General features: G+C 57.8%; 103 protein-coding genes, 2 pseudogenes and 1 riboswitch (2 of these 106 cut by a window edge). Of the genes and pseudogenes, 44 read left to right on the forward strand and 61 right to left on the reverse strand.

Features of this window, described 5'->3' with window-relative positions; genetic code table 11:
• The 3 genes from ACSQ13_RS14340 to ACSQ13_RS14350 all read left to right on the forward strand — a co-directional run.
• On the forward strand, positions 1 to 305 hold the final stretch of the coding sequence (locus ACSQ13_RS14340) for a polysaccharide biosynthesis/export family protein (RefSeq protein WP_373028983.1). Its footprint begins 817 nt before the window's first position; the window shows 305 of its 1,122 coding nt (coding positions 818-1,122); the start codon falls outside the window, past its left edge; it ends in the stop codon at positions 303 to 305.
• A 36-nt stretch (positions 306 to 341) separates the two neighbouring features.
• A complete protein-coding gene (locus tag ACSQ13_RS14345) occupies positions 342 to 1,256 on the forward strand; it encodes a sulfotransferase (protein WP_295510910.1) in 915 nt (304 codons plus the stop codon).
• A gap of 153 nt (positions 1,257 to 1,409) precedes the next feature.
• Entirely contained in the window at positions 1,410 to 1,967 is a 558-nt protein-coding gene (locus ACSQ13_RS14350) for a hypothetical protein (RefSeq protein WP_295510912.1), read from the forward strand.
• 229 nt (positions 1,968 to 2,196) lie between these two features.
• On the opposite strand, the gene ACSQ13_RS14355 is transcribed toward ACSQ13_RS14350, so the two are convergent.
• From ACSQ13_RS14355 to ACSQ13_RS14380, 6 genes are all read right to left on the reverse strand, one after another.
• On the reverse strand, positions 2,197 to 3,669 hold the full coding sequence (locus ACSQ13_RS14355) for a TniQ family protein (RefSeq protein WP_295510914.1): 1,473 nt from the start codon (positions 3,667 to 3,669) through the stop codon (positions 2,197 to 2,199).
• Positions 3,669 to 4,643 carry a TniB family NTP-binding protein gene (locus ACSQ13_RS14360; protein WP_295510917.1) on the reverse strand — a complete coding sequence of 325 codons (975 nt, stop codon included), beginning with the start codon at positions 4,641 to 4,643 and terminating at the stop codon, positions 3,669 to 3,671. The genes ACSQ13_RS14355 and ACSQ13_RS14360 overlap by 1 nt, the downstream gene beginning before the upstream one ends.
• Before the next feature lie 2 nt (positions 4,644 to 4,645).
• Entirely contained in the window at positions 4,646 to 6,841 is a 2,196-nt protein-coding gene (locus tag ACSQ13_RS14365) for a hypothetical protein (protein ID WP_295510920.1), read from the reverse strand.
• Positions 6,841 to 7,524 carry a hypothetical protein gene (locus ACSQ13_RS14370; RefSeq protein WP_295510922.1) on the reverse strand — a complete coding sequence of 228 codons (684 nt, stop codon included), beginning with the start codon at positions 7,522 to 7,524 and terminating at the stop codon, positions 6,841 to 6,843. Before ACSQ13_RS14370 ends, ACSQ13_RS14365 begins: the two co-directional genes overlap by 1 nt.
• A gap of 587 nt (positions 7,525 to 8,111) precedes the next feature.
• Positions 8,112 to 8,675: a transposase gene (locus ACSQ13_RS14375; RefSeq protein ID WP_367268352.1), complete on the reverse strand. Its 564-nt coding sequence runs from the start codon at positions 8,673 to 8,675 to the stop codon at positions 8,112 to 8,114.
• A 438-nt stretch (positions 8,676 to 9,113) separates the two neighbouring features.
• Positions 9,114 to 9,959, reverse strand: coding sequence for an alpha/beta hydrolase (locus ACSQ13_RS14380; protein WP_295510925.1), 846 nt, complete (start codon positions 9,957 to 9,959; stop codon positions 9,114 to 9,116).
• A 269-nt stretch (positions 9,960 to 10,228) separates the two neighbouring features.
• Between ACSQ13_RS14380 and ACSQ13_RS14385 the strand changes: the two genes are divergently transcribed.
• From ACSQ13_RS14385 to ACSQ13_RS14425, 9 genes and pseudogenes are all read left to right on the forward strand, one after another.
• A complete protein-coding gene (locus ACSQ13_RS14385) occupies positions 10,229 to 10,822 on the forward strand; it encodes a TetR/AcrR family transcriptional regulator (RefSeq protein ID WP_295510927.1) in 594 nt (197 codons plus the stop codon).
• 90 nt (positions 10,823 to 10,912) lie between these two features.
• A pseudogene (locus tag ACSQ13_RS14390) lies at positions 10,913 to 11,329 on the forward strand (IS110 family transposase); the annotation flags it as partial.
• Between the two features lie 236 nt (positions 11,330 to 11,565).
• Positions 11,566 to 12,153: a TetR/AcrR family transcriptional regulator gene (locus tag ACSQ13_RS14395; RefSeq protein WP_295510930.1), complete on the forward strand. Its 588-nt coding sequence runs from the start codon at positions 11,566 to 11,568 to the stop codon at positions 12,151 to 12,153.
• Positions 12,154 to 12,211: 58 nt separating this feature from the next.
• Positions 12,212 to 12,628, forward strand: a complete 417-nt coding sequence (locus ACSQ13_RS14400) for an organic hydroperoxide resistance protein (protein ID WP_295510932.1) — start codon at positions 12,212 to 12,214, stop codon at positions 12,626 to 12,628.
• 165 nt (positions 12,629 to 12,793) lie between these two features.
• Positions 12,794 to 13,777: an iron-containing alcohol dehydrogenase gene (locus ACSQ13_RS14405; protein ID WP_435988119.1), complete on the forward strand. Its 984-nt coding sequence runs from the start codon at positions 12,794 to 12,796 to the stop codon at positions 13,775 to 13,777.
• A 12-nt stretch (positions 13,778 to 13,789) separates the two neighbouring features.
• Positions 13,790 to 14,824, forward strand: coding sequence for an NADP-dependent oxidoreductase (locus tag ACSQ13_RS14410; protein ID WP_295510935.1), 1,035 nt, complete (start codon positions 13,790 to 13,792; stop codon positions 14,822 to 14,824).
• Between the two features lie 10 nt (positions 14,825 to 14,834).
• A complete protein-coding gene (locus ACSQ13_RS14415; RefSeq protein ID WP_295510937.1) occupies positions 14,835 to 15,512 on the forward strand; it encodes a type 1 glutamine amidotransferase domain-containing protein in 678 nt (225 codons plus the stop codon).
• Positions 15,513 to 15,579: 67 nt separating this feature from the next.
• Positions 15,580 to 16,029 (forward strand): Na+/H+ antiporter NhaA, encoded by a 450-nt coding sequence (locus ACSQ13_RS14420; protein WP_367268353.1) that lies wholly within the window; start codon positions 15,580 to 15,582, stop codon positions 16,027 to 16,029.
• A 241-nt stretch (positions 16,030 to 16,270) separates the two neighbouring features.
• Positions 16,271 to 16,954: a hypothetical protein gene (locus ACSQ13_RS14425; RefSeq protein WP_295512387.1), complete on the forward strand. Its 684-nt coding sequence runs from the start codon at positions 16,271 to 16,273 to the stop codon at positions 16,952 to 16,954.
• Positions 16,955 to 17,051: 97 nt separating this feature from the next.
• Here ACSQ13_RS14425 and ACSQ13_RS14430 read toward each other — a convergent pair whose 3' ends face one another.
• From ACSQ13_RS14430 to ACSQ13_RS14455, 6 genes are all read right to left on the reverse strand, one after another.
• Complete coding sequence (locus tag ACSQ13_RS14430; RefSeq protein WP_295512389.1) at positions 17,052 to 18,254, reverse strand: NAD(P)/FAD-dependent oxidoreductase; 1,203 nt, start codon at positions 18,252 to 18,254, stop codon at positions 17,052 to 17,054.
• 81 nt (positions 18,255 to 18,335) lie between these two features.
• The gene (locus tag ACSQ13_RS14435; RefSeq protein ID WP_295512390.1) at positions 18,336 to 19,640 is read right to left on the reverse strand and encodes a TRAP transporter large permease; all 1,305 of its coding nucleotides are present in this window, start codon (positions 19,638 to 19,640) and stop codon (positions 18,336 to 18,338) included.
• The gene (locus ACSQ13_RS14440; RefSeq protein ID WP_295512391.1) at positions 19,637 to 20,179 is read right to left on the reverse strand and encodes a TRAP transporter small permease; all 543 of its coding nucleotides are present in this window, start codon (positions 20,177 to 20,179) and stop codon (positions 19,637 to 19,639) included. Before ACSQ13_RS14440 ends, ACSQ13_RS14435 begins: the two co-directional genes overlap by 4 nt.
• A 3-nt stretch (positions 20,180 to 20,182) precedes the next feature.
• Positions 20,183 to 21,223: a TRAP transporter substrate-binding protein DctP gene (gene dctP / locus ACSQ13_RS14445; protein WP_295512393.1), complete on the reverse strand. Its 1,041-nt coding sequence runs from the start codon at positions 21,221 to 21,223 to the stop codon at positions 20,183 to 20,185.
• A gap of 268 nt (positions 21,224 to 21,491) precedes the next feature.
• On the reverse strand, positions 21,492 to 22,253 hold the full coding sequence (locus tag ACSQ13_RS14450; protein ID WP_295512395.1) for an SDR family NAD(P)-dependent oxidoreductase: 762 nt from the start codon (positions 22,251 to 22,253) through the stop codon (positions 21,492 to 21,494).
• A 341-nt stretch (positions 22,254 to 22,594) separates the two neighbouring features.
• Positions 22,595 to 23,356 carry an SDR family NAD(P)-dependent oxidoreductase gene (locus ACSQ13_RS14455; protein WP_295512396.1) on the reverse strand — a complete coding sequence of 254 codons (762 nt, stop codon included), beginning with the start codon at positions 23,354 to 23,356 and terminating at the stop codon, positions 22,595 to 22,597.
• A 220-nt stretch (positions 23,357 to 23,576) separates the two neighbouring features.
• Here ACSQ13_RS14455 and ACSQ13_RS14460 point away from each other — a divergent pair, with 220 nt between their 5' ends.
• From ACSQ13_RS14460 to ACSQ13_RS14470, 3 genes are all read left to right on the forward strand, one after another.
• Positions 23,577 to 24,818, forward strand: coding sequence for a cytochrome P450 (locus ACSQ13_RS14460; protein WP_295512397.1), 1,242 nt, complete (start codon positions 23,577 to 23,579; stop codon positions 24,816 to 24,818).
• A gap of 96 nt (positions 24,819 to 24,914) precedes the next feature.
• Positions 24,915 to 25,907, forward strand: a complete 993-nt coding sequence (locus tag ACSQ13_RS14465; RefSeq protein ID WP_295512398.1) for a zinc-dependent alcohol dehydrogenase family protein — start codon at positions 24,915 to 24,917, stop codon at positions 25,905 to 25,907.
• Complete coding sequence (locus ACSQ13_RS14470; protein WP_295512399.1) at positions 25,900 to 27,159, forward strand: thiolase family protein; 1,260 nt, start codon at positions 25,900 to 25,902, stop codon at positions 27,157 to 27,159. Before ACSQ13_RS14465 ends, ACSQ13_RS14470 begins: the two co-directional genes overlap by 8 nt.
• A 7-nt stretch (positions 27,160 to 27,166) precedes the next feature.
• Here the strand turns inward: ACSQ13_RS14470 and ACSQ13_RS14475 are convergent, their stop codons facing one another.
• Positions 27,167 to 27,970, reverse strand: coding sequence for an enoyl-CoA hydratase/isomerase family protein (locus tag ACSQ13_RS14475; protein ID WP_295512400.1), 804 nt, complete (start codon positions 27,968 to 27,970; stop codon positions 27,167 to 27,169).
• 136 nt (positions 27,971 to 28,106) lie between these two features.
• Here ACSQ13_RS14475 and ACSQ13_RS14480 point away from each other — a divergent pair, with 136 nt between their 5' ends.
• Positions 28,107 to 28,748 (forward strand): TetR/AcrR family transcriptional regulator, encoded by a 642-nt coding sequence (locus tag ACSQ13_RS14480; RefSeq protein ID WP_295512401.1) that lies wholly within the window; start codon positions 28,107 to 28,109, stop codon positions 28,746 to 28,748.
• A gap of 9 nt (positions 28,749 to 28,757) precedes the next feature.
• On the opposite strand, the gene ACSQ13_RS14485 is transcribed toward ACSQ13_RS14480, so the two are convergent.
• The 11 genes from ACSQ13_RS14485 to ACSQ13_RS14535 all read right to left on the reverse strand — a co-directional run bounded on the left by ACSQ13_RS14485 (position 28,758) and on the right by ACSQ13_RS14535 (position 43,475).
• Positions 28,758 to 30,317 carry a class I adenylate-forming enzyme family protein gene (locus ACSQ13_RS14485; protein ID WP_295512402.1) on the reverse strand — a complete coding sequence of 520 codons (1,560 nt, stop codon included), beginning with the start codon at positions 30,315 to 30,317 and terminating at the stop codon, positions 28,758 to 28,760.
• 719 nt (positions 30,318 to 31,036) lie between these two features.
• Positions 31,037 to 33,211 carry an AAA family ATPase gene (locus ACSQ13_RS14490; RefSeq protein ID WP_295512403.1) on the reverse strand — a complete coding sequence of 725 codons (2,175 nt, stop codon included), beginning with the start codon at positions 33,209 to 33,211 and terminating at the stop codon, positions 31,037 to 31,039.
• A 281-nt stretch (positions 33,212 to 33,492) separates the two neighbouring features.
• Positions 33,493 to 34,554, reverse strand: a complete 1,062-nt coding sequence (locus ACSQ13_RS14495; protein ID WP_295512405.1) for an aldo/keto reductase — start codon at positions 34,552 to 34,554, stop codon at positions 33,493 to 33,495.
• 501 nt (positions 34,555 to 35,055) lie between these two features.
• Entirely contained in the window at positions 35,056 to 35,409 is a 354-nt protein-coding gene (locus ACSQ13_RS14500) for a cupin domain-containing protein (RefSeq protein ID WP_295512406.1), read from the reverse strand.
• A gap of 20 nt (positions 35,410 to 35,429) precedes the next feature.
• A complete protein-coding gene (locus ACSQ13_RS14505) occupies positions 35,430 to 36,539 on the reverse strand; it encodes a mandelate racemase/muconate lactonizing enzyme family protein (protein WP_295512408.1) in 1,110 nt (369 codons plus the stop codon).
• 6 nt (positions 36,540 to 36,545) lie between these two features.
• Complete coding sequence (locus ACSQ13_RS14510) at positions 36,546 to 38,147, reverse strand: GMC family oxidoreductase (protein WP_295512409.1); 1,602 nt, start codon at positions 38,145 to 38,147, stop codon at positions 36,546 to 36,548.
• 4 nt (positions 38,148 to 38,151) lie between these two features.
• Positions 38,152 to 38,970, reverse strand: a complete 819-nt coding sequence (locus ACSQ13_RS14515; RefSeq protein WP_295512411.1) for an ABC transporter permease — start codon at positions 38,968 to 38,970, stop codon at positions 38,152 to 38,154.
• Complete coding sequence (locus ACSQ13_RS14520; protein ID WP_295512412.1) at positions 38,970 to 39,854, reverse strand: ABC transporter permease; 885 nt, start codon at positions 39,852 to 39,854, stop codon at positions 38,970 to 38,972. The genes ACSQ13_RS14515 and ACSQ13_RS14520 overlap by 1 nt, the downstream gene beginning before the upstream one ends.
• Positions 39,855 to 40,940, reverse strand: coding sequence for an ABC transporter ATP-binding protein (locus tag ACSQ13_RS14525; protein WP_295512413.1), 1,086 nt, complete (start codon positions 40,938 to 40,940; stop codon positions 39,855 to 39,857).
• Between the two features lie 67 nt (positions 40,941 to 41,007).
• Positions 41,008 to 42,048: an ABC transporter substrate-binding protein gene (locus tag ACSQ13_RS14530; protein ID WP_295512416.1), complete on the reverse strand. Its 1,041-nt coding sequence runs from the start codon at positions 42,046 to 42,048 to the stop codon at positions 41,008 to 41,010.
• Between the two features lie 50 nt (positions 42,049 to 42,098).
• Positions 42,099 to 43,475, reverse strand: a complete 1,377-nt coding sequence (locus ACSQ13_RS14535) for an NAD(P)/FAD-dependent oxidoreductase (protein WP_295512418.1) — start codon at positions 43,473 to 43,475, stop codon at positions 42,099 to 42,101.
• Positions 43,476 to 43,598: 123 nt separating this feature from the next.
• On the opposite strand from ACSQ13_RS14535, the gene ACSQ13_RS14540 reads away from it, so the two are divergent.
• The gene (locus ACSQ13_RS14540; RefSeq protein WP_295512420.1) at positions 43,599 to 44,501 is read left to right on the forward strand and encodes a LysR family transcriptional regulator; all 903 of its coding nucleotides are present in this window, start codon (positions 43,599 to 43,601) and stop codon (positions 44,499 to 44,501) included.
• Positions 44,502 to 44,856: 355 nt separating this feature from the next.
• Here ACSQ13_RS14540 and ACSQ13_RS14545 read toward each other — a convergent pair.
• Together ACSQ13_RS14545 and ACSQ13_RS14550 are read right to left on the reverse strand one after the other, a co-directional pair.
• A pseudogene (locus tag ACSQ13_RS14545) lies at positions 44,857 to 45,025 on the reverse strand (SMC-Scp complex subunit ScpB); the annotation flags it as partial.
• A 484-nt stretch (positions 45,026 to 45,509) separates the two neighbouring features.
• On the reverse strand, positions 45,510 to 45,821 hold the full coding sequence (locus ACSQ13_RS14550) for an ETC complex I subunit (protein ID WP_176248029.1): 312 nt from the start codon (positions 45,819 to 45,821) through the stop codon (positions 45,510 to 45,512).
• Between the two features lie 138 nt (positions 45,822 to 45,959).
• On the opposite strand from ACSQ13_RS14550, the gene ACSQ13_RS14555 reads away from it, so the two are divergent.
• From ACSQ13_RS14555 to ACSQ13_RS14570, 4 genes are all read left to right on the forward strand, one after another.
• Positions 45,960 to 46,244, forward strand: coding sequence for an antifreeze protein (locus tag ACSQ13_RS14555; RefSeq protein ID WP_176248028.1), 285 nt, complete (start codon positions 45,960 to 45,962; stop codon positions 46,242 to 46,244).
• Positions 46,245 to 46,332: 88 nt separating this feature from the next.
• Complete coding sequence (uvrB, locus tag ACSQ13_RS14560) at positions 46,333 to 48,549, forward strand: excinuclease ABC subunit UvrB (RefSeq protein ID WP_295512423.1); 2,217 nt, start codon at positions 46,333 to 46,335, stop codon at positions 48,547 to 48,549.
• Positions 48,550 to 48,711: 162 nt separating this feature from the next.
• Entirely contained in the window at positions 48,712 to 48,897 is a 186-nt protein-coding gene (locus ACSQ13_RS14565) for a PLDc N-terminal domain-containing protein (protein WP_176248026.1), read from the forward strand.
• Between the two features lie 135 nt (positions 48,898 to 49,032).
• Entirely contained in the window at positions 49,033 to 49,704 is a 672-nt protein-coding gene (locus ACSQ13_RS14570) for a hypothetical protein (RefSeq protein ID WP_295512425.1), read from the forward strand.
• A 41-nt stretch (positions 49,705 to 49,745) separates the two neighbouring features.
• Here ACSQ13_RS14570 and ACSQ13_RS14575 read toward each other — a convergent pair whose 3' ends face one another.
• The gene (locus tag ACSQ13_RS14575) at positions 49,746 to 52,034 is read right to left on the reverse strand and encodes a glycosyl hydrolase family 28-related protein (RefSeq protein ID WP_295512427.1); all 2,289 of its coding nucleotides are present in this window, start codon (positions 52,032 to 52,034) and stop codon (positions 49,746 to 49,748) included.
• Positions 52,035 to 52,277: 243 nt separating this feature from the next.
• A complete protein-coding gene (locus tag ACSQ13_RS14580) occupies positions 52,278 to 53,858 on the reverse strand; it encodes a lysine--tRNA ligase (RefSeq protein WP_295512428.1) in 1,581 nt (526 codons plus the stop codon).
• A gap of 118 nt (positions 53,859 to 53,976) precedes the next feature.
• Here ACSQ13_RS14580 and ACSQ13_RS14585 point away from each other — a divergent pair, with 118 nt between their 5' ends.
• On the forward strand, positions 53,977 to 54,399 hold the full coding sequence (locus ACSQ13_RS14585; protein WP_176248023.1) for a tellurite resistance TerB family protein: 423 nt from the start codon (positions 53,977 to 53,979) through the stop codon (positions 54,397 to 54,399).
• Positions 54,400 to 54,431: 32 nt separating this feature from the next.
• Here the strand turns inward: ACSQ13_RS14585 and dacB are convergent, their stop codons facing one another.
• Entirely contained in the window at positions 54,432 to 55,928 is a 1,497-nt protein-coding gene (dacB, locus tag ACSQ13_RS14590; protein ID WP_176248022.1) for a D-alanyl-D-alanine carboxypeptidase/D-alanyl-D-alanine endopeptidase, read from the reverse strand.
• Between the two features lie 89 nt (positions 55,929 to 56,017).
• Between dacB and ACSQ13_RS14595 the strand changes: the two genes are divergently transcribed.
• Entirely contained in the window at positions 56,018 to 56,842 is an 825-nt protein-coding gene (locus ACSQ13_RS14595; protein WP_176248021.1) for a DMT family transporter, read from the forward strand.
• Here the strand turns inward: ACSQ13_RS14595 and ACSQ13_RS14600 are convergent.
• The 4 genes from ACSQ13_RS14600 to ACSQ13_RS14615 form a co-directional block, all read right to left on the reverse strand.
• Entirely contained in the window at positions 56,825 to 57,436 is a 612-nt protein-coding gene (locus ACSQ13_RS14600) for a nicotinate-nucleotide adenylyltransferase (RefSeq protein WP_176248020.1), read from the reverse strand. The two genes, ACSQ13_RS14595 and ACSQ13_RS14600, sit on opposite strands and share 18 nt — an antisense overlap.
• 76 nt (positions 57,437 to 57,512) lie before the next feature.
• Positions 57,513 to 59,066, reverse strand: a complete 1,554-nt coding sequence (locus ACSQ13_RS14605) for an alanine/glycine:cation symporter family protein (RefSeq protein ID WP_176248019.1) — start codon at positions 59,064 to 59,066, stop codon at positions 57,513 to 57,515.
• A gap of 10 nt (positions 59,067 to 59,076) precedes the next feature.
• On the reverse strand, positions 59,077 to 59,517 hold the full coding sequence (locus ACSQ13_RS14610; RefSeq protein WP_176248018.1) for a universal stress protein: 441 nt from the start codon (positions 59,515 to 59,517) through the stop codon (positions 59,077 to 59,079).
• A gap of 196 nt (positions 59,518 to 59,713) precedes the next feature.
• On the reverse strand, positions 59,714 to 60,181 hold the full coding sequence (locus ACSQ13_RS14615) for an MOSC domain-containing protein (protein ID WP_295512431.1): 468 nt from the start codon (positions 60,179 to 60,181) through the stop codon (positions 59,714 to 59,716).
• 89 nt (positions 60,182 to 60,270) lie between these two features.
• Between ACSQ13_RS14615 and ettA the strand changes: the two genes are divergently transcribed.
• A complete protein-coding gene (gene ettA / locus ACSQ13_RS14620) occupies positions 60,271 to 61,926 on the forward strand; it encodes an energy-dependent translational throttle protein EttA (protein ID WP_176248016.1) in 1,656 nt (551 codons plus the stop codon).
• 63 nt (positions 61,927 to 61,989) lie between these two features.
• On the opposite strand, the gene ACSQ13_RS14625 is transcribed toward ettA, so the two are convergent.
• Complete coding sequence (locus tag ACSQ13_RS14625; RefSeq protein WP_176248015.1) at positions 61,990 to 62,943, reverse strand: response regulator; 954 nt, start codon at positions 62,941 to 62,943, stop codon at positions 61,990 to 61,992.
• A gap of 385 nt (positions 62,944 to 63,328) precedes the next feature.
• Here ACSQ13_RS14625 and ACSQ13_RS14630 point away from each other — a divergent pair, with 385 nt between their 5' ends.
• Positions 63,329 to 63,535, forward strand: coding sequence for a cold-shock protein (locus tag ACSQ13_RS14630; RefSeq protein WP_005851393.1), 207 nt, complete (start codon positions 63,329 to 63,331; stop codon positions 63,533 to 63,535).
• Positions 63,536 to 63,673: 138 nt separating this feature from the next.
• Positions 63,674 to 64,225 carry a L,D-transpeptidase gene (locus ACSQ13_RS14635; RefSeq protein ID WP_295512433.1) on the forward strand — a complete coding sequence of 184 codons (552 nt, stop codon included), beginning with the start codon at positions 63,674 to 63,676 and terminating at the stop codon, positions 64,223 to 64,225.
• Positions 64,226 to 64,305: 80 nt separating this feature from the next.
• Here the strand turns inward: ACSQ13_RS14635 and ACSQ13_RS14640 are convergent, their stop codons facing one another.
• The 6 genes from ACSQ13_RS14640 to ACSQ13_RS14665 form a co-directional block, all read right to left on the reverse strand.
• Positions 64,306 to 65,295, reverse strand: coding sequence for an ABC transporter substrate-binding protein (locus tag ACSQ13_RS14640; protein ID WP_176248013.1), 990 nt, complete (start codon positions 65,293 to 65,295; stop codon positions 64,306 to 64,308).
• A 34-nt stretch (positions 65,296 to 65,329) separates the two neighbouring features.
• Positions 65,330 to 66,169, reverse strand: coding sequence for an ABC transporter permease (locus ACSQ13_RS14645; RefSeq protein ID WP_295512435.1), 840 nt, complete (start codon positions 66,167 to 66,169; stop codon positions 65,330 to 65,332).
• Positions 66,166 to 67,032: an ABC transporter permease gene (locus tag ACSQ13_RS14650; protein WP_295512436.1), complete on the reverse strand. Its 867-nt coding sequence runs from the start codon at positions 67,030 to 67,032 to the stop codon at positions 66,166 to 66,168. The genes ACSQ13_RS14645 and ACSQ13_RS14650 overlap by 4 nt, the downstream gene beginning before the upstream one ends.
• Positions 67,033 to 67,101: 69 nt before the next feature.
• The gene (locus tag ACSQ13_RS14655; protein ID WP_176248010.1) at positions 67,102 to 67,884 is read right to left on the reverse strand and encodes an ABC transporter ATP-binding protein; all 783 of its coding nucleotides are present in this window, start codon (positions 67,882 to 67,884) and stop codon (positions 67,102 to 67,104) included.
• A gap of 111 nt (positions 67,885 to 67,995) precedes the next feature.
• Complete coding sequence (gene hydA / locus ACSQ13_RS14660) at positions 67,996 to 69,456, reverse strand: dihydropyrimidinase (protein ID WP_176248009.1); 1,461 nt, start codon at positions 69,454 to 69,456, stop codon at positions 67,996 to 67,998.
• Between the two features lie 476 nt (positions 69,457 to 69,932).
• Positions 69,933 to 71,183: a Zn-dependent hydrolase gene (locus ACSQ13_RS14665; RefSeq protein WP_176248008.1), complete on the reverse strand. Its 1,251-nt coding sequence runs from the start codon at positions 71,181 to 71,183 to the stop codon at positions 69,933 to 69,935.
• A gap of 208 nt (positions 71,184 to 71,391) precedes the next feature.
• On the opposite strand from ACSQ13_RS14665, the gene ACSQ13_RS14670 reads away from it, so the two are divergent.
• Together ACSQ13_RS14670 and ACSQ13_RS14675 are read left to right on the forward strand one after the other, a co-directional pair.
• A complete protein-coding gene (locus ACSQ13_RS14670; protein ID WP_373028990.1) occupies positions 71,392 to 71,976 on the forward strand; it encodes a TetR family transcriptional regulator C-terminal domain-containing protein in 585 nt (194 codons plus the stop codon).
• Between the two features lie 112 nt (positions 71,977 to 72,088).
• A complete protein-coding gene (locus tag ACSQ13_RS14675; protein ID WP_295512439.1) occupies positions 72,089 to 72,559 on the forward strand; it encodes a hypothetical protein in 471 nt (156 codons plus the stop codon).
• 6 nt (positions 72,560 to 72,565) lie between these two features.
• Here the strand turns inward: ACSQ13_RS14675 and preA are convergent, their stop codons facing one another.
• Both preA and ACSQ13_RS14685 read right to left on the reverse strand, forming a co-directional pair.
• On the reverse strand, positions 72,566 to 73,867 hold the full coding sequence (gene preA / locus ACSQ13_RS14680; protein ID WP_295512440.1) for an NAD-dependent dihydropyrimidine dehydrogenase subunit PreA: 1,302 nt from the start codon (positions 73,865 to 73,867) through the stop codon (positions 72,566 to 72,568).
• 22 nt (positions 73,868 to 73,889) lie between these two features.
• Positions 73,890 to 75,212 (reverse strand): NAD(P)-dependent oxidoreductase, encoded by a 1,323-nt coding sequence (locus ACSQ13_RS14685; RefSeq protein WP_176248004.1) that lies wholly within the window; start codon positions 75,210 to 75,212, stop codon positions 73,890 to 73,892.
• Between the two features lie 284 nt (positions 75,213 to 75,496).
• Here ACSQ13_RS14685 and ACSQ13_RS14690 point away from each other — a divergent pair, with 284 nt between their 5' ends.
• The gene (locus ACSQ13_RS14690; RefSeq protein ID WP_008227897.1) at positions 75,497 to 75,703 is read left to right on the forward strand and encodes a cold-shock protein; all 207 of its coding nucleotides are present in this window, start codon (positions 75,497 to 75,499) and stop codon (positions 75,701 to 75,703) included.
• A 50-nt stretch (positions 75,704 to 75,753) separates the two neighbouring features.
• On the opposite strand, the gene ACSQ13_RS14695 is transcribed toward ACSQ13_RS14690, so the two are convergent.
• On the reverse strand, positions 75,754 to 76,401 hold the full coding sequence (locus tag ACSQ13_RS14695) for an arylesterase (protein ID WP_176248003.1): 648 nt from the start codon (positions 76,399 to 76,401) through the stop codon (positions 75,754 to 75,756).
• Positions 76,402 to 76,449: 48 nt separating this feature from the next.
• Here ACSQ13_RS14695 and ACSQ13_RS14700 point away from each other — a divergent pair, with 48 nt between their 5' ends.
• Positions 76,450 to 77,118 carry an ABC transporter ATP-binding protein gene (locus tag ACSQ13_RS14700; protein WP_176248002.1) on the forward strand — a complete coding sequence of 223 codons (669 nt, stop codon included), beginning with the start codon at positions 76,450 to 76,452 and terminating at the stop codon, positions 77,116 to 77,118.
• Positions 77,115 to 79,643, forward strand: a complete 2,529-nt coding sequence (locus tag ACSQ13_RS14705) for an ABC transporter permease (RefSeq protein ID WP_295512444.1) — start codon at positions 77,115 to 77,117, stop codon at positions 79,641 to 79,643. Before ACSQ13_RS14700 ends, ACSQ13_RS14705 begins: the two co-directional genes overlap by 4 nt.
• 107 nt (positions 79,644 to 79,750) lie before the next feature.
• On the opposite strand, the gene gcvP is transcribed toward ACSQ13_RS14705, so the two are convergent.
• The 3 genes from gcvP to gcvT form a co-directional block, all read right to left on the reverse strand.
• A complete protein-coding gene (gene gcvP, locus ACSQ13_RS14710; RefSeq protein ID WP_176248000.1) occupies positions 79,751 to 82,594 on the reverse strand; it encodes an aminomethyl-transferring glycine dehydrogenase in 2,844 nt (947 codons plus the stop codon).
• A gap of 67 nt (positions 82,595 to 82,661) precedes the next feature.
• Positions 82,662 to 83,021, reverse strand: a complete 360-nt coding sequence (gene gcvH / locus ACSQ13_RS14715) for a glycine cleavage system protein GcvH (RefSeq protein ID WP_295512446.1) — start codon at positions 83,019 to 83,021, stop codon at positions 82,662 to 82,664.
• An 18-nt stretch (positions 83,022 to 83,039) separates the two neighbouring features.
• Positions 83,040 to 84,164 (reverse strand): glycine cleavage system aminomethyltransferase GcvT, encoded by a 1,125-nt coding sequence (gene gcvT / locus ACSQ13_RS14720; protein ID WP_176247998.1) that lies wholly within the window; start codon positions 84,162 to 84,164, stop codon positions 83,040 to 83,042.
• Between the two features lie 158 nt (positions 84,165 to 84,322).
• A riboswitch (glycine riboswitch) is annotated at positions 84,323 to 84,409 on the reverse strand.
• Between the two features lie 136 nt (positions 84,410 to 84,545).
• Here gcvT and ACSQ13_RS14725 point away from each other — a divergent pair.
• Positions 84,546 to 85,100, forward strand: coding sequence for a gamma-glutamylcyclotransferase family protein (locus ACSQ13_RS14725; protein ID WP_295512508.1), 555 nt, complete (start codon positions 84,546 to 84,548; stop codon positions 85,098 to 85,100).
• On the opposite strand, the gene ACSQ13_RS14730 is transcribed toward ACSQ13_RS14725, so the two are convergent.
• The 3 genes from ACSQ13_RS14730 to ACSQ13_RS14740 all read right to left on the reverse strand — a co-directional run bounded on the left by ACSQ13_RS14730 (position 85,080) and on the right by ACSQ13_RS14740 (position 89,609).
• Complete coding sequence (locus tag ACSQ13_RS14730; RefSeq protein ID WP_176247997.1) at positions 85,080 to 86,477, reverse strand: MATE family efflux transporter; 1,398 nt, start codon at positions 86,475 to 86,477, stop codon at positions 85,080 to 85,082. The genes ACSQ13_RS14725 and ACSQ13_RS14730 overlap by 21 nt on opposite strands.
• A gap of 81 nt (positions 86,478 to 86,558) precedes the next feature.
• Positions 86,559 to 87,884 (reverse strand): glutamate--tRNA ligase, encoded by a 1,326-nt coding sequence (gltX, locus tag ACSQ13_RS14735; protein ID WP_176247996.1) that lies wholly within the window; start codon positions 87,882 to 87,884, stop codon positions 86,559 to 86,561.
• A 66-nt stretch (positions 87,885 to 87,950) separates the two neighbouring features.
• On the reverse strand, positions 87,951 to 89,609 hold the full coding sequence (locus ACSQ13_RS14740) for an NAD+ synthase (RefSeq protein ID WP_176247995.1): 1,659 nt from the start codon (positions 89,607 to 89,609) through the stop codon (positions 87,951 to 87,953).
• 172 nt (positions 89,610 to 89,781) lie between these two features.
• On the opposite strand from ACSQ13_RS14740, the gene ACSQ13_RS14745 reads away from it, so the two are divergent.
• Positions 89,782 to 91,173, forward strand: coding sequence for an MORN repeat-containing protein (locus tag ACSQ13_RS14745; protein WP_176247994.1), 1,392 nt, complete (start codon positions 89,782 to 89,784; stop codon positions 91,171 to 91,173).
• On the forward strand, positions 91,170 to 91,520 hold the full coding sequence (locus tag ACSQ13_RS14750; protein ID WP_176247993.1) for an antibiotic biosynthesis monooxygenase family protein: 351 nt from the start codon (positions 91,170 to 91,172) through the stop codon (positions 91,518 to 91,520). Before ACSQ13_RS14745 ends, ACSQ13_RS14750 begins: the two co-directional genes overlap by 4 nt.
• Before the next feature lie 78 nt (positions 91,521 to 91,598).
• On the opposite strand, the gene ACSQ13_RS14755 is transcribed toward ACSQ13_RS14750, so the two are convergent.
• Together ACSQ13_RS14755 and ACSQ13_RS14760 are read right to left on the reverse strand one after the other, a co-directional pair.
• Positions 91,599 to 93,128: a cryptochrome/photolyase family protein gene (locus ACSQ13_RS14755; RefSeq protein ID WP_295512448.1), complete on the reverse strand. Its 1,530-nt coding sequence runs from the start codon at positions 93,126 to 93,128 to the stop codon at positions 91,599 to 91,601.
• Positions 93,122 to 93,787 (reverse strand): SDR family NAD(P)-dependent oxidoreductase, encoded by a 666-nt coding sequence (locus ACSQ13_RS14760; protein ID WP_176247991.1) that lies wholly within the window; start codon positions 93,785 to 93,787, stop codon positions 93,122 to 93,124. The genes ACSQ13_RS14755 and ACSQ13_RS14760 overlap by 7 nt, the downstream gene beginning before the upstream one ends.
• Before the next feature lie 265 nt (positions 93,788 to 94,052).
• Here ACSQ13_RS14760 and ACSQ13_RS14765 point away from each other — a divergent pair, with 265 nt between their 5' ends.
• Positions 94,053 to 95,621, forward strand: coding sequence for a 2-isopropylmalate synthase (locus ACSQ13_RS14765; RefSeq protein ID WP_176247990.1), 1,569 nt, complete (start codon positions 94,053 to 94,055; stop codon positions 95,619 to 95,621).
• Between the two features lie 36 nt (positions 95,622 to 95,657).
• Here the strand turns inward: ACSQ13_RS14765 and ACSQ13_RS14770 are convergent, their stop codons facing one another.
• Positions 95,658 to 96,239: a VOC family protein gene (locus tag ACSQ13_RS14770; RefSeq protein ID WP_176247989.1), complete on the reverse strand. Its 582-nt coding sequence runs from the start codon at positions 96,237 to 96,239 to the stop codon at positions 95,658 to 95,660.
• Between the two features lie 173 nt (positions 96,240 to 96,412).
• Here ACSQ13_RS14770 and ACSQ13_RS14775 point away from each other — a divergent pair, with 173 nt between their 5' ends.
• The 6 genes from ACSQ13_RS14775 to ACSQ13_RS14800 all read left to right on the forward strand — a co-directional run bounded on the left by ACSQ13_RS14775 (position 96,413) and on the right by ACSQ13_RS14800 (position 103,098).
• Entirely contained in the window at positions 96,413 to 97,459 is a 1,047-nt protein-coding gene (locus ACSQ13_RS14775; RefSeq protein WP_295512451.1) for a rod shape-determining protein, read from the forward strand.
• Between the two features lie 72 nt (positions 97,460 to 97,531).
• Positions 97,532 to 98,437: a rod shape-determining protein MreC gene (gene mreC / locus ACSQ13_RS14780; protein ID WP_176247988.1), complete on the forward strand. Its 906-nt coding sequence runs from the start codon at positions 97,532 to 97,534 to the stop codon at positions 98,435 to 98,437.
• A complete protein-coding gene (locus ACSQ13_RS14785) occupies positions 98,437 to 99,069 on the forward strand; it encodes a rod shape-determining protein MreD (protein WP_255200044.1) in 633 nt (210 codons plus the stop codon). The genes mreC and ACSQ13_RS14785 overlap by 1 nt, the downstream gene beginning before the upstream one ends.
• A 10-nt stretch (positions 99,070 to 99,079) precedes the next feature.
• Positions 99,080 to 101,023: a penicillin-binding protein 2 gene (gene mrdA, locus ACSQ13_RS14790; protein WP_176247987.1), complete on the forward strand. Its 1,944-nt coding sequence runs from the start codon at positions 99,080 to 99,082 to the stop codon at positions 101,021 to 101,023.
• Positions 101,020 to 102,159, forward strand: a complete 1,140-nt coding sequence (rodA, locus tag ACSQ13_RS14795; RefSeq protein ID WP_176247986.1) for a rod shape-determining protein RodA — start codon at positions 101,020 to 101,022, stop codon at positions 102,157 to 102,159. Before mrdA ends, rodA begins: the two co-directional genes overlap by 4 nt.
• Before the next feature lie 6 nt (positions 102,160 to 102,165).
• The gene (locus tag ACSQ13_RS14800) at positions 102,166 to 103,098 is read left to right on the forward strand and encodes a 2-hydroxyacid dehydrogenase (protein WP_295512455.1); all 933 of its coding nucleotides are present in this window, start codon (positions 102,166 to 102,168) and stop codon (positions 103,096 to 103,098) included.
• A 113-nt stretch (positions 103,099 to 103,211) separates the two neighbouring features.
• Here the strand turns inward: ACSQ13_RS14800 and ACSQ13_RS14805 are convergent, their stop codons facing one another.
• The 7 genes from ACSQ13_RS14805 to ACSQ13_RS14835 form a co-directional block, all read right to left on the reverse strand.
• Positions 103,212 to 105,227 (reverse strand): M3 family metallopeptidase, encoded by a 2,016-nt coding sequence (locus ACSQ13_RS14805; RefSeq protein ID WP_176247984.1) that lies wholly within the window; start codon positions 105,225 to 105,227, stop codon positions 103,212 to 103,214.
• A 240-nt stretch (positions 105,228 to 105,467) separates the two neighbouring features.
• Entirely contained in the window at positions 105,468 to 105,899 is a 432-nt protein-coding gene (locus ACSQ13_RS14810) for a DsrE family protein (RefSeq protein ID WP_176247983.1), read from the reverse strand.
• 58 nt (positions 105,900 to 105,957) lie between these two features.
• The gene (locus ACSQ13_RS14815; RefSeq protein WP_176247982.1) at positions 105,958 to 107,001 is read right to left on the reverse strand and encodes a HesA/MoeB/ThiF family protein; all 1,044 of its coding nucleotides are present in this window, start codon (positions 106,999 to 107,001) and stop codon (positions 105,958 to 105,960) included.
• 91 nt (positions 107,002 to 107,092) lie between these two features.
• Positions 107,093 to 107,542, reverse strand: coding sequence for a dUTP diphosphatase (dut, locus tag ACSQ13_RS14820; protein ID WP_176247981.1), 450 nt, complete (start codon positions 107,540 to 107,542; stop codon positions 107,093 to 107,095).
• Positions 107,543 to 107,617: 75 nt separating this feature from the next.
• On the reverse strand, positions 107,618 to 108,811 hold the full coding sequence (coaBC, locus tag ACSQ13_RS14825; protein ID WP_176247980.1) for a bifunctional phosphopantothenoylcysteine decarboxylase/phosphopantothenate--cysteine ligase CoaBC: 1,194 nt from the start codon (positions 108,809 to 108,811) through the stop codon (positions 107,618 to 107,620).
• Positions 108,812 to 108,832: 21 nt separating this feature from the next.
• Complete coding sequence (locus tag ACSQ13_RS14830; protein ID WP_295512458.1) at positions 108,833 to 109,639, reverse strand: ChaN family lipoprotein; 807 nt, start codon at positions 109,637 to 109,639, stop codon at positions 108,833 to 108,835.
• Between the two features lie 41 nt (positions 109,640 to 109,680).
• Positions 109,681 to 110,514: an RNA polymerase factor sigma-32 gene (locus ACSQ13_RS14835; RefSeq protein ID WP_373029879.1), complete on the reverse strand. Its 834-nt coding sequence runs from the start codon at positions 110,512 to 110,514 to the stop codon at positions 109,681 to 109,683.
• Between the two features lie 212 nt (positions 110,515 to 110,726).
• Between ACSQ13_RS14835 and ACSQ13_RS14840 the strand changes: the two genes are divergently transcribed.
• From ACSQ13_RS14840 to ACSQ13_RS14850, 3 genes are all read left to right on the forward strand, one after another.
• The gene (locus tag ACSQ13_RS14840; RefSeq protein ID WP_295512461.1) at positions 110,727 to 111,308 is read left to right on the forward strand and encodes a histidine phosphatase family protein; all 582 of its coding nucleotides are present in this window, start codon (positions 110,727 to 110,729) and stop codon (positions 111,306 to 111,308) included.
• A gap of 59 nt (positions 111,309 to 111,367) precedes the next feature.
• A complete protein-coding gene (locus ACSQ13_RS14845) occupies positions 111,368 to 112,051 on the forward strand; it encodes a glutathione S-transferase (protein WP_295512463.1) in 684 nt (227 codons plus the stop codon).
• A gap of 117 nt (positions 112,052 to 112,168) precedes the next feature.
• Positions 112,169 to 113,683 (forward strand): YifB family Mg chelatase-like AAA ATPase, encoded by a 1,515-nt coding sequence (locus ACSQ13_RS14850; protein ID WP_295512464.1) that lies wholly within the window; start codon positions 112,169 to 112,171, stop codon positions 113,681 to 113,683.
• Here the strand turns inward: ACSQ13_RS14850 and ACSQ13_RS14855 are convergent.
• Positions 113,649 to 114,566, reverse strand: a complete 918-nt coding sequence (locus ACSQ13_RS14855; RefSeq protein WP_295512465.1) for an alpha/beta hydrolase — start codon at positions 114,564 to 114,566, stop codon at positions 113,649 to 113,651. The genes ACSQ13_RS14850 and ACSQ13_RS14855 overlap by 35 nt on opposite strands.
• Positions 114,563 to 115,343, reverse strand: the 3' portion of a protein-coding gene (gshB, locus tag ACSQ13_RS14860; RefSeq protein WP_295512467.1) for a glutathione synthase. 155 nt of this gene lie beyond the right edge of the window; only the last 781 of its 936 coding nucleotides appear in the window; its start codon lies beyond the right edge, outside the window; the stop codon is at positions 114,563 to 114,565. Before gshB ends, ACSQ13_RS14855 begins: the two co-directional genes overlap by 4 nt.

The following is a 115,343-nucleotide window of genomic DNA, read 5'->3' on the forward strand; positions in this document are numbered from 1 at the left end:
GTCTGCTGGATGTGCGCGCGGATTCAGGGAATGTCTTTTTGTATCGTCGCGAACAACAAGGTGTCTTGAGTGCCCACGGCGTAGCCAGAAAACCGTGGTGGGGTGGAAAAGGCGAAAGCGTGCCAACGGTGTACGTCTTGGATTTCAGTGCGCCAAAAGCGCTTTTCCTTGCCCAGACAATCCAGATGCGGGATGGGGATGCAATTTATGTCGCGAACGCTTCCGCTATCGCGCTGCGCAAAGCACTTAGCCTGTTCGGTTTGGGTGCTGTCACAGGGACAAGCATCACAAATCTTGTGAATTAAACCTCAGACAAGACCGTCTAAGGATTGGAGTTATCGATGGGAATAAAACCAATCGGACAGCAACAGGGCGTTACCATCAGGCACCTCTGGCCAGATACTGAAGGCACACCCAACCTTGTCGACGAGATCGGACCAGAACGCAGGCCCGATTTTCTGTGTATCGGCACGGAAAAAGCCGGGACAACCTGGTTGTGGCATTCGATGAAATACCACCCCAACATCGGCGTCCCCGCGACCAAAGAGCTTCGGATGTTCAATCAGTCCCGAACCTTTGACCCGCACCATTTCAGAGCAGCAAAAGAGTTTTTCGAAGACCCCCGCAACGCGCCACTTCGCCCCGATTTCCTGGAACGCGTGGCAACCGAGTTGCGCCTTTTATACGGTGGCATCCCTGCATATTTGCGGGTTTTCGGTCAGCTCAAAGAGCCGGTTGTTGGCGAACTGACACCGCAATACTGTATTCAACCGATAGAGCGGGTCCGCAAAATGCGCGAGATCGCCCCCGATGCGCGGATCGTTTACATGCTTCGGGATCCGGTCGAGCGGCTGCTGTCTGGTGCCCGTATGGTTTTAAAAACAATCGACCAGCCCAATAGCGAAGACCTTCTGTTCAAGGAAGCGCTTCACCCTATGCAGCTTTCTTTTTGCAACGGGCATAACCACATCGGAAAATTCGGAAAAGTGTTCGGGGAAGACAGGCTTGGCGTTTTTTTCTTTGATGATATTGCAAGCAGACCTGCGGATCTGTTCCAAGATATTTGCGACTTTGTCGGCGCACAAAGGGCGGGCGTCGATCCCGAAATCCTCTCTGCAAAAGTAAATAAGGGGCCTTCGTACCAACCTTCGCGCGATCTGCGCACCAAGCTCTACTCGCACTTATCGCCCGTCTATAAAGAATTGGAACACCTGTTCCCGAAACGGGTTGCCGTTTGGCGGGATACATACGAATAACAAAACAGGTACCCTTCGCGTCAGCGCGAAAACCGGAACGGCATGGCACATGTTGCGCACCCGAACCGTCTATATTGTGGTTTTGTCACCGGCTACTTACAAAAAAAGTTAACTGCGCGCGTTCATTTGATTTCGAAAATACAGGGTTGTTTCATGAGGCACATTCTAACGCTCATTCTGTGCCTGGCCTGCAGCGCGCCATTCGCTCAAACCTCATCGGTTTTGCCCCCCCTGGGTTCACCAGAACAGCAGACGGGCGCAGCTTCGCACTCTGTTGCAAGCAGGGCGTTTGCATTTACCCGTGGGGAAAAAGCCGCCGACGGTTTTATGTATCTGCCCTTTGGATGGCACCCCAGCGATAGCTTTAGCACCGATAGTATTTCCATGAACCATTTTGTTTCGCTGACAAAAAACGGCATCAGCGGCTCTACTTTTATCAATTCCTTTGGGGACAGAACATGGAGCCTCGGGTTCTCCAGAACACTTTTTCTGAACAACCGTATCGGCTTGGATTATTCTTTCGGCTTGATGGTCGGATATCGGGGGGAGCTCGGCCCAATCGCTCCCCATGTCCTGCGGCCGCTTTTTGAAGGCAACCTGAACCCCTATGTTATCGCGTCCCCGTATTACCAGATTACGGAGAAACTTGAGGCACGGCTGCTTTTTGCGCCGCCGAACATGTTCTTGTTCGGCATCAACTATCTGTATTAAAGAGCAGTCTTCGGCAGATGTGACCGTTCAAAACATTCAGGCTGAAAAACGGGATAAAGTTGTCTCGAGAGAGCTCGAAAACGCGTGCAAAATCAATGCCTTATTTCGAGCCATTTTAGAATGGGAGCAAAGATCCCACGAAAATCGGGTGAAGATCCCGCGAACAACATGAAATGACAATAAAAAAGCCCGCCGAAGCGGGCTTGATAGACGAAGATTTCGGAAGGGGTCAGGCAGAATTCCGGATCGATACCAAGGATCTGACATCGACATAAACGGCAGAGACCCCGGACTTTCCTGGATGACGGACTCCCAAGGTCAGCCCATCCAAAATACTGACGAAAATGGCCTCGAACTGCCCGGCGCCTCGCTGACAGGCATAGGAGATCGGATGGAAAATTTCCTCGTCCGTTTCATCCAGGATCGGCAGATCGGAAATACGCTTCAAGAAATCATCGAGCTGCACCCGTCCAAAGACCACATTGCGCACAGCACCACGTTCCTTCCGCGGAACCAGAGGCAGGATGACTCCAGCGCGATACAGAATCTCCACCTGTCGCTTACTTGCACCCAAATAATCTGGGACGTCTCGCAAAGGGATGGCGGTCTTAAACGCTTCGATCAGGGGGACCGTTTTGTCGACTTCGAACACCATGTTCCCAGTTTCAACTTCAGTTGAGTTCGCCGGGATCTCGCCCAGCTTTTTCAGAAGGCGCGACAGGCGCGGACGCTCGATGCCCACAGCACTCGACAGGCTGTAAAGCGTGTGGAACCGACGCTCGGTAATCTCCACGCCCAGAACGGAGGTCCCGGGATCGACCGCCGAGTGTTTCACAATGTGGTCGCGCAGGATGTCGCGGATCGGTCCGGGATCAATGGCATTGCTGCGGCGGTCCAGCCAATCAAAAAGCTTTCCGTAGTGGGCCAGAGGACCTGCCTGAACGGCGGTGGCGGGCGATGTCTTGCGAATCGTGTCCAACGCTTCTTCGATCGCCTCGGGACCCTCCGAGTAAATGGAGAACCCGATATCCGTCGCCTCTTCCGTCTGTGCCGGGGACAGCCTAGAGAGCACCACCTTATGTCCGTGCTGGAGAATGCCGCCCAGCATTTCAGAGGCGGCAAGCACCTGCTCCAAGGTTTGGTCGTCCATCCAGGAAATCCCAAAGCTGGCACCTCCGGTCACGCGCGCCCGCAGCCAAGTGAGATATTCCGGCGTTACAGATACCGCGGGACGCCCGGGTTCGAGAGGATCATTTCCGATAGCAAGGCGCAGGTTGGTTTCATCCTGACACGAGGCGTCCAGAAGCCACGTCGAATGCCGGTCGCAACGGGTGACATGGCGAAAGCCCCAGAGCAGCCGAAACTGACGGTCAGCACGGTTGCCGTCCTCTGCAAGGCAGGCGGGGCAGTAGCGGGCCGCACGAGGGCTCAGAAAGGTTTTCGAGATAGGCTCCGCACGGAAAGACGCCCCGCGCGGGAACACGCGGACCGATGCGCGCTGTGCGTCCCCCACCTGCAGTCCGGCAGCCTCGGCAAACGCCAAGACCGCCTCTTCGCGTCCTGAGGCGAAATGCTCGGTGTTGATCCCGAAATCCTTGACGAGACGCTCCATGCCGCGACCGGTGTGCAACACGGACAGCCGGTCCGCATAGGACAGCAAGGATTCCTCAGCATCAAACGCCAGGCTAGGCCAGATGCTCATCACTGCCCCCAACCAATGGCAGTCAATTCCGCCTTTACCGCATCCCATTCTGCTCCGTCGAACGGCGTCACGTCGAGCCCAGAGTTGGACTTCCGGAAAACCCGCTCTGCGCCCTCGAGAGTGATCACCTCACGTTTTCTGGAGATCGCAGCCCGCAGGATTTCCTTTCCAAGGCCAACGCTCCTTCCGACCTGACCGTGCTCTGCAAAAAGAATGCGCTCTGGCAGTGCATCTTCTTGCGCAACATGGAGTCCGAGGGTAACGGCAGACTTCACGAAGTTCCTTCCAAACGTCGCGGCTCCCCTGGAACCCGGGCGAATCCTTGTCAGTGAGAACTCGGTTAAGCGGCGCATCGTTTCACCAGAAGCCTCGGTCAGAATAGCACTCTTCAGACTGGGAACGCCCGCGATGATCAGTGCCACGCGATGCTGGGACTGCATGATATGTTTCAGTGCCTGAATGGCCGCAGGGATGTCGCGCCCTGGTCCCGCGCGAAAAATGTGATGACATTCGTCGATCACGACGGCCTTGATCCCGACCAGACCAAAGCGATGCCGCGCCATTTCCCAGGCATCAGCGGAGCGAAGCTTGCTATCGACCTTGTTATAGCCCGTCTTTTCGAGAATAATCTCGGCGAGCTTCTTGATCGTGGCGTCGGGTGGGACGGTAATGTAGAGCGTATTGCCGCCCTGATCGATCTTGAATTGCGTCAGAACAGGGTCCACCCGCAGGGCACGCATCATGAGAGCCGTCTTGCCATTGCCAGACGGGCCAAGGACCATCAGGCCCTTGGTTTCACGGTTAAGCGGATCAAACCGCGGCTCTGCCGTCCGCTGGCCGTCATCATCCACCTTAAAAAGGTCGAGAAGGTGGTCGTCGAAGTTTTCTTCCTCGCCAAACTTCCAATACCGGTGCTCGAGCCAGTTGAGCTTTTCAGTGATGGTAACAGGGGTAATACTGGTCATGTCGTTCATGTTCACTCCATGGAATTGTCGTCGAAGTTATCGAGGTTGGTGCCGCTTGCGTCGTAATCGGTGGCATGTTCAGAGGTGTTGTGCGCAGGGATATCACCCGTGCCTTTATCCAGATCCTCGAGCAGATCGCGGTGTGGCCCTGCCCTGTGGCGACGCTCTGCGGTGTCCGCGTGCCGCATAAAGCGTTCGACATCTTTCTTGAGTTCGGCTGGCGTCTTGGGCAGCGAAATCAATCCATTCAGCTGCTTCAGGCGAACGGATTCCCTGTTCGCGCTATTGATGAAATCACGACGCGCGCGGGTTTCGTCCAAGTCTTGCTCAGCCCGCTCCTGGAGCCAAACACGCAAGTCGATATCGCTTTTGCCGATCCATTTATCATCACAGGCAGGAACGGTGGTCCAGGGACCGTCATCGCAACGCACGCTGATCGTTCCGATATCGCCATCCCAGCGCAGGTAATCGAAATATTCGGCGTTGGAGTTCAGGAATTTTTCCATGATGTGATCGGCTTGGTAGTCGATATGAGATACACGAAGCCCCGTCTGACTGAGTTTGCGCCGCCCGCGGACGCCAAAGGCCTCACGCATCTCGTCGCTGGTCAGGGAACGAGGTTTACACTCCTTGATCGCCTCTTTCCAAGCCCTGTTAGGTGACATACCCAGACCTTTATGATACTTGGTGTGGTAGGCGTCGACGGTCCATCGCACGAGCCAAATGAGGAAAGCCTCCAAAGTCAGTGTTGCGCGCGCTTTCGGATCATTGTCGCCGCGCTCCACAACGTTGCTGAACGCCCGTCCCGAAAAACGCAGCAGAAGATCACTGTGGATCGTCCGAAATACACGTTCAATGAAGGGCTTGAGCCAAGGTTTGCCGGCCGGGGCGCCAAGATTTGTAATCCCGAGACTGGCAAGAACGTCATAGGCGTCATCGATGACATAGGCATTACCGCGATCAAGAACACCCGTTTCAGGCGCCCCCGCCATCGGCCATCCGAATTTTGCGCCAGCAGCGTCGGCGATCGGGTTCTTGTCCGTGTAAATCATTTCCAAGGTTTGGCGCAGGGGGCTTTCGATGCCCTCCGGCACAATCTGCAGCGCAAGAAAGCAGCGCGTGTGAACGTCAATCGCGGCGGATAAAGTGACGCGCCGCGCGCAGCCATCCAGTCCGATGATATCTTTGATAGACTGTGGCAGATGTTCAAATAGGTCAGTGCTTTTCATGAGCACGAAGAGATCGACGGTGTATTCGTCGATTTCAACGCGCTGCAAAGCCCGCGATGTCTCGATCCCCATGCCAAGGCTATGGAGGTCCTTATAGGTTTTGTCCCAGCCATTCTTCCGGATCTTGTGGTCGAGGGGCGCATGTTCCTTGATCAAGCGCAGAATGTAGTCGTAGCCGACCTTCTTCATCTTTGCCGCAGGAACGGGCAGACGCTCACGCCGCTCATTTTCCTTGTCCAACTCACTGTGAACGCTCTCGACCAAGGACTTGACCGTCACCCGCTCTTCGTCCCAAAGGGTACCTAGGATACCTGCAATAAAGTTGTCGGTTGCATCATCATACCGATGATACTTTCCGCAATTTCGGTACTTGTCGAAAAGGCCATCGTCACCATTTACGCGCCATTGCCAGTACCATTTCCACATGGTCTGCCCACATTTGAATCCCTGATGGAATTCAACGGACTTTTCGATTTCCTTCTTGGATTTCTTGACTCTCGCGCCCCCTCGCTTGCCTTCCCGAATTGCAAGCGCAGCAAGATACTTGTCGTAACGGCTTTTCCCTTTTGCAACGATATCGATGATCCGGTCGCAGAAGTCGTCTCGAGTCTGATGGAGTTCACCGGCATCGAGCATGTCCTGGATCGCCAGGACATGCTGTTGCTTGAAACGCTGGCGTGCGATTTCCGTGGGCAGACGTTCGATCCGACGAATCTGTTCGCGATCAAACGGTTTAGCCAAGGGGCGTCTCAGAATCTTGAGGGTGCCGTAGTTATTCTCGATGACGATGGCATCATAACTCATGATCCCTGCGGTGCTCTCGTGGCATTCGCCCGTCTCGGGGTCGGCCCACTCATCCCAGAAGATAAAATAGCCCTCAGTGCGCAATTCAAGAACGCGCCCTTTGCGGATGCCGACTGCGAACTCGCAATCCTTTTCCAAAAGGATTTTCGGCTTTTTCTTGAACGGAGCAGCCATTATGCGGCCACCCCACGTTCGATCAGGGTCTTGCCGCGGATCTTTTCAGGCGTGAAAAGACGCGCGTGGCCGAAGCGAATTGCGCGAGCCACGCTGAAAAAACCCTGCCCGGAAATCCCGATATCCTCGAGGAACTGGTTGATGGAAACCGGTCCGTCAAGCCGTGACAGGGCATCGACAACCACTTCATCCACGGAAGGCTCGGGTCGGCGAGCGGCATGGTAGAGTTCTGCGTTGTGAAGCTCGATGGGACTGATATTGCGCTCGGTCACGGTGGCGACTGCGTCACAGATATTGCCAATGGCCGCCTTCTTCACAGCGCCTATCGTCGCCTGATAGACATAGGTCTTCGCAATCCGCTCCGGCTTGACAGAAATGCAAATTCTCTGTCCGCCCTTAGTAGTGAACCGAAAATCGAAGAAGTGCTCACTGGGGGCACCTTTCGGGTGGTTGAACGGCAACGATGCCAGCTGCTCTTCGATATCCGCAAAGTCGTCCCGGTAGATCAGGCAGATAGCAGCCTTGAATTCCGTGTAGCTGGCAAAACCGAGGCGCTGAGGCATGCCGTTGATATCGTCATAGACAAGCTCCCCAACGAAATGCCCTTTCGAGGCTTTCGGGATCTTGCGGACCGCCCGGCTCTTCGCCGGCGTCGGCCTCAGGTGTGTTCTTGTTTCCGCCATGAGTAATTCTTTCTTGTGGGCGTGGGGATCTCCCCTGTGACATTTGCTGGGTCAGCGCCCGGGAACTCCTGAGCAGCTGGGTTTGAGGTGCTCCGACGCGGCGCCAATCCTTCCTTGCGCGTCGGCATGACTGCTCCATTCCCGTGCTCGTTGAGCCGGGTTAGGAACTTGTTTTCGTGGTGGGAGACCTGCGGAGACCGCCTGCCGTTACCGGCAATGGCCGGTCTTCCCGTTCAGGTTCGTTCAGTCGTGTGGCACGCGCTGCGCACCTGTCGTTGTCATTCCTTCCTTGCTCTGCCTTCTCCCTCGATGTCCGCGCAGAACGTGAAAATTCCAAACACCAAAACCCAAACTTTTAGATGAAATTTCCAGATTCGAGTCAAGCATCTGTTTTTACTTGTTTATTTTTAAAAAAATTCCCCTTTTCGCACATCACCACGAGGGGTTCTGGTCAGTCTGACGCCTAGACTCTGCGTGGCTATTCGCTCCTTTCACGACAGAGGTAGGGGTCGCTTTCCAGCACTGGAAGGCCGAGCACTGTCTCTGCTGTGGAAAGGCTATCTCGTTAACTCAACAGGAATTTACGATCAGTCGTATCCCGGCACGGGTGCAGTCATTTGTTCCACCAACCAGAGGAATCGATCCAGGTCAGAGGACGCGATATCTGGGGGTATGGTGAAACCTCGAACACAAACGCTTGCGCGAAACAGGCCCGTAGGCACCGATAGGTCCCGCATCAGCAATTGTTTCAACCTGTATGTCGCCGCATAGGAAATTCCGTACCGGTCAGCGAGACCGTGGCCGGTCAACAGGGCATCAGCGACACCCTTTGCGTGAGCCGTAATGATGTCCTCGGCTGCAATGAACCAGAAGCTAAGCTCAAGACGCGAACGGTGCGCGATGGTCCCCGACGTTACCGAAAATTGCCTTCTGCAATTTCGGCAGTGATAGAGTTTTCGCAACTCCAGAAAGCCGACATCTGTGCTATGACACCGAACGCAGCTAACGCCATGCGGCCAACGCACCGCCGCAAGACGGTCCGCGCAGGCTATCTCGTCTGGAAATTCCGCTCGAACACCCCCGTCGGGAAGCGCGAGAAATGCGACCATCCAATTCATTCGTGCTTTTTCTTTCGGGGATAGGCAACGCATCGTGGATAACCAAGGACCAGTGCTTAGAGGAACATCGACGACAGCATACTGCCGGTCGAGAAGCAGTCACGCGAGAAGTGACGAAGCGGCATGAGGCCCACCAGATCTGACTTTACCGGCGACGAAAACCATAGTTCCCGTCGCGGTGGAGGTTGGCGTATTCAGTCCCGGACTGTTTCGCAATGAAAGCGTCTTCGTTAATGCCAATGCGCTGCAGTGCAATGAGGCGCGTTTGACGCGTCGCTGTCGGCCCATTCCTGCCATTCACCGACCTGTCAAGATGCTGCGGTCGCAGCCCGCATTGCCGACATTCGCCGCACCAGCACAATCATCCAGTCGCTGGACGACTGCAACGCGGACAAAGCGGACCTTCGGCTTGACTGCCGGAAGGTCCGCTTCTTGCATTGCAGATAGGTGCGGAAGTGCGCGGCGACGACCCTAGCTGAACTGTCGTGACATGAAATCCAGCAGTTGTTCTGGGTGGTGATTGAAGTACTGGTACCCGTCAAACCGCATGTTCGAACCGAATGCATTCGGATGCTTGGGGCCGATCCAGATCACCTCGTTTTCGGTCGTGGCTGCGTCAATGATCTCTTGAATGTCGTTCTGCCCGGTTTCGGTGTTGAAGGTGTATTGTTCCTTCTCAACCTGTGCGAAGAGGATCGGTACCGTGACGCTTGGAACCGTTTCCAAGGGATTGGCAAAGCCAACCCCGTATCTTTCGAGTTGGGTTTCCAGCACGCGGTCCACAAGATCGATGCCTGTCTTGGCCCGAAGGAACCGGGCCGTCATGTTGTAAGAAATTGTCGGCTGGTGCGCGACAAGCCCTTTGATCTGCGGGTTGGCAAAGAGTTCGGGCGCGTTCTGCCACGCGAGGAATGTGGCATTCGCTCCCATGCATTGGGACATGAAGATGATTTCGTCATCCGCGAAATCGGCATGGCTCAGAACGTATTTGAGTGACGCGACCACGTCCTGCCATTCGGTGACGCCCGCGCCGACTGGCGCTTCGGTGCCCCTGGCGGTGCGCCCCAAGCCCCCATCGCTGTCGCCTTGGCCACGGTGATCGTACATCACCACGTTATAGCCTGCGTCGTGCAGATGCTTGACCATGGGCAAGAACTCCGCCGCGACGCCATCCAGCCCTTTGTCCGAACCATAGCGGGTTGTGGTCAATGGGTGGTTGAGGATCACCGTCCGGTCCGAAGGGGACGCCGCCGGGATTTCCCACGCGCTGAGCCTTACGTTATCATCGGTCACAATATCAACGTCGCTATACGTCATTCCGTAATCACTGGGGGTTTTAGGATTGCCTAGGCGACTGGGGGCGACCCTCATCTTGGCGATCTGGTTTGCAAGAAGCGTGTCCCGCAGTCCCATCGGGTTCGTGAACCAAAAGGCAGCGGCAAGAACCACCAACCCAACAACAGCTCCGAGTGCGTAAACCAACATCTTTTTCATCTCAGCCTCTATATGTGCAGTGTATATTTGCATTGAACATATCCGTATCTGTCCTATTGTGAGGGTGTCAAGAAAAAGTTTACACTGGACATATGAAGACAGACACCAAAGACGCAAAGCCTTATCATCACGGCAATCTCAGAGAGTCTCTGCTGGCCGCAGCACGCCGCCTGCTCGAGACCGAAGGCCACAGCAATCTGTCTTTGAGAAAGTGTGCTCAGGCAGTTGGTGTTAGCGCGACCGCGCCGCAAAACCATTTCGCGAACAAGGAGGCACTGTTAACGGCCCTCGCAGCACAGGGCTATGCGGAATTGGAAACTTACATGAAAAGAGGAGCCCACGAGACAGCGGACCGCGTCGCCCGTCGGCAGGCTGCGCTCCTTGGCTATGTCGCATTCGCGCAGGATCACCCAGCTATGTACGAACTAATGTTCGCCCGCGACAGAGTGTCTTCAAGCGACCCGAACCTTATGCGCCATGTCGGCGCATGCTTTGTGATCCTGGCGGACCTTTCGAAAGACTTTGGACGGTATCATGGTGACGCTGCGGAGGTTGAAGCGAAGCAGCAGATGTTCGCGTGGAGCCTTGTGCATGGCTATGCGCAACTCTTGACAGACAACCGCTTCAAGAAGGACGCCATGCAGGGAATGAACATCCTCGACATCATACCCGATCTGGGTACTTGAAAGCTGATAGGGTGGATGGCTCCTGCTCCAATCGGCGTCGCAATGCGCCATAATGCAGGTGTCTAAATTTGCTTTATGAGGAGCCACCCCATGCAAGTTAGCACAATCGGCGTTGACCCGGCCAAGAATGTTTTCCAAGTCCATGGTATCGCGGAGAACGACGATGTTTTGTTCAACAATCCCCTGAGACGGGCGCAGTTTCTGCCGTTCTTTGCTAAGTTAGAACCCTGCCTGATCGGCATGGAGTCTTGCAGCAGCGCCGATCATTGGGCCCGCGAATTGAGGGCCTTGGGCCACGAGGTGCGTTAGATCCCACCGATGTATGTGAAGCCCTACGTCAAGCGAGGCAAGTCAGACGCAATCGACGCTGAGGCAATCCGTGAAGCAGCGACACGACCCACGATGCACTTTGTTGCGATCAAAACGGTTGAGCAACAAGCTTTGCTATCGCTTCATCGGGCTCGCGACCTTTTGGTCCGTCAAACGCCCACACGAGAAAATCAGCTCGTATAGCGAGGCGTTGCGCTCTGCAAAGGCGACGTAGCCAAGACGACCGCCGTTCAGAGCCCAGCCATGTTCCCGAAGTGGTGTTTGGGTGCCATGTGGCTAACACCGTCATTCTCCAAGCATTTCCCCAATGACAGTCCACCAATCCGTCTCGTTCAGGGAGGTCACACATCAGTGATAACAAACTGACGCGAAACTACTAGACGACTGGTCTAATAAAGCCTATCTGGTTATTCATGGAACAGCAAAACGACACCCGTTCACAGATATTGACCACTGGACGCCGCCTGACAGCCGCTCAGGGCTACACAGGTGTTGGCCTGAGTGCTCTTTTGAAAGAGTCTGGTGTACCGAAGGGTTCGTTCTATCACTACTTCGCTTCAAAAGAGGCGTATGGCTGTGCGCTGTTAAACGAGTTTGTGACGGAGTACGGCATTCGCCTGCAAGTGTCCCTTGCGCACCCCGACATGGACGCGCGGTCCCGGATTTTCACCTATTTCGAAAGGTGGCGCACAAAACAACTTAGCGCGAACCCTGAGGATCGGTGCTTGGTCGTCAAATTGTCGGCGGAGGTCGCTGACCTGTCCGAGGACATGAGCAGTATCCTGCAAAAAGGTGTGTCCGACATCATCGCGCGCTTGGCACTCACCCTTGAACAAGGGGCGGAGGATGGGACAATCGTTCCGCTTGAAAACCCAAAAGCCTCTGCGGAAATGCTCTATCACATGTGGCTTGGGGCCAGCCTTGTTGCCAGTCTTTCGCACAGTGATGCTCCGTTCAATTCCGCAATAGATGCAACAAGGGCGCTTGTTCCGGCACCCTAACGCTCAAAAATTTTTACCAATAAAGTAGACGACCGGTCTATTCACGAAAGGAAAACCTATGAAAATCTTCTACAAAACCACCGCAACGGCAACCGGGGGGCGCTCCGGTACCTCTGCCCTCAACGACGGCAGCTTTTCGGTAAACATGGTCCGCCCGGACAGCGGCGAGGCTGGGGTAAATCCTGAACAGCTGTTCGCGCTTGGCTATGCTGCGTGTTTCGATAGCGCGATGGACCTGACGGCCAAGCAGCTCAAGCTTGATTCCACAGGGTCCAAAACCTCGGTCGATGTCGGTATTGGCCAACGCGCCGAAGGTGGGTTCGGGCTTGATCTGGACATCACCGTTCATTTGCCGGGCATGGCCCGCGACGACGTGCAGCATCTCGTCGAAGCAACGCATCAGGTCTGCCCCTATTCCAACGCCACGCGCGGCAACATCGATGTGCGCCTGCATATTGAAACCGAAGAGGCCTGAACCAATGAACAATTTTGATTTTCGCAACCCGACACGCATCCTGTTCGGCAGGGGCCGTATCGCGGACCTGAAAGATCAGGTTCCTGCTGACGCAAAGGTGCTTATCGTCTACGGCGGGGGCAGCGCGGAACGGACCGGCGTTCTTGCTCAGGTGCGCGAGGCACTTTGGTCGAATTCGGTGGGGTTGAGCCGAACCCACGCTTTGACACTGCACTCAAAGCTGTTGAGCTCATCGGTCAGGAAGAAATCACGTTCCTGCTTGCCGTCGGCGGCGGGTCGGTCATCGACGCCACCAAGTTCATCGCAGCGGCTGCCCTGTATGACGGCAACGCCTGGGACATCCTGACATCGCGCGGATCGGTCGTAACAGGTGCCATGCCGTTCGGCACCGTGCTGACACTGCCCGCGACAGGGTCAGAGATGAACCCTGCCTCTGTGATCACCCACGCTGAAAAAGGCGCGAAGCTCCCATTCATGAACCCACACTGCTATCCCGTCTTTTCGGTGCTGGACCCGGAGGTTACCTACTCGCTGCCTCCCCGCCAAATCGCTAACGGTGTTGCGGATGCCTTTGTTCATATCATCGAACAGTATCTGACATATCCGTCTGCTGCACGCGTTCAGGACGGATTTGCCGAAACCCTGCTGCGTACCCTGATCGAGCTTGGGCCCAAAGCGCTTGAAACTCCGGACGACTACGATATCCGTGCCAACCTGATGTGGACGGCAACGCTGGCCCTGAACGGTCTGATCGGCGCGGGTGTTCCGCACGACTGGGCAAGCCATATGATCGGGCATGAGATTACCGCGCTAAATGATACAGATCACGCGCGGACTCTGGCTGTTGTGCTGCCATCGCTGATGAACGACCAGCGCGGCCCGAAACGCGAGAAACTGCTGCAATATGCCGCCAATGTATGGGATGTCCGCGAGGGGTCCGACGATGACCGGATCGACGCCGCAATCAATGCCACGCGTGGTTTCTTCGAGGCGATAGGGATCAAGACACGGCTGGGTGACTACGACATCGCCGCGCCCGAAATTGATCGCATCGTCACCGCCCTGAAGGACCACGGCCTGACCGCGATTGGCGAACATGCCGCCATCGCCCCCGACGACGCCCGCCGCATTCTTGAAGCGGCCCTGTAGGAGATATTGAACATGACACAGACCGAAACAGTCAACCGCCAGCTTGTCCTGGCGGAACGCCCCAAAGGCGCGCCGACCAAGGACACACTCCGCCTGGTCGAGGGAGAGGTTCCCTCTGCGGGTGCCGATCAGATGCTTTTGCGCACGGAATTCCTGTCGCTGGACCCATACATGCGGGGGCGCATGAGTGATGCGAAGTCCTACGCTGCTCCGGTGGAAATCGACGGCGTCATGGTGGGTGGAACAGTCGCGCAGGTCGTGACTTCGAACGTAGATGGGTTCGCGCCGGGCGACTATGTGCTCAGCTTCAATGGCTGGCAGGATTTCGCGCTCAGCGACGGTGCGGGCGTCACCAATCTGGGTAAATCGCCTGAGCATCCGTCTTGGGCGCTCGGTATCATGGGTATGCCTGGGTTTACCGCTTGGGCCGGTCTCACGCAGATCGGCGCGCCCAAGCCCGGCGAAACCATCGCCGTGGCGGCTGCAACTGGCCCGGTCGGGGCCACCGTGGGCCAGATCGGCAAGATCTTGGGCTGCCGTGTCGTCGGCATCGCGGGCGGACCAGACAAATGCGCCTATGCGGTCAATGAGTTGGGCTTTGACGCCTGTATCGATCACAAAGCAGATGACTTTGCTGAACAGCTTGCCAAGGCCAGCCCCGATGGCATCGATGTCTACTTCGAAAATGTAGGTGGCAAGGTTCTTGACGGCGTCATCCCACTTTTGAACCCGAATGCACGTGTGCCGGTTTGCGGAATAGTATCGCAGTATAACGCGACCGCCTTGCCCGATGGGCCGGACCGGATGAATTGGCTCATGGGTCAGATCCTTCGCATGAAAATCAAAATGCAGGGCTTCATAATCTTTGACGATTTCGACCATCTCTATCCGGACTTCGCCAAAGAGATGGGGGCGTGGATCGAAAGTGGTAAAATCAAATACCGCGAAGAGATGATCGATGGGCTGGAAAATGCGCCCGAAGCCTTCATCGGACTGCTGAACGGCGAAAACTTTGGCAAGCGCGTTATCCGCGTTGGCCGCAACTGAAAGTAAGAATATGAAAATTCTAATGGTACTGACATCGCACGACGAACTCGGCGACACCGGCAACAAAACCGGCTTCTGGCTGGAGGAATTCGCGGCACCTTATTACGTCTTCAAAGACGCAGGCGCCGACATCACATTGGCCTCGCCCAAAGGCGGGCAACCGCCGATTGATCCCTCCAGTGACAGCCCGGACGCACAGACAGATGACACACGTCGCTTCAAGGACGATAGCGACGCGCAGAAGCATCTCGCGAACACGCTGACACTTTCAGACGTGACCGAGGACGGCTTTGACGCCATCTTTTATCCCGGCGGCCATGGCCCCTTGTGGGACCTTGCGGAAGACGCGGACAGCAAGCGCCTGATCGAAGCCTTCGCCGCCGCCGATCTGCCTGTCGGGGCAGTCTGCCACGCTCCCGCCGTGTTCCGCCACACGCAAGGTACGGACGGCAAACCACTTGTTTCCGGCCGCCGTGTGACAGGCTTTACCAACACCGAAGAAGAGGCCGTGCAACTCACCGACGTTGTGCCGTTCTTGGTTGAAGACATGCTAAAGGCCAATGGTGGGCAGTACGAAAAGGGTGAAGACTGGGCCAGCTTCGTGCTGCGTGACTCCAATCTCGTTACCGGCCAGAACCCCGCTTCATCCGCCGCCGCCGCACAAGAAATCCTCGGGCTGCTTGAATAAAGAAGCCTTCGGCCAGATGGGCGCGTTGTCGACATTCAACGCGCCTATCTCGTTCTGAAAATAGTGCATGAAGCCCTTAAGCTTGGCGCGGCATTGGCGCCCTGTACCACCGTTGGTGGGTAATCCCCTCGGCATGATCGCTTTCGCCGCGTTGGCCATCCGCACGGGATTGGCGACCAAGCCTAACGCCTACTCTTGGCGTCAGGCCACCGGCGCCGCCGCGCTGGCCGGGATTGGCTTAACCATGTCACTGTTTGTCGCAGGACAGGCGATGCCGACTTCTCGGCCGCCAAGAGTGGAGTTTTTACGGCATCGCTACTCGCCGCCGGTATTGGCACTGCAATGCTTTGGAGACCGACAAACAGACCGGATTGAGGGGCTTAGCGTCCCAATTCGGCCATTCGTGCATCATTCAGCATACGGTAAAGTGGGCTCTAAGCCGTCATGCGGCAATGCAGAGCTGAACCCGGAATTCACGCAAGTTGAATGTCAGCTTCTACCCCAGCAGCCCGATTAGTTCGCGACCGCAGAGAAGGTCCGGATTCCGCCCAGAATCACAATTTGAATTCTCGGCAGACCGCGTTGTCCAAGAACGCCACGCGACATGACAACACCCGTCAGACCTCTCTCGATGAAATGTCAACTGCCGCTAAAAAACGATCGTTTGTTTTATTTTTTGTCTTATAATCTTCTGAGTTCCCGGTTCCCGGGGAGGACGGGACCGAGAGCACTTCAAAACTCAGTGGAGGAGATTCACCATGTATAGATACAACTTACTGACGGTAGCATTGGTCGCTGGTTTTTTACCGATTGCGGCACAAGCCGAAAGCCTGCAGCCGCCTCCCTACCTCATGACCGGGGCCAATACGGTCACCATTGCGCTTGAGTGGGACGAAACAAGCGTCAAGGACCTCGTACCGGAAACGTTGACAGCCGCTGCCGATCTGTCTGGCGGCATTAACGTCTATTACGTGAGCGACGCTGTTGGACTGGGCGTATATTCGTCTGCCTATGCGTATATCAACGTGATGGACCCGGAGAACGAAGGGTCAATTGCGCGCCACATCCTCGGGGGTTGGTACGGGCCTGATCCAGAGGTGAGTGCAGCGATGGAGAAACATTTCGGAGCGCCCGTCAAACCCGGAAGTTCCGTTCAAACATCTGAGGGCGACACATGGGTCGGAGAAGGCGGCGACGACAGCGGGTCGATAAAGATCGTCATAGAACCGTCCGATGATTGTGCGGCCGGTGGCGGGGTGCTGAATTATCTCGACGGTGACATGATCAGAATGGTTATTCCATTTATCGGAAATTTCTGCGCGGGAATACCTGTCTCGGTCGATATCTCTGGACCAGAAGGCTCTGCCTTGGCTCAGGTGAAAGTCAGCAAGATGCTGGGTGGTGGTCAGTTGAAGGACGGAACCTTTGCATTCACCCGCTAAGATCTAGTGCAGCGCAATGAGTTTCTGACAGCGCGCCCCCGTAAATCTTTTCGGGGGCGCGGCTACTACGAACGCAGTCTCGAAATATGGCAAGGGATCAAAGCAGGGATTTCAGATCGACTTGACTGTTGGCGACATCCACCGCAGCGGGCGAACGCCCGCTTTCGATCAGCCGTTTGCCGACCATATAGGCGCGGGGGTCATTCATGGCATCCACTGCCAGAAGTTTGCCAGCAGCATAGTACCAATTTGACTGGCTGTTAGGCACGGCCCCAGTACGGATGATGACCTTGTCATACCCTGTATTCAGCCCGGCGATCTGTAGCTTGACATCGAACTGATCTGACCAGAACCACGGATTTGGCGCATAGTCTTTTTGATGACCGATCATGTTCATCGCCACGACCTCCGCCTGATCAATCGCGTTTTGCACGCTTTCAAGACGGATGAGCGCGCCGCGGTACGGAAACCGGGTACAGTCCCCCGCCGCCCAGATGTCCGGGTCCGAGGTCTGTCCATAAACATTTACGACAATGCCGTCATCACAGTGTATCCCTGCCGTCTGTGCGAGCGCGTCATTGGATCTCACCCCTATCCCCACGACCGCGAAATCGACCTCCAAATCATCGCCACCTGCAAAATGCGCCTTCAGGGGCTGTCCGACTGCCAACTTGTCCAAAGCAACGCCTTCACGGATCTCGACGTTGTGGTTTTCATGCAAACTGCGGAAGAAGTTGGAAGTCTCTGGCGAGGCGACACGTTGTAAGATCCGCGTTGCCATTTCGACCAAAGTAACCCGCAGCCCCAGCCTTGCAGCAACGGCCGCTGCTTCAAGTCCGATATAGCCGCCTCCGATCACCAGCAACCGACGCTCCGGCAAAAACTCCAGGGCCATCCGGTCAACATCAGCGATACTGCGCACCGCATACACATGATTAAGATCGCCACCCATGGTAGATGGCAGCCGTCGGGGCGAAGAACCAGTAGTTATCGCCAAGGCATCATATTCGATTTCCTGCTCTCCTGCCATGATCACCTTGCGGGTCCGGTCGATCTTCGTCACAGGCTGCCCGAGTATCATCTCGATCCCGTTTTCTACATAGAAGCGTTCTGGGCGAAGAGAGAGTTGCTCGACCGTCATGTCCCGCATCAGATATCTCTTCGACAACGGCGGTCTCTGATAGGGCAGTGCAGCCTCTGAACAGACCAGGGTTATGCTACCATCATGTCCAAGCTTGCGCAGCGTCGCAGCCAGAACGGCACCCGCCTGCCCACCACCGATGATCACGATCTTTTTCATGCGGCCTTACCCTTCTGAATGGTGGCTTATTGACATCGGGTCGCTGTAGATCGCCAGACAAGTACCAGTTCACTATGCCGCCTACATCTGACGGGGCAGATACAGGACGATTTCCGGGAAAATGATGATCAACGCGAGGATCACAAACTCGATCAAAATGAAGGGCAACACGCCCTTGAACAAAGCTCCTGCACGAATTTTGCCGTCGGCAGCGGCCAGCACGGCATAGAGGTTCAGCCCCACAGGAGGAGTGATCGCCGCGATTTCGATCAGTTTGATGACGAGCACCGCGAACCAGATCGCGTCGATCCCCAGCGATTGCGAAATGGGATAGAGGAAAGGCACCGCGATGACCAAAAGAGACACGGAGTCGACGAACATCCCGAGCAGCATGAAAATGGCGATTGTTATCGCAATGAATCCAAAGGGGCCGATCTCAGTCGCGACGATCACACCGCGCAGTTCGGGGATGAAACCACTGATCAACAGGAACCGACTGAACAGTAGCCCGCTGATCACGATCGCAAAGATGATGGCCGACATACGTACCGCTTCGAGCAGCGAATCCCAAATGTCCTTTCCATTGACCCTCCGCATCGAGAGCGCAATGACCAGCGCACCTGCCGCCCCGACAGCGCCGGCAGCCGAGGGGGGATAGAAACCAAGATAGATGCCGCCCATTACCAGCACCATCAAAAGCAACACGCTCCATACCTTCCACAACGCCCGTCCACGCATGGCCCAAGTGATATTCTGGTTAGACATGGGGGCCCATTCCGGTCGTACGATCAGAAACAGGCGAATGCCGATAGCATAGCTCACCGCGGTCAACACGCCCGGCACAATGCCGGCGACGAGCAACTTACCGACAGGTTCGGACGTCAGCATGGCAAAAAGGACCATTGCGATGGAGGGCGGTATCAGCCCAGCCAATGTACCGGCAGCAGCAATGCAGCCCCCTGCGACACCGCCATTATAACCAAAACGCAACATTTCAGGCAGGGCCATGCGGGTAAACACGCTGGACGCCACGACAGTAGAGCCGGAAGCGGCTGCAAAACCGGCTTGTGCGAAGATCGTTGCCATCAAAAGGCTGCCGCGCAGCCTGCTCATAAGGTATTGAGCGGCAGTATAGAGATCGCGGATGATACCCGCCCGCCCGGCGATCGCACCCATCAACACGAACATCGGAATGACAACGAAATTATAGTCGCTCGTCAACGCATAGGGCATCGACTTGAAGGTCGTGAGCAGAAAACGGTCCCCGACCGTGAGGTAGATTCCCACGGCTGCAACCAGACCCATCGCGTAGGCAACGGGCACGCCGATTCCCAGCATGAACAGCAGCACGACAAATCCGATGCCACCTTCGGCCAATCCGCTCATTGAATAATATCCTCTGGCTGGTCAATGCCACTGGCGCGGGCAATCATCTGCACCACCAGGATGAGGCAGGTTAACGACGCACCGATTGCACATGCCAGTTTCGCCGGCCAGATCGCGTAGCCCAGCGTCGCTGCAGACTGTTCCCAAATCGCCATGCTTTCCAAGGCCAAAACCCAGCTTCCGTAGGTCAACAGCCCCACGAAGACCAAACCGGATCCTTGGGCGACCCACCAGCGCAACCGCACGATGCCGGACGACATGAAAGGGTTGAACAGGTCCACACTGATGTGCGCATTGCGCCACTGCACCAAGGGCCATGTCAGAAATACGGCCGCTGCGGTCAATGTACCTGACATGTCGACCTTGAACGGCAGGTAGAAACCAAAAGTTTCACCAAGTATGATATCGACCACACCCACCACCATCACGATGAAGACTGCGACGGCACTGCCAAAGGCGACCACCTTGAGCGCCAGCAACACGCCCCGCAGCGCATTCTGAAACGCAGCGGGGCTCGAATGATTTGTGGCGTCAGGCAAGTCTTAATTCCCGAAAGATGTCTCAGCCTTGCGCTGAAGCTCGATGATCGGGGCAATATCCTCTTCGCTCACACCCGCTTCAAGGGTGCGTTCTTTCCAGATTGCGATCATATCGGGGGAGCGTTCGACAAAGGCGTCCATGTCGCTCAGTTTCACGATTTCGCCACCGGCTTCCTGAAATTCCTTGATCGCGGTCTGTTCGACTTCTGCAAGTTCGGCTTGGCCCTTATCCATCGCTTCTTGCGCGACTTCGGTCATCAAGTCTTTGACCTCCTGAGGCCATCCGTCCCACGCTTCCTTAGATGCGATCAGCTGGAAAGTCGTAAATGAGCCGGTGTTGATATCAGACCAGTAAGGTGCCACTTCCTCCAATTCCGAGAAGGTCGCCCATTCGATTGGTCCGAAATTGCAGTCTATCGTGCCACGCTCAAGTCCTTCTCGCAGTTCGGGGGCCTGCACCCGTGTGGGAACCATGCCGTATTCTTCCATCCAAATCGGCACATAGGCACCACCCACGGCGCGCACGCGGAGCCCTTCGAGGTCGGCCATCTTGTTCACCGGCTTGTTGCACAGCAGGGTATAGGTCGATGGCACGGTCCACTTGATCGGAACGATACCGGCGGCGTCTGCTTCGGCTTTCACAAGATCTTGCTGATACATCTCACCAGCCAGGGTGTTGGCAGTCGCGGCATCTGCGGATACGCGGTTTAAAAGACCTGCCGAGACGGCCATCATCGGCAGCTCTTCGGCATGGACAGCTTGCGCAAAAACACCCAGCTCCACTGCGCCGTCGCCTACCAACGACTTGATCTCGGTAAGCCCGCCCAACTGGCCCGACCAGAAGATTTCTATGTTGATTTTGCCGTCGCTACGGCGCGCAACTTCTTCAGCCCACCACTTATCCCAATTCGCCGCAGGCCACGTCTCTGGCAACGGATGCGCCATGCGTAGGGACAGCGAAGGATATTCCTGCGCAAAAGCCTGAGACGCTCCAAGTATACCCAGTATTGCCCCTCCCAGGGCCAGCTTATTGATCGAGCGCATGTGTACCTCCCGTTTTCAAGCGCAGTCCAACCTTTTGCACGATTGCATTTATTCGCTGCGGTCGGTCGAACATCAGATCTCGACGATTACAGATGCAACGTCGCTTGTCTACACAAAACCAAACGTTTGTTTTATAAAGTAACGGTTGCATTTACGATGGGTGCATTGTGACCGGTGGTGCCGATCTGGCTTGATTTTTGACTGGGTAAGCGGATCGCTTGCCCTCCACTTCAGCTAGCGATTGAATTTCAGTTACTGCCCCGCAGCATCACTTTGCCGTATATCCTCCATCCACCGGGACCGCTGCGCCGGTCACAAAACTGGCAGCCTTGCTGACAAGGAAGGCTGCTACCTCCGCCACCTCCTGCGGTTCGCCGAGCCGCCCCATCGGATGTAGCGATTCCAAAAAGCTCTGCTGTTTTTCGCTCCGTAATTCGGTGATTATTGGCGTTTTGATATAACCGGGACAAATCGCGTTCACCCGCACTCCAGCTTTCGCGAAAGCCACGGCGAACTGTTTGGTCAGGCCGATTATGCCGTGTTTACTGGCGGTATAGGCGCTGAGCGAGCCGAGGAGGTCGGTGTTCTCGTGGTACTCCGCAGCCCAGCTGACCGCGCCCACCCCCGCAATTGAGGATGTGTTCACCACTGCGCCGCCGCCCTGACGGGCCATGATCGGACATGCGTGTATCAATCCGTAATACACGCCAGAGAGGTTGATCGCATTGGTCGTTTCCCAATCCTTTCCGCCGACGCCAGCGTTGTTGATCAGAATATCCAAACGTCCGTGCTGTTGTGCAACTTGCTCCAGCGCTTCTTTCACAGCGGTTTCGTCAGAGGTATCCAAAGCCTCGGCCAATGCCAGACCTCCCGTCTCCTTGATGAGCGTAACGGTATCTTGCGCACCTCCGATGTCGATATCTGAACAAACGACTGTCGTACCCTCCACCGCCAGTTTGAGCGCGATGGCGCGGCCGATGCCGGAGCCGGCTCCGGTGATAAAGGCTACGCGGCCTTCAATATATGGCATAATAGGTTCCCCCAACCTGACTGAACGCCTATACGAGCGATGGAGCGATATTGCCGAGATACAGGGCATCCCCGGTTCGCCAAATCGACTATGATTCTCTTCTCAGGGCCCCACTTTTGCACTCCAGTAGACCTGTCATAGTCTCGGAAGTAGCGAATTCTCCTGAATATCTGCTGTAGGCTGCTGCTATCCGACACGCCCTGCCCTCCCATATATTGTCCAAAGCGGTCAGCGAGGCGCATCGGGCCCATAAGGTACGATCTGCTGCCAAACAAAGATCCCTACGCGATCGGAGATGTCGAGAGCGTGGACGGAGATACCGCGTCGTTCCATTTCAAAATTCATTTCGGTGCCATCCTGATTGACCCGTCAAGGCGGATCGTCTCGCCGTTCAGCATTGGATTGGTGATAATCGACCCTACAAGTTGCGCAAATTCCGCAGGATCGCCAAGTCGGCTCGGGAAAGGAACCTGCGCGCCGAGCGATGCGCGGATTTCGTCCGACAAAGTTTCCAACATAGGCGTCAAGAACAAGCCGGGTGCCACCGTCATCACCCGTATACCATAGCGCGCCAATTCGCGCGCTATCGGCAGCGTCATTCCCACGACACCGCCCTTGGATGCGGAATAGGCCGCCTGCCCGATCTGTCCGTCAAATGCAGCGACAGAGGCAGTGTTCACAATGACCCCCCGCTCCTCTCCGCGCGGCTCGTCTTTATGGAGGGCTGCGGCAAATTTAGACAGCACATTGAAGGTGCCCGACAAATTTACGTTGAGAACAGAATTGAACGTCTCGAGCGACGCAGCCAGCCCGTCCCGCCCGATCACTTTCGCGGCGGGGCCGATCCCCGCGCAGTTGACCAGTATGCGCGCCGTGCCTTGCTGGCTTCGGGCCTCCGCGATCGCGTTCTCGACGCTGAGCGCATCTGTGACATCAACCTTGAAGAACGTCCCGTTCACGGCCTTGGCTTTCGCTGTGCCCTGTTCTTCGTTCATGTCAAAGATTGCGACTTTGGCCCCGGACTGCGCAAGCATATCAACGGTCGCGCCGCCCAGCCCCGAAGCGCCGCCGGTCACAATGGCGCTTTGCTCGTCTATCTTCATTTTCAATTCCTCATTGGACCGATCACCCATCTGCAAACCTTGTTTAAAACACAGCAACGGACGGTCCGGCTCCCGTTGATGGCTGCTTCCCTAATCGTTCCGCAACCCGCCCGTTCAACGCCAGATCGCAAACGCGCTTGAAATCTCGAAAGCAGCAGCGTACACCTTCAATATCAAACGAACGTTTGGTTGATGTCAATATTGATCGAGAGGTTTGCTCATGTCAGAAGCACCGCGCACCGAGGATCTCGTATACGACCCCACCGACCCGGCGGTGATGGCCGATCCTTTCCCGACCTACGCGCGGTTGCGCGAAGAAGACCCTGTGCATTGGAGCCCATCGCTCAAATCGTGGATCGTCACCCGCTACACGGACGTCCGCGACCTGCTTCTTTCCGATACGCTGTCGGTCAATCGGCTTCTGAAATTCTATGAATCACTGCCCCCAGCAGATGCGATGCTGCTGAAAGACATCATCCGTTATCTTAACCTCTGGCTGGCGTTCCGCGACCCCCCGGATCATACTCGTGTGCGCCGCATCATGCGCCATGCCTTTACGACTGATGCCATCGCCGAGATGCGGCCCAAAATTGCCGAAATCAGCGACCTTCTACTGGATCGGCTCGAGGCTTCGGGCACCAAGGACATCGATCTGATCCGAGAGTATGCTCTGCAACTACCCGCTTTCGTCATCATGGATCTGCTTGATGTACCGCGCGACATGCTAGACGAGTTCAAGGAATGGTCCGACGATATGGCCGTCTTCATCGGTGGAGCGCGCAATTCCGATGACAAATACGAACGTGCGGCGCGTGGCTGCCGCCATATGTCTGCCTATTTCCGCCAGCTGATTGAAGAACGTGCAGCCAACCCGAAACCCGGCTTCCTGATGGACCTCATCAATGCGCGCGATGAGGGTGATAAACTCAGCGACGACGAGCTGGTGGCCACGTGTATCCTCATTCTATTTGCGGGCCATGAGACCACCACCAACCTCATTGGCAACGCGGCCTTGCTGCTGCTGCGCAACCCCGAACAGCTGTCTAGCCTGCGTGTCTCGCCCGAATTGGTAGACAGCATGATTGAAGAAGTCTTGCGCTTCGACGGCCCGACCAATGGCCTGGTCAGGGTCGTGGCCAAGGAACACGAACTGCACGGACGCACGTTGCGTGAGGGCGAGAGGGTTTTCGTAATGGTCAATTCAGCCAACCGCGATCCACGGATGTTCGAGGACGCCGAAACCTTCGATATTACCCGCAAACAAAACCGCCATCTGACTTTCGGACAGGGAATTCACTTGTGCCTCGGTGCCAAGCTTGCCCGCGAAGAAGGGCGCATTGCCGTGAGCAAATTGTTCGAACGCTTTCCTGATCTGTCACTGGACAATGAAAACCCGCCGGAGTGGTTGGACGCGATGGTGCCCCGCGGCACGCGCCGTTTGCCGGTAAAACTTGGCGGCTGATCTCACGTGGTTCGACGGGGTCGGCGTTTGCAAGCCTCATAGGGCAGAACTTGGACACCAAAATCCGATGCGGAATCATGGCAAGGAACTTAGACTATGAAACGTGCGATCTTCCACCAGCATGGCGATCCCGTTGATGTGATCGAGGTGATCGAAGAACCCGATCCTCAGCCCGGACCAAATGAAGTCCGTGTGCGCAATCGAGTGATGACGATCAATCCGGCCGACCTGCTTTCGATCGAAGGGAGCTATGGTGCCGAGCCGCTCGCATTGCCGGCAACACCCGGTGTCGGGGCTTGGGGTGTCGTGGACGCAATCGGCGACTTGGTAACGCGACTGGCGGTCGGTGATGCGGTCCTGCCTGTAGGCAACGGGTTTTGGTCCGATACGCTGATTTTGCACGAACGCATGGCCCCCAAAGCACCCGAAGGAGCAGATCCGCAGCAGGCCGCATTGATGCGCGCCAATCCCGGAACCGCTTATCTGTTGCTCACGGATATGGTGGCGCTGTCACCCGGAGACTGGATCGTTCAGAATGCCGCAAATTCCAACGTGGGACGGATGGTGATCCGATTTGCCCGCGAAATGGGGCTACATACGATCAATATTGTCCGGCGCGAGGATATAGTTGATGCGCTGAAACAGGACGGCGCGGATGTCGTCATTGTGGACCAAGGGGAAGTCGATCTTGCCGAGGCCATTCGCGGCGCGGCAAAGGCACGGCCGAAACTCGCTCTGGACGCGATTGGCGGTGAGGCTACCGGCGCACTGGCGAAAGCTGTCGAGGACCGCGCGACGGTCGTCGTCTACGGATTGCTCTCGGGCGAGGACCACCGGATCGCGGCGCGAGATACCGTGTTTCGTGACGTGCGGCTGCGCGGGTTTTGGCTGTTCGACTGGTATCGCACCACAACGCCGGAAAAGATGCGCGATTTGCACGGCTTTCTCGAACGCAAGCTGGCGGAAGGCGTGCTTCATACCGAGATCGACGCCACCTACCCGCTCGAGCGGATCGAAGAGGCGCTCGCCCATGCGGCGCGCGGGGGACGCAACGGTAAAATTCTACTGACAGGAGATACAAATGCGTGATGTATATGTGCTGGCGACTTCGTGTACTGCCTTCGGCAAAAGACCCGACGATAGCTTCAAAGACCTGACGCGGGAGGCCTATCTCGATGTTCTGACCGACGCGGGCTGGGAGAATGGAGATGCCATCGAACAGGCTTGGTTCGGGAATTGCGGTATGGGCACATTCGGACAGCGCAACATCCGCGGGCAAGTCTGCTTTACGCCGCTTGTGAAGGAGAAGCTCTTTCCAGAACGTGTACCGATGATCAACGTCGAAGGCGGCTGTGCAACAGCTTCGATGGCGTTTCACGGCGCTTGGAAAGATGTGGCCTCGGGCGATATGGAAGCCTCGCTCGCCATTGGCGTCGAAAAGACCTTCGTGCAGAACGCCCCGGCCCGGACGCTGGAGATTTTCGAAGGCGGCATCGATCAGATGAACCCTGAGGAATGGCACTCTTATTATAAGGAACGCGGCATTGAAGCGGGAAAGCCGTTTGATCCGAATGCCGCCGGCGGAACCGTCTTCATGGATACCTATGCGATGCAGGCCGCGTGGCACATGAAGACTTACGGCACCACGCAGCACCAGATCGCCGTGGCCGCGTCAAAGAACCACTGGCACGGATCGATGAATCCGAAGGCGCAATACCGCTTTGAAGTTCCCGTAGCAGAAGCACTGGCTGACCGTGAAGTCTCTTGGCCGATCACGCGCTCCATGGCTGCGCCCATCGGGGATGGCGCCGCCGCCGCGATTCTTGTGTCCGAAGAACTTCTGGCCCAGCAGCCACCGGAGATCCGGGCGCGCGCGATCAAGGTCCGCGCCTCGGTGCTGACAGGCGGCAAGTATCGCGCTCCCAAGGAACCGGGGTTGAGCCATGTGGCCGCACAGAAAGCGTACGCCAAATCCGGCCTTTCCGCGTCTGATGTCGATCTAGTTGAACTACACGATGCGACATCTTTCTGCGAAATCTTTCAGCTGGAAATGCTCGGCTTCGCAGAAGCTGGCAAAGGCGGCGCGCTGATTGAAAGCGGAGCGACGAAACTCGGTGGCCGCCTGCCTGTGAACCTCTCCGGTGGGCTCGTCTCCAAGGGGCACCCCGTAGGGGCTACGGGCCTGTCGATGATCCACGAACTCGGACTTCAGCTGCGTGGCGAAGCCGGCGCACGGCAGACTGATAGCCCAAAGATCGCACTTGCCGAAAACGGTGGAGGGGTGATCGGCTTTGACGAAGCGGCCTGTTCGGTGATCCTGTTGGAAGCCCCTTCTTCTTGAGCCGAGTTCAGGGAGTGTCTGTGATCCGGCGCTGCCCTGAAGCCCCCTCTTCCAGCAGGCGCACCGCGTCATCCTGTACCATCAGATCGCAGAAGAGGGTCCGCTCATCCGCCATGCCTTCGGGGCGCGGGCTGTGAGCCTGCCGGACCAGGCGTTTGATATGTGCTGCGGCGAGCGCGGGTTTCTGAGCTAACCGATTTGCCAAAGCGTCCGCAGCAGCGCGGACATCAGGCACCGCATCCATCGCGATGCCGTATTCGCACATTTGCGCCGGGCTCAATGTGTCGCCAGTCAGGGTCATCTGCAAAGCGCGAGACTGCCCGACGATCTGCGGCAGCCGCTGGGTCCCGCCCGCGCCCGGTAGGATACCAAGGTTTATTTCAGGCAGGCCAAAGCAATACGCACCGTCTTGCACCAGCCGCAAATCACAGGCCAGCGCCAGTTCAAAACCGCCCCCCATCGCAGTTCCATTCAGAGCAGCAATAAAAATGACTTCGCTGCTTTCCATCAACCGCATCGCTTTGTGTATTGGGCTTTCGGGCACAGGGCGGTCGGGCGAGAAGACCATCCCCCTTTTCGCCATCGCCGCCGCTTTGGGCGCAAGGACCTTGAGGTCATAGTGCCGGATGAAAACATCCGGTTGCCCCCCGATCAAAACGCAAACGCGAAGTTGCGGAGTGGCGCAGATGGTTTCAACCGCGTAAAGCAGATCGGCTTCCATGGCCTCATCCATGAAGCCTTGGTCCGGATTGGTGAATACGATCTGACCGGCGGGGCCGGAGATCGTAAATGTCGCTGAACCCTTGGTCATCTGTCCCTCTTGCTTTACTTTGCCATACGGTAGATAACCGCTTCTCGATACACAAACAAACAATTGGTAGAAATTGGAATTTTTCGCTGCTGTTGCGCATTCGGTAGCATTCTGAGCCAAAACGGAGTTCAATCGGATGTCATCTGAACCCACTCATTCGAGCAAGGATATGGCGGAAGCCGCACCCAAGGACCATATCCCCAAAATTGGCAGACCCCGCCGCAATAACAAGCGCGAAGTAGTGTTGAAAAAAGCCGCAGAATTGATTGCCAGACAGGGTTTTGACGGCACTTCGATGCGCGACATTGCAGCGGCAGTGAACATGCTACCCGGTTCGCTCTACTACCACTTCCCTTCCAAGGAGGAGATGCTGCTGGCCATCCACGAACGGGTGGTTGGCGACATGACCGCAGAAGTCCAGCGAGCGATCGACAAAGGCAGCGATCCTTGGGACCGGCTCGAACGTGCCGCTGTAGCGCATCTGAAAGGCCTGCTCGGCTCCGGTAATCTAGTGTCTATTATCTCCCCAAACTTTGCCGAAGACCGCGAGGCCGTCAACGAGCAACTCAAGGCGCAGCGTCGCTCCTATGAGCAAATCTTCCGCGACCTCTTTGCGGATCTCGACATCACGCCGGGAACCGAGCGCGGACTCCTACGGCTACAGCTGCTTGGTGCGTTGAACTGGGTTCCGGTCTGGTACAAGGCCGACCAGAAAATGTCCCCTGCGAAGATCGCGAAGACCTTTGTTCGTTCCATTCGCAAAGAGGCGCAGACCTAAAGCGCGCAGCTAAGCCTCCGCGCCCTTCCAATAGGGCGCGCGCAAGTCCTTCTTGACGACCTTTCCCAGAGCGTTGCGTGGAAAATCATCCCGTAATTCCACGCCAATAAGCCGTTGCGTCTTGGCGAGCCGGGCATTGCACCATTCCCGTATCGCCTCCGGGTCGGCACCGGAAGATGCTCTAGGCACGACCAACGCGAGGCAGCTTTCGCCCCATTTATCATGTGGAACGCCAATTACCGTTACATCTTTGACATCAGGGTGTTGCCCGACAATCGTTTCGACATCGCTCGGAAAGACATTGAAGCCCCCCGAGATGATCATGTCTTTCTTGCGGTCGAGGATTTTGAGGAAACCGTCCTCGTCCAACATACCGATATCACCAGAGCGGATGAATGTCCGGCCTCGGGCATCGCGCCAAATCAGTTCGGCCGTCTGCTCAGTCTGGTTATGGTACTGCCTCATGATACCAGCACCATAGCCTGCGATCTCTCCGGCCTGACCATTGGGCAGTTCCCGACCTTCGTCATCGAGAATGCACACCTCGAATCCGATCACCGGCGTGCCGACGGTATCAAACTTTTCCGCGTGCTGATGTGGGCGCAAGATTGAGGCAAAGCCTTCCGAGAAGCCATAAAGCTCGAACAGGCCGGAAGAAATACGTTCCATCACCTGCTGTTTGGTATTGCGTCTCAGGGGAGAGCCGGCCGAGAGCACAGTCTGTAAGCTCGACAGATCAGCCTTTTCCAACTCGGGGCGTTCCAGCACCATGATGTACTGAGATGGCACCATGAATGTATGCGTGATCCGTTCGCTTTCGACGATATCGAGAAAACCCACTGCGTCGAAGGACGGCATCACATGCAGCGTCCCGCCTGCAAACAGGATCGGCAGCATCATCAGCCAAGTGCCGTTGGAGTACAGCGGCGTCGTGACCAGCGCACGGCTGTTTGTGTTAAAGCCCATCTCGACCGCATTCGAGAATGCCCAATGCAAGCGGGCCCGGTGGGTCTGTACGATCCCTTTCGGCAGTCCAGTAGTGCCAGAGGAGTAGATGATATTGAATGGATCTGTCAGGTCGTGGTTGATATCGGGTGCGGCTGCCGCATCGCTGCTCAGGATCGCCGCGATCGGATGCCACCCCTCCGCCTCGAAGCAATGGGATATCCAGGTTTCTATGCCATCCAAATGGGTGCGCAGGGGCTCAACTCTTTCGCGGAAAGCATCAGATACGAAGGCACAAACGGCTCCGCAATCTTTCAATAATCCGCAAAGCTGCTCGCTGGTCAGCAACCCCGAAAGCGGCACCACACAGGCACCGGCCCGAACGGCCCCAAAGACCGCCTCCAAGGTCTCGATTGAGTTGCCCATCATCACCGCGACCTTGTCGCCTTTGCGAACACCGCTCGCAATTAAATGATGCGCGACCCTGTTGATATTTGCCGAAAAATCACCCCACGTCTGCGTCTCATCTCCGCAGACAATCGCGGTCTTCGTGGGGTAATGCCGCGCATGGGTGGCAAAAAGATCGGGAAGATAGACCTGCGGGTCGTCGAGCGTATCCATCATGTTGTAATCCTTTCATCGCACCACATGCTGCCATCGGGCCCATATTTCAGCGGCTCTGGCTCCGGAACGCTAGCCTACATCGCAGTTTAAGAAAACAGTTGATTGTTAGATTTTTAACCAAAATGAAATCGTGAGGTTATTGATCAAGACCCTTTTATGGAGATAGCCCGCCCGGCGCATCTCGGACGAAAAGCACCCTGCTGCAAAAACACTGACTTCGCACGCTCCCGGCTTGTTAAGGGCTCATGCGGCAAGCCTCTCCGCAGCCGGCCCAAGTCAATGCCTCAGCAGAGGTCGCGTTCCCGTGTCGAACGAGTTTTGCGATCTGGATGGCTCTGTTGCGCAAATCAGCTGACAAACGGTTCTCCCTTTTCCCCAGGCGGATTTATCCCAAGGCTTCCGTGACAGGGATGCCAAGGGCGGTTTAGCCTTTCAGGATCGCAACGCGTAGGGGCTTTCTCCCGGTCTCTCATGGCAGCACCAATCCGATTGATGGCGACACAGAATTGGCCACCAAGGGACCTGCAGTCTGAAGGTTAGACCAATGACCGAAAAACATTGATGAGCGGGTGAAACTCAACACGTCGCGAAACACGGGTGGCGCTAGACTGCGACCGATGATCCGCAACGATGAGGCGTACTCTGGGGAATAACTAGGTGAAGATATCGGGTCAACCACCAGGGCTTGCGTGACACTTATCAACTTACTTACATCCATTTCAGTCAGCTCCCCTGCTGTCATTCCGATTTTTAAGGGAGAGTTCAGTATCAGGGCCAGGTTCATCGGCTTCGTATGGGTGCCGAGGCCGAGTCGGTATCAAGCAATCTCCATCGACAACGAGGAGCGAAACATTGCAAAGATGTCTGCTAAGGCTGTCTCCGTACAGAATGCGCCGCGACACCAGATCTTCCGCCATGTTTATCAGAAGCTGGCGGTTCGCCTCAAGGACCCGAGTGGCAGCGCGTTCCGCGTTGCTCAGCAAGTCCACAATTTCAGGCAGGTTTCCGTTCATTGCTTCTTCAAAGGCTCGCTTGCTCCCGATCTCGCCAAACCAGACGGGCCCGCAGTCTCCCAGTCCAAACGACGCGATCAGATCAACGGCTGTGCCCGTCGCCCGAGCGATGTCGCTCTCAAACCCTCCACCCGACCCAGCCCCTGCATCATTGAAGAATAACAGCTCCGCAGCCCGACCAGCCAGGTTAACCATCATCTTGCGCTGCAGAACGGCTCGCGTCACCAGTTCGTCCTGTTTGCTCATGTTGCAGACTCCGCCCTTGGCTCCGATCTTGACGAAACCGATCTCGTAGGTCCCCAACGCTGTTCCAACGATCGCGTGGCCGCATTCATGGACGGCAAGCCGGAACCAGTCCTCGGTTGTATAGTTCGGAAGATCGCCCTCGAGCACCTCCAACAGATCCTCGGTTGCCATCGGTCGTCGTTCCCGCCGGGCAAAAACTTTGGCGGCTCGAATTGCAGCTGCACAATCGGCACCTGTTTTGCCCAACGCAGCAGCTGCACAAGCTTTGAGATCAATTTGGTCTGCGTGGCTCCCGAGATGCTGCCCCAAGATCTGCTCCAGATCCTGCAACGACGGCATGGTGATCCACAAAATGGTGTCGAAACGACCGGATCGGCGGATTGCAGGATCAAGCTGTTCGATATTGTTGCATGCCCCCATGACAACGACACCGTCCCGTCCGGCCACGCCGTCCAGCTTTTCGAGCAAGGCCGTGATCGCTTTGACGTCATAAGAGTCATTGCGACCGGACCCGCTCTTGCCAACGCGTGTGTGGAAAGCGTCGAGCTCGTCCAGAAAAATGACGGAAGGGCTTAGCCGCGTCGCTTCATCAAAGCTGTTTTTCATAGCCATCAAAAAGTGAGACAGACTGCCTGCTTGCTGCCAATCATTGTAGCTGGTTGCAATGAAGTGGATACCGGATGACCCTGCGATCGCCCGCGCGAGCTCGGTTTTACCTGTGCCTGGCGGACCAACAAGAAGCAGGCCTCTGGGAACATCGGCCCAATCAATAGCGCCAGATTTCCAGTCTCGCAGGGCCGCAACAATGTCCAGCGCTGCTTGTTTTGCGGCACCCAACCCAACCATCTCTTCTAGGGGCACCACAGAGAGCTGTGGTGGTTCTTCAACCTCAACGACGGACGCGGCTTCAACGCGTCGACGCAGAGCTACAAGGGCATGCTCGACTTTGTGGGTCCGAAAACACAGAGCAATCTCTGCGACGGGTAAGAGCGCCAATTCATCCTTCGTCGGCAAATGATCGTACAGCCCATCAATGGCTTTTTGATCCATATCGGGGAACTTCATGGCCGCCAAACAGGCCAGGAGGTCACGATCCACGGACTCCAGCCGCAACTCGCGGCAGGGAAGTTGACGCACAAGGTCTGGTAATTCAGCGTCAAGATCGGTCACAAACAAAAGCGGATCGGAACCGTCAGCCAATTCCTCCAGCAGCTCGATATCCAGCCTGCGATACGTGCCGTCGCCCGAGCTGAGCTGGTATAGGCGTAAGCCGCCCTTCCGGGAATATCGGTCGAAGTTCTTGACCTCAACACCGTTGGGAGCGAGCCCCTTCAGCGCCCACTTCAAGTTCTCATATCTAACACTGGTGCGCACCACGGTTACTGAGTTTCGTCCGAAAATCTCAGATTCGCCCCCCTGAGCTAACCCTCGGCACAGCATCAGGAGTGCGATCAACTCTCCTGGTGTCAGCGCGCTCTCAGACAGCCGGGCAAAATGGATTGGATGAAACGTGCCTTCCAGCGCCTCAATCCTCGAAGCCAACACGGCATCTGGACTGGCTTCGACCAAGGAGAGACACGCCTCAAAGGCTCTTTGTTGCCAGACGGTCTTGGTTGGATCATTATTATCGTGCATGCTTCTTCTCCGGGTATGCAGCAACGGTCGCGGAATCCGCGGTGTTGCAGCGTTTATATTTTTGAATTGTTCCCGCCTTCGGCCAATGGAACGTAAGCAGAACATACAGCGATCAAAACACTGGCTGTCTACATCTAAGTTCATGGCAACGTTGCGAAAAACAGAGTTCTCGATTTTCGAGCAAGCCGACCCAGCCATAGCTGGCAAAGCTCATCGGTGCTTTTGAACCGATTTTTCGCAAGCAGTATCATTGGAAATTAATTGCCAGAGCGACTGAGATTTCAGGAAGTTTTGAGGATCAGATACTGAGCGAGCGCCTTCGCGCTCCCAAATCGATTCGCGTCACGCAGAAAGGATGAACGGCCCGCTTCATGCGGGAGATGTTGTCCTTGCGTAAAAGCCTCGCCCGAGCGTAATTCACAACGCTCTCGCCCCGGGCCTGTATGACCCGGCCGGTCTGCTTCATCCCGGGCGCTACAATCCTGCCAACCAGCTAAGCGGATTTCCAGCGGCACAGGCTGCGGCGGAAGCGGGGCCAACGCATCAATACGATCCAGCGTCGACGGAGAAAGTTGCACCTGCGCAGCAGCGGCCAGGTCGTCAAGATGCTCGATCCTGCTCGACTTCGGAATGGGCACCGCCAGACCGCGAGTCATGTGCCAAGCGAGGACAAGCTGTGCCACGGTGAGGTTCTCCTCCCGGGCTATGGCCGCAATGCCGGGAATTTTCGTGGTCGGGCCGATTTCCAGCGGGGAGTAGGCCACGGCCGTGATGCCCTGCTCTGCCATAAATGGAAACAGATCCAACTCCACGCCGCGATGGGGGATGTTGTGCATCACCTGATTGACGCTGACGAGGTCACCCATCCCCGCATCCATGATCTGCCGCAGCCCCTCCGTATCGAAATTGCTGATCCCGAAGGCGCGGATCTTTTCCTGATCCAGAAGGAGGCGCGCGTCTTCCAGCGTCTCTTCGAACGGAACCGACCCCGGCCAGTGCAGCAGATAGAGGTCTATGTGATCGGTCCGCAATCGCTTCAGCGACTGTTCACAAGCGGCAATCATGTCGTTTTTCGCAGCGTTCCACGGATAGACCTTGGAGGTCAGGAACAGCCCATCCCGGTCCTGCCCTGCAAAGGCGCGCCCCAGGATCTCTTCGGCACCGCCCTCGCCGTACATTTCGGCCGTGTCGAAATGGGTAAAGCCGAGATCGCGGGCATGACGCAGGGCGCCGACCTCGTTTTTCGCAGACTGCGGGTTTTCGCCCATGTGCCATGTGCCGATCCCGATCTTGGGCATGGTCACGCCTTGGGTGTTTTTCAGCGTCACGGTGTCGATCTGCATGGCGGCCCCTTTCGAAAGTGTCTCTGTTCAAACCGGCGGCGCCCCGTGCCGTTCCCTCAGCTCCACATCTCTCGCATGCTGGCTGCGACGTTGATCGGCGCGGGACGCGGGGCGCTGCCGTGTTGCACCGGGGACCAGTGGTGTTGATTTTCGCATGGGATTGACCCAATTTTCCATTTGGGGCTGCCCCCTCCAAAACATAATAATCTCTTGAAAAATAAGCTGAATTCTTTATATAAATGAGTCACGGCGTTTCGGAAAGCTGGGTCAATTCGTCGTGAAATTCAACAGTTCGGTGATCTCTTGCGAAAATGAACTTTGGTTTACAAGCCACGGCGGAACAGCAAGCAGAACGATCGCGCAAACTTTTAATGGCAACCAAGTTGGCTAAGCTATCTTGCGCAGGCGAAGTCTATCACATGCCACGTTGATGCAACTTCCTCTACGCCGAACCTGAAAACTGGAACCCCCGCCGACTATCTGGATCACAGTTGGATAGGATTAACCACCGATGACGTAAAGCTTGCGCATGCGTTCGTGGATGGTCCATTCCCCCTTCCAGCCTTTCGGGAGTATCAGCAAGTCGCCAGGGCCGATCTCGCGGGGGTTCGAACCGTCCTGATTTTGCACGGTCGCCCGACCGGCGATGATATGGCAATATTCGCCTGCCGCCGTGCGGTCTGCGGTGAATTGGCCCGGCGTGCATTCCCAGACGCCGATGTTGGTCTGCCCGTCCTCTGATGCCCACAGATTGACGGCCGCTTCGGTCTGGCCCGGAGTCAGCGTGGTCGGTTTCGGGGCGAAGTCACCCACCTCGACCGCGGAAAGATTGGGAAAACTGTTCAGATCGATCATCGTCATGGTTCCTTTATCACTCAAAGCTGGTCGGCACTGGATACGCTGTAGTGGGCGCGGGCCAGCCAGTCGGGGCAAACTTCGATCCCCCAGCCGGGGGCGTCTGTCACGATGGCTTGCCCGTCGTCAATGCGGTAGGGGTCTGTTGTAAACAGCCCGCCCTGCCAGGGATAGTAATCGGCCCCCTCGATCGAAAACTCCAAGTACTTTCCGGCGTTGGGAATTGCCCGCAAAAGGTGCATCGTGAACAGCGTGACCAGCGACAGGTTCGCACAATGCGGAGTAACCGGCAGCTTCGCGGCCTCCGCCATGCGGGCGACGCGCAGGGTCCGCGCGATCCCGCCAAGATAGAGAATATCAGGCTGCACGATGTCAACGGCGCGCATGTCGATCATGCGCTTCCAGATCGTCAGATCGCAATCCTGTTCGCCCCCGGTCACATCAATATCCAGCGTGTCGGTCACCTGCTTTGTCTGCTCCAGATCCCAATAGGGGCAAGGCTCCTCGAAATGACTGAAGCCGTTCTGTTCCAGCATCCGCCCGATCTTGATGGCACGGTCGGGGGAATAGCAACTGTTGGCGTCGATCAGCAGAGTGGCCGTGTCGCCCATCTCGCGGTGCATGGTGGTAATGATCTCTTCGGTCCGGCCCGGCCATTCATCGCGGTTGCGTCCCACTTCGGCGCCTGCCCGGACCTTAAACGCGTCAAAACCGTGTTGGTCCCGCAGCCGCTTCATCCGCTCCGCCTCGTCTGCAGGTGTAATGTCACGCTTCATCGAACTGGCATAGGCGCGGATCGGGCCGGGCGTCCCGCCGAGAAGTTCGGCTACGGATTTACCCGCCTGCCGCCCTCGCAGATCCCAGACCGCCGTGTCGAAACCGGCCATAGCGCGGCGCAGGTAGGATCCCGGAAACTTGTGCTCGCGTTCGGTGACGAAATCGAGCAGGTCGTCCAGATCGCGCGTGTCCCGGTTCAGAACCCAACGCGCGACCTGCCGGTGCAGAACCTGGCATGTGAGGTCAGAATTGTAAGTTGACACCTGCCCCCAACCAATGCTGCCGTCTTCGGCAGTGATGCGTACGAAGCCTACGTATTTGGTGTCGAAAGTCTCGATCCGGGTGATCTTCATCCTGCTTTATCCTTGCGTCATCAAGTCATATGCACGCTCGCCCACCATGACGGCGGCGGCGTTTGTGTTGCCCGTCGGGATGGTCGGAAAGATCGCGGCATCCGCCACGCGCAATCCGGCGATCCCGTGAACCCGCAGATGCGGGTCCACGACAGAGATTGCTGCATCCGTGCCCATCCGGCAGGTGCCGCATTGGTGAAAGACGGTGCCAGCCCGGTCGCGCACGAATTCAAGGATATCCGCATCGCTCTGGTAGCCCGGTCCGGGTTCAAGCTCGCTCTCTATCAGGCCTTCTAGCGCGGGCATGGACGCAATGCGCCGGATCTCGCGCACTCCGCGCACCATCAGGTCGCAGTCATGTGCGCTGGTCAGGTAGCCCCCGCGCAATGCGGGCGGCGCGAAGGGGTCGTTACTGGTCAGGCCGACACTGCCCCGGCTGGTGGGTTTGCAGGGGTTGAAGCCCATGCGCATCGCGGGAAAGGCATCCGGACTCATCAGTGGGCGTTTGCCCTTGGGCGCGGTCGAATAGCTGAGTGGCGAAAAATAAAGCTGGGTGTCGGGCACGCCTGCACCCTTGGCCAGCCGCGTGAACCCGCCACCCTGATTGAGGCTCATCGCCAGAGGCCCCTTCTGCATCGTGACATATTGCATCCCTGCCCAGGCTTTGCCCCACCAGGGGCGCAAGGTCTGGTTCAGACTGGGCCTGCGGGTTCTGTACAGCAGATCATAGCCCAGGTGGTCCATCAGGTTCGCCCCCACATGCGGGGCGTCCAGCACGACATCAATCCCATGCTCGCGCAGATGCGCCGCAGGCCCGATCCCCGACAACATCAGAAGCTGTGGTGAATTGAGCGCCCCGCCGCACAGGATTACCTCCCTGGCCAAGGCTTTTTCGCTGCGCCCCTTCTTCACGTATTCGACCCCGGTCGCGCGCTGCCCCTCAAGCAGGATGCGCGTCGTCATGGCGGCGGTTTCGATCCGGAAGTTTGACAGGTGGCAGGCGCGGCGCAGGTAGGCCTGCGCCGTCGATGCACGACGTCCACCTGCGGTCGAGATCTGGTAGAACCCCGCGCCGTTCATGTCGGCACCGTTGTAGTCCGCGTTGGTGGGGATGCCCGCCTCTGCGGCAGCGGCGATACAGGCATGGGTCAGCGCGTGCATCTGCGCGCTCATGTCCGTGACGGATAATGGCCCGTCACCACCGCGCTCGGGGCTTTGCGCACCCGACCAGCGTTCGATCCGCCGGAAGACCGGGGCCACGTCCTTCCAGCTCCAGCCGGGGGCGAGCGCGCCCCATTCGTCGAAATCGGCGGGATGACCACGAACCCAGACCATCGCGTTGATCGCGGACGATCCGCCAAGAACCTTGCCACGCGGCCAATAGACCTGACGGCCGTTCAGCCCCGGTTCGGGTTCGGTCGTATATTTCCAGTTGAACCGCGCGTCGTGGAACACCTTGCCATATCCCAGCGGAATATTGACCCAAGGGTGTTTGCCCGCGCCGCCCGCCTCCAGCAGAAGCACGCGCCACCCGGCCTCGGCCAGCCGCGTTGCGAGCGGGGCGCCGGCAGAGCCGGCACCGACGATGATGTAATCATATCGTTCCATGATGTCAGGTTTTGCCCCGTCCGAATATCGCCACCAGCACCATCATCAGCGTCGTGATCAGGATCATGATCGTCGAAATCGCGGCAATCGTGGGGTCGATCTGGTCGCGCAGGGCATTGAACATGTTGCGCGTCAGGGTCGGATTGTCGCCGCCCGAAATAAACATTGCGATCACCACCTCGTCGAAAGAGGCAAGGAACGACAGCAGCATCGACGTCACCACCGCGAAGCGGATTTGCGGCAGTGTGATCGTCAGGAAGGCGCGCCATCGCGGCGCACCAAGGGACCGCGCCGCCTGTTCAAGATTCATGTCGAACCCCTGCAAAGCAGACCCCGTCACAATAACCACCAGCGGAATCGCCAACAGCGAATGCGCCAGCACCAGCCCGGTGATCGTATAAAGGATCTGAAGCTTCACGTAGGCATAGAAGGCACCCACCGCGATCAGCACCACCGGCACCATCATCGGCGTGATCAGCAAGACAAAGGCGGCGCGGATATAGGGCAGCCTGGAGGCGTGAAGCGCATAGGCGGCCAGCACCCCGATCGGTGTCGCCACCAGCATGGTCAGCACGGCCGTTTTTAGCGATGTCGCCGTCGCCTGCATCCATTCGGCCGATCCAAAATAGTTTCTGTACCATCGCAACGACCAGGTTTCGGGGGGGAATTCGAGATATTGCGAGTCCGAGAAGGACATCGGGATCACGATCAGCGTCGGCAGGACCAGCAGCATCATGATGATCGCGGCGAACGCATACAGCCACAGGCGTTGGCCATGCGTCACCTGTGTTTCGGACGCCGGGGATTTAAGCCAGTTCAACATCAGTGACCTCCCCCCGCCATCTGCTCCAGCCGGGTGAACCGCGACGCGATCCACAAGACGATGACGGTCAGAACCAGAAGCACGACACCGAGCGAGCTGGCGGCCCCCCAGTTCACGAAAAGCTCGATATTCGAGACGATTTTCATCGACACCATGATGACGCGCCCGCCACCGAGGACCGCAGGCGTGACGAAAAAGCCTAGACACAGCACGAAGACCATCAGCGAACCCGCGAACAGGCCCGGCGTGGACAGCGGGAAAAAGACCGTCCAAAACGCGCGGCGCGGGCTGGCGCCAAGGTTCGACGCAGCCTTGAGGTAATCCTTGTCGATCGCACGCATCGCGCCATAGACGGGCAGGATCAGAAAAGGCAGCATGATGTGTACCATGCCGATTAGCGTACCGGTCATGTTGTGTACGAATTTCAGCGGTTCGTCCCAAAGTCCGAGGCTGATGGCCCATTGGTTCACCAAACCCTGTTTCTGCAACAGGACCAGCCATGCGTAGGTGCGTACCAAAAGCGAGGTCCAGAAGGGAAGCAGCACCGTCACCAGACACAGGTTGGCCCAGCGTGTTGGCAGCTGTGATATAAAATAGGCCAGCGGATAACCGATAACGATGCACAGCACCGTGGTCAGGATACTGACCTGAAAGGTGGTCACAAATATCCGCAGATAGGATTTGCGCGACACCATCCGCTCGTAATTCTCAAGCGAGAAATTCCCGTCGGCCCCGACAAAAGACACGTAGAACAGCCAGCCCACCGGGATCACCAGAACGACCAGAACCAGAAGAATTGCGGGCGATGCCAGGCCGAACAGTTTCCACCGTTCCAGCCGTTCGTCCCGGCGCAGGTCTGCAGCATGAAGATCTGTCGCGGCCATCTACCTGTCCCCATCCGCGATGACGACCGTATCCGCCTTGTGCAGTCCCAGTTTAACCGCATCTCCCACCTGTGGCAGCTTGCCGAAGGTCCCTTCGCGGATCGCGCCGCGCACGGCAATTTCGCTGCCGTCCGGCAGGCGCGCATATAGCAGATAGCTTTCGCCCTGATAAACCAGCTCGGTCACCTTGGCGTCGAAGATATTGGTATCGTCGGGCAAATCGCCAGTCTGCAACCGGACACGTTCTGGCCGCACCATCAACAACAGGTCGTTCCCCTCAGGCAGCGCACCTTCCATCTGCAGCTTAGCACCGACAAAGCTGACACCCGCACCCTCGCGTGCCACGGGAAGGAATGACGAATCCCCGATGAAATCGGCGACGAACTTGTTGGCGGGCCGGTCGTACAATTGCTGGGGCTCGGCAAGCTGCATGATGCGGCCGTGGTTCACCACCGCGATCCTGTCCGACATCGTCAGCGCCTCGCGCTGGTCGTGCGTAACGTAGACGGTCGTCATGCCCAACTGTTCATGCAAATGCCGCAGCTCGATCTGCATTCGGTCGCGCAGCTTTTTGTCCAGCGCGCTGAGCGGTTCGTCCATCAGCAGGATGCGGGGCTCGAACACAATGGACCGCGCCAGGGCCACCCGCTGTTTCTGGCCCCCCGACAGCTGGTCGATCCCACGATCTCCGTAACCGGCAAGCTGCACAAGTTCCAGCGCCCTGTCGATCCGGTCTCGAGCCTCAGCCTTGGGCACATTGCGCAGTTTCAGCGGATAGCCCACATTGCCCGCCACGGTCATGTGCGGAAACAGCGCGTAATTCTGGAACACCATGCCGACGCCGCGCAGGTGGGGCGGCGTGCGGATCATCTCGTCATCGCCAAACTTGAGACTGCCGCAATCCGGGCGCGTGAAACCGGCGAGGACCATGAGCAACGTCGTCTTACCCGACCCAGACGGGCCCAGAAGGGTGAGAAACTCGCCGCTCTTCACATTGAGCGACACGCTGTCCAAGGCATGGACCGAGCCATAGGTCTTGGTCACGTCGCGGACGGTGATTGGCAAGGCGCCGGTTTTCGCTGTCAATTCTTCACTCCCTCAACTGCAGATGTCAGGAGGCCGGCAGAAACCGGCCCCCGATGGCCGCGTGGACTTATTCCGTCAGCATTTCCTGGTACATTTCCGCCGCGATGATTTCCCACTTGGCATACCATTCCAGCGAGATCGGAAGCTGCATCGTCATGTTCGCAGGTGAAGAAGGGAGGCCAGCCGCCGCTTGTTCGGTGATTTCGCCTGTCTCGTAAGCCGCGCCGTTGGTCGGCCCGTAGGTGATGAACTTGGGGAGATCATCTTGGTACTCGGCCTTGGAGATTTCAGCGATGAACGACATTGCCAAGTCCTTGTTCGGCGCGCCCTTCGGGATCGCGAAGCAATCGTAGTCAAGCAGCCCCTGATCGAAGTTATAGGAAACTGCGGCACCATCTGCGGCGGCATTGTCAAAACGGCCGTTCCAGCCCGTGGTCATGTCGACTTCGCCGTCCTTCATCAGCTGCGCATGCTGCGCACCCGAGGTCCAGAAAACCGCAATGTTTGGCTTTAGCTCGCGGATCTTGTCCAAGGCGCGTTCAATGCCTTCTTCGCTGTCCAACTCGGTATAAACGTCCTCCGGGGCGACACCCAGCGCCATCATCGCAGGCTCAAGCGCGCCTGCAACCGTGCCACGATAACCGCGCGAACCGGGGAACTTCTCCGTGTCAAAGAAATCGGCCCAACCACGGGGCCCGTTGTCGCCATAGGTCTTGGTGCTGTAGGCGGGCACCACCGAAAAGACATCTCCCCCGACGCAATATTCACTGTAGAAGGCATCGGGAAAGCGGCTGACGTCGATCACGTCGTAGTCGAGCGGTTCCAGCAGACCTTCCGCGCCGGCGCGCGCCGCCGATCCCGAGCCGCTGGTCACGACATCAAGCGTTACTTGCCCCGATGTAACCTGCAAACGGACATCCGACATCCCGCCGTAGGATTCCTGTTTCACTGTAACGCCGGTCGCGGCTTCGTATGGTTCAAAGAGCGCTTTGCTCTGTGCATCCTGATAGGACCCACCCCAGCTTGCGACGGTCAGCGACTTGTCTTGTGCCAGTGCTGTTGTGGCCAATAGGCTTGCGGCAATTGTAAGTGTAATCTTGTGGTTCATATCGTACTCCTCTGTTGGTTGCTGGCCCCGGTTTTCCGGTGACCTGTTGATTATATCTGTGCCGGTTCCGCCCGATCCCGCGCGCCCTGCCCTGCCCTTTTGCGTTGCTGGCCGTCCCGCCAGCGATACCAGGCGACCGCCGCAGGCAGGAACCAAGGCCGTCCCGTGTAAAAAGGCCGCGTCGGAAAAGGCAGATCGTCAAAGGCCGTGCGCCCCTCGGCCAGTCCCAGCACCTTCTGACCCATGCGCATGCCAAGGTAGGATGACATCGCAACGCCCGACCCGCAGTATCCCATCGCGTAATGCACGCCGTCATGGGTGCCGGTGTGGGCCAGCTCGTCAAAGGTATAGGCGACGGTGCCGCTCCAGCTATGGCTGATCCGGGCGCTGCGCAATTCGGGAAAGATCTGGCACATCGCGTTGTGCAGCCGCGGGCCGCTGACCGCAGGATCGGTTTCCCCGGCGGACACACGCCCGCCGAACAGCACGCGCCTGCGGTCGGGCGAGGTTCGATAGTAATAAATGACCTTGCAGGTGTCGGTCACAACCCGGCCTGTAGGGAACAGACGGTCGATCAGGGCCAAGTCCAGCGGTTCGGTCGCGATAACATAGCTGCCGATCGGGATGACCCTGCGTTGATGCCAAGGGGTCGCACCACCAGTATAGCCGTTGGTCGCAACGATCACTTCCCGCGCCCGCACCAAGCCTTTCGATGTGCGCACCTCGTGCCCCTGCAAACCGGACGCAATATCCAGCACCCGGGTCTGCGCCAGAACCTGCGCACCGGCATTCAGCGCAGTTTGCAGCAATCCCCGCATATATTGCGCCGGGTCCAGCGCGCCATGTGCCGCAAAGACGGCGGCCCCATGATAGGCATCCGTCCCCAGTTCAGACCGCTGTTCCGCGCGGGAAATCACTTCGACATCGGTGTTCTCGGTGCGCCGCAGCAGGTCAGCCTCGCGGGCCAGCACCTCATAGGCTTGCGGTGTATGCGCCGCGTGAACCCGCCCGGACCGCTGGAAATCACAGGTTATGTCTTCGGCAGTGATACGATCCTCGATCCACTGAAGCGCCGCATCTCCCTCCGCACGAATGGCCTCTGCCCTCTTCGCGCCGTGGCGCGATGTCAGCTTGGCCAGGGACGGCTTGATGCCCGTCCCAACCTGTCCCCCATTCCGCGAACTGCACCCCCAGCCAGGGGTCTCGGCGTCTACCACCAACGTGCTGCGCCCGCCGCGCGCAGTTTCTATCGCCGCGTTCAGACCGGTGTAACCAGAACCGACAATCAGGACATCCACCGTTGGCGGCAGGTCGACCTGCGGCACATCGGGCGGCGACAACCCGTCCAGCCAATAGGACGTGTCCGACCAATCCTGCGTCCACAGACTTGGATCGCGGTCTTCGGCATTTCGCCCACCCTTGTTCATGTGGCTCGTACTCCCGTTGAACCCAGATTTTCATCGAGACTAGGAGGCACTCTTGGATTTAGCAATTTAATGTGTGTAATAATATATTTCGATTTATTTATACAAAAAGGGGGCGTTCCATCCATGTCTCTGAAGTTGCGACATCTCGAAGTCTTCAATGCAGTGTTCGAAACCGGGTCGATCAGCAACGCCGCGCTGCGCCTGAACCTGACCCAGCCCGCGGTCAGCATCGCGCTTGGCAATCTGGAAGACGAACTTGGTTTTCGGCTCTTTCACCGCAAGCGCGGGTTTTTCGCCCCGACGGGCGAGGCGCTGCAATTGCGCGGCGAGGTCACGCAGGGCTTGATGGCGCTTGGCCGGATCGAAAAGCGCGCCGACGAAATTCGGCGCGGATCGGCCCGGGGTCTCAGTCTTGCGACTAACGGTGCCCTGTCGATGAATTTCCTGCCGCGCGTCATCACCGAATTTCAGGTCCTGCACCCCGGAACGCCGATTGAACTGCGGGTTCATTCTTCGCGGCAGATCGCAGATTGGACAGCCAGTGGCCAGATCGACATCGGCCTGATCGACTCCCCTGTACCGGTCGCCGGGTTGAAGTCCTCAACCTTCGCGATGGAATGTGTGTGCATCATGCGCCAGGACGATAAACTGGCCAGCCGCGATGTCATCACTCCCGCTTGCCTGGCCGACCGCGAGATGATCGGAATCAACGGCGACCATGCGCTGGACCGCCAGTTGAACCAGATGATGTTTGAGGCCGGCTTGCCGCTGCATTATCGTGCGTTCAGCTATTATTATGCCATCGCGCGCAACATGGTGGCCGTCGGCGGGGGGCTGGCGATCATTGATCCGATCAATGCGAAGGCAGACCTGAGCGATGGCGTGATCTGGCGTCCCTTTGCCCCGCTCATCCTGCACGAGACCGTGATGATCTCGTCCAGGGATCATCCAGCCGCAGACATCCGGGAGCAGATGCAAGATTTCATTCAGCAGAGAATCGCGCCCTTCACCTTGCCAGGGGGGTGACCCCGACGTTGTTCAATTTCCGCAGACACGCTTCACCTCTTCGCATTAAACAAAGCGGACTTGTGCTCTGCAGGCATCGTCATGTTATTGGCTTGTCTGGCAACGCAAGTCAGGGCGCTAGATCTTAAGGAGCCTGCAACTCAAACGTGATGTCCCCTAAATCCAGTGGCCATCGCCATCGGTCTGGCGATTTGAATCCTCCCATGCTCTTTTCTGGCCTTTGGGTCGGCCTGTGTTATTTGAGAGGTTCAGAAGAATTCAGCTTTCCAAGTGATCTTGATGGGGTGACGTCGGTACCAGTGCGATCGGCGCTTTGAACAAAAGTTCAATAGATGTCTGTCTGAGAAGGCTCAAGTTAAACCCCCGCATCTTCCATTTGCTCCTGATCGGGCAGATCGCGGAGGCTCTCCATTCCGAACGCCACCAGAAACTCATCCATTGTCACAAAGGTATAGGGCGCACCGCGGCCCGGTTCCGATCAAGCCGAACGCACTCAGCTCGCGGCTGATTTCCTTCCCGAAGATACCCAAGCACGCCTCCAATGCCGGAGGGAAAGGTCCTCTCTGGAGCATTGCAGACAATGCTTGAATTGCATCTGAGCCTGTTGATTTTCGCATGGGATTGACCCATTTCTTCATTTGGTGCTGAACCATCTGAAACGTGACAATCTCATGAAAACTAGGCGGGATTGTTGATATCGGTGGGTCACGGCGTTTCAGAAAACCGGGTCAATTCCTCGTAAAATTCAACAGGCAAGCATACAGTGCATGGCGGCATAACTCTAAGGCCGCTACCAATGTGGACGACACTCCAGCACCGCCCCCAAGCACATCTCCGGCCTCGGCTGATCCCTGAGAGATAACCGCTTTTCGTCACGCTTCCTGATTCACCAGCCAAAAACAACAAATAGTACGGGCGCCCATTAGGCACCCCATATCTTGATCAAAGCTTATCTTCGCGGGATCTTTGCCCCGATTCCGAGACAACTTTAACCCGATTTACACAGGCTTAGTGGGTCCACGACCCGCGCCGCGCCGTCGCGAAATTCTCGCCGTAGCCGCCGGGGCGGATGTTCGCACGGCGTTTGTGCGGCTCTTGGACCATCGCATCAATGCCGTGATCGCGGGCATATTCGACAGCGTCTTCCTTGGTCTCGAACCGAAGCTTGACCTGCGTTTGCGTGTCGCTGGATGACGTCCAGCCCATCAAAGGGTCAACCTCGCGTGCGCTTTCTTGATCGAACTCAAGCAGCCAGACGTGCGTTTTGGCTGTGCCAGATGACATTGCTGTTCGTGCCGGTTGGTAAATGCGAGCGCGCATGGGTCATTCTCCGCTGTGGTGGCGTATATATCGGGCATTTGAACCAAGGTATCAAGCTATCACAGGCATTTGTAGATAAAACAGCTTGCAAATGCTGCGGCGCAGCATCACTTTGGGGAACCCCACTGGAGCATTGCCATGAATCCCCTGAAATTATTGGCCTTAAACGCCCAATTCACCTCCCTGATGATTGATACCCAAGCCGTTATGACCCTGCGCATGCTGGGGATGGCGGGCGCGTTGCCACATGCCAGCGGTGAAAACTCACGCATGTTTAAGGAAAAAGGGCCGGCAATGGCCCGAGCCTATAAGGCGGCGACCCATGCTGCGCTGTCCGGCGGCAGCCCCGACCAGATCATGACTGCGGCGATGGCTCCGGTCAGCAAGAGAGTACGCGCCAACCGCAAGCGGCTTACGAAATAGGCGGCTGGGCAGTCGTTTGCCCGCCTACCCCTTGAACCTGCGCCAAAACATGACACCTTAAGGGGCGACCCCCCCAAAGGACTTTGCCATGGCCTACGCCCACTCTGACAGTTTGCCAGAACGCAAGGAAGCGTTCCTATCAAATCCGGCACCCGATGTGCGCAGCCGCCCCAAGCTTGAAGGTGGTCAACGGTTTGTTTTGTCAACAGAATTTGAACCTGCGGGCGATCAGCCGACTGCAATCAAAGAGCTATCCGAAGGCGTGCGCGCAGGTGAACGCGATCAGGTGCTGTTGGGCGCGACAGGCACGGGCAAGACATTCACGATGGCCAAGGTCATTGAGGAAACACAGCGCCCCGCCATCATTCTGGCCCCGAACAAGACATTGGCGGCCCAGCTTTATGGCGAATTCAAAGGTTTTTTTCCCGACAACGCTGTCGAATATTTCGTCAGCTATTATGACTATTACCAGCCCGAAGCCTATGTCGCACGGTCTGACACCTTCATCGAAAAAGAATCGCAGATCAACGAACAGATCGACCGGATGCGCCACTCTGCCACCCGATCTCTGCTGGAACGTGATGATGTGATCATCATCGCATCCGTGTCATGCATCTATGGTATCGGTTCGGTCGAAACCTATGGCGCGATGACGCAGGATATTAAAGTCGGCACATCCTATGACCAGCGCAAAGTCATCGCCGATCTGATCGCGCAGGCGTATAAACGCAACGATGCCGCGTTCCAGCGCGGTACGTTCCGGGTGCGCGGCGATTCGCTCGAGATTTTCCCCGCCCACCTTGAAGACCGCGCATGGAGACTGTCGTTCTTTGGCGAGGAACTGGAAAGCATCACCGAGTTCGACCCGCTGACCGGAGAAAAAACCGGCACGTTCGACCAGATTCGCGTTTACGCCAACAGTCACTATGTCACGCCGAAACCGACGATGAATCAGGCAGTGATCGGCATCAAGAAAGAGCTGCGGATGCGGCTGGACCAGCTTGTTTCCGAAGGCAAACTGCTTGAGGCGCAACGGCTCGAGCAACGCTGCAATTTTGACATTGAAATGCTGGAAGCCACGGGCGTTTGCAACGGTATTGAAAACTATTCACGCTATCTGACGGGGCGTGCGCCGGGCGAACCGCCCCCCACCCTTTTCGAATTCATTCCTGATAATGCGATTGTTTTCGCAGATGAAAGCCACGTTTCCGTGCCGCAGATCGGCGGGATGTACAAAGGCGACTATCGGCGCAAATTCACGCTGGCCGAACATGGGTTCCGACTGCCGTCCTGCATGGATAACCGCCCGCTGAAGTTCGAGGAATGGGACGCCATGCGCCCGCAATCGGTGTTCGTATCTGCCACCCCTGCTGCGTGGGAAATCGAACAAACCGGCGGGGTGTTTACGGAACAGATCATTCGGCCGACCGGTCTGATCGACCCGATGATCGAAATCCGCCCCGTTGAAATGCAGGTCGACGATCTGCTGGACGAGGTCCGCAAGGTCGCCGCCGACGGTTTCCGGACGCTCTGCACCGTATTGACCAAACGCATGGCCGAAGACCTGACCGAATACATGCACGAACAGGGCATCCGCGTGCGCTATATGCACAGTGATATCGACACCATCGAACGGATCGAAATCCTGCGCGATCTGCGTTTGGGAGCATTCGACGTGCTGATCGGCATTAACCTTCTGCGCGAGGGTTTGGACATCCCCGAATGCGGGCTGGTGGCCATTCTTGATGCCGACAAAGAAGGCTTCCTGCGCTCTGAGACATCCCTGATCCAGACGATTGGCCGCGCCGCGCGTAACGCCGAAGGCCGCGTGATCATGTATGCCGACCGCGTCACCGGTTCGATGGAACGCGCGATGGGCGAGACCGACCGCCGCCGCGCCAAGCAGGTCGCCTATAACGAGTTGCACGGCATCACGCCAACGACGGTGAAAAAGAACGTCGATGATATTCTTGCCGGGCTCTACAAGGGCGATGTGGACATGAACCGCGTCACCGCCAAGATCGACAATCCACTGGCAGGCGGCAATCTTCAGACCGTTCTGGAAGGACTGCGCACCGATATGCGCAAGGCGGCTGAGAACCTTGAATTCGAAGAAGCCGCGCGTTTGCGTGACGAGGTGAAGCGGCTTGAGGCCGTCGATCTGGCAATCGCAGACGACCCGATGGCGCGGCAATACGCGGTCGAGAAAGCCGTCGATGACGCGCATAAGGCATCGGGCCGGTCTACCGGCGGGCGTGGCGGCATGCGTGGCGGCAAGTCGCGTTATGGCGGGAAAAAGCGCTAGGCAGTCAAACTTCGCGCAGGGGTATTCACGCTTTATCCCTGCGCCAACAGCCCCCCTTGACCGCCCCTCCTCGCAAAAAATTGAAGATCCTCTCACGGGAGTGGGAACAAAATCGCACATTGGCAAGTTGATCTCCCAGAACAACTCATTAGGAGAACGACAATGGAATATGGTATTCTTGGACTAATTATCTTGATCGCCGACATCTACGCTATCGTCAAAGTCATCGGCTCCGGCGCATCAACTCTTGCGAAAATTCTGTGGGTCGTGGGCATCCTGGCATTCCCGGTTGTTGGTTTTATCGTGTGGCTGCTGGCTGGCCCACGTGGCGGCACAGTGCGCGTCTAAATCGGTCTTACGACAGACAAAGGGCTGGCAGATCACTCTGCCGGTCCTTTTTTTTGCGGAAATTTCATTTCAAACCGTAAGCGTTTTATTAAGTTTCATTAAGCATGTTTTCCGCGAAAGGGCGGTATATTGGACATGCTTCCTAGATTGGCGATCTTGTTTTTTCTGCTTGATGTTAGCACCGCCACAGCAGGCGCGTGGCTGCGCGAAAAGGGTACCGGTTTTTCGTCGGTTACGACCAAAGGCACCCTTTCGCGGGATTTCTCCGAAACCACATACTGGGAATATGGCGTTCGGGACGACCTGACGCTGGGCGTGGAAGCCGCCTTTTTCACCTTTGCGTCCGGTGCCCAGTCAGGGTCGGGCATGGTCTTTTTGCGCCGCCCCATTGGGAAAAAAGACCGACCAAGCGTTTGGGCCTATGAGTTGGGCATCGGTGCTGATTGGTCCGACGCTGCCGTGCGCGCCAATGTTCGGGCTGCCCTTTCATGGGGCCGTGGCTACCAGCTTAAACAATTGAACGGGTGGATGGCCGTTGACGGGGCAATCAAGCTTGATGTGTATGACGCAAGCCATACGCTCAAGATCGACAGCACCGTTGGGCTGAATTTCAACGACCGGTTTTCCGGCATGATACAGGTTTTTCACGCGCATACCGCCAATAGCACCGCCACCTCAATCGCCCCTTCATTCCTTGTCAAACCGATCAAAAGCAAACCGAATATCAGGCTGCAAATCGGCGGGGAAACGGAACTGGGAAAAGCGAAGAACCCAGCGTTCAAGATATCATTCTGGCGGGAATTTTAGGGCCTTTCGCAAGCGCATCTGGCAAAAGGCCCCTAGCATCGTTAACGCTTGTCCATACGCGCCTGCATAAAGATGGAGCCCTTCACGCTCGTGCTCCAGACCAGATGAAACAAATCGCGATCCGGCCCTTGATCCGTCAGCACATAAGGCACCGTGAATTGCGCAACATTCGATGTATTCCGCACAGGCCCGTCCATCGCAATGCTGTCCACCGCGATTGCCCAGCCCTGAAAAGGTAGGCGTTCCGAAATATCCACGATCCAGGTTTGCGCAAGGCTGGATTGCGAATGTTCAACCTGCACCGGGTTCGCAACGGGAAAGTTCACGCCATGAAACGAATTCCCCGTCATCTCGATATTGCGCATCCGCGAAAAATCCATATCGGCAAAACTGGTATCAATCCGTTCCACACGATCAATCGGGCCGTTCAGGCTGCGAAACCGGTTATCATTAATGGTTAAACCGTTAATCACGTGACCACTGCCATGAGGCTTGATCACGATATAGCTGAACCAGGGGGCAACTTCCCCCGACAGGAAGATATTGCCGGTAATCGACAATGAACTGAACGAATATTCGCTGCTGTAATCGGGGGCCTGATCCTGCTCGTTCGTCCACTCGATAAAACAATTGTCGATGTAATTCCCCTGCACCACTGACCCCGTGTGCTGCGCAGCAATGATCAAACCGGCAGAACGTATCCCATTGGGCACCGTATCCCCCTGGAAAAAGTGGTTGCCGGTTATGATATTATTCTGCCCCGCAACCAGCGCGAAATGCCGGAAACGTGTCGCGCGGTTGTCACGAATTTTCACATCATTGGCGTTGCAGTTGATGGCAATGCTGGTGCGATCCGCGACATTCAAACCATCCTCTGACGACAGAAACTGACAGCGGTCGATAAACATGCCCTGACATCCGCCACCAATAGACGTGATCCCGCGATCTTTGGGGCGCGAGACAAAGCAGTCGCGCATGTGAAAGGTTACTCCCGACGGGGCAAGGTTCACACCGCTTGCCACGTTGTTGCACTGGATCTCGATGTCGGACAGCACGAACTTGCTAAGCGATGCGAAGTTGCTGAAATCCAGCATGTATTGGAACCGCGAAAAGCTGAAATTCTGCGTGCCAGCCGCGTCATATAACGGCGCGTTCAAGGTGATTTCTTGGGTCGCGACATTCTTGTCCCGAACATAGATTTCCCGCCCGACCCCGGTACCCGATACATGGGCACCAACCGGAATATTGGCAATGTTGGTGACATTGGTCAGCTTGCGCGCATTGGACGGGGAATACGTGCCTTGCGAGGTAACCGTGACCGTATCCCAATCGCCATTGCTGGCAGCTTCAAACTGACCGTTGCGAATGATCCTGCGGGTGGCATAGCTTGTCCGCTCTGGCGTGGCGGCCTGCATATCAATCGGCCCGGTGACATAGACTTTGCGCCCGCCCATATCTAGCGACTCGTGATCGGCATTGTTCAACAACGCCTGAAACGCCTTGCGAAAGGCGAGTTCCTCGGTCTCGAAGGCATCAATATAATTTGGCAGATCAAAGTTGTGACGCAGTTGCAGGATCGCTGTCGCGGGCATGGTCACTTTGCCCTCAAACAGGGTTTCGGTATCAAACGTGACATCACCGTTCAGCAGATACGTCCCCTTCGAGATCAGGACCCGTCGACCGTCAGCCGCCGCATTTGCCGCATTAAATGCAGCGGTATCATCAGTGACCCCGTCCCCAACCGCACCGAAATCACGCACATCAATCTGGGCCAGCATATCCACCAGAAACGCGCTGGTGATGTCTTCGATCTGTAGATCATCAATGCGAACCACGCCGCCATTCTGGCCCGTCAAATCCAGACCGAAATGCCCGTAAACCGGGTCCGTCCCCCATACCATGTCGACACCACCGCGCTGGCCTGATCCAACGATGGCACTCACCTCGACAACTTCGCCATAGCTGGTCAGTTGCACGGATGGGCCGGATTCAACCAGCCCTCCTGCGCGACTGCCGTTCCCAAGCGCCGGATACCCCGCAATCCGCACAGCGGGAAGATTGCCGCTGATCGCTTTTACCTTGGCCGTTATGCGCAAATAGCACCCCGGCAGCAGCGGCGTCTGCCCCATATAGCGCAGCTTTTGCGTGCTTTGGGTCTTGATCAGCTCCAGCGCGCCGCCGAAATCCTGATCTGCGGGGATGAATGCTGCGTTGATCGCATTGGCATAGGTATCCGATCCGGCGGTTCCATCGCCGCTTGAATACACATCCAACCCGTTGGCAAAGATTGCTGGTGTCAGGACAAGCCCGTCCGTAATCGCCTTGTTCATCACTATCCCCTTTCGGAAACCGCGGCATATGCCCCACGGCCCATCTGTTGCGAAACCCCGGCGAATTGCCGGCATGCGCATCTGGATAGTTACGGGTCGTTAACCGGCGCTAAGGGGACCGAACGCTGAAAACAAAAATGCGCCGCTTGCCACACCAACCAAGGCGGACAAGCGGCGCATTATTTCTTTGGCACAGTGAACAGCAGACCCACACGCGGTTACCGTCGCTGCAAGGCAAACGCTTTAGGCTGCGACCAGTTTCCCTGCCAAAGCATCATCAATCAACGCGATGGTTTCATCCACACCGTACAGCGCGATGAACCCGCCGAAACGTGGGCCCTGGCTGGCCCCCAACAGCACCTCGTAAAGCGCCGTGAACCAATCGCGCAACGGATCGAAACGCTCTTTGCCAACAGCGAAAACCATCGTCTGAAGCGCCTCGGCATCCAGCCCGCCATCCCATGCTTTCAATTGATCGCGCAGATCTTCCAATGCCTCGCGCTCCAGATCGCTGGGTGCGCGGAACACTTTGGTCGGCTTCACAAAGTCGTTGTAATACCGCACCGCATGATCGGCCGCCGCGTCCATACCGGGGTTACCCTCGGGCGTCGCATCCGGCGCATAGCGCTGGATGAAACCCCACAGCTGGGATTTTTCCTCGGCCGAGGAAACAGACGCAAGGTTCAGCAACATCGAATAGGGCACGATCATATCCGACTTGGGCACATCGCCGCCGTGAATATGCCAGACCGGGTTGTTCAACTTGCCCTTGTCATCCTGTGTCTCATAGGCACGCAACTGCTGGTGATATTCATCCACAGCCTTCGGGATCACGTCGAAATACATCCGCTTTGCCGTCTTGGGCTTGAGATACATGAAATACGACAGCGATTCAGCGCTGGCATAGGTCAACCATTCATCAATCGTCAGGCCATTGCCCGATGACTTCGAAATCTTGTGGCCGTCCTGATCAAGGAACAATTCATAGGTGAAATGCTCAGGCGCACGCGCGCCCAGAATCCGGCAGATCGAATCGTAGATCGGCGTATTGGTTGAATGGTCCTTGCCATACATCTCGAAATCGACCCCCAAGGCCGCCCAACGCGCGCCGAAATCGGGCTTCCACTGCAATTTCACATTGCCGCCGGTCAACGGCAGGGTCATCTCGGTGCCATCTTCATCGTCGAAAGTAACTGTACCCTCTTTGACGTTCACTTCTTTCATCGGCACATACAAAATACGGCCGGTTTCGGGGTGGATCGGCAAAAAGATCGAATAGGTCTGGCGACGCTCTTCGCGCAAGGATTTCAGCATCACAGCCATGATCTCGTCGTATTTTTCGGCAGCGCGTAAAAGTATCTCGTCGAATTGCCCCGATCTGTAAAACTCCGTGGCCGAGATAAATTCGTACTCAAACCCGAATGTATCCAGAAACCGGCGCAACATGGCGTTGTTATGGGCACCAAAACTGTCGTGCGTCCCGAACGGATCAGGCACAGACGTCAGCGGACGCTGCAAGTGCTCTGCCAGCGCTTCGGGGTTCGGAACATTGCCGGGCACCTTGCGCATGCCGTCCAAATCATCTGAAAAGCAGATCAAGCGGGTAGGAATGTCACTAATCAGTTCAAAAGCGCGCCGGATCATCGTGGTGCGCGCAACTTCGCCGAAGGTCCCGATATGCGGCAAACCTGATGGGCCATATCCGGTCTCGAACAAGACATACCCCTTCTCGGGGGCCTTGTTTGCATAGCGTTTCAACACCCGGCGCGCCTCTTCAAAAGGCCATGCTTTGCTGGTTAAGGCGGCTTCACGCATCTGCGACATCTTTAAAATCCATCAATTTTGCCTGTCACCCTATGTACACAAGCAGGCTGTTCCTATTGCGTCCCCCACGGGGCGTCAATAATCTGGCCTTCATGAGCTTGTCATATAGGATATTCCAATGACCGAAGACACGTCCCTGACACTAAGCGCACAAGATTGCCTTGTCGCGCTGATGATTGCAGTCTCCGCGTCAGACGAAGACATTCGCACGACTGAGCTGATCAAAATTCAGACCTCCGTCAATATTCTGCCGATTTTTTCGAACTACGACAATGATCGCATCAGCACCGTCAGCCAGATGGTGTTTGACCTGTTTGAGCAAGAAGACGGATTGGATGCCCTGTTCGGGCTCATCAAAGGCGCGTTGCCGGACCGGCTAAACGAAACTGCCTATGCGCTGGCCTGCGATGTCGCGGCTGCCGATGGAACGCTGGAAGAGGCGGAACTGCGTCTCCTTGAAGAAATCCGCTACGAACTGGATCTCGACCGCCTTCACGCCGCCGCAATCGAACGGGGTGCAAGGGCCCGCCACCTCACGTAATCCGCGGGAATTTCCCCGAATAAAACGGCCCCTCAGCTGACGTGATACGCGCCCCAGCGTTCGATCAATCCCTGCTGCAAGCGTTTCGCACGCGCGTTCCATGCGCTGCCGCCGTCGGGGCGTTCGCGTTGCGCCCTGCTCAGCTTTGACCTGCGGGGTTCATCCGCCGAAAACACCACAAACGCCATTTCACGCCCGTTCGGGGCCTGCATAAACCCGGCCAGCGTCGAGACAAAATTCAAAGTTCCGGTTTTCGCATCAACCTTGATCGGGTGATCCGGCAAGGGCTTGCCCTTACTGTCCCGCAGCGTGATTTTTTTCAGAATGGGCTTCAAGCCCTCGGTCCCGTTGACGCTGACCAAAGCCTTCAACATGTCACTTGCAGAAATCCTGCTGGCTTCTCCCAGACCCGAGTGATCAACCAGCGCAGGATTCTTCAAACCCAGCTTGGCTATGGCCCACAAGTTCATCTCTGCCGCTGACTCTTGCAGCGTTGCAGGCGTCTTGCCCCGCGCCATCGTGGCCGCCAAACCGGTCATTTCTGCCGTCAGGTTGGTCGAAAATTTCAGCATGTCGCGCAAAATATCGCGCAGCGGCGCACTTTGCTGGGCAACCACCACCTTTGTGTGCGCGGGCATCTCCGTGATAACCTCAAGCCCGCGCAACCTGATCCCGTTTGCCCCCGCCATCGTCGCAAACACATCACCGGCATAAAGGCCGGGCTTGCGCACCGGCAACCACCGCGATCCGCCACGCCCCAATGCGGGCTTTGCGACCGTCCAGTTGTCGCGCTTAGTTTCTTCGCGATACGTGTACAAAGGGCTTGCGCGGTCCTGAACCTGCATCACCGCCATTGCAACTTCGGGGCGGTATTTGTCAGACCTGCCATCCATCGTCACAGCATAGCCGTTATTGCCGCGCTTCCATTCGAAATGAACACGGTTAAAGTTCAACGCCACGCCACTGATACCAGGGTTATAGCTCACATGGTCGGGCTGGTCCGGGTCGATCCGGCTTAGGACCGGCAGATGCCCCTGATAGACCTTAAAGCCGCCCTTTATGCTGCGAATGCCCGCGTCCTGGAGCTGTCCCGCCATCGCGGCAAGCATATTGGTGTCCAGCGTAGGGTCGCCGCCACCGACCAGGATCAGATCGCCTTGAACCTCGCCTTCGACCACCTCGCCCGTCACTGCGATCCGTGTCTCGAACCGATGGTCCCCACCCAAGGTATCAAGCGCATAAAGCGCCGTAATGGCCTTGGTCACGCTTGCGGGCAACAGCCCCATCGTGGGTGCCATTTCCTCAAGCACGGTCCCCGTCTTGGCATCCGCAACGATGAACGCGACCTGCCCTTTCAGGTTGGCCTTTTCGATAAGTTCCTTGGCGGTCGGGATGGCCTGACGGAACAGGTCGTCCCCCCGCAGAACGGGGCGCAGTGATGTGTCAGGCGGTGCGGCAAATGCTGCGGGTGCAACCACGCCTGCCGCAACCGACCCCAGAAAGAACCGTCGTGAAAATTGCTGTGTCATAATGAAACGTTAAAGCCGACGATGCGCCGCTATTCAAGCATCTCTCTTTCACATTTTCATGGGTAAACACCCGTGCTACCCGTTTGCCCATGCAGCGGGCAATCTTCATCATGTTTATCGCCATGTCCCTGATCCCCGCCGGGGACAGTGCAGGCAAGATTTTGACATCACAGCTTGGGGCCGCTCCGGTATTTGTTGCATGGTCCCGCTTCGCAATCGGCACTTTGCTCCTGATCCCGCTCATCCCCGCCAATACGCGCGCGCTGTTTGGCAATTGGCGCATCTGGATACGCGCAGCGATGATCTGTGGCGGCATCACATGTATCCAGACAGCCCTCCAGACCGAAGACGTTGCAAATGTCTTTGCCGCCTTTTTTATCGGCCCTTTGCTCAGCTACCTTCTTGCCGCGATTTTCCTTCGCGAACCGATCACGCTTTTGCGTACCACATTGATCCTGATCGGATTTGCTGGTGTTATCGTGGTGGTGCGCCCCGGCGTCGATGTCAGCATTGGGCTGCTCTGGGCGCTGGCGGCAGGCACTTTCTATGGCGTGTTTCTGACCATGTCGCGCTGGCTGTCCGGGCTGGCATCGCCTTTGCAGCTTTCGTTTTCGCAACTGGTCATCAGCACAGGATTACTGTTGCCCTTTGGCCTGATGCATCTTCCCGAATTCACAGCCCCCATCGCGGCACTGACAGTCACCAGCGCGGCCTGTTCGATGCTGGGCAACCTTCTGATGCTCTATGCCTACAGGATCGCCCCCGCGACCAAGATCGCGCCGATGATCTATTTCCAGCTGCTGTCGGCTGTCGCTTTGGGCTGGCTGTTGTTTGATGCCTTGCCCGATCTGATGACCTGGGTCGGCCTTGCCGTGATCCTAAGCGCGGGCATCGCCTCAACCAGGTTGCGCTGACCACTTGCCGGCCGCACGGATCGCGCTTGAACTGACATCCATCATCGGGACATTCACGAAACACCATGCAGGCGCATCCGCATGCCCCAAAAGCTGGCTTTGCCGCGCGGGGATGCGGTAGCGGGCATAAAGTGCGGCAGCCTTGCTCATCCGCGCCGAAATGCGCTGCCCCGGCCGCGCCAGAACGCCGATCGGCACCGTTTCCATGATCTGCCGCCAGTCTTGCCACAGATGAAACTGCGCCAGATTATCCGCCCCCATCAACCACACGAACCGGACACCAGGGTTGCACGCGCGCAGTGCCGCCAGGGTCTGGGCCGTATAGCGCGTGCCAAGATGGGTCTCGATATCCGTGATTTGCACATTCGGGTGCTGCATCACTTCGCGGGCATGCGCCATCCGCTGCGCAAGGGGCGCTGGCCCATGGTTCTTGAGCGGATTACCCGGGCTGACCATCCACCAGACACGATCCAGCCCGAACCGCTTGAGCGCCTCGCGTGTGATATGTGCATGCCCTTGATGGGCGGGATCAAATGATCCGCCCAAAAGCCCTATCACCTGACCCGGTGCCGCATAAGGAAATGGATAGCCCACAAAAACGGCCCCCGAATTGCATCAGGGGCCGAAAGGAGAGCAGCATGCTCTCTTTGTCAATCGCGTTAAGCGTTGATTACTTGATGAACTTCTTCAACTCGCCGGATTTCAGGCGGCTGAAATAGCTGTTCATCTCGCGCTTGACGATAGGCATCAGGAAATACAGCGCCGTGATGTTCACAACTGCCATGGCAAAGATCATCGCATCAGAGAAATCGATGACAGCGCCCAGATTGGCCGCAGCCCCCACAATGATGAAGAAGCAGAAGATGACCTTGAACACGATCTCTTTGTTTTTGCCTTCGCCAACCAGATAGGTCCACGCCTTCAGACCGTAGTAGGACCAGCTGATCATCGTCGAGAAAGCGAACAGGATCACTGCGACTGCCAGTACATAGGGGAACCAGCTAAAGCCGGTGGCGAAGGCCGCCGACGTCAGTTGAACACCGCTGGAACCGTCGATGGTTTTGATCGACGTACCTGCCTCGTTCAGAACGAACTGACCTGTTGCAGGGTCCATCACCAAAACGCCCGAGATCGTGATGACCAAAGCCGTCATCGTACAGATCACAACCGTGTCGATAAACGGCTCAAGCAGCGACACAATACCTTCGGTTACCGGTTCCTTGGTGCGCACGGCAGAGTGTGCAATCGCAGCCGACCCGACGCCCGCTTCGTTCGAGAATGCAGCGCGTTTGAAGCCCTGGATCAACGCGCCGACAAAGCCGCCCGCAACCCCAAGACCGGTAAAGGCACCATCAAAGATCTGACCGAAAGCCCAACCGATTTTGTCATATTCGACGATCAGAATGACCAGTGCCGCAGCAACATAAAGGATGCCCATAAATGGCACGACCTTTTCCGTCACCTGCGCGATGGATTTGATCCCGCCCACGATAACCGCGAACACTACAGCGGCAAAGATGATGCCCGTGATCCAGCCGGGGTAATCCCCAACGATACCGGAAATCTGCGCATGCGCCTGGTTGGCCTGGAACATGTTCCCGCCGCCCAATGCACCACCGATCGTAAAGATGGAGAATACAACAGCCAGAAAACCGCCCATCGGCAGGCCACGTTCCTTAAAGCCTTTGGTCATGTAATACATCGGACCACCGGAAACCGTGCCATCTGGGTATTCGTTGCGATATTTCACACCCAGCGTACATTCGGTGAACTTTGACGCCATCCCCAACAGACCCGCAAGGATCATCCAGAATGTCGCGCCGGGGCCACCGATGCCAACAGCAACAGCAACACCCGCGATATTGCCCAAACCGACGGTACCGGACAGCGCTGTCGTCAAGGCCTGGAAGTGGCTGACCTCGCCTGCGTCATTGGGGTCGGAGTAATCCCCTTTGACCAAAGAAATCGCATGGCCGAAGGCCTTGAACTGCACGAAGCCGAAATAGATCGTAAAGACCGAAGCAGCCACAACCAGCCACATCACGATCCAGGGAAAGTTGGTCCCCGGCAGCGACATAAAGATCAGGTTGACGAACCAACCCGTCGCCCCGGCGAAGATATCATTAATGCGTTGATCCATGCCAACGGCGTCTTGGGCCGATGCGATGGCCGGCAAAGCAGAGATTGCAGCCGCGCCAAGCCCAGTTGAAAGAAACTTGTTCATTATATGCCCCTTATGGAATGATCGTGACTGGAACGCTGGATGCGACGGCCAGGCGGCCTGTAACGCCACCGAACATCCGCTCTTTCAGACCGCGCAAGCCGACACGGCCCACCACGATTTGCTGCGCTTTGCTCTCTTTGGCGATATCGTCCAGAATATCCGCGACATCGCCATGTTTGACGATACCATTGACCGATATTCCATCTTCTGCGGCTTTCTTAAGCGCCGGCTCCATGATCCGCTCACGCGCCAAGCTAAGCTCTTCTTCGCGGCGTACATGGCGCTGTTCGTTTTCTTCCGGGGTCTGGAAACTGAACGGCGACCATTCAATCACATAGACTAGCTTTAGGGTGCAGTCCCCGATCAGCTTGGCCTGAGCGGTCGCGAAAGCCAGCGCACGATTGCCAGCCTCACCCCCGTCAAGCCCGACGACGATAGTAGATGTTGTCATTGTTTTGTCCCTCGTGTTGCGGCGCGGCCTCTTGCGGGTCGCGTTACCGGGGCCTGAAATTGACCCCGGATCAAAGAACGATAACGGACAAAACGAAAAATATTCGCCTCATTATTGCGCCAACTGAAGCCGAATTCGCCGTTTTTTCTACGATTTCACGACAATTCGGACAGTTATTGCGATGCGCATTAACGACTCAGATCGGTGAAACGCTGTCGCCCAGGCGGATCAGACCGGACGTATGCACCGATGCACACCACCCGCCATGCCCGCGAACGGCGGAATAACCGCCGCGACCCAACGCCTCTTCCATGCGGCTACACGGGGCACATATTACGTCAAAAGACAGCACCGCCTGCCCGACGCGCACCAACCGTCCCTTGAGCGCGGACAGATTGATACCCGCCACCACCAGATTGCGCCGAAGAATGTCAGGCGGCACTGCGTCGCGCCCCAACATTGCGCCAATCACCGCCAGTTGCTCTGCCTGAATAAGGGTCACGGCGCGTTTTCCAGGCCGTGCATGGTCGCCCTCTAACCCGCTGTCATGCACCATAATCTGCGGGACCGGCTGCATGTCGACGCGCCTTTGCGCACGCAGGCCGATCCACGTCACCTGCCCCGACTGCGCATAACCTGCAATCAATGCCTTCAAATCCGCCATCAGCACCCCATATATTGAGTGTTTGATCTTGCCCGGTTTGGGCGATATTGCACAACAAACTAAAAATGCAGCTTATCCGAGGATTCCCAATGGCCGCCTTTCAATATGTCTATCACATGTCCGGTGTCTCAAAGACCTATCCGGGCGGCAAGAAGTGTTTCGACAACATCAACCTCAACTTCCTTCCCGGCGTGAAAATCGGTGTGGTCGGTGTGAACGGATCGGGTAAATCCACCTTGATGCGGATCATGGCTGGCCAAGACAAGGATTTCTCGGGCGAGGCATGGGTCGCCGAGGGTGCCAAAGTTGGCTACCTCGAGCAGGAACCCTATCTGGACCCTGCCCTGACCGTGCGTGAAAACGTCATGCTGGGTGTGAAAAAGAAAAAGGACATCCTGGATCGCTACAACGAACTGGCGATGAACTATTCGGATGAAACCGCAGACGAGATGGCAGCACTGCAAGACCAGATCGATGCGGAAAACCTGTGGGATCTCGACAGCCAGATCGACGTGTCGATGGAAGCATTGCGCTGCCCCGCCGACGACGCAGACGTGACGACCCTTTCGGGCGGTGAAGCCCGCCGCGTTGCTTTGTGCAAACTGCTGCTTGAAGCGCCAGAAATGCTGCTGCTCGATGAACCGACCAACCACTTGGACGCGGAGACCATCGCCTGGCTGCAACAGCACCTGATCGACTACAAAGGCACGATCCTCATCGTTACCCACGACCGTTACTTCCTGGATAACATCACCAGCTGGATTCTCGAATTGGACCGCGGCAATGGCATCCCCTACGAGGGTAACTATTCCAACTGGATCGACCAGAAAGCCAAACGGCTTGAGCAGGAAGCCCGCGAAGACAAGTCCAAGCAAAAGACATTGTCGCGCGAACTTGAATGGATGCGTCAGGGGGCCAAGGCCCGTCAGGCGAAATCCAAAGCGCGGATCAAGTCCTATAACGAAATGGCCGACAGTTCAGAGCGCGAACGCTTGACCCGTGCCCAGATCGTTATTCCCAACGGTCCCCGCTTGGGCAGCAAAGTGCTCGAGGTCGAAGGCCTGTCCAAAGCAATGGGCGACAAGCTCTTGATCGAAAACCTTGAATTCTCGTTGCCACCCGGTGGTATCGTCGGCGTCATCGGCCCCAACGGTGCCGGTAAATCGACCTTGTTCAAGATGATCACCGGCAACGAACAACCCGACAACGGTACCATTACCTTGGGCAATACGGTTGATCTGTCCTATGTCGACCAGTCGCGTGACGACCTGAACCCTGACGACAACGTCTGGCAGGCGATTTCCGGCGGTGCCGAGATCATCAAACTGGGCGATGCCGAAGTAAACTCCCGCGCCTATTGCGGCGCGTTCAACTTCAAGGGTGGGGATCAGCAGAAGAAAGTCGGGTTGCTGTCAGGTGGTGAACGCAACCGCGTCCACATGGCGCGCTTGTTGAAAGAAGGCGGCAACGTGCTGCTGCTCGATGAACCGACCAACGATCTCGACGTTGAAACCTTGCGCGCCCTCGAAGACGCGCTGGTGGATTTCGCCGGTTGCGCCGTGGTCATCTCGCACGACCGTTTCTTCCTTGACCGGATTTGTACGCATATCCTGGCCTTTGAGGGCAACGCGCATGTCGAATGGTTCGAAGGCGGGTTCTCGGATTATGAAGAAGACAAGCAGCGCCGCCTTGGTGCCGATGCTTTGGAACCCAAGCGCCTGAAGCACAAGAAGTTCTCGCGCTAAACAAACGCGACGGAATGACGGAAAACGGGGACATCAAATGGTGCCCCCGTTTTTCATTTCGGTTCAGATTTCAAACGAAAACAAACTGTCGCCGTCATCGGCTGCCGCTTGCTCTCTCGGAGCATTTTGCCCGACATACTCGCGGACCTTGCCGCAGGCCGATCGCGCGGTCCAAAGCCGCTGATTGGTCAGCGATTTCACGGCCACATCCTCGGCAAGATCGCCACCGGCATCTGATGGCTGTCTGCTTTGGGTCAGGTTTTGTTGAACAAGGCGTTGAACACCTAGCGGATCAATCCGGCTGCGGGCAAATATGGCAGCCACCATAACACCGTTACCTGCATAGCCCAGAATGCAGCGTTGATCTTGCAGCGCCTCGACCGACGCCTCGGCGACGCGCACCATCTGACGACAAAATTCGGCCGGTGTCAGCGTGTCAAATATATTGCGGACCTGAGGCAGTTTGATCGCGATCAGGTTCATTGCATAGCACCCTTCGGGCAACCGCAGCAGCCGGTTCTCAAACCCGTTCAGATCATGGACATCCGGAACCCCCAGATCAAAACTTTCCTCTGGCCTGATCTTCATCAAATCGGTCAGTTCTGCCAGTGAATGATGCGCAACCCGTTCGCGCCGCAGGCTGTCGTTCAGCAAGCCCGCGGTGTTGATACGGGCCCCCAGTTCGACACCATTCAGCGGTTTATAGATGAAATCGGTCGCACCGGCCTCAAAGGCCCGGTTCATCAAATCAGCTGTCGTGCTCGCTGTAATCATCAGGATCGGCGTCTGCCGGTGTTTTTGCAGACTGCGCAATTTGGCGCACAGCGCGATCCCGTCAATGCCCGGCAACATGATATCCAGCAAGAAACAGTCAAAATCAGTCTCACTGTCGTCTAACAAGGCAAGCGCTTGTTCCGCATGCACCGCGCAGACCAGATCAAACCCATGTCGGGCGGTCAGGCAATTGCTCAACATTTCGAGGATTGTTGGGTCGTCATCTACGGCTAGAATTTTCATACTATCTCTTGCTCAATTTACAGGGCCAGGACCCACACACCAATTAACGAAACCCATCTTGGCAAGAATATCTGGCATTTTTGTGGTGCCGCACCGCGTCATAACGCCAAATACTCGCAATGGTAGAAGTCAATAAAGCAGGGGGGTTACGCGAAATCGCCCCTTGGAATATGGCCAGAATGTGCACATATCGGCGGCATTTCGCTATGATTATCCCGCCAAAGTCGACCCCCTTGCGCGAATCTCTCGCCTCTGGCATACGGTCGGTGCAAACGTTATTCTTTTTCGACCCACTGTCTCCTTATACGGCGTTCAGACTTCGATCCAGACCGACAACGCCAAGCCATCGCACGATGCGGATGGTACACTAGAGGAGACTACGGATATGGCCACTGGCACCGTAAAATGGTTCAACACAACAAAAGGCTTCGGCTTTATCGCACCCGATGGCGGCAGCAAAGATGTATTCGTACACATCTCCGCTGTTGAGCGCGCAGGCCTGACCGGTCTGGCCGACAACCAGAAAGTGACATTCGACATTGAAGCTGGCCGTGACGGTCGCGAATCTGCGTCGAACATCGCACTGGCGTAAGCCAAGCTAGGCCCCGGCCTACACAAAGAATTGACCGGCTGATCCATATGGGACAGCCGGTTTTTTTATGGCCTCAGGGTTGCTTTAAACCAATCAACCAGCAAAATAGACATAACAGAAGCTAATTAGGAACATCACATGCGCCGCCGTTCTTTTATTGCAGGCTCTTTGGCTGCTCTCGCATTTCCCCAAGCCCTTTTCGCCCAAAACGCTGCCTATGATCCGACCCCGCAATTGGTCTCCATCAAGAGCCACTACAGCGTTGGTCAGATGCTCATACTCCCGCGGAGCCACTATTTGTATCTGGTTACCGAACCCGGCAAGGCAATGCGCTATGGCGTGGGCGTCGGCAAGGCAGGCTTGGAATTCACCGGTAGCGCAACGATTTCCGTGAAGAAAGAGTGGCCTACCTGGCGCCCTACGGACGAAATGATCGAACGCGATCCCAAGGCCTATGCGCGTTTCGTCGGCAACACAGAAGCCCAGCCGGGTGGTCCGGATAACCCTCTGGGCGCGCGCGCCTTGTATCTTTTCCAGAATGGCAAAGACACGTATTTCCGCATCCACGGCACCACACAGCCCAGCAGCATCGGGCGGTCTGTGTCAAACGGGTGCATCCGCATGATCAACGAACACGTCAAAGACCTGTACGAACGGGTGCCGATCGGCACGACTGTAACCGTTCTCTGATTCTGGATAGTTAATGCAATCACGAAAAAAGGGCCGGTGTTTCCACCGGCCCTTTTTCTATTCTCAACGCATGTTCGAACTTAGTTCAACGCTTTGTCCGTGATCGCATGTGTCCATGCGCCTGTTGGTGCTGCTGTGATCACCGGATCAGACCCACCTGACAAAAGCGATTCAACTGTGCGCTGATAATCCGCCTCATCCAGCGCGCCGTTGCTGCCTGCTGTGAGCTTGGCGACTTCGCCCATCATACGCTTTTGGTGCTCTTCGGTCTGCGCACCGGAGGAATCATTCTCAAGAACGATTTCGGCCGCTTCATCAGGGTTTGCTTCGGCGTATTTCCAACCCTTCATCGACGCCCGCACAAAGCGCACCATCTTGTCTTCGAACGCAGGGTCAGCCAGCTTGTCTTCCAGAACATACAGCCCGTCTTCCAGCGTCGCGACGCCTTGGTCTTCGTATTTAAAGACGGTCAGATCCTCGGGTGTCAGACCCGCATCAATCACCTGCCAATATTCGTTATAGGTCATGGTCGATACGCAAGCCGCCTGGTTCTGCAACAGCGGGTCAACGTTGAAACCCTGCTTCAGCACCGTCACGCCGCCTTCGCTGCCATCGGTTGCCAGCTCAAGCTTGCTCATCCAGCTGAGGAAAGGGAATTCGTTGCCAAAGAACCAAACGCCAAGGGTCTTGCCCTTAAAGTCGTCTGTGGTTTCAATGCCCGCATCCTTGCGGCAGGTCAGCATCATACCGGAGGATTTGAAAGGCTGGGCGATGTTCACCATCGGCAGACCTTTTTCGCGCGCAGCCAAAGCCGCAGGCATCCATTCAACCGTCACATCGGCACCGCCGCCAGCCAGAACCTGTGTCGGCGCAATGTCAGGGCCGCCGGGTTTGATTGTAACGTTCAGGTCTTCTTCGCCGTAGAACCCTTTGTCCAGCGCGACATAATAGCCCGCGAACTGGGCCTGCGTGACCCATTTCAGCTGCAAGGTCACATCATCGGCCGCATGGGCCATCGTACCCATCAGGCCGACAGCAGCACCGGCGATATAGTTTGTCAGATTTTTCATTTTATAGACTCCCTCTTGGTTGGTTTGGTTTTAATTATCTACGTTGGCTTGGGTGCCAGAACGTCACTGCCCGTTCGATCAATGACATGGCACCATAGAACGCCGATCCTGCAATGGCTGCCACGACAATCTCGGCCCAGACCAGATCAAGCGCAAGCTGTCCCACCGAGGTCGAGATGCGAAACCCCATCCCCCTGACAGGAGAGCCGAAAAATTCAGCAACAATCGCGCCAATCAGCGCCAATGTCGTGCCGATTTTAAGCCCATTGAACACGAAAGGCATAGCAGCAGGCAAGCGCAGCTTGAAAAGCGTGGCCCAGTAATTCGCGCCATAGGTCCGCATCAGATCGCGCTGCATGCTGTCTGTGGCCTGCAACCCTTGCACAGTGTTCACCAGCATCGGGAAAAACACCATGACAACCACAACAGCGGCCTTTGACTGCCAGTCGAAACCGAACCACATCACCAGAATCGGGGCCATGCCGATCACAGGTAGCGCCGCCACAAAGTTACCGACAGGCAACAACCCCCGTTGCAGGAATGGGAACCGGTCAATCGCCACCGCGATCACAAACGCAGCCCCACAGCCGATGACATAGCCGGACAGCGCCCCTTTTAGCACGGTCTGCACAAAGTCGACCCAAAGGATGTCCAGCGATGTGGCAAAGCGCACGGCAATGACCGACGGGGCCGGCAGCAACACCTGCGAAATCTCGAACCCGCGCACAACGCCTTCCCAGACGGCGATCAATGTCGCGCCGAAAATCAGCGGTGCCGCAAAGGCCGCGCCACGTGAAGGCCGCAACCGCGAGAGCCGCACATTCACCCAGAACCCGAACGCCCACGCAACGGTGGCAAAGACCAACCAGATCATTGTGCCATCCCCATACGTTTCAAGGTCGCGCGCTGGATCAATCCGATGATCCCGACCAACAACGCAGCCAGTGCCGCAGCCATAATCAGCGCGCTCCAGATCTGGATTGTCTGACCATAGTAACTACCCGCCAGCAGACGCGCACCCAAACCGGCAACCGCCCCGGTGGGAAGCTCCCCCACGATGGCACCGACCAGGGATGCCGCCATTGCAATCTTGAGCGAGGTAAAGAAATACGGCATCGACGCAGGCAACCGCAGCCGCCAGAATGTCTGCGCAGCGCTCGCATGCCAGGTCCGCATCTGATCCAACTGCATCTGGTCAGGGCTGCGCAAGCCCTTGACCATGCCAACGACGACCGGAAAGAACGACAGATACATGCTGATCATCGCCTTGGGCAACAGCCCCGAAATCCCGACAGCATTCAGCACGACAATGATCATCGGCGCAATCGCCAGAATGGGGATGGTCTGACTGGCGATCACCCAGGGCATCACCGACATGTCCATCGTGCGGTTAAACACGATGCCCACAGCCAGCAATGTCCCTAAAACAGTGCCCAATCCGAACCCCAGCAATGTCGCACTCAACGTGACCCAGGAATGATAGATCAGCGACCGCTTTGACGTGATGTTCTTTCCAACCGTGGTGCTCCAGATCTCGGCGGCGACCTGATGGGGCGCGGGCAGTTTCGGCTTTTTTTGCGCCCATGTATCTTGGATCAAGGACGTGGTCGTAACCACCTCCCCCGACCGCGTCGCCTTGTCATAGGTCCAATCCGCATTCAGCCAGACGGCCGCCGCGTACCAGATGACCAACAGCAACCCGACAACGGTCAGAACAGGGAAAAAGCTCTGCCTCACAACACGCCCCCCCGCTTCTCTGGCCCAAAAATATCCTCCCCGAAGGGCCGGCTGGCCCTGCACCCGCGCTCAGTCATCTGCATGCCCCGCCCGCAATCCTTCGCGTACACGGTGCGCAATCTCCAGAAACTCCGGCGTTTCGCGAATTTCCAAGGGCCGCTCTTTGGGCAATGTGCTCTCGATCACATCTGTAATCCGGCCCGGTCTGGGGCTCATCACAACGATCTTTGTGCTCAGATACACGGCTTCGGGAATAGAATGCGTCACAAAGGCAATCGTCTTTTCCGTCCGCGCCCATAGCCGCAACAACTGCTCGTTCAGGTGATCGCGCACAATCTCGTCCAGCGCGCCAAAGGGTTCATCCATCAACAAGATATCCGCATCAAACGCCAAAGCCCGCGCAATGCTCGCCCGCTGCTGCATCCCACCGGACAGCTGCCAGGGGAATTTATTTTCAAACCCCGATAGCTCCACAAGCTCCAGCACCCGCGCCACACGCGCTGCCTGATCGGCTTTGGAATAGCCCATGATCTCAAGCGGCAACCGGATGTTCCCGCCAATCGTGCGCCAGGGATAAAGCCCCGCAGCCTGAAACACATAGCCATAGGCCCGCGCCATCCTTGCATCAGCGGCACTCACACCGTTCACCGTCATCGACCCGCCCGTGGGTTGCTCCAAATCCGCCATACACCGCAGAAATGTGGTCTTGCCGCAGCCGGATGGCCCGATAAAGCTGACAAAGTCACCCTTCTCGATATCCAGCGAGACATCCTTTAAAGCATGTACCGGGCCGTCATTGGTCTCGAATGTCAGGGATAGGCTTTTCGCAGAAATTACAGGCGCGGATGTCATAGAACCCGCCCTTTGACTGTCTTATTCTTTGCTCGCATCACGGCTGGCCTCTTTCTTCTTTTTCTTTGACGCGGCAGAAAACCTGCCGCGTCCCGCTCCGGGGTCTCTGGCTTAGATACCGGCAGGAATATTCAACGGATCGCGCTTGATCATCTTGGGCGCAGTAAGCTCTTTCCACTTGCTAAGTGCAACATTAGCAGAAGGGAAAGCAGGGCGCGGAACAAACCGGCCACGTCCGGGGTTTGGTTGCGAATTCTGCCCCCAGGCCCAGATCACCTCGCCCCGGCTCAACGTATAGCGGCTTTGCGCGGTGACGTTGAAACCCTCGAATACGTTGTAATCCAGAACAGAATGGTGGTTCGCCGGCGAAATCGTCTTGCTGATCTTGGGATCCCAAACCACGATATCGGCATCGGCTCCCTCAACAATCGCCCCCTTGCGCGGATAAATGTTCAGGATCTTTGCCACATTGGTCGACGTCGCGGCGACAAATTCGTTCGGCGTCAAACGCCCCGTTTCAACCCCTTCGGTCCACAAAACCGCAAGACGCTCCTCCAGGCCGTTCGACCCGTTTGGAATGATCCGGAAATCATCCTTGCCCGCTCGCTTTTGCGCTGTTGAAAATGCGGCATGGTCCGTTGCGACAACCTGCAAGGATCCAGATTGCAAACCGGCCCACAGACTGTCCTGATGGTCCTTTGACCGGAAGGGCGGCGACATCACCCGCCGCGCCGCATGGTCCCAATCCTTGTTGAAATATTCCGATTCATCCAGCGTCAGAAACTGGATCAACGGCTCCCCGTAAACCCGCATTCCTTTCTGCCGCGCGCGCCGGATCGCCTCGTGGGTCTGCTCGCAAGACACATGCACGATATACAGCGGAACACCGGCAGTATCCGCGATGGTAATCGCACGATTTGCCGCCTCGCCCTCCAACTCCGGAGGCCGGGAATAGGCATGACCCTCAGGCCCCGTGATGCCCTGGTCGAAATATTTTTGCTGCAACTCGGCAACCAAATCACCGTTTTCAGCATGCACCATCGGAAGCGCCCCCAACTCGGCACAGCGCTTGAACGACGCAAACATCTCGTCATCCTCGATCATCAACGCGCCCTTATAGGCCATGAAATGCTTGAACGAATTGACGCCCATATCCACGGCGTCTTTCATCTCGTTGAAAACATTCTCGTTCCAACCGGTGATCGCCATGTGATACCCGACGTCAGAACAAATCTGCGGTGCCGACTTGCGATGCCACTCGTTGATCGCATTCTTGATGGACCCGTCTTCCCCGGGCAGACAGAAGTCCACAATCATCGTGGTCCCACCGACAGCCGCAGCCCAAGTCCCGCTCTCGAATGTCTCGGCAGCAGTGGTGCCCATGAAAGGCATCTCCAGATGGGTGTGCGGATCAATACCGCCGGGAATGACATAGGCCCCCTCGGCGTCGATATATTCATCCCCGACCAGATCCTCGCCGATACGCTTGATGATCTCGCCCTCGATCAGCACATCCGCCTTCCACGTGCGATCCGCCGTGCACACCATGCCGCCCTTGATTACCTTACTCATCTCAAAACTCCCGTCCCATATCATATTCCAAATGGTTCAAAATCCCGGGGGTGTGGGGGCTGGCCCCCACGCACGCCCCGGCGACACGTCAAACCGACCCGAAGCACCCCAATGCCGGACCATGTACCCCAATGTCCAACGGTCCAAAATCGCTCTCCACACAAAGCGAGAAATATCCCGCCCGGGGCATATAAACGACCCGATACGTCCCATCCCCCCGAGAGACCGACCAACAGGTCTGCATAAGCCCCCCGCTGAAATTCACCGTGATTTCACGAGGCGGTCGCAATGTTTCCCGAAACGCTTCCGCCGTGCGCCGGACTACCTGATCACGACTTTGCAGCGCCTCATCCAATTCGGCCTGGATCATACCCGTAATACGTTCGCCAATCGAAAGATCCCGCTCCAGCATCACATGCAGCCACGGAATTTTCGAAAATTCCGGCCCGTTTTCTTTGTAAGAAAACGATCCCGCATCACCCGATGATCTCCGCTGTCTCCAAGACCGCATGCAGCAAAACATCCGCCCCTGCCTTTGCCCAATCCTTGGTGATCTCTTCTGCCTCGTTATGGCTCAGGCCACCCACGCAAGGGCACATGACCATCGCAGTGGGGGCGACCCGGTTGATCCAGCAGGCATCATGCCCCGCACCCGAAATCAGGTCCATATGGCTATAGCCCAACCGCTCTGCGGCCGACCGTATCGCCGTCACACATGTTTCATCAAAGGTGACGGGGTCAAATCCGCCGACCTTTTCAAACGCAACGTCCAGCCCCATATCATCTGCGATCTTCTGGCCTTTGATCCGCAGCTGTGCTTCCATTTCCTCAATCACCAGCAGGTCGGGTGATCTGAAATCAACGGTAAACACGACCTTCCCCGGGATAACGTTTCGCGAATTGGGATAGACGTCTATATGCCCCGCGGCCCCAACAGCGTGGGGCGCATGTGCCCATGCGATCTCGTCCACGGCTTCCAAAATACGCGCCATCCCCAGTCCTGCATTCTTGCGCAGCGGCATCGGGGTCGACCCGGTATGCGCATCTTTGCCCGTCACAGTGACCTGGGTCCACGACAGCCCCTGACCGTGGGTCACAACGCCGATGTCCTTGCCTTCCGCCTCAAGAATTGGGCCCTGCTCGATATGCAGCTCAAAGAATGCGTGCATTTTGCGTGTGCCGACTTCCTCTTCGCCGCGCCATCCGATCCGCTTCAACTCATCCCCGAACGCCAGACCTTTCGCATCGGTTTTGGCATAGGCCCAGTCCTGGGTGTGAATGCCCGCAAAGACCCCCGAAGACAGCATTGCAGGCGCATAGCGCGTGCCTTCCTCATTCGTCCAGTTGGTCACCACGACGGGATGTTTGGTCTTGATCCCCAGATCATTCATGGTGCGCAGAATTTCCAACCCGCCAAGCACGCCAAGGACACCGTCATATTTGCCGCCCGTCGGCTGCGTATCCAGATGCGACCCCACATAGACGGGCAAGGCATCCGGATCGGTGCCGTCGCGCTGCGCGAACATATTGCCCATCTGGTCAAGCCCCATGGTGCAGCCCGCATCCTCACACCATTTCTGGAACAGGGCGCGGCCTTCGGCATCCTCGTCGGTGAGCGTCTGGCGGTTATTGCCGCCCGCCACACCGGGGCCGATCTGGGCCATCTCCATCAGACTGTCCCACAAGCGGTCAGGGTTGATCTTCAGGTTTTCACCGGGCGCGGCCATAGGGGGCTCCTTCATTCAATTCGGCTTTTGCATCTCGCAGAAATTTTACCATTTGGTAAATCCACGATTGCGGCTAGTCTTGTATCTGTCAAGAAATGCTTTCAATAGAATCTACCTATGCGACCCTGCATGATGATTTTTCAGGCACAGATGCAGAAAGGGGTCCACCTTGCCCGACGGTGTCCAAAAAAAACCAAGCCGGATCCAGATGCGCAACCGCCGTGTTATCCTTGATGCAGCGCTAAATGTTTTTTCCCAGCACGGATATCGGGGGGCTACCCTTGATCAAATCGCCACCGAGGCCGGATTAAGCAAACCCAACATACTTTATTATTTTCAAGGCAAGGAAGACATCCACCTGACCCTGCTAAGCCAATTGATGGAGACATGGCTGGACCCGTTGGTCGAGCTGGACCCCGAGGGTGATCCCAAGACTGAAATCCTGGATTACGTCCAGCGCAAGCTTGATATGGCGCGTGATCTGCCCCGTGAAAGCCGCCTATTTGCCGGAGAGATCTTGCAAGGTGCGCCGCGCATGGGGCCGCATCTGGAAAGTGATCTGAAACCCTTGTTCGATGAAAAATGCGCCGTTATCGCAGGGTGGATCAAGGCCGGCAAAATTGCGCCCCTCAATCCGCAGCATTTGATCTTTTCCATCTGGGCGACAACGCAGCATTACGCGGATTTCGAAACCCAGGTGACGGTCCTGCTGGGCGAAAACACAGACCCCCACGAAGCCGCCTCCCAACATTTGCGGGCGCTGTTCGGGACGATGCTTTCCGTCAAGGGTTGATTAACCGACTTGGCAAATAACAGATGATTTTGAGGGCTGATTAAGACAGGCTGACAGTCAGTTAACTGCGTGGTGGCGGGCTTCTTAAACTTTGTTTTATCGGAGTATCAAAATGGCATCTATCTCTCTCGTGAGCACTTTACTGCCCGCCCAGCACCATGCAACACCACTTCAAAGCGCTGTGAGTGCGGCCAACCCGACTGCTGGCATCGCGCCGGTTGCGACGGCCTCCTCAAACGGGAACAGCGGCTCATCCACGGATGGCGTTTCCGGGGCTGGCGGCGGGTCGTCCGGCGATCCTCGGGCATGGTTCGGGTCCAAAGGCCGGGCGCTGTCCGGCGCATCCGCACAATCTGTGGTCAATGCGAAAACAGAGGCCGGAAAACGATCAAGCATCGAAACGGAGCCCCCTTCGGTGCCGGAGGAAAGAGCGAGCTCCGCCTGGTCAGAAATGCTTGATAAGGCGAATGCGCCCACGGACGCGCAGGCAGACGCAGACAATGGGCTGCGCAAAGCCGAAGGCCCGCTGCCTATCCCGACCGCAGATATTCTGCTGAAGTTCAAGAAAAGCGGGCCTTACTAGGGTCGATTATTCAGCCGCAGTCGCAGCCGGATTGTTCGGGTGCGTTGTCCAATTGGCATAATCCGCTTCAACAACCTTGCCGGTACGCGGGTCAGTTGTGCCGGGGGTCATTGCTTCCATTGTGATGCAATTTTCGACGGGGCACACATTGACGCACAGGTTGCAGGCAACGCATTCCTCGTCGATCACCGAAAACGTGCGGTCCTCGCTCATAGCGATTGCCTGGTGCGACGTGTCCTCGCAGGCAGCAAAACAACGACCACAGGAAATGCACAGGTCTTCGTTGATCTTGGCCTTGGCGATGTAGTTCAGGTTAAGCTGGTTCCAGTCGGTCACGTTCGGAACCGCCTTGCGCACCAGTTCATCGACCGATGTCATGCCTTTGCCGTCCATGTATTCGGACAAGCCGCTGATCATTTCCTCAACGATCTTGAACCCATAGGTCATGGCCGCCGTACAGACCTGCACGTTTCCAGCGCCAAGCGCCATGAATTCGGCCGCGTCACGCCACGTTGTCACACCGCCAATCCCGCTGATCGGGATTTGCGACAGCCCAGGGTCGCGCGCGATCTCGGCCACCATGTTCAAGGCAATCGGCTTGACCGCAGGTCCACAATACCCGCCATGCGCCCCTTTGCCGTCAATTGTGGGTTCCGGAGCGAACAGGTCCAGATCAACCGATGTGATCGAATTGATCGTGTTGATCAGACTAACCGCATCGGCACCCCCGCGCTGTGCTGCCTCGGCGGGTTTGCGAATGTCGGCAATGTTCGGCGTCAGCTTGACGATCACCGGCATCCGTGTGCTGGCCTTGACCCAACGTGTGACCATTTCAATGTATTCGGGCACCTGGCCCACGGCCGCGCCCATACCGCGTTCCGACATCCCGTGCGGGCAGCCAAAGTTCAGTTCGACCCCGTCAGCGCCGGTTTCTTCGACCAAGGGCAGGATGAATTTCCACGGCTCTTCCTCGCAAGGCACCATCAGCGAAACGACCATGGCGCGGTCCGGATAGTCACGCTTGACCGATTTAATCTCTTGCAGGTTCAAGGCCAAAGGACGGTCGGTGATCAATTCGATGTTGTTCAGTCCCAGCAACCGACGATCAGCCCCGTAGATCGCGCCGTAGCGCGGGCCGTTGACGTTGACCACCGGCGGGTCGATACCCAGCGTTTTCCAGACCACACCGCCCCAGCCGGCCTCAAAGGCGCGGCGCACGTTGTATTCCTTGTCGGTTGGCGGCGCAGAGGCCAGCCAGAAAGGGTTTGGGCTTTTGATGCCCACGAATTCGCTTCTTAGATCCGCCATCTGCGTTCTCCCGTCGGGTGGTTTAGCCCACCAATGTCATGTGAATATCCATCGCCGCATCGCGCCCTTCGGCAACGGCAGTCACGGTCAGATCATCGCCACCGCTGGCGCAATCGCCCCCGGCCCAGATGCCATCAACGCTGGTGCGCCCTGTGCCATCCACCTTGATCTTGCGCCCTTCCAGTGCGGGCAGCGCGTCACCTTGCAGCGTCTGGCCGATGGCCTTGAACACCTGATCCGCAGCAAGGCGCAGCATCTGGCCAGTGCCTTTCATATCGGCATCGACATATTCGAATTCGATCTCGCGCACCGCGCCATTGCCATGAACCGCGACAGGCACCGCATGGTTCACAATGCGCACCCCTTTCGAGGCCGCCAGATCTTGTTCGAACACACTTGCATTCATCCGGTCGCGACCGCGACGGTAAACCAGCGTGACATTTAACGCGCCAAGCAGCTTGGCCTGAACAGCCGCATCAATCGCGGTCATGCCGCCACCGATCACAACCACATCACGCCCGATCGGCACCTGCGCCACATCACCGGCCTGACGCAGGTCTGCGATGAAATCGACGGCATCCAAGACGCCGGTCTTATCCTCGCCATCCGCACCCAAGGCGTTCACCCCGCCCAGACCCATGCCAAGGAACACGGCATCATAATCCGCCTTCAGCCCCTCAAGGGTAATGTCGGCGCCCAAGGCTGATCCCGTCTGCAACGTAATCCCGCCGATTTGCATCAGCCAGTCGACTTCGGCCTGTGCGAAACCGTTGGTCGTCTTATAGGTTGCAATGCCATATTCGTTCAGCCCGCCGGGTTTGGGGCGTGCATCATGCACAACCACTTCATGCCCCATCATCGCCAGACGGTGCGCACAAGACAGCCCGGCCGGACCGGCCCCAACTACCGCAACACGCTTGCCCGTCGGGGTCGCTCGCTCAAAGGGATGTTTGCCTTGCTGTTGCAGATGATCGGTGGCGAAGCGCTGAAGCTCTCCGATTTTCACCGGCTTACCTTCGGCGGCCTCGCGAACGCAGGCCTGTTCGCACAGCTGTTCGGTCGGGCAAACGCGGGCGCACATGCCGCCCATGATGTTCTGGCTAAGAATGGTTTTCGCAGCAGCATCCGGTGTGCCCGTTGCGATCTGCCGGATAAACAACGGAATATCGATGTCTGTCGGACAGGCCGTGATGCAGGGGGCATCATGGCAGAAATAACACCGGTCCGCGGCGACCAGGGCCTCGTGGGGGTCTAGGGGGGGATGAAGATCGGAAAACTGATCGGCATAGGCCGAAGCCTCGAGCCGCCCTGCCGTGATACCCGGCTCAAACATTTTCTGCGACATTGATAAAACCTCTGCTGTCACCTGCTGTTGTTCCAACGGTGCAACGGAATGATTTTTTTATCAACTGGTAAAATTATTTCAAAGTTATGAAATATCGTGCGCAACTGCCCGCCGATCAGGCGTTCCGACATAAAAACTCTTGATTTTGAAAAGGCGGCTGCCAATATTTCTGGTGCGACGCGAAAGACTTTCGACCTCTTCGGCTTTGGCCACGGTGCGATCAAGTTCTGACCGAGCCACGCTGCCGCATAATGCGGGCAGCCCAAAGACAGGAGAAACGGAGCATGGCAACTGGCACCGTAAAATGGTTCAATACCACAAAAGGTTATGGCTTTATCGCGCCTGATGGCGGCGGCAAGGACATCTTTGTTCACATCTCGGCGGTTGAACGCGCAGGCCTAACAGGTCTGGCAGACAACCAAAAGGTGACCTTTGACATCGAAGCAGGTCGTGACGGGCGCGAAAGCGCTGGCAACATCGCCCTCGCCTAAATCTGGCAAACCAGTTTCAAGATAAATGCGGGCATCTAGGTGCCCGTTTTTTATTGTGCTTTGATATCTTCGATCAGGTCCAAGACCTTTGGCCCCATCGCCATCACGATTCTAGCCACGCCTTCCTTGTTCGGATGCACCCCGTCTGGCTGGAAAAACGACTGCGCCTGGGAAAGCTCGGGCAGCTTTCCATCCACCGCCAATCCGGCGAAAAAGCTCGATAAAAATTCCGCCTCGTATTGTTCAGCCAGTTCGGGATAGAGCGCATCGAATGATGATTTATAGTCAGGCCCGTAATTGCCCGGCGCGGTCATCCCGACAAGCAACACCTCGACGTCAGCGGCTTGTGCGGCGTTGAGAATACCGTCGATATTGGCGCGGCTTACCGCAGGGTCCAGCCCGCGCAGCAGGTCATTCCCGCCAAGCGCCACGATCATCCCGTCGACATCCGGCGTCAGCGTCCAACCGACACGGCTAAGCCCGCCCGCCGTCGTATCGCCTGACACACCCGCATTAATCAGCGTGACCTCAGCACCGTTCTGATCAAGCCAAGTTTGCAGTTGTGGCACCAAACCGTCCTCGGCAGGCAGACCGTACCCCTGCGTCAGACTGTCACCCAATGCCGCTATTACAACAGGCTCCGCCGCGACGGGCCCTGCAAAAACCAGAACAATGCCAGCTAAAACCTTGTGCATCATTGCGAAACCTCCATATCCAACAGGAACTACCAACAAAAAGGCAGCCCAATGACCGACCCGGTGTTCCAACTTCAAGATGCGTCCCTGAAACTGAATGGCAATGCCGGACAAGTAGATATCCTACATGGGATCACTTTGAACGTTGCACAAGGCGACACGGTCGCGCTTACCGGTCCCTCCGGTTCAGGCAAGTCATCGCTGCTGATGGTCATGGGCGGGCTTGAAAAAGCCACAGGCGGCACAGTGTGCGCCTTGGGCCAGGACCTGACCGCAATGAGCGAGGACGGTCTAGCCAAGTTCCGGCGCGGGCGTATGGGGATCGTGTTTCAGTCGTTCCATCTGATCCCCACCATGACCGCGCTGGAAAATGTCGCCACCCCGCTGGAGTTGAACGGCGTCGCCGATGCATTCGATCGGGCCGAGGCCGAATTGATCGCTGTCGGGCTGGGGCACCGACTGAACCACTATCCTGCGCAGATGTCAGGCGGTGAACAGCAGCGTGTCGCCCTTGCCCGCGCCTCTGCCCCGCGCCCTGCGATTTTGCTGGCCGATGAACCGACCGGCAATCTGGACAGCACCAACGGTGCCGCAATCATGGATCTACTGTTTGATCTGCGCGGAAAACACGGGGCGACCCTTGTGCTTGTCACCCACTCTGACGAACTGGCCGCCCGCTGTGACCGTGTCGTGACCCTGACCGACGGGCGCATCGTATGAGCCTTTCTCTTGCGACCCGCTTTGCCCGTCGTGAAATGCGTGGGGGGCTGCGGGGGTTTCGTCTTTTTCTGGCCTGCCTTGCCCTTGGTGTGGCGGCGATTGCTGCCGTTGGGTCCGTGCGATCCGCGATCGAAGGCGGCTTGCAGCGCGAAGGTGCCGCGTTGCTTGGCGGCACAGCCGAGCTTGATTTTACCTACCGGTTTGCCACCGCGGACGAACGCGCATGGATTGATGCCCAAGCGACCAAGGTGTCAGAGATTGTTGAATTCCGGTCGATGGCAGTCGTTGGCGATGGCAGCGCCGCAGACCGCGCGCTGACCCAGATCAAGGGGGTGGATAACCTTTACCCACTCGTCGGCACCATGCTGCTGGAACCTGACATGCCCCTGGAACAGGCACTTGCCGACAGTGATGGCATGTCCGGCGCGGTGATGGAACGCGCATTGTCGGACCGGCTGGGCCTGTCCCCCGGTGACGTGTTCAAACTTGGCACCAAGGAATTTCGCCTGACCGCCCTGATCATGCGCGAACCCGACAGCGCTGCCAGCGGCTTTGCCCTTGGGCCACGCACCTTGCTGCGCACTGACAGTCTGGACAACGCGGGCCTGCTGTCTGCCGGCACGTTGTTCAATTCAAAATACCGGATGCTTTTGCCAGCCGAGACCGAACTCGACCAGTTGAAAAACGCCGCGCAATCGCGGTTTGAAAACAGCGGCATGCGCTGGACCGACGCCCGCAACGGTGCCCCCGGCGTGTCGCGTTTTGTCGAACGTCTGACGGCGTTTCTGGTGCTGGTGGGTTTGTCGGGCCTTGCCGTAGGGGGCGTGGGCGTATCGGCGGCCGTGCGGTCCTATCTGAACGGCAAGACCGAAGTCATCGCGACCCTGCGTGCCCTTGGTGCGGACCGCGCCACCATCTTCCAGACCTATTTTATCCAGATCGGGCTGCTGTCTTTGCTTGGCGTTGCGATTGGTGTGATCCTTGGGGCCATCGCGCCGCTGGTTTTTGCGCCGCTTATTTCGGCCCGCCTGCCTATTCCCGCAGCCTTTTCCATCTATCCCGGCCCTCTGATCGAGGCGGGCATTTACGGGCTGCTGACCGCCTTTGCCTTTACCCTCTGGCCGTTGGCCCGCAGTGAAAACGTCCGCGCCGCGACGCTGTTCCGCGATGCTTGGGACGGAGCCGCCCGTTTTCCGGCACCGCGCTATATCGCCGTCATCGCGCTGACCGTTGCGCTGCTGATCACATTGGCGGGGTGGTTCAACGGCAGCTGGATGCTGACCCTGTGGACGCTGGGCGGCATCGCTGGCGCGCTGTTGATCCTGACCCTCGCCGCCTTGATCGTGCGGTTTCTGGCGCAACGTGCTGCGCATCTGGCACGCGGGTATCCGCAGGTCCGTTGGGCGCTCACCGCCATTGGCGGCAATGGCGAAGGGGCCAGCGCTGTGGTTTTGTCACTTGGGCTTGGTCTGTCAGTTCTGGCCGCAGTCGGACAGATTGATGGCAATTTAAGGCAGGCCATCTCGGGCAATCTGCCGGAAATCGCGCCTTCCTATTTCTTTGTCGATATCCAGAAAGACCAGATCGACGGCTACACCAAGCGCTTGACCGATGACCCCGCTGTCAGCCGCATCGATAGCGCGCCGATGCTGCGCGGCGTGGTGACCCAGATTAACGGTCGCCCGGCCAAGGATGTGGCAGGCGACCATTGGGTCGTGCGCGGTGATCGTGGTGTGACCTATGCCGCCGAACCGGGCAAAGAGGCAAACATCACCGCCGGTGAATGGTGGGCAGCCGATTACACCGGCCCGCCCCTGATCAGCTTTGCCGCCGAAGAGGCCGAGGAAATCGGCCTGGACCTTGGCGATACCCTGACCATCAACGTGCTGGGGCGCGACGTCACCGGCACGATCGCCAGCTTTCAAGAGGTGGATTTTTCCACCGCTGGCATCGGGTTTATCCTGACCATGAACCCCTCGGCACTCGAAGGTGCACCGCATACGTTTATCTCGACTGTCTATGCCGAACCCGAGGCCGAAGCCGCGATCCTGCGCGATATCGCGACAGCTTATCCCAACATCACAGCCATTCGGGTGCGCGATGCCATTGATCGCGTGGCCGCCGTGCTGGCAGGGTTGGCCGCCGCCACATCATACGGCGCAGCGGCGACCCTGTTGACGGGGTTTCTGGTGCTGATCGGTGCTGCGGCGGCGGGTGCCGATGCACGCCGTTACGAGGCCGCATTGCTGAAAACGCTCGGCGCATCCCGCCGCGCCATCGCAACCAGCTTCCTGTTGCGTGCAGCGCTTTTGGGCCTGTTCGCCGGGGCAGTGGCCCTGCTTGCGGGTATCTTGGGGGGCTGGGCTGTCAGCCGCTTTGTGATGGAAACAGACTTCAGCGTTGTGTGGTCCTCGGCGATACTGATCATCATCGGGGGCGCATTGGCATCTGTCCTGGCATCGCTCGGGTTTGCCGTCAAAGCATTGAATGCCCGTCCGGCACAGGTGCTGCGCGCACGGGAATAATACCCGCGTTAGAGCCTTTGAATGGAACCGCCTGAAAAAGCTATCCGCGTGCCTTAGCGAATAGCAAAGCGCCTGCGCATGGGGGTCACCCACGCGCAGGCTCGCATTTATTCTGCCGCTTCTGCGTAATCCGACAACGGCGGGCAGGTGCAGATCAGGTTGCGGTCGCCATGCACATTGTCCACGCGGTTAACCGGCGGCCAGTATTTATCGACGCGGAACGCACCGGGGGGAAAACACCCTTGCTCGCGCGTGTAGGGCCGGTCCCAATCGCCCACCAGATCCTCGACCGTGTGCGGCGCATTTTTCAGCGCGTTATTCTCGCGCGGCATATCACCGTTTTCAATCGCACGGATTTCCTCGCGGATCGCCAGCATCGCATCGCAGAAACGGTCCAGCTCGGCTTTGGTCTCGGATTCCGTCGGCTCCACCATCAGCGTGCCCGCCACAGGGAAGCTCATCGTCGGGGCGTGGAAACCCGCATCAATCAGGCGCTTGGCGACGTCATCGACCGTAACGCCTGCACTTTCCTCAAACGGACGCACGTCAAAGATACATTCATGCGCGACGCGCCCCGTCGGCCCTTTGTACAGCACGTCATAGGCCCCTTCGAGCCGCTTGGCGATGTAGTTGGCGTTCAAAATAGCAACCCGCGTCGCCTGCGTCAGCCCGTCGCCGCCCATCATCAGGCAGTACGACCATGAAATCGGCAACAAGGATGGCGACCCGTAAGGTGCCGCAGAAACCGCCCCCTCACCGCCATTCGGATGGCCGGGGATATAGGGGATCAGATGCGATTTGACACCAATCGGGCCCATGCCGGGGCCACCGCCGCCATGGGGAATGCAGAACGTCTTGTGCAGGTTCAGGTGGCTGACATCGCCGCCCACATCACCGGGCCGGGCAAGCCCGACCATCGCGTTCATATTGGCCCCGTCGATATAGACCTGACCGCCATGATCATGGGTGATGCGCGTGACTTCGGTTACCGTTTCCTCGAACACCCCGTGGGTCGACGGATAGGTGATCATGCAACCGGCCAGATTTTCGCTATGCTTTTCGGCCTTCTCGCGGAAGTCCTCCAGATCGATATCACCATTGGCGGCGGTTTTGATCACGACGACCTTCCAGCCGACCATATTGGCGCTGGCGGGGTTTGTACCATGGGCCGACATCGGAATCAGACAGATGTTGCGGTGCGCTTCGCCATTGGCGCGGTGATAGGCGGCAATCGCCAGCAGGCCCGCATATTCCCCCTGCGCACCCGAATTGGGCTGCATGGAAATCGCGTCATAGCCGGTGATATCGCACAGCTTGGCCGACAGATCGTCGATCATGTGTTTGTACCCAAGCGCCTGATCTTGCGGCACAAACGGGTGGATCATCGAAAATTCTCGCCAGCTGACAGGCATCATTTCCGCAGCCGAGTTCAGCTTCATTGTGCACGACCCCAGCGGGATCATTGCGCGGTCCAAGGCCAGATCACGGTCGGCAAGGCGGCGCATGTAACGCATCATCTCGGTCTCGGCGCGGTTCATGTGGAAAATCGGGTGGGTCAGATACTCGCTCTCGCGCATCATCTTTTCGGGGAACCGGTACTGCGCCTCGAATTTCTCGTCGCTTTTGACGATGCCAAAGGCACGCCAGACCGCTTCGATGGTCGCAGACACACTCCGCTCGTCCAGCGAAATACCAACGCGGGTTTCGCCAACGCGGCGCAGGTTGATGCCTTCGTCCACCGCTGATTTCATCACGGCCGCCTGCAACGGGCCGACGTCAACGGTAATTGTGTCAAAGAACGCCTGCGGATCAACCTTGAACCCGGCTTCCTCCAGCCCGTTCGCCAGCCGCACGGTCTTGCGGTGGATGCGCTGTGCGATGGCTTTCAACCCCTCGGGCCCGTGGAACACCGCATACATCGACGCCATCACGGCCAGCAACGCCTGCGCCGTACATACGTTCGATGTCGCCTTTTCACGGCGGATATGTTGCTCGCGGGTTTGCAGCGACAGGCGGTAGGCGCGGTTGCCATGGGCATCAATCGACACACCCACAATCCGCCCCGGCATCGCCCGCTTATAGGCGTCCTTGCACGCCATATAAGCCGCATGCGGGCCACCGTAGCCTTCGGGCACACCAAACCGCTGGGTTGATCCAACAGCGATATCGGCCCCCATCGCGCCGGGTTCCTTCAGCAAAGTCAGCGCCATCGGGTCAGCGGTCACAATCCCCAACGCACCGGCATCATGCAACGCTGCGATATGCGATGTGAAATCACGCACATGGCCGTAAGTGCCGGGATACTGGAACAACGCCCCAAAGACGGCGCTCGCATCCATCTTGTCGGGGTCCCCGATGATCACTTCGATGTCCAACGGGGCTGCACGGGTCTGGATCACGGCGATATTCTGCGGATGGCAATCGCGGTCCACGAAAAACGCCTTGGCCTTCGACTTCGCAACCCGCATCGCCATGGTCATCGCTTCGGCACAAGCCGTCGCCTCGTCCAGCAAGGACGCATTGGCGATCTCAAGCCCGGTCAAATCACTGATCATGGTCTGAAAGTTCAACAACGCCTCAAGCCGGCCCTGGCTGATCTCGGGCTGATACGGCGTATAGGCCGTGTACCAGGCGGGGTTCTCAAAGATATTGCGCTGGATCGCAGGCGGCGTGACCGTCCCGTGATACCCCTGCCCGATCAACGAGGTCAGCACCTTGTTCTTGCCCGCCACCACGCGCATATGCTCCAGCACTTCGCGCTCCGACATAGGCTTGCCAAAATCCAGCGGCTGTTTCTGGCGGATCTTGGCGGGCATTGTATCGTCAATCAACGCCGCAAGGCTTTGCGCCCCCACAGTCTTGAGCATATCCGACATTTCCGCCGGAGACGGTCCGATATGTCTGCGATTGGCAAAATCATACGGCAAATATTCGGTTGGCTTGAAAACCATGGCGCAACGCCCCTCATTCCAAATGGTTTAAAATCCCCGCCGGAGGCTCCGACGGGGGCAAATCGGTTTACCCGATGAATTTTTGATAGGCGGCTTCATCCATGAATTCGTCCATCTGGCTTGAATCAGACGCTTTCATCTTGAAAAACCACGCCTCGCCCTGCGGGTCGTCATTCACCATCGCCGGGTTGTCGGTCAGGGCACTGTTCACCTCGATGATCTCGCCATCAATCGGGGCCAGAATGTCGGATGCCGCTTTCACGGATTCGATCACAACGACCTCGTCATCCTTGCTCACCACGGTCCCTTCCGAGGGCAGTTCCACAAACACTACATCGCCCAATTGCTCGGCCGCGTGAATGGTGATGCCTACGGTGATTTCGTCGCCTTCAACGCGCAGCCATTCATGTTCTTCGGTAAATTTCATCTTTTCGTCCCTTGTTGATTATCGCTTAAAATTCGCCGCCACAAAGGGCAGCTTGGCCACACGGACAGGCAACCGCTTGCCGCGCACCTCGCCCCACAGCGCGGTGTCCACGCTGGCATATTCATCACCGACATAGCCCATGGCAACAGGCCCGCCCAAAGTCGGTCCGAAACTGCCCGAGGTAACACTGCCCACCAGCCGACCGCCGTCTTCGGCATCATATAGCTGCGTGCCTTCGCGCATCGGCGCGCGGCCCTGCGGGGCCAGCCCGACACGCTTGCGCGCCACACCGCCCTCGAACGCCTTTTGCACCGCGTCGGCCCCCGGATAGCCACCTTCGCGGTCGCCACCCTTACGGCGCACCTTTTGGATCGCCCAGGTCAAGCTCGCCTCGACCGGGTTGGTCTGGGCGTCAATGTCATTGCCATACAGGCACAGGCCCGCCTCAAGCCGCAGGGAATCCCGCGCGCCCAATCCGATCGCCTCGACGCCGTCCAGCGCCAGCAACCGCCGCGCAAGCGTTTCGGCCTCCGCATCAGCCACTGAAATCTCGAACCCGTCTTCGCCGGTATAGCCGGACCGCGATGCCCAGACCTCGATCCCGTCCAGGTTCAAAGTGCCAAAATCCATAAACCGCATATCCGCCGCCGCCGCATCCAGCGACGCAACCGCCGCTGCGGCCGTTGGCCCTTGCACCGCGATCAATGCGCGATCGGTGATCGGTGTCACCGTTACTTCAGGTTCAAGAGCGGCTTTCATCCGCGCGATATCCGCGCCCTTGCAGGCGGCATTGACCACGACAAACAGGTCATCGCCACGCCGTGCGAACATCAGGTCATCCTCGATCCCGCCCGTGTCATTGGTGAACAACCCATAGCGTTGCCGCCCGTCTGCCAGCCCCAGCACATCCATCGGCACCAGCGTTTCAAACGCAGCCGCAACGGCCTCCCAGGACGCACCAGACAGCATCACCTGCCCCATATGACTGACGTCAAACAGGCCCGCCTGGCTGCGCGTGTGCAGGTGTTCTTTCATCACGCCCATCGGGTATTGCACGGGCATCGAATACCCCGCAAAGGGCACCATTTTACCGCCCAATTCCAAATGCAGTTCGTATAACGGGGTTTGGTGCAGATCGCTCATGGTCACAGGCCTCTTCTTTTCAAATCCAGAAGGCCATCGACCAAACTGGCACTAAGCAGGCCGCAAAAATGCGCCCAACAAAATGCCCCCTCTGTCCTTTCGCCTGAGATCGTTATCCCTTCGGCGGGTGCATGTGGCACCACTCTCCAGAGTTTTTCGGTCACGTAACGGTCCATTTGCCTGAGAGTTTCCGGGGCGGTTGCTCCTTCGGCACCGGGTTTCCCCAGTTCTCCCGTTACGGTGGCTATTGCTATGCCGGAAGATGGCGCAGCGTCAAGTGACGTCACGCCGATGGTGACGATTGTTTTTCGCAATGCCTCTTGTTCAGGCAAACCGCCAGCCGCGGTGGACATCGCCACCCGCATCGGCGAAAACGCGGCCATGACACCTTATTTCTTCGGCTATGGCAGCCTCGTAAACCGCAGCACCCACACCTACCCCGATGCGCGCCCCGCGCAGTTGCAGGGGTGGCGTCGGGTCTGGGTGCGCACCGCAGAACGCGATCTGGTTTTCCTCAGCGTAGAACCGGACCCGCACACCACTGTCGACGGGTTGATCGCTGCCGTGCCGGGGGCGGATTGGGAGGCCCTGGACGCCCGTGAAACCGGCTATGACCGGATCAACTCCGGCAATGGTGTGCGACACGATATCCTGCCCGCCCCTGACATGGCGCATTACTCCATCGCCCCCGAAAACCAGAAACACGGCGGCGATCACGCGATCCTGCTCAGCTATCTTGATGTGGTGGTTCAGGGGTTTCTGCGCGAATACGGCACCCAAGGCGTCACGCGCTTTTTCGATACCACCCGCGGCTGGGACACGCCGGTGCGAAACGACCGCGCCGCACCGCTCTATCCCCACCATCAATCCCTGACCGTGCAGGAAAAAGCCCTCGTTGACGACAACCTGTACCGTCTAGCGGCGCAGGTGAAGTAACGACATCAACCGGCCCTCGCGGCCAAACACCTCGGGGCGCGGACCCTTGGGCTGGCCGCCATTCGCGATCATCCGCAGTGCCAGCACCCATGCAAATCCGCCGAACAAGACGCCCGCCGCCGCCTGCCCGATCAATACCCCCGGCGCGCCGAACAGGACGCTGCCCAGCCATACCAGCGGCACCATGCCAACCGTGTTGCGCCCCCAGTTGGTGAAGGTGGAATAATAGGGATGCCCCATATTGTTGAAGGCCGCGTTCGACACGAACAACACCCCGTTAAAGAAAAACGCCAGCGACAGCGGCCCGCAGAACAAAAAGATCAGCGTCATCGTGATGCCATCCGCATCAAACAACGCCGCCAACGGCCCCCGCGTCAAAAACAAAACGACCGAAATCGTGACGATGACAATCGCGGCAAACAGGATACCCGCATTATAGGTCCGCTTGACCCGCCCGATATCCCCTGCACCAAAGTTTTGCCCGATGATCGGCCCCACCGCCCCCGACAACGCGAATATCACCGCAAAAGCCACCGGCATCATGCGGCTGACAATCGCCATACCTGCCACGGCCTCTTCGCCATAAGCCGCCATCGCGCGGGTGACATAGGCCTGCCCCACAGGGGTCGCGACCTGGGTCAAGATCGCCGGCACCGCAATCGCAAGCACCGGAAACAGATCGCGCCACATGCCGCCCAACCTGGGCCGGGCGATCCCGCCATAATGGCGCACGATCGGCATCAGCGCGGTATAGGCAATCACCACCCGTGCCACAAAAGACGCAAGTGCCGCCCCGGTCAGATCAAGGTCAAAGCCAAAGATCAGGATCGGATCAAGGATCGCATTGACGATCCCGCCAGCAATTGTCGCCATCATCGCGCGGCGCGCATCCCCGTGAGCCCGCAAAATGGCGCTGCCCATCATGCCCAACATCAAGAACGGTACCGATGGCACAACAATCTGCAAGAAATGCACGGCCAGATCCGCCGTTTCCCCCTGTGCGCCGACCAGATGCACCAGCCAGTCCAGCGCCAGAAACACCAACACCGCAAACACGATCCCGAAGATCGCGCCATAACACAGCGCATGGGTGGTCCGCTCGCGGGCCAAAGCCATATCATCCTGCCCCAAGGCCCGCGCGACCAAAGCCCCCGCCGCAATCCCCAGACCAATTCCAAAGGACGTGGTGAAAAACAAGATCGCACCGGCATAGCCAACAGCCGCCGCCAGCTCGGCCTTGCCCAACATCGAGATGAAAATCATGTCGACAAAATCGACCAGAAAAACCGCAACCAGTCCGACTGACGCCATCAGCGACATGGTCGCCACATGACCAAAAAGGTTGCCCGACAAAAATTTGGCGCGCCCGTCAGCCATGACACGCGCGCCCTCTATTCATTTTGCCAAATAAACTTTCGCCGAAGGCTCCCGAACTTGCGCCCGGATGCCCCCGCCCGATCATCCGCGCGCCTTCACAACTTGCAAAAGCGGCAGCACCGCGGCCATCTCGGGGCCGCGCGCCTGTCCGGTCAGCGCCAGACGCAGCGGCATGAACAGGGTTTTGCCTTTGCGTCCGGTCTTTTCCTTGACCGCCGTTGTCCAGGTGCTCCATGTCGTCTCGTCGAACGCGCCCTCGGGCAGCATTGCCATGGCCTCGGCGATGAATTCTTTGTCCTCGTCGGCGATCACAGGCTCCGCCCCCTGACTGAACATGTCCCACCAGCCTTTGAGGTCTTGCAGCGTGGTGATGTTTTCACGCGTGACCTGCCAGAACAGTGCCGCCTTGTCGTCGGGCACCCCGATCGCTGCGATGTCTTCCGCGACAGCCTCAAGCGGCAAGGTCTGCAAATAGCGGGCGGTCATCGGGAACAGGTCCTCGACGTCGAACTTGGTCGGGGCTGAGCTGAAGTGGCTGATGTCGAATCCTTCGATCAGTTCTTCCATGGTCGTGCGCAGCTCTACCGGGTCAGACGACCCGATCCGTGCCAGCACACTCAGCAACGCAAAGGGCTGAACACCGCGCGCACGCAGATCGCGCAGGGCCAAAACGCCAAGGCGTTTGGACAGCGCTTCGCCTTGCGGGCCGGTCAGCAGCGAATGGTGCGCAAACTCGGGGACAGCCCCGCCAAGCGCCTGCATGATCTGGATTTGCGTCGCCGTGTTGGTCACGTGATCCGATCCGCGCACCACATTGGTTACGCCCATTTCGGTATCATCGACGACCGACGCCAACGTGTACAAAATCTGCCCGTCAGCACGGATCAGCACAGGGTCGGAAACCGACGCCGCATCAATCGAGATATCGCCAAGAATGCCGTCATTCCATTCGATGCGTTCCTGATCCAGCTTAAAGCGCCAGACACCGGGGCCACGCTCTTCGCGCAGTTTGTTCTTTTCGGCTTCGGTCAGGTTCAGTGCCGCACGGTCGTAGACCGGCGGCTTGCCCATGTTCAGCTGTTTCTTGCGCTTCAGGTCCAGCTCTGTGGGCGTTTCCCAGGCTTCATAGAAACGGCCCATCTCGCGCAGCTTGTCGGCCGCAGCGCGGTATTTGTCCAACCGTTCGGACTGACGCTCAACCCGGTCCCATTTCAGGCCCAGCCATGTCAGGTCTTCTTTCAGGCCTTCGACATATTCTTCCTTGCTGCGGATCGGATCTGTGTCGTCGATGCGCAGGATGAAGGTGCCGCCATTCTTGCGGGCAATCATATAGTTCATCAGCGCCGTGCGCAGGTTGCCGACGTGGATATAACCGGTGGGGGATGGGGCAAAGCGGGTGATGGTCATTGGGTTCTCCTGTTGGCCGCTGGCTTGTCACAGCACGGCCAGATTGTCCAGAAAATGAGGCGGCGTTCAGCTGGGATCGCGCCAGCGGTTCACGATAGGATAGCGCCGGTCCAGCCAGAACGCGCCCTTGGTCAGGCGCGGCCCCGGGGCAGACTGGAACCGTTTATATTCGCTGATATAGATCAGGTGCTCGACCTTCTTGGCCACATCGCGGTCAAAGCCCGCCTTGACGCAGTCGGCGATTGATCCGTCTTGATCCACCAGAATGTCCAGCATCGCGTCCAGATCGGGGTAATCGGGCAGGCTGTCGCTGTCTTTCTGGTCTTCGCGCAGTTCCGCCGTGGGTGGCTTGTCGATGATACGCGGCGTGATGACTTCGCCCGCAGGCCCCATCATCCAGTCGCGGTGATTGTCATTGCGCCAGCGGCAGGTTTCAAACACGCGGGTTTTATACAGGTCCTTGATCGGGTTATACCCGCCCGCCATATCGCCATAGATCGTGGCATAGCCCACGGCGACCTCGGATTTATTGCCCGTGGTCAGCAGCATCTCGCCGAATTTGTTGCTCATCGCCATCAGCAGCAAACCGCGCAGACGCGACTGGATGTTTTCCTCTGTCAGGTCGGGCTTTGTGCCCTCGAACAGCGGTGCCAGCGTGTCGGTGATCGCCGCGCGCCCCTGCTTGATCGGCACATAGTCATAGCGACAGCCCAACGCCTCTGCGACGGCCTCGGCATCATCCAGCGACGCCTGCGAGGTGTATTCAGAGGGCAGCATCACACAGCGCACGTTGTCTGCGCCCAGCGCATCCACGGCAATCGCCGCGACAATCGCCGAATCGATCCCGCCCGACAGGCCCAGCAGCACCTTTTTAAAGCCGGTCTTGCGCATGTAATCGCGCAGACCCAGAACCATGACGCGGTAATCTTGCTCGTATTCCGACGGCAGACGTACCTTGGGGCCATCCACAATACGCCAGCCATCAGGCCCCTTTTGCAGATCGACATGTGCGATTTCGCTATCGAATGTCGGCATCTGGAACGCCAGCTTGCCACTTGGGTTCAGGCCAAAGCTGGCCCCGTCGAACACCTGGTCATCCTGACCGCCGACCATGTTCAGGTAAATCAACGGCAGTTCGGTCTCGATCACGCGGGCGACCATATTGTTCAGCCGCGTATCGAACTTGCCGCGATAGTAAGGCGATCCATTGGGCACCAACAAGAATTCAGCCCCGGTTTCCGCCAAGGTTTCAGCTACATCAGGATGCCAGGCATCTTCGCAGATCGGGCTGCCGATGCGGGTATTTCCGACGGAATACGGCCCGCCCAACGGGCCGCTGTCAAAAATGCGGACTTCGTCAAACACCGTCTCGTTCGGCAGATTGTGCTTTAGAACGCGGCTGGCGATTTTACCGTCCTTAAGGATCAGATAGGCGTTATACAGCTCTGCCCCCTCGACCCAGGGTGCGCCGATTGCCAATGCGGGGCCATCGGCACAATCTGCCGCCAGCGCGTCGATATGGGTCATCGCATCCAGCTGGAAGGCGCGCTTCATCACCAGGTCCTGCGCATTATAGCCGGTAATAAACATCTCGGGCAGCGCGACCAGATCGGCACCTGCAGCTTTGCCCTTGGCCCATGCATCGCGGGCAAGGTCGGCATTCCCGGCCAAATCCCCGACGGTCGGGTTCAACTGTCCCAGCGTGATGCGAAAACGCGATGTCATATGGCGATCCTTCGATATTGTCCGCGTTGGATGTAGCAGATCATGCGCCAAGGGAAAGGGTCTTGCCCGTCTCGCAAAAGACGATTGCCCCCTTGGTGCCCATTGCTTAGTCTTGGACGTAACAAAAAGCGCCAACCCCGATCCGGTGCCCCTTTTAGTCGAAAGCAGTAATATGTCCCGGTTAACCGTTACCCCCCTGATCCTGTGCCTAAGCCTGCTGCCGTTCTCTGCGCTGGCCCAAGACGGATCGGTGCTGAGCAAGCAATATGACGATGGCGGCATCTACGAAGGGACATTCCGCGGCGGGGTCCAGCATGGCACGGGCACCTACACCCTGCCCAATGGCTATGAATATTCCGGCGAATGGGCCGATGGCGAAATCAAAGGCACAGGTATCGCACGTTTTCCCAACGGGTCCATATACGAAGGCAGTTTCGCCAAAGGCAAACCTGACGGTGTTGGCAAGATCACCTTTGCCGATGGCGGCACCTTTGAAGGTGAGTGGCAGGGCGGCGCGATCATGGGCCAGGGCATCGCCATCTATGCCAATGGTGTCCGCTACGAAGGGGCGTTTCGCAATGCCAAACACCACGGCAAAGGGGTGATGCAATCCCCCGGCGGATATGAATATCAGGGCGATTGGGTCGACGGGGTCAAGCAGGGCGTGGGCAAGATCACCTATCCCGATGGTGCCGTCTATGATGGCCAAATCCAGAATGGCGAACGCAACGGCACGGGCACGCTGACAATGCCCGACGGGCTCACCTATGTCGGGCTTTGGAAAGACGGGCAGATTGATGGCACAGGCAGATTGACCCAACCCAATGGCGACATTTACGAGGGTGATCTGGTTGCGGGCCAACGTCAGGGCAAGGGCAAGGTGACCTATGCCAATGGCGATGTCTATGATGGTCAATTCAAGGATGACCGCCGCGACGGCCAGGGAACATTTACCGGCACCGACGGCTATACCTACACAGGGTCCTGGGTGGCCGGCCAAATCGAAGGCGAAGGTCAGGTGACCTATCCTGACGGGTCCGTCTATACGGGCAGCTTCCGCGATGATCTGGCAGATGGTCAGGGCAAGATCACCTATCCCGACAGCTCCAGCTACGAAGGGTCATGGGCCGTCGGCGTTATCGAAGGACGCGGCATTGCGACCTATCCCAACGGGATCGTCTACGAGGGTGACTTCAAAAACGCGCGCAACGACGGGATGGGCACAATGACCTATGCCGACGGCTACCGCTATGAAGGCGGCTGGAAAGACGGCCAGCGCCACGGCGCAGGCACGGCGACCTACCCCGATGGCACCGTCTATGAGGGCAGCTTTGCCAATGGCAAACGCGAAGGTATGGGCAAGATCACCATGGCCGACGGCTTCACCTACGAGGGGGAATGGGCCGGCGGTGTGATCTCGGGTCAGGGCACGGCCACCTATGCCAATGGCGATGTCTACCAAGGCACGTTCCTGGACGGCAAACGCCAAGGCACCGGCACCATGCGCTATCACACGGGCGAAGAGGCAACCGGCAACTGGGTCAACGGGGCCTTGTCCGAATGATTGCCGTCATCTTCGAGGTTTCGCCCCACGCCGACAAACGCGCCGACTACCTTGATATGGCCGCCAAGATGCGGCCCTTGGTGGACAGGATCGACGGCTTCATCTCCGTCGAACGCTTCCAGTCGCTCACCAACCCAGACAAGTTGCTGTCGATATCCTTCTTCCGCGACGAGGCTTCACTTGATGAATGGCGCGAACTCACGGCACATCGTGGCGCACAAAAAGCGGGCCGCGACACCATTTTCAAAGACTACCGCATTCGCATCGCCCATGTCATGCGCGACTACGGCATGTTCGACCGCGACGAGGCCCCCACAGACAGCCGCGCTCTCCACGACCCTGCCTGAACCGTACCGGTCCCCCTTCTCTGGCTCTTAAATATCCCCTGCGCGGAGCGCAAAAATCTCTTCCGGAACACCATCGGCCTAGATCACCTCGCCCGCGTCCAGCCGCTTCAACAGCGCATCCCCTTCCGCCAGAACCGTCTCGCGCTTTTCGGCAGCCATCCGGTCCCACGTCCGGTACATATTCCCCATCCGCGCATTGCCCGAAAACCGGTCCCTGTGCCGGTCCAGAAAATGCCAGTAAAGCAGGTTGAACGGACAGGCCTTTTCCCCTGTCTTGGCGCTGACAGAATAGTGGCACGTCTTGCAGTGGTCTGACATCCGGTTGATGTAGGCCCCCGACGACACATAGGGCTTTGACGCGATGACACCGCCATCGGCGAACTGGCTCATCCCCACGGTATTGGGGGCCTCGACCCATTCAAACGCATCGGCATAGACCGCCAGATACCATTCATGCACCTGATGCGGATCAATCCCCGCCAGCAAGGCAAAATTGCCGGTCACCATCAGCCGCTGGATATGATGCGCATAGGCTTGGCTTTTGGTCTGTGCCACAGCCTTTGAAACACAGTTCATGCGCGTTTCGCCGCCCCAATAGAACCACGGCAAGTCGCGCGTGTGGCCCAGCACATTGCGCTGCGTGTAGTCAGGCCCCTCAAGGAAATAGATGCCGCGCACATACTCGCGCCAGCCGATGATCTGCCGGATGAACCCTTCGACGGCGTTGATCGGCGCGTTGCCCTTTGCATAGGCTGCCGCTGCCGCCTCGCACACCTCGAACGGGCCAAGCAGGCCGATGTTCAGGTAGGGCGAAATGACGGCATGGTACAGAAACTGGTTCTCGTTCAGCATCGCGTCTTGATAGTCGCCGAACCGGGGCAACGCGTGTTCGATGAAATGATCCAGCACCTGCAATGCCTCGGCCCGCGTTGTGGCAAACCAGAACGGCTCCAGATCGCCAAAGTGATCGCCGAAACGCGCCGCCACCAGATCCAGCACCTCGCGGGTGATGGCGTCAGGTTCAAATTGCAGGGGGCCATCGACGGTAACATCATCCGGCGCGGCCTTGCGGTTGTCGTGGTCGAAATTCCACTTGTCGCCAGCGGGCTTGTCGCCCTCCATCAAAAGGCCGGTCTTGCGCCGCATCTCGCGGTAGAAATATTCCATCCGCAGCGCTTTGCGCCCGTCTGCCCATCCTTCGAATTCCGAATGTGATGCCAAAAAATGATCGTCGGGCAGAACCTCGACCTTCAGGGGCGCGTATTTCAGCTTGTCGATGAGCCGCCATTCGCCCGGCTCTGTTGCCAGCACCTCGGTCGCGCCGGTCTGTTCGGCACGGCGCAGCAATTCCCCCACGATAGAGCCTGCATTTTCCGTATCATCCAGCTGCGTATAGGCAACGGTCCAGCCGTCCTCCTCCAGCGCGCGGGCGAATTTGCGCATCGCGGCAAAGATCAGCGCGATCTTTTTGGGGTGGTGTTTGACATAGCTGGCCTCGTCCGTGACCTCGGCCATGACGATGGTGTCGCGCGCCTTATCTGCCGCGCGCAGCGCGCTCAGCCCTTCCGACAGTTGGTCACCAAGGACCAGAACCAGCCGCGCTACCATGGCACTACCTTTCCGGCCCAGTCAAAGAACTGACCCGTCTGTTCAGGCGTCAAACCGTCGATCACCGACATTAGGTTTTCCGCCGCCTCCGATGCTGCGACCGCAGGATGGCGGGCAAGATATTTTTCGGTGAATGGCGTCTTGACCGTTCCGGGATGCAGCGCCACGCAAATGCTTTGCTTGTGCGACCGCGCCAGTTCGATGGCGCTGGTATGCACAATCTGGTTCACCGCCGCCTTGGCGCTGCGATAGCTGATCCAACCACCGATCCTGTTGTCGCCAATCGACCCAACCCGTGCCGACAGCACCGCAAAAACGCCACGCCCGTCGCGGCGCAAAAGGTCGGGCGCATGGCGCAAGACCAGCGCAGGGCCAACCGCGTTCAGCGCAAACTGGTCCATCATCGCCTTTTGAGTGATGGATTTGATGGTCTTTTCCGGCTCTGCCCCGTCAATCTCAAGCGCGCCAGACGTGACGATGACCACATCAAAGGGGCCATCCAGCGCGCCGATATGCGCCTCGACGCTCGCCTCGTCCGTCAGGTCCAATCCGTCAACCGACCGCGACAGGCCCGTCACCTGATCACCACGTGCCGTATATGCAGCCGCCAGAGCCGATCCGACCCCGCCTGACGCGCCAATAATCAAAATCTGTTTCATAGACCTCAAGTAGCAGGCAAACTGCGCCCTTCAATATCGCCAATCGAAACGAGCCAAAAAACTCTTCCCATTTGGGTTCGCAGCAGTATAACGTGCCCCATGACTTATGCTGATCATACACCGACCCTGACGCGCGCCAGCGCGCCGTCGCTGTGTGCAAACCTACTCCTGCTAATCCGCCTCTGAGCGTGCCATCCGGCGCGCCCGCTCAGAGGGATGTGCAGCGCGCCAAGGATTTGAAAAGCAGAATGAAAGAACCCAAAACATGACCGATACGACCAAACAAGACCGCGTCTTGATCTTTGACACGACGTTGCGCGATGGCGAACAATCGCCCGGTGCAACCATGACCCATGCCGAAAAGATCGAAATCGCCGGCCTGCTGGACGAAATGGGCGTCGATATCATCGAAGCCGGCTTCCCCATCGCTTCCGAGGGTGACTTTGCCGCCGTCAGCGAGATTGCAAAACTGTCGAAGAATTCGGTGATCTGCGGTCTGGCCCGTGCGCAGCTTGGCGATATCGACCGCTGCTGGGATGCCGTGAAGCACGCAGCCCAACCACGCATTCACACATTTATCGGCACCTCGCCGCTGCACCGCGCCATTCCGAACCTCACCATGGATGAAATGGCCGAGCGGATTCACGAGACCGTCACCCATGCGCGCAATCTGTGTGACAACGTGCAATGGTCCCCGATGGATGCCACCCGGACAGAGCTGGATTATCTGTACCGCACCGTCGAAATCGCGATCAAGGCGGGGGCGACCACGATCAACATCCCCGACACCGTCGGCTATACCGCGCCGCGCGAAAGCGCCGAGTTGATCCGCAAGCTGCTGGAAAACGTGCCCGGCGCGGACGAGATCATCTTTGCTACCCATTGCCACAACGACCTTGGTATGGCGACCGCCAACAGCCTTGCCGCCGTCGAGGCGGGTGCCCGTCAGATCGAATGTACCATCAACGGGCTTGGCGAACGCGCTGGCAACACCGCGCTGGAAGAAGTCGTGATGGCCATGAAGGTGCGCAACGACATCATGCCCTATCAGACGGGCGTGGACAGCACCAAGCTGATGAACATCTCGCGCCGTGTTGCGACCGTGTCGGGCTTTGCCGTGCAGTTCAACAAGGCCATCGTCGGCAAGAACGCCTTTGCCCACGAAAGCGGCATCCACCAGGACGGGATGCTGAAAAACGCCGAAACATTCGAGATCATGCGCCCCGAAGATGTGGGCCTGACCGAAACCAATATCGTCATGGGCAAACATTCGGGCCGCGCCGCGTTGCGCTCCAAGCTCGAAAACCTTGGCTACGAATTGGGCGACAACCAGCTCAAGGACGTCTTTGTACGGTTCAAGGAACTCGCCGATCGCAAAAAGGAAATCTATGACGAAGACCTGATTGCCTTGATGCGCACAGCGGCAGACCCTGAAAGCGACCGGATCAAGCTGAAGTCGATGCATGTTGTCTGCGGCACCGAGGGGCCGAACGTGGCCAAGATGACCCTGACCGTGGATGGGGCCGAACTCAGCACCGAACAGACCGGCGATGGCCCCGTTGATGCGTCGTTCAAATGCATCAAAGCCTTGGTTGATCACAACGCCCGCCTGCAACTGTATCAAGTGCACGCCGTCACCGAAGGCACCGATGCGCAGGCGACCGTGTCCGTCCGGCTTGAGGAAGACGGGCGCATCGTGACCGGGCAGGCCGCCAACACGGATACAGTCGTCAGTTCAGCCCAAGCCTATATTCACGCGCTCAACCGTTTGCTGGTGCGCCGCGAAAGAGGCGGCACCGACAAACGCGAAATCAGCTATAAAGACGCTGGTTGATAAGATCAGGCAGGGTTTCGACCCTGCCTTTTTCTTTTAGTACGGGTTTTTTGGCGTCCGGTCGTCCGACAGCGACCGTTGCGACCGCTCCACGATCATCACCGTTGCATCGGCCAGATGCTGGCGTTCGATGTGGTGGTCCCCACGGGCAACGCGCAGTTTATGCGCCTCCAGCATCACCTCGGCGTGGGACGATCCGCGCGGCGGGATGAAGGTATAGCAGGCCAGTTCGATCAGGAACCCAAGCGGGTCTTTGAAATAGATCGAATGCATAAAGCCGCGATCCTTGATGCCTGAATTGCCGATGCCGCGTTCTTTGAGCCGCTCCAGCACTTGATCGAACATGGCGCGGTCCACCTCGAATGCAACGTGATGCACGCAACCCGCATCGGTGGGGGTGCGGCTGTGAACAGGCTTGCGGTTTTCATTGCTGAAGATCGTGATCAAGCGCCCGTCGCCGGGATCGAAATACAAATGCCCCTCTTCGGGGTTGTCCAGATTGGGTTGGTCAAAGATGAACGGCATCCCCAGCAGCCCTTCCCAGAAATCAATGCTTGTCTGACGGTCCGCCCCCATCAACGTGATGTGATGGACCCCGAGTACTTGGATTTTCTGCATTTTCTTTCCCCTGATTTGACCTATTCCCTGAAATACTAGCGCAGTGGCGGCATCATGCCACCCGGATAGTCAACCCCCCTTTCGTCTTGGGGCGCATCGTCCTATACACCAAACAGCCCGCCTCTGATCAGAGTCGCCGGGCCAATAAGATTTTTTGCAAGGTTCTACTGCTCATGTCCATATTTGATCAATTCCGTGGTTTGTTTTCATCCGATATGGCGATTGACCTTGGGACGGCGAACACGCTGGTCTACGTCAAAGGCAAGGGCATCGTTTTGTCTGAACCTTCCGTTGTGGCCTATCACGTCAAGGACGGCGTTAAAAAAGTACTGGCCGTGGGCGAAGACGCCAAGCTGATGCTGGGCCGGACACCGGGCAGCATCGAAGCGATACGTCCGATGCGCGAAGGCGTGATTGCCGACTTTGATACCGCCGAGGAAATGATCAAGCACTTCATCCGCAAGGTGCACAAACGCTCGACCTTCTCCAAGCCCAAGATCATCGTGTGCGTGCCGCATGGTGCTACACCCGTTGAAAAGCGCGCGATCCGTCAGTCGGTTCTGTCGGCTGGTGCGCGCCGCGCCGGTTTGATTGCCGAACCGATTGCTGCTGCGATTGGTGCGGGCATGCCGATCACCGACCCAACCGGTAACATGGTTGTCGATATCGGTGGTGGTACGACCGAAGTTGCGGTTCTGTCGCTGGGCGACATCGTTTACGCGCGTTCCGTTCGCGTCGGTGGTGACCGCATGGACGAGGCGATCATCAGCTACCTGCGCCGTCAGCAAAACCTGCTGGTGGGTGAAATTACCGCCGAACGCATCAAGACATCTATCGGTACAGCCCGCATGCCCGACGACGGGCGCGGCACATCGATGCAAATTCGCGGGCGCGACCTGTTGAACGGTGTCCCCAAGGAAATCGAAGTGACCCAAGCGCAAATCGCCGAGGCGCTGGCCGAACCCGTGCAGCAAATCTGCGAAGCCGTCATGACCGCGCTTGAGACAACACCACCCGACCTTGCCGCCGATATCGTTGACCGGGGCGTGATGCTGACCGGTGGTGGCGCGTTGCTGGGCGATCTGGATCTGGCGCTGCGCGAGCAGACCGGTCTGGCGATCTCGGTCGCTGACGAGCCGCTAAATTGTGTGGCCTTGGGCACCGGCAAAGCGCTGGAGTACGAAAAACAACTGCGCCATGCCATCGACTACGACAGCTAATCAGGCACAGTTTACCAAAGCCCGACCAGCGGCAGGACGGCCCTGCCCAACAGGCAGGATACACGTCACGACATGGCCATAGACAGATCATCCTCCAACGATTTTGGCCGGCCCTTGCGCCGGATCATGATGGCTGTGCTGATTTTGCTTCTGTTTGGCGTGTTCCTTTTGTGGCGGATAGACAGCCCGCGTGTTGAGCGGTTTCGCGCACAAATCACTGACAGGATCGTGCCCAATCTGGATTGGGCCATGGCCCCGGTAACCGGTGCCGTGAACCTGCTGCGCGACTATCAAAGCTATCAGCGGCTGACTGTGCAAAACCAGGAACTGCGGTCCGAACTGCGCAAGATGCAGACTTGGAAGGAAGCCGCCCTTCAGCTTGAACAGGAAAACGCGCGCTTGCTGGACCTGAACAAGGTGCGGCTTGATCCGCGTTTGACCTATATCACCGGCGTGGTGCTGGCCGATTCCGGCTCGCCTTTCCGGCAATCGGTATTGCTGAACGTCGGCGCACGGGACGGCATCGTCGAAGGCTGGGCCACTGTTGATGGCATCGGCCTTGTCGGGCGGATATCGGGGGTCGGGCAAGACACCGCACGGGTCATTCTGGTAACCGACACGTCCAGCCGTATCCCCGCAACGATCCAGCCTTCGGGCCAACGCGCGATCATTGCGGGCGATAACTCCTCGGCACCGCCGATTGATTTTCTGGAAAACCCCGATCTTGTGCGTCCCGGCGACCGTGTAATCAGCTCGGGCGACGGGGGTGTTTTTCCCGCGGGTCTGTTGATCGGCCAAGTTGCGGCTGACCCCGGCGGGCGGTTGCGCGTGCGGCTTGCTGCCGACTTTGAGCGGCTGGAATTCTTGCGGGTGTTGCGCGATCACGGTGCCGAAACGGTGACCGAAGGGGGCTCTGTCATTCTGGATGGTCGTTTGCCCGCCGTGGCTCCGGCTATCCCCGTGCCCCCTGGCGAATAATGGATACGCTGTCGCCTCTTCGCCTGTGGATGATGCGCGCGGTGTTCTTGCTGCTTGCGTTGATCTTGTTGTTTTTCCACCTTTTGCCGATTGAAACCCAACCTGTGGCCTTGTTTCAGGTTGATCTGCTGCCGCCGCTGGCCAGCATCGACCCCGCCGAGGCGCGGTTGCGCGATTTGCTGAACCAAAGCGGCGCGCGGTACCTTATTGCGCCTGATTTTCTGATCGCCTTTGCCTTTGCATGGTCCGTGCGGCGGCCTGATTATGTGCCTGCGGTCTTGCTGTGTGCCATATTTTTGCTGACCGATCTGCTGCTTCAACGCCCCCCGGGGCTTTGGGCCTTGCTGGCGTTGATCGCGTGCGAGAACCTGAAGCTGCGCGGGCGAACATTGCGCGACAGCAGCTTTGGGCCTGAATGGGTGGCAGTGACAATTTGGCTTTTCGCGATTTTGCTGTTGAACCGCATAGTGCTATCATTGGTACTGGTCCCGCGGCCCGACCTGAAGCTAAGCCTGATCGAGCTGGCATTGACGGTTTTGATCTATCCCGTTGTGGTTTTGATCACCCATGTTTTCATGGGCGTGCGCAAAGCGACGCCGGGCGATTTCGACAGCATCGGCGGCCGCGCGTGAGGAGACTGGAATGAGACGCAGCAGAGCAGAATCAGACGCCAGCCAAGCCAAGCTGAGCCGCCGTGCCGCACTGTTGGGCGGCGTGCAATTGCTGTTCATGGGCGGCCTTGCTGCACGCATGAACTATCTCCAGGTCGATCAGGCCGATCAATATTTGCTGCTGGCCGAAGAAAACCGGATCAACATCCGCCTGATCCCTCCGACACGCGGCGAAATTTTCGACCGCAATGGTGTGCAACTGGCCCAGAACGTCCCGTCCTACCGCATTGTCATGGTCCGCGAGGAAGTCGGCGATGTCGAAGAGGTGATGCACCGGCTGGCCAAAGTCCTCCGGCTGGACCCCGAAGCGCGGGACCGCGCCATTGCCGAGGTAAAAGCCGCCGAACGGTTCTTGCCGGTCACCGTGGCCGATAACGTCAGCTGGGATGACCTGAGCCGCGTTTCCGTGAATGCCCCCGCATTGCCCGGTGTCAGCCCAGAGGTCGGCCTGACACGGGTCTATCCGCGCGGGTCGGATTTTGCCCATATCGTCGGGCGCGTCGGCCGCGTGAGCCAATCCGATCTGGATGCTCAGGAAATACCCGATGCCGTGCTGCGCATCCCCCGCTTTCAAATCGGCCGCATTAATGTCGAAGCCCGCGAGGAAGGGTTGCTGCGCGGGGTCGCTGGCACAAAGCAGGTCGAGGTGAACGCAACAGGCCGTGTGATGCGCGAACTGTCCCGGCGCGAAGGCCAATCAGGTGCCGACATCCAGCTGACCATCGATTCCAAGCTGCAAAACTATGTTCAGGCACGGCTTGGCAACGAAAGCGCTGCGGTCGTTATCATTGATTGCGAAAACGGTGATCTGGTGGCGAACGCGTCCTCGCCCAGCTATGATCCGAACCTGTTCATCGGCGGCATTTCATCGGCCGATTACAATCCGATGCTTGAATCGAAGTACCGCCCGCTGGTGAACAAAACTGTCCAAGGCACCTATCCGCCCGGTTCGACCTATAAAATGGTCGTCGCGATGGCGGCCTTGGAGGAAGGTATCATCGGGCCAGACGAAACCGTCTATTGCCCCGGTCACCTCGAGGTCGGGGGCCGCAAGTTCCATTGCTGGAAGCGTGCCGGTCATGGGTGGGTCGATCTTGAAAACTCGCTCAAGCAGTCGTGTGACGTTTATTACTATGATCTGGCGCTCAAAGTCGGGATCGAGAAGATATCGGAAATCGCCAAGCGGTTCGGTCTGGGCATCCGTCACGACCTGCCCCTGTCCTCAGTGGCGGCCGGCCTTGCGCCCACCAAAGAATGGAAAGCCACAACCCGCGGCGCGGACTGGGTGATCGGCGACACCGTCAACGCCTCGATCGGTCAGGGGTTTACCCTCAGCTCGCCGTTGCAATTGGCGGTGATGACGGCGCGGATGGCCACAAACCGCATGGTTACGCCGCGCCTCATCAAATCCATCGACGGCATTGAACAACCCTCGGGCGGGGGCGAACCGCTGGGGATGAACGAAAACAACCTGCGCAAAATTCGCAAGGGGATGCATGTGGTCGTCAATGATCGCAGGGGGACCGGGTACCGGTCCCGCATCATTGCCGAAGGCATGCGGATGGCCGGCAAGACCGGTACAAGTCAGGTGCGAAATATTACCACGGCCGAACGCGCACGCGGTGTAAGCCGAAACGAGGACCTGCCATGGGAACGCCGCGACCACGCGCTTTTCGTGGCCTTTGCCCCCTCAGACAAACCGCGCTATGCCGTCTCTGTTCTGGTCGAACATGGCGGGGGCGGATCGACCGCCGCCGCACCCATTGCCCGCGACGTCCTGTTGCAAGCGCTCTATGACGGAGAGCCGCCCCTGGATGCTTACCCTACAGCCGATAGGGGCAGAATTGCCGCGCAACAAAAGGAACTGCGTGACGTGCAGCCTCAGGCCACGATTAAGGGTAAAGATCAGGCATGAGTTATCTTGAATATACCGTCAAACACGTCCCCACGGGATTGCGGAAAATACTGCACCTGAACTGGCCGCTGACGATCTTGCTGATCGCCGTGTCCTGTGTCGGTTTCCTGATGCTCTATTCCGTCGCGGGGGGCACCTTCACACCTTGGGCCGAACCGCAGATGAAACGCTTTGCCCTCGGGCTTAGCTTGATGATCGCGGTTGGCATGGTGCCCATCTGGATGTGGCGCAACCTTGCTGGCGTTGCCTATCTCGGGACGGTGGTGCTGCTCATCGGGGTTGAACTTTTCGGGTCTGTCGGAATGGGCGCACAGCGCTGGATCGAATTGGGGTCGTTCCGGCTGCAACCCTCGGAACTGATGAAGATCACCTTGGTGATGATGCTGGCCGCCTATTACGACTGGCTGCCCGCCAAGCGGACATCGCGCCCGATCTGGGTATTCATTCCGATCGTCATGATCCTTGTCCCCACGGCCCTGGTGCTCAAGCAGCCCGATCTTGGCACCGCGCTTTTGCTGATGTTCGCAGGCGGCGGGCTCATGTTTCTAGCCGGCGTGCATTGGGCCTATTTTGCCGTCGTCATCACGGCAGGTATCGGCTTGGTCACCGCCGTATTTCAGTCGCGCGGAACGCCGTGGCAATTGCTCAAGGATTATCAGTTCCGCCGGATCGACACCTTTATTGACCCCAGCACAGACCCGTTGGGCGCAGGGTATCACATCACCCAATCCAAGATTGCCCTGGGATCAGGTGGCTGGACAGGGCGCGGCTTTATGCAAGGGACGCAATCGCGCCTAAACTTCCTGCCCGAGAAACACACCGATTTCATCTTTACCACCTTGGCCGAAGAATTCGGGTTCATCGGTGGCTTTTCATTGCTGGGCCTCTATGCCCTGATCATCATTTTCTGCATCGCCGCTGCGGTGATCAACAAGGATCGCTTTTCCTCCCTGCTCACCTTGGGCATTGCTCTGAACTTCTTTTTGTTCTTTGCGGTCAACATGTCGATGGTGATGGGCATGGCCCCCGTCGTGGGCGTGCCACTGCCACTGGTCAGCTACGGCGGCTCGGCGATGCTTGTTCTCTTGCTTGCCTTCGGGCTGGTCCAATCCGCACATGTCCATCGCCCAAGGTAGGTCTGAATGTCCCTGAACATCCTATTCGCCGCACGCCCCGAACGCTGGACGGTCTATGAAAAACCCTTGCGCGATGCGCTGCGTGCAGCAGGGATTACCGCGAAGCTAAAGCTGGATATCCCCCCTTCCGAAGTCGACTATATCGTCTATGCCCCAAACAGCACCTTGCAGGATTTCACCCCCTACACCCGCGCCAAAGCTGTGTTGAACCTGTGGGCAGGCGTCGAAAAGATCACCGGCAACACGACGCTGCATATCCCGCTGGCCCGCATGGTGGACCCGGGCCTCACCAAAGGGATGGTCGAATGGGTGACCGGGCACGTCATGCGCTATCACCTTGGGCTGGATATCGACATTCTGCACACAGGCACCGACTGGACACCGCGCACGCCGCCGCTCGCACAGGAACGCAAAGTCGGCATTCTGGGCATGGGGGCACTGGGTGCCGAGACCGCCAGAACGCTCGTCAATCTGGGGTTCGATGTGGCCGGCTGGTCACGCAGCGCCAAGTCCGAACCGGGTGTAAAATGCTTTCACGGGGATCAGGGCCTGCAAGACGTCCTTGCACGCAGCGAAATACTGGTGCTTTTGCTGCCCGACACGCCCGCGACCGAAAACATAATCAACAAGGCCGCATTGGCAGCGATGCCGGATGGGGCCTTCATCATCAACCCCGGCCGCGGACCCTTGATCGACGATGATGCGCTCATCGGCGCACTTGATAGCGGCAAGATTGCACATGCCACCCTAGACGTGTTCCGTATCGAACCCTTACCCGCAGAGCATCCCTACTGGGCACATCCACATGTCACCGTGACCCCCCATATCGCCGCAGAAACCCGCGCCGTGACAGCCTCACAGGTGATCGTCGAAAACATCCAACGCGGAGAAACCGGCCAAGGTTTCCTGCATCTGGTCGATCGCACTTTAGGCTATTGATGGCCCCTGCCTTGCGGGTGGAATTTGAGTTTATTTGGCAAAATGAAATCAGAGCGGTCTGCCCCGTTTTTCATTTTGCCCTTAAACTCTCGCCGAAGGCAAAAAGTTCTTTTTCAAGCCGCGATTAACCCGCGCCCTTTCAGCAATGCCTCAACACCCGGCAACCGCCCTCTAAACGCCGTATAGAGCTCTGCCGCGTCGCGACTGCCGCCTGTGGAAAGGATATGCTCTTCGAGCGCCTTGGCCCTTTCGGGGTCAAATGCATTTCCCTTTTCTTCGAACGCCTGGAACGCATCTGCATCCATCACTTCGGACCACATATAGCTATAATATCCGCTGGAATATCCGTCCCCGGAAAAGACATGCGCGAATTGCGGTGTCGCATGGCGCATGGTGATCGCGGGTGGCATGCCCAAACCCGCCAGAATTTCCGCCTGCTTGACCATCGGATCGCCAGGTGGTGGCGCATCATGAAACTCCAGGTCAACCAGGGCGGACGCGACATATTCTACAGTCGAAAATCCCATGTCAAAGTTGGCTGCACCCAGAACTTTGTCCAGCATATCTTTGGGCATGGCTTCGCCGGTTTTGGCGTGGACCGCAAATTCGCCCAGCACCTCGGGCACTTCCAGCCAGTGCTCGTACAGCTGGCTTGGCAGCTCCACAAAGTCGCGGGCGACCGATGTCCCGCTCACGGATTCATAGGTTACATTCGACAACATCTGATGCAATGCGTGGCCGAACTCGTGAAACAAGGTCCGCGCATCGTCATAGGACAAAAGTGCGGGTGACCCTTTGGCAAAGTTGCAAACGTTGATCACGATCGGCGATTGCTCGGCCGGGAACTTGGCCTGAGCGCGCATGGCGGAACACCACGCACCCGACCGCTTTGATCCGCGGGCGAAATAGTCACCGATGAACACGGCAACATGCTTCCCGTTCCGCGTCACTTCCCAGGCGCGACAATCCGGATGATAGAGCGGCACATCAAGGGGCGCGAATTCGAGAGAGAACAAACGCGTGGCGCAGCTAAAGGCCGCGTCAATCATACGGTCCAACTGGAAATACGGTTTCAACGCGGCTTCATCGAGGTCATGTTCGGCCATGCGCCGTTTTTCCGCGTAATACCGCCAATCCCAGGGGGCCAGATCCGCGTTCACGCCATCCGCATGCATCATCTCAGTCAGCACGGCACCATCCGCCTCGGCCTGCGCCTTGGCCGGGGCCCACACATCCATCAACAACTGCCGGACGGCATCCGGCGTCTTTGCCATTTCGGTTTCCAACTTGAAGGCTGCGAAATTCTTATAGCCCAGCAGCTTGGCGCGTTCTTCGCGCAATGCCAGTGTTTCAGCGGCGATGGCGCGGTTATCCGTATCGCCCTCGTTGGCTCCACGTGCCTGCCACGCCAGAAACGCCTTTTCGCGCAGGTCGCGGCGGGGCGAGAATTGCAGGAACGGCACGATCAGTGACCGAGACAGCGTAATGACCGGGCCGCCTGCGTCTTTTTCCGCGCCCGCATTGCGCGCGGCGTCAATGACGAACTCGGGCAACCCCTCAAGGTCGGCTTCCTCAAGCTTCATGAACCATGACCGTTCATCTGCCAAAAGGTTCTGGGTGAATTGCGTACCAAGCACCGCCAACCGGCCCTTGATTTCCTTCATTCGCGCATCCTCGGCACCTTCCAAGGCGGCACCAGAGCGTACAAACCCGCGATGGGTCAGCATCAGCACGCGGGCTTGCTCTGGGGTCAAATCAAAGCTGTCGCGCTTGGCCCACACCTCGGCCACACGGGCGAACAATGCCTTGTTGCTTGATATCTCGGAAAAATGCGCCGCCAGAAGCGGGGAAAACCTGCGCTGCAATTCTTCGCGAAGCGGATTGCTGTCTGCGCCCGCCACGGTGAAAAACACCCCCAGCACGCGGTCAAGCTGGCTGCCCGCCTCTTCCAGCGCCTCAATCGTGTTGCCGAATGTCGGCGCGACATCGCAGCTGGCGATCGCATCAATCTCCATGCGGTGCGTGGTCAGCGCCTCATCCAGCGCGGGCTCGAAATTGCTGTCTGAAATCTTGTCAAACGGGGCCAGTTCAAACGGCGTATCCCAGTCCTGAAGCAAGGGGTTTGTCATGGTATTCTCCTTTGCCGAACAAGGTAGGGTTCGGGGCGGAAGGTTGCAATCGTCTGCGTGGATACGCAGACATGACCAAAGGCAAAATGGGGGCAAAAATGACCCGCCGTATCCAGCAGTGTCAGGGGACTTATCATGTTGCGGATGCAGGAACCCGTTCCGAAACCGAAATAACAAGGGTCTAGGCGTGTAGAAAACCCGACCCCGGGCACATGGATACACCCTGGGGCCGGTCACTATTCATGGGCGCACGTATGCGAACCCGTCTTCTTGCAATTCGATCAACCGAACCACACCTGAGGGCACAACGGTTGCCTCAGATAGCAAAACAACATCGTGACCTGTCTTTTTCTTCATGCCGGCCATCGTATTTGCACAGGCCGAAAAACTGATGTTGTCCATTTCCAGGGACATCGCGGAAATACGTTGCGCGACCGGGCTTTTGTCAGCGATCAACATGTTCAGACCGGGGCCATAGGTCACCATTTCAATGGTGACTGTATCGCCTTGGCTTTCATAATAGCTGGCGACGTTTGCAGCGTTATTCAGCGCCATGTTCATCACCTGTGGGTCATTTTGGTCGACGTGAATGGCAACCTTATGCGCCACACCTTCGGCGAATACCGCAAGCGGAGCAAAGGCCACAACGGCGGCAAGTGCGAATCGTTTCATGAATTCCTCCTCATTTGGACTGTGATCAGTGTAGCGCTGTTTTTGATCCGTGCCGCATTTAAGATGGGGTACCACACACCGGGCAATCATCGCGCTTGCTGACACCGATCACGCGGTTTTCCCCATAAAGCGCATCATACATCACCATCTGGCCACGCAACGGCGCACCGGCCCCTGTGATCACCTTGATCGCCTCGACCGCCATCATAGACCCGATGACGCCGGGCAAGGGCCCGATCACCCCGGCCTGCGCACAAGACGGTGCCAGATGGGCGGCGGGGGCTTGGGGAAACACACATTGATAACATGGCGCACCCTTGGCAGGGTCAAAGACGCTCAGCTGACCCTCCCATTGGCTCAGCGCGCCCGAGACCAACGGAACACCGGCAGCGACGCAGGCACGGTTTACCAGATAGCGGGTGTCGAAATTATCGGTTCCGTCCAGAACGATATCGTATTCAGCGATCAAGGTGGCGGCGATGTCATCGTCCAACCGGCGGTTATAGGGGTGCACAGTGACGAAAGGGTTCTGCGCCTCCAGCTCGGCCTGCGCCGAGAACACCTTGGGCATGCCGATGTTGCGGTCTTTGTGAATGACCTGACGTTGCAGGTTCGCATTGTCGACCACATCGTCGTCAATCACCCCGATCGTACCGACACCAGCCGCGGCAAGATATTGCAAAACCGGCGCGCCCAGACCACCGGCACCGACAACCAGAACCTTGGCGTTTTTCAGCGCCTTTTGACCGGCACCGCCGACCTCGCGCAGCACGATATGGCGGGCATATCGGTTCAGTTCGGTCTCCGAGAAACTTCCCGATTGCGGGATCGGGGTGTCTTGAACCGCTGCGCTCCGGCCACGCAGATATTTCACCCCCCAGCCATAGCCGAAAACCAGCAAGACGAATCCGGTCAAAAGCAACCAGGGTGCCGCAGTTGCACCTGTCGCTTCACGCAAAGGATGCCCGTCCGGCAGCAATAGATTCACGCCAATCACGGCACCCAGCAAGACGCCCAACAGTTTCAGCCGGCTCTCACGCGACCGGCCCATCGCGGCACCGACGCCCCAGATCACGGCCGCAAGAATAACAACAAGTAACATCTGGCCCCGAATTCATCTGATTATGTGGCTGCAACAGATCCGCAACCTAAGCATTTTTCCGCCGACACCAACCCAAAAAGCCCGGCCCTTGCTATTTCAGGCCGGTCGATCCGAACCCGCCTGCCCCACGTTCACTATCCGACAATTCTGTCACCTCGGCCGTGGCATAGCGCGTAACTTGGGCAATCACCGCCTGCGCAATCCGGTCGCCATGCTGTATCTCGAACGGTGCATCGCCAACATAGTACAGCCCCACCATCACCACGCCGCGATAATCCTCGTCTACCGTGCCGGGGGCATTGGGGATCAAAAACCCGTGCTTTAGCGCCAGGCCAGAACGTGGCCGTATCTGCATTTCCGTGCCGCGGGGCAGCTCAACATGAAACCCGGTCGAAATCAGCTTGATATCGCCCTTTGCAAACACCATCGGCCCCTCAGGCAGAAACGCCCGCAGATCCATCCCCGCCGCGCCAGCGGTTTCATATCCGGGTAACGGCAAATCCGCATTCCCGGCAACCCGCATAAACTTGATTTCAGACATATTCATTCCTCACAAACCGTGACGCAGCAAATGCTTCCAAATGGTTCCAAATCCTCGCCGAAGGCATAGAATCTTTTACTTCAACGCCTCGGCAATGCGTGCGGCCAACTGCTTGGCCACCTGATCCTTGCCCATACGCGGCCAGTCTTCTGCCCCGTCGTCACTGATCAGGGTCACTGCATTTTCACCGCCGCCCATGATCCCTGTGGCGGGTGACACATCATTTGCCACGATCCAGTCACATCCCTTGCGCAGACGTTTCGCCGTGGCGTTTTCAATCACGTCATTCGTTTCGGCGGCAAAGCCGACAACCAGTTTGGGCCGTCCTTGCGTCATCTGGCTGACCGACTTCAGGATGTCCGGGTTTTCCGCAAACTCGAGCATTGGCAAACCGTCTTTGGATTTCTTCAATTTACGGTCGCTGGCCGATGTCACCCGCCAATCGGCCACCGCGGCGGCAAAGACCCCCGCATCGACGGGCAACGCCGCATTCACGGCTTCCTGCATCTGGAGCGCCGTCTCGACGCGCACGACCTGCACACCGCTTGGCGGCGGCACATCGGCGGGGCCGGTGACGAACACAACATCGGCCCCCAACGCCGCCAGGGCGCTGGCAATCGCCGTTCCTTGCGCACCGGAAGACCGGTTCGCGATATAGCGCACGGGATCAATCGGTTCATGGGTCGGGCCTGACGTGACCAGAATACGCCGCCCGTTCAGCGGGCCATCGTTCAGCCGGGCTTCAATCGCCGCCACGATCTCGAGCGGTTCCGACATCCGGCCGGGGCCGAATTCACCACAGGCCATGTCACCGTCATTGGGGCCGACAACGGTAATCCCGTCACCGCGCAACGTGGCAAGGTTGCGCTGCGTGGCCGCGTGTTCCCACATGCGCACGTTCATCGCAGGTGCAATCATCACCGGCGTATCCGTGGCAAGCAACAAGGTCGATGCAAGATCGTTTGCCAATCCGCCCGCCATCTTGGCCATCAAATCAGCCGTTGCCGGTGCCACGACCACCAAATCCGCAACACGGCTCAGCTGGATATGCCCCATCTCGGCTTCGTCCCCCAGATCGAACAGGTCGCGATAAAGCCTTTGCCCCGCCAATGCGGACACGGACAAGGGGGTCACAAACTCTTCGCCTGCGCGGGTCAGAACGGGGGTCACGGTTGCGCCGCGTTCGCGCAAACGGCGGATCAGATCCAGTGATTTGAACGCCGCGATACCGCCACCGATAATCAGCAGAATATGTTTGCCAGCCAGCATGTTCAGCCCTTTTTAACGCAATCAGGCTGAACCATAAGCTGCAAGCGCCGGTTCTGCCAGCCCCATCACTGCTTGGTAAATCCCAGACAAGGGTCTTCGCGCGCGACAGACGGGGACTGCAAGACAAGATCGAAACGCCCCTCGGGGTGCGGCCCCGTCTTCGCCCTGCCCCACAGACACAGTGGTCACATCAGGCCGGGCCGTCTTGATTGCCGCCGGAACACCCCAATCGGCACGCGCATGGCCATTGCCGGTGATCACCACAACCGGACCGCCAGTTTCGTTCAGCGCCCGCAGCGCGGTTTGCGCCAACCGCGCATCGCGCAGGCGCTGCACATCGACCATCGCAGGCAACAGCTCGGGTGGCAGGGCATCGCAATGGGCCGCCATCTGCAAAGCCTCGCGTGTGGCTTGCTGCTTATCGGTCAACGGAACGTCCAGCCCGTAGGTGCCGGCATCCGCCCCGAACGCAGCAAAAATGCCGTCTTTCATGGCTTGGCGCGCCGTCTCTCGTGGGACAGCCGCCCCATAGACCGCAGCCAAGGGGGACGCCGCAAATATCGGGTAATACATCGAAAAATCCGGCCAGCCCGTTCCGTTCCAGCCCAGCGCCTGTTCCAACGCGCTTTGATCACTAACCAGATCCACCCGCACCACGGCAGCTTGATCGGTGGTCAGCATCTCGTAAACCACAGCTGTGGGGGACATACGCGCAATGATATCTGCCTGCGTCTGATGGTGGGCCGGGTTATCATGGCTTTCCCCCAGAACGACAATTTGCGCAGCAGCGAGCCGCGCAAATCCATCATCGCCAAGGGGTTGCGCCATGGCGATGATCGGGAACAGTATAAAGGCCGCTAAAAACCTGATCACATCAAGAAGTGATGAACTTCGGAGGACTGCGTCTCAAGCGTTTTGCGCATCTTGCCAAAGGCCGCAGCCTCAAGCTGGCGCACCCGTTCTTTGGACAGGTTCAATTCCTCGCCAAGGCTTTCCAATGTGCGGGGCTGGTCGCGCAGCTTGCGCTCGCGCACAATAAACTGCTCGCGTTCGCTCAAGGCATGCATCGCGCCCAGCAACCAGTTGCGAAGCGTGGTGATGTCGTGACTTTCCTCCACCTTTTCGGCGGCCTGCGCACTGTCATCGACCAACGCATCAATCCACTCGCGCCCCTCGTCTTCCGAAGATTGGGTCGCGTTCAACGAATAATCAGAACCGGACAAACGTCCTTCCATCATTTCAACGTCATGCATCGGCACGCCAATCTCGGTCGAGATCATTTGCCGCAGCTGGTGCTTGTCCAGTGCCTCGCCCGCAACCTGGGCTTCACGCTCAAGACGGGCCTGCACGCGGCGCATGTTGAAAAACAGCGACTTCTGCGATGACGTGGACCCCGTGCGCACCATCGACCAGTTGCGCATCACGTGGTCCTGAATGCTCGCCTTGATCCACCAAACCGCATAGGTCGAAAACCGCACACCGCGGTCCGGGTCGAATTTGTCAGCGGCCTTCATCAGGCCAAGGCTTGCTTCTTGAATAAGGTCGTTCATCGGCGCGCCGTAGCGCTTGAATTTACTCGCCATCGAGATCGCCAGCCGCATGTAGGCGGTGATCAACCGATGCAGTGCCTCCTCGTCCCGCTGGTCGCGCCAGGCATAGGCCAGCTTCAATTCGGTTTCCGCATCCAAAAGCTCGGCCTTCATGGCGGTACGGGTCAACGAAAATTCACGCGCTTGAGTTAGTGCCACAGTTATCACCCCCTGATAAACGAAATTTTGGTTCTTTATTTTAGCAACGCTTCGGGCGGCGCTTTGGTTCAAAACTTTTTTCGATTTCTGTTCACAAAACCTTGAGGACTAGGAACCCGGCGCTAGGATCAGGTGAAATAATTCGGGGCTAAGGGGGGGGAAATCGCATGACAACATGGCACTGGATCAGGCATGGGCCCACCCATGAAGAAACCCTCGTCGGATGGCGCGATGTTCCCGCCGATCTGTCGGACACAGCCCAAATCGCCCGCCTGAATGCACATCTACCGCAGCGTGCCATTCTTGTGTCCTCCGATCTGGTCCGTGCGACTGCAACGGCAGATGTGCTGGGGCACCCCGAACGCCAGCGCCTGCCTCACAAGCCAGAATTACGAGAGCTGGATTTCGGCCTGTGGGACGGCATGCATGCAAGCGACGTGTCAAAGCATCATCCAGAGCTCAGCAAAGCTTATTGGACCACCCCCGGCGACATTGCCGCCCCGGACGGTGAAAGCTGGAACATGGCAGCCCGGCGTATCAATGCCGCTGTGGATCGCCTGAACGTGATGTATCCGAATGAGCATATCATTGCGGTTGCCCATTTTGGCGTCATCCTCACGCAGGTCCAGCGCGCCTTGAACATCAGCGCAAAAGCCGCATTCAACCATAAAATTGACAATCTGTCAGCCACCCAGATCACGGTGTCGCCTGCGCGGTGGGATGTGACCCACATCAATCATTCTCCGTGATGGCGCGCGCCACAAAATAGAATTTGCACAGTCCCTCATTGGCTGGCTAGAAATCCCGCATGACATATGAACTTTATATCGGCGATAAAACCTTCTCCAGCTGGTCACTACGCGGCTGGCTGATGCTTGAAAAATTCGGTCTGCCATATCGCAGCCATATGGTGGGCCTCTATGGCGGCACCATGGCGCAGGATATGGCTGATCTTGCCCCCGCCAAACTGGTGCCGGCCCTGAAAACGCCCCAAGGCGACATCATTGGCGAAACCCTTGCCATGGCCGAAACCCTGGCAGAACGGCACCCAGACAAAGCACTTTGGCCGACAGACCCGTCCACCCGCGCCCGCGCGCGCTGGCTCTGTGCGGCAATGACGGCCGGGTTCTCAACCCTGCGCGGCGAATGCCCCATGCAGCTTCAACATGTGAACAAAGGGTTCCCAGTTTCCGAAGCCTTGGCCAATGATCTCGCCCGCCTGCAAGAACTGTGGGACTATGCGAAGGACGCCTCCGACGGCAAAGGCCCCTGGCTTTTCGGCAGCTATAGCCTTGCGGATGTGTTCTACGCCCCCGTCTGCGCGCGGATCGTCGGATATGATCTACCGGTGTCCCAATCAGCTCGCGAGTATTGTCAGGCAACCCTGAGCGATCCCGCCTTCAAAACCTGGCGCGCAGAGGGTCTCAAAGTCACCTATGACCCCTTCCCCTATGACATGGGTTGCCCCACATCACCCTGGCCCGTGGCCTGACCCTCCACCCGTTTCATTTTGCAAAATAAACTCAAATCCCGCCATCGCAACGCGCGTTAACGCTTCTTAAACACCCCGGACCTACGCATTAACCATCTTGGCTTGCAAAGGGCCCCTATGGTTGCGCGCGCATATACAGTTGCATTTCAGGGCGTCGAAGCCCGCATTGTCGAAGTGCAATGCGCGGTTTCGGCGGGGCTGCCTGCCTTCTCAATTGTCGGCCTCCCTGACAAGGCGGTCTCGGAAGCGCGCGACCGGGTGCGGGCCGCACTTTCTTCCATGGCGATTGCATTGCCCAGCAAACGGATCACCATCAATCTCAGCCCAGCCGACCTGCCCAAGGAGGGCAGCCATTTCGACCTGCCGATCGCTTTGGCCCTGCTATGTGCGATTGATATCCTGCCCGATGATGCGATCCAGTCTGTCGTCGCTTTGGGCGAATTATCCTTGGATGGTACATTGATCCCGGTCATCGGCGCGTTGCCCGCTGCGATGTCGGCGGCGGAACAGAACCGTGGCCTGTTATGTCCCGAAGCGTCCGGTGCCGAGGCGGCCTGGGTCGGCAACACGCAGGTGATCGCGGCAAGCTCCCTCGGCGCTGTCGTGCGCCATTACACGGGCCAAGTCCCGATCAGCCCCGCGGATCCGGGCGAAGTATCGGCCCCCCGGCAAACCAAGGACCTGCGTGACGTCAAAGGGCAGGAGCGGGCAAAACGTGCATTGGAGATTGCGGCGGCAGGCCGGCACCATCTGATGTTTGTGGGCACACCGGGGTCGGGAAAATCCATGCTCGCGGCACGGCTGCCGTCGATCCTCCCGCCGCTGACCCCGCGCGAGGCGTTGAGCACGTCGATGATCCATTCCCTTGCCGGGCTGCTGGTCGAAGGCGGCATATCGCGCACCCGCCCCTTTCGCGAACCCCATCACACCGCATCAATGGCCGCGATCATTGGTGGCGGACGACAGGCCAAACCCGGCGAGGTCAGTCTGGCCCATAACGGCGTGTTGTTCATGGATGAATTCCCCGAATTTCCCCGCATGGTTCTTGAAACGCTGCGCCAGCCCGTCGAAACCGGCGAAGTCATGATCGCCCGCGCGAATGCCCATGTGAAATATCCTTGCCAGTTCATGCTGGTTGCTGCCGCGAACCCGTGCAAATGCGGGTATCTAAGCGATCCGGCGCGCGCCTGCAGCCGTGCGCCCGCCTGCGGCGAAGACTATATGGCCCGCATTTCGGGGCCTTTGATGGACCGGTTTGATTTGCGCGTCGATGTCCCCCCGGTTGCCTTTACCGATCTGGACCTGCCTTGCGACGGCGAAGGATCATCGCAGGTCGCCGCACGGGTGGCCGATGCGCGCCTGACCCAAGAAGCCCGTTTTGCCCAAACCCCCGATGCGCATTTGAATGCGGATGCCGAAGGCGACCTGCTGGAAAGCATCGCCACGCCTGCCCCGGACGCGCGTGCGTTGCTGATCCGCGCAGCAGAGCGGTTTCATCTTTCTGCCCGCGGTTATCACCGGGTTTTGCGGGTCGCGCGCACGATTGCCGATCTTGACAGGGAAAAGACGGTGCAAAAGCACCATCTGGCAGAAGCGCTTAGTTTCCGGATACCGGCGTCGGCAATTCTTTGATCCACCCCGCAAGGTCGTCCAAGGTCTGCCGCCCTTCGGGCAGGACATTGTGAAAGATCGGCCAGACATGTGGCAGATCATGTTCCTCGTGGAACATGACGGGCACATCACAGCCTTTCAGATGCTGGAAAAGCGCGCGGGCATCATCGCGCAGAATTTCCGTATCGCCCACGCAAATCCAAACAGGCGGGGCACCGGCAAAATCGACAGTCAGCGTGTTCAATCTGGGATCATCGCGGTCGGCATCGGCCAGATACATATCCAACATGTCCTCTGCACGTTCCGGCGGCAGCATCGCTTCGCGCTGTGCGTTCTCGACAAGGCTTGCCCCCTGGCGTTTGAAATCAACGAAAGGCGAGAAACCGAAAACACCGCGTGGCGCGGGCAGTTTTTTGGCCAGAATTTCGGATAATAATCCAAAGGCCAGCCCGCCCCCCGCGCTATCGCCACCGATCACGATATTCTGCGCAGCAACGCCCGATGCGATCAGGTCGCGATAGGCGCTTTCCACATCATCCGCTGCCGCAGGAAACGTAAATTCCGGCGCAAGGCGGTATCGCGGCATGACCACCCGTGCCCCCGACCGCGCTGCCAGCTGGCCCAGCATTGCGGCATGGGTTTCCGGGCTGCCGAAAACAAAGCCACCCCCGTGAATGTAGAAGATCACGATATCAGAGTGCAGGCGCTTTGGCGTGACCGTCAGCACCTCAACACCCCCCGCAAGGGTGATCTTGGCCATTGTCGTGCCGCGCGGCGCGCGGAAAAACAGCCGCGCGTTTTGCTCAAGGTGCCGGCGCAGGTTAGCCGGCTCTTTCGTGCGGCGCATCCGGCGTTTTTCGACGAGCCGTAAATAGGTATTCAGAACCGGACGGATCAGGCTCATGCGCGGCGGGCTTCGATTGCTTCCCAGATTTTGGCCGCTATATTGGTGCCGTCGAACCGTTCAAGTTCCTGAATACCGGTGGGCGAGGTTACGTTGATTTCCGTCAGATAATCCCCGATCACGTCGATACCGACAAAGACCTGGCCTTTTTCCTTCAGGACAGGGCCAATCGTCGCGCAGATCTCAAGATCACGCTCGGTCAGGCCGACCTTTTCGGGGCGTCCGCCTACATGCATATTCGAACGGGTCTCGCCTGCGGCAGGGACGCGGTTGATCGCACCGACGGCTTCGCCATCGACCAGAATCACACGTTTGTCACCCTTGGACACCGCGGGCAGGAATTGCTGAACGATCAGCGGCTCGCGCGAGAAACCGGTAAACAGCTCATAAAGCGACCCAAGGTTGCGGTCGTTGTCATCAAGCCGGAAAACCCCCGCGCCGCCGTTGCCATAAAGCGGCTTCAGGATCACGTCACCATATTTGGCCTTAAAGGCTTTGATCGTTGAAAGGTCACGCGCGATGGTCGTCGGCGGGATCAGGTCAGGGAAATCCAGACACATCAGTTTTTCGGGAAAATTGCGCACCCAGAACGGGTCATTCACAACAAGCGTTGTTTTCTTGAGGCGGTCGAGAAGATGCGTCGATGTGATGTAATGCATGTCAAATGGCGGGTCCTGCCGCAGCCAGACCACGTCAAAATCTGCCAGATCAACCTCGCGAACGGGGCCCAGCGTGGCGTGATCACCCTGCACGCGCTGCACTGTCAGATCGTGACCG

The organism is Sulfitobacter sp. SH22, from assembly GCF_965641905.1.
Classification (GTDB): Bacteria; Pseudomonadota; Alphaproteobacteria; order Rhodobacterales; family Rhodobacteraceae; genus Sulfitobacter.

Bases quoted from the DNA above. Each gene is read 5' to 3' on its own strand.
- ACSQ13_RS14380 (WP_295510925.1), bottom strand. From the start codon at position 9,959: ATGACGTATAGCGACGTTGATATTGTGACCGATGATAACGTAAGGCTC.
- ACSQ13_RS14505 (WP_295512408.1), bottom strand. From the start codon at position 36,539: ATGAAGATCACCCGGATCGAGACTTTCGACACCAAATACGTAGGCTTC.
- mreC (WP_176247988.1), top strand. From the start codon at position 97,532: ATGGCCATAGACAGATCATCCTCCAACGATTTTGGCCGGCCCTTGCGC.
- ACSQ13_RS14770 (WP_176247989.1), bottom strand. From the start codon at position 96,239: ATGCAGAAAATCCAAGTACTCGGGGTCCATCACATCACGTTGATGGGG.
- ACSQ13_RS14765 (WP_176247990.1), top strand. From the start codon at position 94,053: ATGACCGATACGACCAAACAAGACCGCGTCTTGATCTTTGACACGACG.
- ACSQ13_RS14530 (WP_295512416.1), bottom strand. From the start codon at position 42,048: ATGAACCACAAGATTACACTTACAATTGCCGCAAGCCTATTGGCCACA.
- ACSQ13_RS14810 (WP_176247983.1), bottom strand. From the start codon at position 105,899: ATGAAACGATTCGCACTTGCCGCCGTTGTGGCCTTTGCTCCGCTTGCG.
- ACSQ13_RS14750 (WP_176247993.1), top strand. From the start codon at position 91,170: ATGATTGCCGTCATCTTCGAGGTTTCGCCCCACGCCGACAAACGCGCC.
- ACSQ13_RS14730 (WP_176247997.1), bottom strand. From the start codon at position 86,477: ATGGCTGACGGGCGCGCCAAATTTTTGTCGGGCAACCTTTTTGGTCAT.
- ACSQ13_RS14385 (WP_295510927.1), top strand. From the start codon at position 10,229: ATGAAGACAGACACCAAAGACGCAAAGCCTTATCATCACGGCAATCTC.
- ACSQ13_RS14755 (WP_295512448.1), bottom strand. From the start codon at position 93,128: ATGGTAGCGCGGCTGGTTCTGGTCCTTGGTGACCAACTGTCGGAAGGG.
- ACSQ13_RS14845 (WP_295512463.1), top strand. From the start codon at position 111,368: ATGACATATGAACTTTATATCGGCGATAAAACCTTCTCCAGCTGGTCA.
- coaBC (WP_176247980.1), bottom strand. From the start codon at position 108,811: ATGCTGGCTGGCAAACATATTCTGCTGATTATCGGTGGCGGTATCGCG.
- ACSQ13_RS14700 (WP_176248002.1), top strand. From the start codon at position 76,450: ATGACCGACCCGGTGTTCCAACTTCAAGATGCGTCCCTGAAACTGAAT.
- gcvP (WP_176248000.1), bottom strand. From the start codon at position 82,594: ATGGTTTTCAAGCCAACCGAATATTTGCCGTATGATTTTGCCAATCGC.
- gcvT (WP_176247998.1), bottom strand. From the start codon at position 84,164: ATGAGCGATCTGCACCAAACCCCGTTATACGAACTGCATTTGGAATTG.
- ACSQ13_RS14705 (WP_295512444.1), top strand. From the start codon at position 77,115: ATGAGCCTTTCTCTTGCGACCCGCTTTGCCCGTCGTGAAATGCGTGGG.
- ACSQ13_RS14495 (WP_295512405.1), bottom strand. From the start codon at position 34,554: ATGCAGATCGACACCGTGACGCTGAAAAACACCCAAGGCGTGACCATG.
- ACSQ13_RS14535 (WP_295512418.1), bottom strand. From the start codon at position 43,475: ATGAACAAGGGTGGGCGAAATGCCGAAGACCGCGATCCAAGTCTGTGG.
- ACSQ13_RS14425 (WP_295512387.1), top strand. From the start codon at position 16,271: ATGTATAGATACAACTTACTGACGGTAGCATTGGTCGCTGGTTTTTTA.
- ACSQ13_RS14450 (WP_295512395.1), bottom strand. From the start codon at position 22,253: ATGCCATATATTGAAGGCCGCGTAGCCTTTATCACCGGAGCCGGCTCC.
- ACSQ13_RS14760 (WP_176247991.1), bottom strand. From the start codon at position 93,787: ATGAAACAGATTTTGATTATTGGCGCGTCAGGCGGGGTCGGATCGGCT.
- ACSQ13_RS14570 (WP_295512425.1), top strand. From the start codon at position 49,033: ATGCTTCCTAGATTGGCGATCTTGTTTTTTCTGCTTGATGTTAGCACC.
- ACSQ13_RS14410 (WP_295510935.1), top strand. From the start codon at position 13,790: ATGACACAGACCGAAACAGTCAACCGCCAGCTTGTCCTGGCGGAACGC.
- ACSQ13_RS14575 (WP_295512427.1), bottom strand. From the start codon at position 52,034: ATGAACAAGGCGATTACGGACGGGCTTGTCCTGACACCAGCAATCTTT.
- ACSQ13_RS14540 (WP_295512420.1), top strand. From the start codon at position 43,599: ATGTCTCTGAAGTTGCGACATCTCGAAGTCTTCAATGCAGTGTTCGAA.
- ACSQ13_RS14420 (WP_367268353.1), top strand. From the start codon at position 15,580: ATGAAGCCCTTAAGCTTGGCGCGGCATTGGCGCCCTGTACCACCGTTG.
- ACSQ13_RS14345 (WP_295510910.1), top strand. From the start codon at position 342: ATGGGAATAAAACCAATCGGACAGCAACAGGGCGTTACCATCAGGCAC.
- ACSQ13_RS14625 (WP_176248015.1), bottom strand. From the start codon at position 62,943: ATGAAAATTCTAGCCGTAGATGACGACCCAACAATCCTCGAAATGTTG.
- ACSQ13_RS14500 (WP_295512406.1), bottom strand. From the start codon at position 35,409: ATGATCGATCTGAACAGTTTTCCCAATCTTTCCGCGGTCGAGGTGGGT.
- ACSQ13_RS14815 (WP_176247982.1), bottom strand. From the start codon at position 107,001: ATGTTACTTGTTGTTATTCTTGCGGCCGTGATCTGGGGCGTCGGTGCC.
- ACSQ13_RS14655 (WP_176248010.1), bottom strand. From the start codon at position 67,884: ATGACATCCGCGCCTGTAATTTCTGCGAAAAGCCTATCCCTGACATTC.
- ACSQ13_RS14605 (WP_176248019.1), bottom strand. From the start codon at position 59,066: ATGAACAAGTTTCTTTCAACTGGGCTTGGCGCGGCTGCAATCTCTGCT.
- dut (WP_176247981.1), bottom strand. From the start codon at position 107,542: ATGTCTGAAATCAAGTTTATGCGGGTTGCCGGGAATGCGGATTTGCCG.
- ACSQ13_RS14610 (WP_176248018.1), bottom strand. From the start codon at position 59,517: ATGACAACATCTACTATCGTCGTCGGGCTTGACGGGGGTGAGGCTGGC.
- ACSQ13_RS14690 (WP_008227897.1), top strand. From the start codon at position 75,497: ATGGCAACTGGCACCGTAAAATGGTTCAATACCACAAAAGGTTATGGC.
- ACSQ13_RS14550 (WP_176248029.1), bottom strand. From the start codon at position 45,821: ATGCGCGCTCGCATTTACCAACCGGCACGAACAGCAATGTCATCTGGC.
- ACSQ13_RS14475 (WP_295512400.1), bottom strand. From the start codon at position 27,970: ATGACCAAGGGTTCAGCGACATTTACGATCTCCGGCCCCGCCGGTCAG.
- ACSQ13_RS14775 (WP_295512451.1), top strand. From the start codon at position 96,413: ATGTCCATATTTGATCAATTCCGTGGTTTGTTTTCATCCGATATGGCG.
- ACSQ13_RS14510 (WP_295512409.1), bottom strand. From the start codon at position 38,147: ATGGAACGATATGATTACATCATCGTCGGTGCCGGCTCTGCCGGCGCC.
- ACSQ13_RS14415 (WP_295510937.1), top strand. From the start codon at position 14,835: ATGAAAATTCTAATGGTACTGACATCGCACGACGAACTCGGCGACACC.
- ACSQ13_RS14480 (WP_295512401.1), top strand. From the start codon at position 28,107: ATGTCATCTGAACCCACTCATTCGAGCAAGGATATGGCGGAAGCCGCA.
- ACSQ13_RS14670 (WP_373028990.1), top strand. From the start codon at position 71,392: ATGCGCAACCGCCGTGTTATCCTTGATGCAGCGCTAAATGTTTTTTCC.
- ACSQ13_RS14395 (WP_295510930.1), top strand. From the start codon at position 11,566: ATGGAACAGCAAAACGACACCCGTTCACAGATATTGACCACTGGACGC.
- ACSQ13_RS14485 (WP_295512402.1), bottom strand. From the start codon at position 30,317: ATGATGGATACGCTCGACGACCCGCAGGTCTATCTTCCCGATCTTTTT.
- ACSQ13_RS14675 (WP_295512439.1), top strand. From the start codon at position 72,089: ATGGCATCTATCTCTCTCGTGAGCACTTTACTGCCCGCCCAGCACCAT.
- ACSQ13_RS14630 (WP_005851393.1), top strand. From the start codon at position 63,329: ATGGCCACTGGCACCGTAAAATGGTTCAACACAACAAAAGGCTTCGGC.
- ACSQ13_RS14350 (WP_295510912.1), top strand. From the start codon at position 1,410: ATGAGGCACATTCTAACGCTCATTCTGTGCCTGGCCTGCAGCGCGCCA.
- ACSQ13_RS14665 (WP_176248008.1), bottom strand. From the start codon at position 71,183: ATGGCCGCGCCCGGTGAAAACCTGAAGATCAACCCTGACCGCTTGTGG.
- ACSQ13_RS14645 (WP_295512435.1), bottom strand. From the start codon at position 66,169: ATGATCTGGTTGGTCTTTGCCACCGTTGCGTGGGCGTTCGGGTTCTGG.
- uvrB (WP_295512423.1), top strand. From the start codon at position 46,333: ATGGCCTACGCCCACTCTGACAGTTTGCCAGAACGCAAGGAAGCGTTC.
- ACSQ13_RS14580 (WP_295512428.1), bottom strand. From the start codon at position 53,858: ATGTCGCAGATGCGTGAAGCCGCCTTAACCAGCAAAGCATGGCCTTTT.
- ACSQ13_RS14465 (WP_295512398.1), top strand. From the start codon at position 24,915: ATGAAACGTGCGATCTTCCACCAGCATGGCGATCCCGTTGATGTGATC.
- ACSQ13_RS14555 (WP_176248028.1), top strand. From the start codon at position 45,960: ATGAATCCCCTGAAATTATTGGCCTTAAACGCCCAATTCACCTCCCTG.
- ACSQ13_RS14470 (WP_295512399.1), top strand. From the start codon at position 25,900: ATGCGTGATGTATATGTGCTGGCGACTTCGTGTACTGCCTTCGGCAAA.
- ACSQ13_RS14565 (WP_176248026.1), top strand. From the start codon at position 48,712: ATGGAATATGGTATTCTTGGACTAATTATCTTGATCGCCGACATCTAC.
- ACSQ13_RS14855 (WP_295512465.1), bottom strand. From the start codon at position 114,566: ATGAGCCTGATCCGTCCGGTTCTGAATACCTATTTACGGCTCGTCGAA.
- ACSQ13_RS14725 (WP_295512508.1), top strand. From the start codon at position 84,546: ATGACACCTTATTTCTTCGGCTATGGCAGCCTCGTAAACCGCAGCACC.
- ACSQ13_RS14520 (WP_295512412.1), bottom strand. From the start codon at position 39,854: ATGGCCGCGACAGATCTTCATGCTGCAGACCTGCGCCGGGACGAACGG.
- ACSQ13_RS14635 (WP_295512433.1), top strand. From the start codon at position 63,674: ATGCGCCGCCGTTCTTTTATTGCAGGCTCTTTGGCTGCTCTCGCATTT.
- ACSQ13_RS14370 (WP_295510922.1), bottom strand. From the start codon at position 7,524: ATGGCGGAAACAAGAACACACCTGAGGCCGACGCCGGCGAAGAGCCGG.
- ACSQ13_RS14695 (WP_176248003.1), bottom strand. From the start codon at position 76,401: ATGATGCACAAGGTTTTAGCTGGCATTGTTCTGGTTTTTGCAGGGCCC.
- gltX (WP_176247996.1), bottom strand. From the start codon at position 87,884: ATGACCATCACCCGCTTTGCCCCATCCCCCACCGGTTATATCCACGTC.
- ACSQ13_RS14515 (WP_295512411.1), bottom strand. From the start codon at position 38,970: ATGTTGAACTGGCTTAAATCCCCGGCGTCCGAAACACAGGTGACGCAT.
- dctP (WP_295512393.1), bottom strand. From the start codon at position 21,223: ATGCGCTCGATCAATAAGCTGGCCCTGGGAGGGGCAATACTGGGTATA.
- ACSQ13_RS14435 (WP_295512390.1), bottom strand. From the start codon at position 19,640: ATGAGCGGATTGGCCGAAGGTGGCATCGGATTTGTCGTGCTGCTGTTC.
- dacB (WP_176248022.1), bottom strand. From the start codon at position 55,928: ATGACACAGCAATTTTCACGACGGTTCTTTCTGGGGTCGGTTGCGGCA.
- ACSQ13_RS14365 (WP_295510920.1), bottom strand. From the start codon at position 6,841: ATGGCTGCTCCGTTCAAGAAAAAGCCGAAAATCCTTTTGGAAAAGGAT.
- ACSQ13_RS14685 (WP_176248004.1), bottom strand. From the start codon at position 75,212: ATGTCGCAGAAAATGTTTGAGCCGGGTATCACGGCAGGGCGGCTCGAG.
- ACSQ13_RS14490 (WP_295512403.1), bottom strand. From the start codon at position 33,211: ATGCACGATAATAATGATCCAACCAAGACCGTCTGGCAACAAAGAGCC.
- ACSQ13_RS14430 (WP_295512389.1), bottom strand. From the start codon at position 18,254: ATGAAAAAGATCGTGATCATCGGTGGTGGGCAGGCGGGTGCCGTTCTG.
- ACSQ13_RS14840 (WP_295512461.1), top strand. From the start codon at position 110,727: ATGACAACATGGCACTGGATCAGGCATGGGCCCACCCATGAAGAAACC.
- ACSQ13_RS14400 (WP_295510932.1), top strand. From the start codon at position 12,212: ATGAAAATCTTCTACAAAACCACCGCAACGGCAACCGGGGGGCGCTCC.
- ACSQ13_RS14375 (WP_367268352.1), bottom strand. From the start codon at position 8,675: ATGCGTTGCCTATCCCCGAAAGAAAAAGCACGAATGAATTGGATGGTC.
- ACSQ13_RS14640 (WP_176248013.1), bottom strand. From the start codon at position 65,295: ATGAAAAATCTGACAAACTATATCGCCGGTGCTGCTGTCGGCCTGATG.
- ACSQ13_RS14615 (WP_295512431.1), bottom strand. From the start codon at position 60,181: ATGGCGGATTTGAAGGCATTGATTGCAGGTTATGCGCAGTCGGGGCAG.
- ACSQ13_RS14455 (WP_295512396.1), bottom strand. From the start codon at position 23,356: ATGAAGATAGACGAGCAAAGCGCCATTGTGACCGGCGGCGCTTCGGGG.
- gcvH (WP_295512446.1), bottom strand. From the start codon at position 83,021: ATGAAATTTACCGAAGAACATGAATGGCTGCGCGTTGAAGGCGACGAA.
- ACSQ13_RS14800 (WP_295512455.1), top strand. From the start codon at position 102,166: ATGTCCCTGAACATCCTATTCGCCGCACGCCCCGAACGCTGGACGGTC.
- ACSQ13_RS14360 (WP_295510917.1), bottom strand. From the start codon at position 4,643: ATGAACGACATGACCAGTATTACCCCTGTTACCATCACTGAAAAGCTC.
- ACSQ13_RS14830 (WP_295512458.1), bottom strand. From the start codon at position 109,639: ATGGCGCAACCCCTTGGCGATGATGGATTTGCGCGGCTCGCTGCTGCG.
- ACSQ13_RS14805 (WP_176247984.1), bottom strand. From the start codon at position 105,227: ATGACAAACCCCTTGCTTCAGGACTGGGATACGCCGTTTGAACTGGCC.
- preA (WP_295512440.1), bottom strand. From the start codon at position 73,867: ATGGCGGATCTAAGAAGCGAATTCGTGGGCATCAAAAGCCCAAACCCT.
- ACSQ13_RS14585 (WP_176248023.1), top strand. From the start codon at position 53,977: ATGACCGAAGACACGTCCCTGACACTAAGCGCACAAGATTGCCTTGTC.
- hydA (WP_176248009.1), bottom strand. From the start codon at position 69,456: ATGAGTAAGGTAATCAAGGGCGGCATGGTGTGCACGGCGGATCGCACG.
- mrdA (WP_176247987.1), top strand. From the start codon at position 99,080: ATGAGACGCAGCAGAGCAGAATCAGACGCCAGCCAAGCCAAGCTGAGC.
- ACSQ13_RS14595 (WP_176248021.1), top strand. From the start codon at position 56,018: ATGCAGCGGGCAATCTTCATCATGTTTATCGCCATGTCCCTGATCCCC.
- ACSQ13_RS14785 (WP_255200044.1), top strand. From the start codon at position 98,437: ATGGATACGCTGTCGCCTCTTCGCCTGTGGATGATGCGCGCGGTGTTC.
- ACSQ13_RS14850 (WP_295512464.1), top strand. From the start codon at position 112,169: ATGGTTGCGCGCGCATATACAGTTGCATTTCAGGGCGTCGAAGCCCGC.
- ACSQ13_RS14460 (WP_295512397.1), top strand. From the start codon at position 23,577: ATGTCAGAAGCACCGCGCACCGAGGATCTCGTATACGACCCCACCGAC.
- ACSQ13_RS14745 (WP_176247994.1), top strand. From the start codon at position 89,782: ATGTCCCGGTTAACCGTTACCCCCCTGATCCTGTGCCTAAGCCTGCTG.
- ACSQ13_RS14835 (WP_373029879.1), bottom strand. From the start codon at position 110,514: ATGAAGGCCGAGCTTTTGGATGCGGAAACCGAATTGAAGCTGGCCTAT.
- ettA (WP_176248016.1), top strand. From the start codon at position 60,271: ATGGCCGCCTTTCAATATGTCTATCACATGTCCGGTGTCTCAAAGACC.
- rodA (WP_176247986.1), top strand. From the start codon at position 101,020: ATGAGTTATCTTGAATATACCGTCAAACACGTCCCCACGGGATTGCGG.
- ACSQ13_RS14355 (WP_295510914.1), bottom strand. From the start codon at position 3,669: ATGAGCATCTGGCCTAGCCTGGCGTTTGATGCTGAGGAATCCTTGCTG.
- ACSQ13_RS14740 (WP_176247995.1), bottom strand. From the start codon at position 89,609: ATGACATCGCGTTTTCGCATCACGCTGGGACAGTTGAACCCGACCGTC.